This window comes from Streptomyces sp. NPDC042100 (genome assembly GCF_055582325.1).
Window position 1 is genome coordinate 187,682 of record NZ_JBVJDK010000002.1, and the last position, 100,668, is coordinate 288,349.

Annotated in this window: 90 protein-coding genes and 2 tRNA genes (1 of these 92 running past the window's edge); 27 read left to right on the plus strand and 65 right to left on the minus strand. The window is 72.3% G+C overall.

Features of this window, described 5'->3' with window-relative positions; genetic code table 11:
• A protein-coding gene (locus tag ACZ6J5_RS05090; RefSeq protein WP_469387738.1) for a right-handed parallel beta-helix repeat-containing protein crosses the window boundary here: on the minus strand, positions 1-1,366 show its 5' portion. Its footprint begins 215 nt before the window's first position; only the first 1,366 of its 1,581 coding nucleotides appear in the window; it begins with the start codon at positions 1,364-1,366; its stop codon lies off the left edge, out of view.
• Between the two features lie 255 nt (positions 1,367-1,621).
• Here ACZ6J5_RS05090 and ACZ6J5_RS05095 point away from each other — a divergent pair, with 255 nt between their 5' ends.
• The gene (locus tag ACZ6J5_RS05095; protein WP_469387740.1) at positions 1,622-2,779 is read left to right on the plus strand and encodes a PhoX family protein; all 1,158 of its coding nucleotides are present in this window, start codon (positions 1,622-1,624) and stop codon (positions 2,777-2,779) included.
• Here ACZ6J5_RS05095 and ACZ6J5_RS05100 read toward each other — a convergent pair.
• From ACZ6J5_RS05100 to dusB, 3 genes are all read right to left on the minus strand, one after another.
• Entirely contained in the window at positions 2,749-3,771 is a 1,023-nt protein-coding gene (locus ACZ6J5_RS05100) for an ArsR/SmtB family transcription factor (RefSeq protein WP_469387742.1), read from the minus strand. The two genes, ACZ6J5_RS05095 and ACZ6J5_RS05100, sit on opposite strands and share 31 nt — an antisense overlap.
• 563 nt (positions 3,772-4,334) lie before the next feature.
• Positions 4,335-7,046, minus strand: coding sequence for a pyruvate, phosphate dikinase (gene ppdK, locus ACZ6J5_RS05105; protein WP_469388651.1), 2,712 nt, complete (start codon positions 7,044-7,046; stop codon positions 4,335-4,337).
• A 367-nt stretch (positions 7,047-7,413) separates the two neighbouring features.
• Complete coding sequence (gene dusB, locus ACZ6J5_RS05110) at positions 7,414-8,631, minus strand: tRNA dihydrouridine synthase DusB (RefSeq protein ID WP_469387744.1); 1,218 nt, start codon at positions 8,629-8,631, stop codon at positions 7,414-7,416.
• A 52-nt stretch (positions 8,632-8,683) separates the two neighbouring features.
• Between dusB and ACZ6J5_RS05115 the strand changes: the two genes are divergently transcribed.
• The 3 genes from ACZ6J5_RS05115 to ACZ6J5_RS05125 all read left to right on the plus strand — a co-directional run bounded on the left by ACZ6J5_RS05115 (position 8,684) and on the right by ACZ6J5_RS05125 (position 12,023).
• A complete protein-coding gene (locus ACZ6J5_RS05115) occupies positions 8,684-10,156 on the plus strand; it encodes an MFS transporter (protein WP_469387746.1) in 1,473 nt (490 codons plus the stop codon).
• A gap of 227 nt (positions 10,157-10,383) precedes the next feature.
• Positions 10,384-11,418, plus strand: a complete 1,035-nt coding sequence (locus ACZ6J5_RS05120) for an aldo/keto reductase (RefSeq protein ID WP_469387748.1) — start codon at positions 10,384-10,386, stop codon at positions 11,416-11,418.
• Between the two features lie 17 nt (positions 11,419-11,435).
• Entirely contained in the window at positions 11,436-12,023 is a 588-nt protein-coding gene (locus ACZ6J5_RS05125; RefSeq protein WP_469387750.1) for a TetR/AcrR family transcriptional regulator, read from the plus strand.
• A 123-nt stretch (positions 12,024-12,146) separates the two neighbouring features.
• On the opposite strand, the gene ACZ6J5_RS05130 is transcribed toward ACZ6J5_RS05125, so the two are convergent.
• Positions 12,147-13,526 (minus strand): glycine--tRNA ligase, encoded by a 1,380-nt coding sequence (locus tag ACZ6J5_RS05130; RefSeq protein ID WP_469387752.1) that lies wholly within the window; start codon positions 13,524-13,526, stop codon positions 12,147-12,149.
• Positions 13,527-13,691: 165 nt separating this feature from the next.
• Here ACZ6J5_RS05130 and ACZ6J5_RS05135 point away from each other — a divergent pair, with 165 nt between their 5' ends.
• From ACZ6J5_RS05135 to ACZ6J5_RS05150, 4 genes are all read left to right on the plus strand, one after another.
• On the plus strand, positions 13,692-14,705 hold the full coding sequence (locus ACZ6J5_RS05135) for a metal ABC transporter substrate-binding protein (RefSeq protein WP_469387754.1): 1,014 nt from the start codon (positions 13,692-13,694) through the stop codon (positions 14,703-14,705).
• Between the two features lie 68 nt (positions 14,706-14,773).
• Positions 14,774-15,550: a metal ABC transporter ATP-binding protein gene (locus ACZ6J5_RS05140; RefSeq protein WP_469388652.1), complete on the plus strand. Its 777-nt coding sequence runs from the start codon at positions 14,774-14,776 to the stop codon at positions 15,548-15,550.
• A 9-nt stretch (positions 15,551-15,559) separates the two neighbouring features.
• Positions 15,560-16,453: a metal ABC transporter permease gene (locus ACZ6J5_RS05145; protein ID WP_469387756.1), complete on the plus strand. Its 894-nt coding sequence runs from the start codon at positions 15,560-15,562 to the stop codon at positions 16,451-16,453.
• A gap of 71 nt (positions 16,454-16,524) precedes the next feature.
• Positions 16,525-16,935, plus strand: a complete 411-nt coding sequence (locus ACZ6J5_RS05150) for a Fur family transcriptional regulator (RefSeq protein ID WP_362482997.1) — start codon at positions 16,525-16,527, stop codon at positions 16,933-16,935.
• A 120-nt stretch (positions 16,936-17,055) separates the two neighbouring features.
• On the opposite strand, the gene ACZ6J5_RS05155 is transcribed toward ACZ6J5_RS05150, so the two are convergent.
• Genes ACZ6J5_RS05155 through ACZ6J5_RS05170 form a run of 4 tightly spaced genes read right to left on the minus strand, consistent with a single transcriptional unit; the run spans position 17,056 to position 19,800 of the window.
• Positions 17,056-17,568 (minus strand): YcxB family protein, encoded by a 513-nt coding sequence (locus ACZ6J5_RS05155; RefSeq protein WP_469387759.1) that lies wholly within the window; start codon positions 17,566-17,568, stop codon positions 17,056-17,058.
• A 14-nt stretch (positions 17,569-17,582) separates the two neighbouring features.
• Positions 17,583-18,407, minus strand: a complete 825-nt coding sequence (locus ACZ6J5_RS05160) for an isoprenyl transferase (RefSeq protein WP_469387760.1) — start codon at positions 18,405-18,407, stop codon at positions 17,583-17,585.
• Positions 18,408-18,420: 13 nt separating this feature from the next.
• A complete protein-coding gene (recO, locus tag ACZ6J5_RS05165; RefSeq protein WP_469387762.1) occupies positions 18,421-19,170 on the minus strand; it encodes a DNA repair protein RecO in 750 nt (249 codons plus the stop codon).
• Positions 19,171-19,227: 57 nt separating this feature from the next.
• Entirely contained in the window at positions 19,228-19,800 is a 573-nt protein-coding gene (locus tag ACZ6J5_RS05170) for a DUF1707 SHOCT-like domain-containing protein (RefSeq protein WP_469387764.1), read from the minus strand.
• 335 nt (positions 19,801-20,135) lie between these two features.
• On the opposite strand from ACZ6J5_RS05170, the gene ACZ6J5_RS05175 reads away from it, so the two are divergent.
• The gene (locus ACZ6J5_RS05175) at positions 20,136-21,509 is read left to right on the plus strand and encodes an FAD-dependent oxidoreductase (RefSeq protein ID WP_469387766.1); all 1,374 of its coding nucleotides are present in this window, start codon (positions 20,136-20,138) and stop codon (positions 21,507-21,509) included.
• A 72-nt stretch (positions 21,510-21,581) separates the two neighbouring features.
• Here the strand turns inward: ACZ6J5_RS05175 and ACZ6J5_RS05180 are convergent, their stop codons facing one another.
• The 3 genes from ACZ6J5_RS05180 to leuA all read right to left on the minus strand — a co-directional run bounded on the left by ACZ6J5_RS05180 (position 21,582) and on the right by leuA (position 25,746).
• Positions 21,582-22,277: a tellurite resistance TerB family protein gene (locus ACZ6J5_RS05180; protein ID WP_469387768.1), complete on the minus strand. Its 696-nt coding sequence runs from the start codon at positions 22,275-22,277 to the stop codon at positions 21,582-21,584.
• Between the two features lie 154 nt (positions 22,278-22,431).
• Positions 22,432-23,748, minus strand: coding sequence for a choice-of-anchor A family protein (locus ACZ6J5_RS05185; RefSeq protein WP_469387771.1), 1,317 nt, complete (start codon positions 23,746-23,748; stop codon positions 22,432-22,434).
• 225 nt (positions 23,749-23,973) lie between these two features.
• Positions 23,974-25,746 carry a 2-isopropylmalate synthase gene (gene leuA, locus ACZ6J5_RS05190; protein WP_469387773.1) on the minus strand — a complete coding sequence of 591 codons (1,773 nt, stop codon included), beginning with the start codon at positions 25,744-25,746 and terminating at the stop codon, positions 23,974-23,976.
• A gap of 292 nt (positions 25,747-26,038) precedes the next feature.
• Between leuA and ACZ6J5_RS05195 the strand changes: the two genes are divergently transcribed.
• Positions 26,039-27,073: a M4 family metallopeptidase gene (locus ACZ6J5_RS05195; protein WP_469387775.1), complete on the plus strand. Its 1,035-nt coding sequence runs from the start codon at positions 26,039-26,041 to the stop codon at positions 27,071-27,073.
• A gap of 20 nt (positions 27,074-27,093) precedes the next feature.
• Positions 27,094-27,360 carry a protealysin inhibitor emfourin gene (locus ACZ6J5_RS05200; protein WP_469387778.1) on the plus strand — a complete coding sequence of 89 codons (267 nt, stop codon included), beginning with the start codon at positions 27,094-27,096 and terminating at the stop codon, positions 27,358-27,360.
• Between the two features lie 41 nt (positions 27,361-27,401).
• Here the strand turns inward: ACZ6J5_RS05200 and era are convergent, their stop codons facing one another.
• The 7 genes from era to ACZ6J5_RS05235 form a co-directional block, all read right to left on the minus strand.
• Positions 27,402-28,352 (minus strand): GTPase Era, encoded by a 951-nt coding sequence (gene era / locus ACZ6J5_RS05205; protein WP_469387779.1) that lies wholly within the window; start codon positions 28,350-28,352, stop codon positions 27,402-27,404.
• A 21-nt stretch (positions 28,353-28,373) separates the two neighbouring features.
• The gene (locus ACZ6J5_RS05210) at positions 28,374-29,372 is read right to left on the minus strand and encodes a DUF916 domain-containing protein (protein ID WP_469387780.1); all 999 of its coding nucleotides are present in this window, start codon (positions 29,370-29,372) and stop codon (positions 28,374-28,376) included.
• A 63-nt stretch (positions 29,373-29,435) separates the two neighbouring features.
• Positions 29,436-30,773, minus strand: a complete 1,338-nt coding sequence (locus ACZ6J5_RS05215; RefSeq protein ID WP_469387781.1) for a beta-xylosidase — start codon at positions 30,771-30,773, stop codon at positions 29,436-29,438.
• A gap of 206 nt (positions 30,774-30,979) precedes the next feature.
• A complete protein-coding gene (locus ACZ6J5_RS05220; protein WP_469387783.1) occupies positions 30,980-31,459 on the minus strand; it encodes a hypothetical protein in 480 nt (159 codons plus the stop codon).
• Positions 31,460-31,666: 207 nt separating this feature from the next.
• Positions 31,667-32,029 carry a cytidine deaminase gene (locus tag ACZ6J5_RS05225; RefSeq protein ID WP_469387784.1) on the minus strand — a complete coding sequence of 121 codons (363 nt, stop codon included), beginning with the start codon at positions 32,027-32,029 and terminating at the stop codon, positions 31,667-31,669.
• Positions 32,030-32,056: 27 nt separating this feature from the next.
• Entirely contained in the window at positions 32,057-32,791 is a 735-nt protein-coding gene (locus ACZ6J5_RS05230; RefSeq protein ID WP_469387786.1) for a hypothetical protein, read from the minus strand.
• A gap of 134 nt (positions 32,792-32,925) precedes the next feature.
• A complete protein-coding gene (locus ACZ6J5_RS05235; RefSeq protein ID WP_469388653.1) occupies positions 32,926-33,747 on the minus strand; it encodes a helix-turn-helix transcriptional regulator in 822 nt (273 codons plus the stop codon).
• 158 nt (positions 33,748-33,905) lie between these two features.
• Between ACZ6J5_RS05235 and ACZ6J5_RS05240 the strand changes: the two genes are divergently transcribed.
• Positions 33,906-35,336 (plus strand): MFS transporter, encoded by a 1,431-nt coding sequence (locus tag ACZ6J5_RS05240; protein WP_469387788.1) that lies wholly within the window; start codon positions 33,906-33,908, stop codon positions 35,334-35,336.
• Position 35,337: 1 nt separating this feature from the next.
• Here ACZ6J5_RS05240 and ACZ6J5_RS05245 read toward each other — a convergent pair whose 3' ends face one another.
• The 5 genes from ACZ6J5_RS05245 to ACZ6J5_RS05265 form a co-directional block, all read right to left on the minus strand.
• Complete coding sequence (locus ACZ6J5_RS05245) at positions 35,338-35,691, minus strand: MmcQ/YjbR family DNA-binding protein (protein WP_469387792.1); 354 nt, start codon at positions 35,689-35,691, stop codon at positions 35,338-35,340.
• A complete protein-coding gene (locus tag ACZ6J5_RS05250) occupies positions 35,688-36,995 on the minus strand; it encodes a hemolysin family protein (protein ID WP_469387795.1) in 1,308 nt (435 codons plus the stop codon). Before ACZ6J5_RS05250 ends, ACZ6J5_RS05245 begins: the two co-directional genes overlap by 4 nt.
• 10 nt (positions 36,996-37,005) lie before the next feature.
• Positions 37,006-37,503, minus strand: coding sequence for an rRNA maturation RNase YbeY (ybeY, locus tag ACZ6J5_RS05255; protein ID WP_132913975.1), 498 nt, complete (start codon positions 37,501-37,503; stop codon positions 37,006-37,008).
• A 12-nt stretch (positions 37,504-37,515) separates the two neighbouring features.
• Positions 37,516-38,601, minus strand: coding sequence for a PhoH family protein (locus ACZ6J5_RS05260; RefSeq protein ID WP_469387798.1), 1,086 nt, complete (start codon positions 38,599-38,601; stop codon positions 37,516-37,518).
• 146 nt (positions 38,602-38,747) lie between these two features.
• On the minus strand, positions 38,748-39,845 hold the full coding sequence (locus tag ACZ6J5_RS05265; RefSeq protein ID WP_469387800.1) for a carbohydrate kinase family protein: 1,098 nt from the start codon (positions 39,843-39,845) through the stop codon (positions 38,748-38,750).
• Positions 39,846-40,115: 270 nt separating this feature from the next.
• Here ACZ6J5_RS05265 and ACZ6J5_RS05270 point away from each other — a divergent pair, with 270 nt between their 5' ends.
• On the plus strand, positions 40,116-41,291 hold the full coding sequence (locus ACZ6J5_RS05270) for an MFS transporter (RefSeq protein WP_469387802.1): 1,176 nt from the start codon (positions 40,116-40,118) through the stop codon (positions 41,289-41,291).
• Positions 41,292-41,307: 16 nt separating this feature from the next.
• Here ACZ6J5_RS05270 and ACZ6J5_RS05275 read toward each other — a convergent pair whose 3' ends face one another.
• The 7 genes from ACZ6J5_RS05275 to hrcA all read right to left on the minus strand — a co-directional run bounded on the left by ACZ6J5_RS05275 (position 41,308) and on the right by hrcA (position 48,043).
• Positions 41,308-42,315, minus strand: coding sequence for an adenosine deaminase (locus ACZ6J5_RS05275; protein ID WP_469387804.1), 1,008 nt, complete (start codon positions 42,313-42,315; stop codon positions 41,308-41,310).
• A gap of 110 nt (positions 42,316-42,425) precedes the next feature.
• Positions 42,426-43,328: a ribonuclease Z gene (locus ACZ6J5_RS05280; RefSeq protein WP_469387806.1), complete on the minus strand. Its 903-nt coding sequence runs from the start codon at positions 43,326-43,328 to the stop codon at positions 42,426-42,428.
• Positions 43,329-43,343: 15 nt separating this feature from the next.
• Positions 43,344-43,703 carry a histidine triad nucleotide-binding protein gene (locus ACZ6J5_RS05285; protein WP_469387808.1) on the minus strand — a complete coding sequence of 120 codons (360 nt, stop codon included), beginning with the start codon at positions 43,701-43,703 and terminating at the stop codon, positions 43,344-43,346.
• A 158-nt stretch (positions 43,704-43,861) separates the two neighbouring features.
• On the minus strand, positions 43,862-44,605 hold the full coding sequence (locus ACZ6J5_RS05290) for a 16S rRNA (uracil(1498)-N(3))-methyltransferase (protein ID WP_469387810.1): 744 nt from the start codon (positions 44,603-44,605) through the stop codon (positions 43,862-43,864).
• Complete coding sequence (locus tag ACZ6J5_RS05295) at positions 44,602-45,681, minus strand: nitronate monooxygenase (protein WP_469387812.1); 1,080 nt, start codon at positions 45,679-45,681, stop codon at positions 44,602-44,604. Before ACZ6J5_RS05295 ends, ACZ6J5_RS05290 begins: the two co-directional genes overlap by 4 nt.
• A gap of 202 nt (positions 45,682-45,883) precedes the next feature.
• Positions 45,884-47,023 (minus strand): molecular chaperone DnaJ, encoded by a 1,140-nt coding sequence (dnaJ, locus tag ACZ6J5_RS05300; RefSeq protein WP_469387814.1) that lies wholly within the window; start codon positions 47,021-47,023, stop codon positions 45,884-45,886.
• On the minus strand, positions 47,024-48,043 hold the full coding sequence (hrcA, locus tag ACZ6J5_RS05305; RefSeq protein WP_469387816.1) for a heat-inducible transcriptional repressor HrcA: 1,020 nt from the start codon (positions 48,041-48,043) through the stop codon (positions 47,024-47,026).
• 155 nt (positions 48,044-48,198) lie between these two features.
• Here hrcA and ACZ6J5_RS05310 point away from each other — a divergent pair, with 155 nt between their 5' ends.
• Together ACZ6J5_RS05310 and ACZ6J5_RS05315 are read left to right on the plus strand one after the other, a co-directional pair.
• Complete coding sequence (locus ACZ6J5_RS05310) at positions 48,199-48,933, plus strand: MBL fold metallo-hydrolase (protein WP_469387818.1); 735 nt, start codon at positions 48,199-48,201, stop codon at positions 48,931-48,933.
• Positions 48,934-48,991: 58 nt separating this feature from the next.
• Positions 48,992-49,804 carry a DUF3097 domain-containing protein gene (locus ACZ6J5_RS05315; protein ID WP_469387820.1) on the plus strand — a complete coding sequence of 271 codons (813 nt, stop codon included), beginning with the start codon at positions 48,992-48,994 and terminating at the stop codon, positions 49,802-49,804.
• Between the two features lie 251 nt (positions 49,805-50,055).
• Here ACZ6J5_RS05315 and hemW read toward each other — a convergent pair whose 3' ends face one another.
• The 3 genes from hemW to lepA form a co-directional block, all read right to left on the minus strand.
• On the minus strand, positions 50,056-51,288 hold the full coding sequence (hemW, locus tag ACZ6J5_RS05320) for a radical SAM family heme chaperone HemW (RefSeq protein WP_469387822.1): 1,233 nt from the start codon (positions 51,286-51,288) through the stop codon (positions 50,056-50,058).
• Positions 51,289-51,396: 108 nt separating this feature from the next.
• A complete protein-coding gene (locus ACZ6J5_RS05325; RefSeq protein WP_469387824.1) occupies positions 51,397-53,274 on the minus strand; it encodes an AMP-dependent synthetase/ligase in 1,878 nt (625 codons plus the stop codon).
• A 202-nt stretch (positions 53,275-53,476) separates the two neighbouring features.
• Entirely contained in the window at positions 53,477-55,348 is a 1,872-nt protein-coding gene (gene lepA / locus ACZ6J5_RS05330; RefSeq protein ID WP_469387826.1) for a translation elongation factor 4, read from the minus strand.
• Positions 55,349-55,534: 186 nt separating this feature from the next.
• Here lepA and rpsT point away from each other — a divergent pair, with 186 nt between their 5' ends.
• The gene (gene rpsT / locus ACZ6J5_RS05335) at positions 55,535-55,801 is read left to right on the plus strand and encodes a 30S ribosomal protein S20 (protein ID WP_030211082.1); all 267 of its coding nucleotides are present in this window, start codon (positions 55,535-55,537) and stop codon (positions 55,799-55,801) included.
• 306 nt (positions 55,802-56,107) lie between these two features.
• Here the strand turns inward: rpsT and holA are convergent, their stop codons facing one another.
• Positions 56,108-57,097: a DNA polymerase III subunit delta gene (holA, locus tag ACZ6J5_RS05340; protein WP_469387828.1), complete on the minus strand. Its 990-nt coding sequence runs from the start codon at positions 57,095-57,097 to the stop codon at positions 56,108-56,110.
• A 56-nt stretch (positions 57,098-57,153) separates the two neighbouring features.
• Here holA and ACZ6J5_RS05345 point away from each other — a divergent pair, with 56 nt between their 5' ends.
• Complete coding sequence (locus tag ACZ6J5_RS05345; protein ID WP_469387830.1) at positions 57,154-57,399, plus strand: hypothetical protein; 246 nt, start codon at positions 57,154-57,156, stop codon at positions 57,397-57,399.
• Positions 57,400-57,410: 11 nt separating this feature from the next.
• Here ACZ6J5_RS05345 and ACZ6J5_RS05350 read toward each other — a convergent pair whose 3' ends face one another.
• The 9 genes from ACZ6J5_RS05350 to ACZ6J5_RS05390 form a co-directional block, all read right to left on the minus strand.
• Positions 57,411-58,295 (minus strand): YceI family protein, encoded by an 885-nt coding sequence (locus ACZ6J5_RS05350; RefSeq protein ID WP_469387832.1) that lies wholly within the window; start codon positions 58,293-58,295, stop codon positions 57,411-57,413.
• Between the two features lie 149 nt (positions 58,296-58,444).
• Positions 58,445-59,680, minus strand: a complete 1,236-nt coding sequence (locus ACZ6J5_RS05355) for an MFS transporter (protein WP_469388654.1) — start codon at positions 59,678-59,680, stop codon at positions 58,445-58,447.
• A 35-nt stretch (positions 59,681-59,715) separates the two neighbouring features.
• Positions 59,716-60,321: a winged helix-turn-helix domain-containing protein gene (locus ACZ6J5_RS05360; protein WP_469387834.1), complete on the minus strand. Its 606-nt coding sequence runs from the start codon at positions 60,319-60,321 to the stop codon at positions 59,716-59,718.
• A 125-nt stretch (positions 60,322-60,446) separates the two neighbouring features.
• Positions 60,447-62,954 carry a ComEC/Rec2 family competence protein gene (locus ACZ6J5_RS05365; protein ID WP_469387836.1) on the minus strand — a complete coding sequence of 836 codons (2,508 nt, stop codon included), beginning with the start codon at positions 62,952-62,954 and terminating at the stop codon, positions 60,447-60,449.
• On the minus strand, positions 62,951-63,622 hold the full coding sequence (locus ACZ6J5_RS05370; protein ID WP_469387838.1) for a ComEA family DNA-binding protein: 672 nt from the start codon (positions 63,620-63,622) through the stop codon (positions 62,951-62,953). The genes ACZ6J5_RS05365 and ACZ6J5_RS05370 overlap by 4 nt, the downstream gene beginning before the upstream one ends.
• 452 nt (positions 63,623-64,074) lie before the next feature.
• Complete coding sequence (locus ACZ6J5_RS05375; protein WP_469387840.1) at positions 64,075-64,920, minus strand: DegV family protein; 846 nt, start codon at positions 64,918-64,920, stop codon at positions 64,075-64,077.
• 54 nt (positions 64,921-64,974) lie between these two features.
• Entirely contained in the window at positions 64,975-65,688 is a 714-nt protein-coding gene (locus tag ACZ6J5_RS05380) for a hypothetical protein (RefSeq protein WP_469387842.1), read from the minus strand.
• 174 nt (positions 65,689-65,862) lie between these two features.
• Positions 65,863-68,733, minus strand: a complete 2,871-nt coding sequence (gene leuS / locus ACZ6J5_RS05385) for a leucine--tRNA ligase (protein ID WP_469387844.1) — start codon at positions 68,731-68,733, stop codon at positions 65,863-65,865.
• 268 nt (positions 68,734-69,001) lie between these two features.
• Positions 69,002-69,074, minus strand: a tRNA-Ala gene (locus ACZ6J5_RS05390).
• A 132-nt stretch (positions 69,075-69,206) separates the two neighbouring features.
• Here ACZ6J5_RS05390 and ACZ6J5_RS05395 point away from each other — a divergent pair.
• On the plus strand, positions 69,207-70,514 hold the full coding sequence (locus ACZ6J5_RS05395) for a glycosyltransferase 87 family protein (RefSeq protein ID WP_469387846.1): 1,308 nt from the start codon (positions 69,207-69,209) through the stop codon (positions 70,512-70,514).
• Here ACZ6J5_RS05395 and ACZ6J5_RS05400 read toward each other — a convergent pair.
• The 8 genes from ACZ6J5_RS05400 to ACZ6J5_RS05435 form a co-directional block, all read right to left on the minus strand.
• A complete protein-coding gene (locus ACZ6J5_RS05400) occupies positions 70,493-70,726 on the minus strand; it encodes a hypothetical protein (RefSeq protein ID WP_361163216.1) in 234 nt (77 codons plus the stop codon). The two genes, ACZ6J5_RS05395 and ACZ6J5_RS05400, sit on opposite strands and share 22 nt — an antisense overlap.
• A 257-nt stretch (positions 70,727-70,983) precedes the next feature.
• Positions 70,984-71,056 (minus strand) — tRNA-Ala (locus ACZ6J5_RS05405).
• Positions 71,057-71,151: 95 nt separating this feature from the next.
• The gene (locus tag ACZ6J5_RS05410) at positions 71,152-71,805 is read right to left on the minus strand and encodes a histidine phosphatase family protein (protein ID WP_469388655.1); all 654 of its coding nucleotides are present in this window, start codon (positions 71,803-71,805) and stop codon (positions 71,152-71,154) included.
• Positions 71,802-72,239 (minus strand): ribosome silencing factor, encoded by a 438-nt coding sequence (gene rsfS / locus ACZ6J5_RS05415; RefSeq protein ID WP_469388656.1) that lies wholly within the window; start codon positions 72,237-72,239, stop codon positions 71,802-71,804. The genes ACZ6J5_RS05410 and rsfS overlap by 4 nt, the downstream gene beginning before the upstream one ends.
• 81 nt (positions 72,240-72,320) lie before the next feature.
• Positions 72,321-74,045, minus strand: coding sequence for an LCP family protein (locus ACZ6J5_RS05420; protein ID WP_469387848.1), 1,725 nt, complete (start codon positions 74,043-74,045; stop codon positions 72,321-72,323).
• Positions 74,046-74,064: 19 nt separating this feature from the next.
• Positions 74,065-74,685: a nicotinate-nucleotide adenylyltransferase gene (gene nadD, locus ACZ6J5_RS05425; RefSeq protein WP_469387850.1), complete on the minus strand. Its 621-nt coding sequence runs from the start codon at positions 74,683-74,685 to the stop codon at positions 74,065-74,067.
• A gap of 53 nt (positions 74,686-74,738) precedes the next feature.
• Entirely contained in the window at positions 74,739-74,903 is a 165-nt protein-coding gene (locus ACZ6J5_RS05430; RefSeq protein ID WP_469387852.1) for a hypothetical protein, read from the minus strand.
• Positions 74,904-74,986: 83 nt separating this feature from the next.
• Positions 74,987-75,202 (minus strand): hypothetical protein, encoded by a 216-nt coding sequence (locus ACZ6J5_RS05435; protein WP_469388680.1) that lies wholly within the window; start codon positions 75,200-75,202, stop codon positions 74,987-74,989.
• Between the two features lie 119 nt (positions 75,203-75,321).
• Between ACZ6J5_RS05435 and ACZ6J5_RS05440 the strand changes: the two genes are divergently transcribed.
• Complete coding sequence (locus ACZ6J5_RS05440; RefSeq protein WP_469387854.1) at positions 75,322-76,443, plus strand: M48 family metallopeptidase; 1,122 nt, start codon at positions 75,322-75,324, stop codon at positions 76,441-76,443.
• On the opposite strand, the gene ACZ6J5_RS05445 is transcribed toward ACZ6J5_RS05440, so the two are convergent.
• The 8 genes from ACZ6J5_RS05445 to rfbA all read right to left on the minus strand — a co-directional run bounded on the left by ACZ6J5_RS05445 (position 76,428) and on the right by rfbA (position 84,269).
• On the minus strand, positions 76,428-77,507 hold the full coding sequence (locus ACZ6J5_RS05445) for an SCO2583 family membrane protein (protein WP_469387856.1): 1,080 nt from the start codon (positions 77,505-77,507) through the stop codon (positions 76,428-76,430). The genes ACZ6J5_RS05440 and ACZ6J5_RS05445 overlap by 16 nt on opposite strands.
• A 111-nt stretch (positions 77,508-77,618) precedes the next feature.
• Positions 77,619-78,242, minus strand: coding sequence for an SCO2584 family spore wall biosynthesis protein (locus tag ACZ6J5_RS05450; protein ID WP_469387858.1), 624 nt, complete (start codon positions 78,240-78,242; stop codon positions 77,619-77,621).
• Positions 78,243-78,319: 77 nt separating this feature from the next.
• The gene (locus tag ACZ6J5_RS05455; protein WP_469387860.1) at positions 78,320-79,603 is read right to left on the minus strand and encodes a glutamate-5-semialdehyde dehydrogenase; all 1,284 of its coding nucleotides are present in this window, start codon (positions 79,601-79,603) and stop codon (positions 78,320-78,322) included.
• 124 nt (positions 79,604-79,727) lie between these two features.
• Positions 79,728-80,213, minus strand: a complete 486-nt coding sequence (locus ACZ6J5_RS05460; protein ID WP_469387862.1) for a hypothetical protein — start codon at positions 80,211-80,213, stop codon at positions 79,728-79,730.
• A 167-nt stretch (positions 80,214-80,380) separates the two neighbouring features.
• Positions 80,381-81,481 carry a glutamate 5-kinase gene (gene proB / locus ACZ6J5_RS05465; RefSeq protein WP_469387864.1) on the minus strand — a complete coding sequence of 367 codons (1,101 nt, stop codon included), beginning with the start codon at positions 81,479-81,481 and terminating at the stop codon, positions 80,381-80,383.
• A 179-nt stretch (positions 81,482-81,660) separates the two neighbouring features.
• Positions 81,661-82,650 (minus strand): UDP-glucose 4-epimerase GalE, encoded by a 990-nt coding sequence (gene galE, locus ACZ6J5_RS05470; RefSeq protein WP_469387866.1) that lies wholly within the window; start codon positions 82,648-82,650, stop codon positions 81,661-81,663.
• A gap of 107 nt (positions 82,651-82,757) precedes the next feature.
• On the minus strand, positions 82,758-83,363 hold the full coding sequence (rfbC, locus tag ACZ6J5_RS05475; protein ID WP_469387868.1) for a dTDP-4-dehydrorhamnose 3,5-epimerase: 606 nt from the start codon (positions 83,361-83,363) through the stop codon (positions 82,758-82,760).
• Between the two features lie 27 nt (positions 83,364-83,390).
• Positions 83,391-84,269 (minus strand): glucose-1-phosphate thymidylyltransferase RfbA, encoded by an 879-nt coding sequence (gene rfbA / locus ACZ6J5_RS05480; protein ID WP_469387870.1) that lies wholly within the window; start codon positions 84,267-84,269, stop codon positions 83,391-83,393.
• A 127-nt stretch (positions 84,270-84,396) separates the two neighbouring features.
• Here rfbA and rfbB point away from each other — a divergent pair, with 127 nt between their 5' ends.
• From rfbB to ACZ6J5_RS05520, 8 genes are all read left to right on the plus strand, one after another.
• Positions 84,397-85,386 carry a dTDP-glucose 4,6-dehydratase gene (gene rfbB, locus ACZ6J5_RS05485; protein ID WP_469387872.1) on the plus strand — a complete coding sequence of 330 codons (990 nt, stop codon included), beginning with the start codon at positions 84,397-84,399 and terminating at the stop codon, positions 85,384-85,386.
• The gene (rfbD, locus tag ACZ6J5_RS05490) at positions 85,383-86,261 is read left to right on the plus strand and encodes a dTDP-4-dehydrorhamnose reductase (protein ID WP_469387875.1); all 879 of its coding nucleotides are present in this window, start codon (positions 85,383-85,385) and stop codon (positions 86,259-86,261) included. The genes rfbB and rfbD overlap by 4 nt, the downstream gene beginning before the upstream one ends.
• Entirely contained in the window at positions 86,258-87,526 is a 1,269-nt protein-coding gene (locus ACZ6J5_RS05495) for a lipopolysaccharide biosynthesis protein (protein ID WP_469387877.1), read from the plus strand. The genes rfbD and ACZ6J5_RS05495 overlap by 4 nt, the downstream gene beginning before the upstream one ends.
• 140 nt (positions 87,527-87,666) lie before the next feature.
• Positions 87,667-88,062, plus strand: a complete 396-nt coding sequence (locus tag ACZ6J5_RS05500) for a DUF2304 domain-containing protein (protein ID WP_362479953.1) — start codon at positions 87,667-87,669, stop codon at positions 88,060-88,062.
• A complete protein-coding gene (locus ACZ6J5_RS05505) occupies positions 88,059-88,793 on the plus strand; it encodes a glycosyltransferase family 2 protein (protein ID WP_469387879.1) in 735 nt (244 codons plus the stop codon). Before ACZ6J5_RS05500 ends, ACZ6J5_RS05505 begins: the two co-directional genes overlap by 4 nt.
• 5 nt (positions 88,794-88,798) lie before the next feature.
• Positions 88,799-89,698, plus strand: a complete 900-nt coding sequence (locus tag ACZ6J5_RS05510; protein ID WP_469387881.1) for a glycosyltransferase family 2 protein — start codon at positions 88,799-88,801, stop codon at positions 89,696-89,698.
• Between the two features lie 47 nt (positions 89,699-89,745).
• Positions 89,746-92,013: a bifunctional glycosyltransferase/CDP-glycerol:glycerophosphate glycerophosphotransferase gene (locus ACZ6J5_RS05515; RefSeq protein WP_469387883.1), complete on the plus strand. Its 2,268-nt coding sequence runs from the start codon at positions 89,746-89,748 to the stop codon at positions 92,011-92,013.
• 59 nt (positions 92,014-92,072) lie between these two features.
• A complete protein-coding gene (locus tag ACZ6J5_RS05520) occupies positions 92,073-93,692 on the plus strand; it encodes a hypothetical protein (protein WP_469387884.1) in 1,620 nt (539 codons plus the stop codon).
• 137 nt (positions 93,693-93,829) lie between these two features.
• On the opposite strand, the gene obgE is transcribed toward ACZ6J5_RS05520, so the two are convergent.
• The 5 genes from obgE to ACZ6J5_RS05545 form a co-directional block, all read right to left on the minus strand.
• A complete protein-coding gene (gene obgE / locus ACZ6J5_RS05525) occupies positions 93,830-95,269 on the minus strand; it encodes a GTPase ObgE (RefSeq protein WP_469387886.1) in 1,440 nt (479 codons plus the stop codon).
• A 113-nt stretch (positions 95,270-95,382) separates the two neighbouring features.
• Positions 95,383-95,637 (minus strand): 50S ribosomal protein L27, encoded by a 255-nt coding sequence (rpmA, locus tag ACZ6J5_RS05530; RefSeq protein WP_030494090.1) that lies wholly within the window; start codon positions 95,635-95,637, stop codon positions 95,383-95,385.
• 14 nt (positions 95,638-95,651) lie between these two features.
• Positions 95,652-95,972, minus strand: a complete 321-nt coding sequence (gene rplU / locus ACZ6J5_RS05535; protein WP_362479972.1) for a 50S ribosomal protein L21 — start codon at positions 95,970-95,972, stop codon at positions 95,652-95,654.
• Positions 95,973-96,157: 185 nt separating this feature from the next.
• The gene (gene galU, locus ACZ6J5_RS05540) at positions 96,158-97,096 is read right to left on the minus strand and encodes a UTP--glucose-1-phosphate uridylyltransferase GalU (protein ID WP_469387889.1); all 939 of its coding nucleotides are present in this window, start codon (positions 97,094-97,096) and stop codon (positions 96,158-96,160) included.
• Positions 97,097-97,186: 90 nt separating this feature from the next.
• A partial coding sequence (locus ACZ6J5_RS05545; RefSeq protein WP_469387892.1) for an Rne/Rng family ribonuclease occupies positions 97,187-100,668 on the minus strand: 3,482 nt, incomplete at its 5' end.

Sequence of the window (100,668 nt, forward strand, 5' to 3'; positions counted from 1 at the left end):
CGGCGCCGGTGATCCGGTTGCCGCGCAGGGTGGCGCCGTCGACGCCGGCGCTGATGCCGTGGCCGGTGGTGGTCAGGACGGTGTTGTCGGCGACGAGCGCGCCGGTGGCGGCGGAGTCCACGCCGATGCCGTCGCCCTGCACGTCGGAGACCTGGTTGCCGACGACGAGGGCGCCGGGCGAGGACTGGACGTGGATCGCCTGGCAGTTGCCGGTGGGGCTGGTGCGCAGGGTGGTGGTGACGGTGTTGCGGCTGACGGTGAGGCCGTCGGTCTGGCTCGCGTAGATCCCGGCCTCGCCCCTGACCGAGCGGATCGTGTTGCCGCCGATGGTGACGGCCCGGTGCCGGGCGCCGCCGGCCGGCACGGTGACCGTGATGCCGCCGCCGCCCTCGATGTCGTGCAGGGTGTTGCCGGTGACGGTGACGCCGTCGAGGGCGTTGCCCTGGGGCGAGTTGAGGTAGACCGCGTGGGAGGCGGTGCCGCCGATCACGTTGTCGGCGATGACCGAGTCCCGCCAGTCGGCGGCCCGCACCCCGTACGCCCCGCTCTTCTCGACCGTGTTGCCGATGACCCGGATCCGCCGGTGGGTCACGCCCTTGGCGCCCCAGTGGTCGCCGCACAGCGCGCCGAACGGGCCGGTGGCCGTCCCCGGGCGCAGGGTGCAGCCGGTGACCAGGATGTCCTCGCAGGGGGTGCCGTCGTACGCGGGGGCGGGCAGGTTGCCCTCGGTGGCGCAGGTGATCTGGACGGCCTCCTTGGTGGTGAGGCTCGCCCCGTCGCCGGGGTGGTGCCCGTCGAAGACGCAGTTCACGACGGCGGCGTCGCGGACCGCGTTGAGCTCGACGGCGTGCGCCGAGGGGGTGTCGACGAAGGTGCAGTCCATGACGAGGACGCCCTCGCAGTGGGCGAAGCCCATGGCGTCGCTCTGGGCGGTGAACTCGGCGCCGCGCATGTCCCAGGTGCCGCCGAGGACGGCGATGGAGCCCGCGCCCCGGTAGCCGGTGACGGAGGTGACGGAGTCGAAGTTCTTCAGCAGCCCGCCGGTGTTCCCGGTCCTGACGATCCGCGCCCCGTACGCGAGGACCGTGGCCCCGGCACCGACGACGAGGCCGGTGCCGGTCCGGTAGGTGCCCGGCGGGATCAGCAGGGTCGCCGGCCCGCCCACGGCCCTCAGGTCCGCGGCGGCCTTCCGGAAGGCGGCCGTGTCGTCGGCGACCCCGTCGCCGACGGCGCCTCGGGCGGTCACGTCGATCACGGTCCCGGCGGTGGCCTCGGCCGCCGAGGCCGGTGCCGCGCCGAGGACGGCGCCGCCGCCCCACGCCCCGACGAATCCGCCCATGGCCAGCATCAGTGAACGGCGCTCCACGCTGCGCTCCCCCTCGTGTTCCGTACGGGCGTTCCGTACGGGCGTCCCGCATACGCGTTCCGTGCGCGTACCGGACGAGGAGGCTACGTCAGCCCGGCCCCGGCCCGCCGCAGGGGCCCCTCGCCTCCCATCCGTCACCACGCGTTGACGTCCCGTCATCTCTCCGTTGACCCGCCCCTCCTAGGTTCCGGAGGCGCGCGACCCCGTCGCCGACCGGCGCGGCGGGGCGGTTCACACCTCGAACGGGAGTGGAACGTGGAGCGACGCGGTTTCCTGCGTGGAGCGGTCATCGGCACCTCGGCCGCCGTCTTCGGCGGCACCCTGTGGCGCGGGGCGGCCTTCGCCGCGCCCGCCCAGCCCGGCGTCGGCCCGTACGGGGCGCTCGGCGCCGCCGACGCGAACGGTATCCAGCTGCCGGCCGGCTTCACCAGCCGGGTGATCGCCCGGTCCGGCCAGGCGGTCCCCGGCACCTCGTACACCTGGCACAGCGCCCCGGACGGCGGCGCCTGCTTCGCCGACGGCACGGGCTGGATCTACGTGTCGAACTCGGAGATCAACCCGGGCGGCGGCGCGAGCGCGGTCCGCTTCGACGCCTCGGGCGCCGTCACCGGCGCCTACCGGGTGCTGTCCGGGACCCGGCAGAACTGCGCGGGCGGCAAGACCCCGTGGAACACCTGGCTGTCCTGCGAGGAGGTGTCGCTGGGCTACGTCTACGAGTCGAACCCCTGGGGCGGCACGGCCTACCGCCGGGACGCCATGGGCCGGTTCAAGCACGAGGCGGCGGCGGCCGACCCGGTCCGCAAGGTGGTCTACCTGACCGAGGACGAGACCGACGGCTGCCTCTACCGCTTCGTCCCGGCCACCTGGGGCGACCTGTCCGCGGGCACCCTCCAGGTCCTCAAGGCGGGCACGGCGACCTCCGGTTCCTTCACCTGGCAGACCGTGCCGGACCCGGACGGCTCGCCGACCACCACCCGCGCCCAGGTCTCCGGCGCCAAGCGCTTCAACGGCGGCGAGGGCTGCCACTACGCGGACGACACCGTCTGGTTCACCACCAAGGGCGACAACCGGGTCTGGCAGCTGAACGTGGCCGCCGGGACGTACGAACTGGCCTACGACGACTCGCTGGTGACGGGCGGCGGCGCCCCTCTGACGGGGGTCGACAACATCACCGGCACCGCCTCGGGCGACCTGTACGTCGCCGAGGACGGCGGCACCATGGAGATCTGCGTCATCACCCCGGACGACGTCGTCGCGCCCTTCCTGCGGATCGGCGGCCAGTCCGGCTCGGAGATCACCGGACCGGCCTTCTCGCCCGACGGGCGGCGGCTCTACTTCTCCAGCCAGCGCGGCACCAGCGGCAGCTCCTCGGGCGGCATCACCTACGAGGTGACCGGCCCGTTCCGCGCGTAGCAGCGCGTCTCGCGGGGGGCCCGGGCGCCGCCGAGCAGGGCGGCGCCCAGGGGGGTCAGGGTGTGCAGCACCGCGTTGCCGTGCCGCAGCGTGGTGACCAGACCGGCCTCGCGCAGCACGCCCGCGTGCTGGCTCGCGGAGGCGAGGGAGACCCCCGCCCGGCGGGCCAGCTCGCTGGTGGTGCCGCCCTCGCCGATGGCGCTGAGGACGGCGGAGCGGGTGTGGCCGACGAGCTTGGCGAGCGAGGGCAGCCCCGGCTCGCGCACCGCCGGCGCCTCGGAGTGGGTCACCGGGTAGACCAGGACCGGCGGCAGCCCGGGGTCGCGGAGCACGACCGGGGTGCCCCGGCAGAAGTAGGAGGGCTGGAGCAGCAGCCCGCGCCCGTCGAGGTACACGTCCCGCTCGACCGGGTAGTCGGCCTCCAGGACGGGGCTGCGCCAGCGGAGCATCGGCGGCAGCGAGTCCAGCAGCTCCTCCGCGCCGCCGTCGAGCAGGGCCCGCCCGCGCAGCGCCCGGTCGGCCTCGACCCTGGCCCGGATGTGCGACCAGTATGGCTCGACGGCGGCGCGGTGGTAGCCGCGGAGGGCCGCGACGAGCCGCCCGAGGGGCTCCGAGGCGCCCTCGGCGAGGGCCCGCAGCGCGGCGGGCACGGCGGGGCGGCCGGCCCGGGTGGCGCCGAGCAGAGCGAGCTCGGCGTGTATCCGGCCGGGCGGGGTCGCGCGTATCGCGTCGAGCCCCTCATCGACTCCGAGGACGCCCTGCGGCGGGGTCAGGAAGTCGGGGAAATAGCCGCGGCCCGGAACGAGCGCGGCGAGCAGCCGGGTCTCGGCGCCCAGCCGTACGCGGGCTTCCGACCGCCATTCGCCGTAGACCATCGGGCCACGCCGGTCCCTTAAACGGTGAAAACTGAGAATCGTTTCCCAGAGAACGTCCGGCTGGGCGGCCATCCGGACCCCCGCCAGATCGTTTCCGCTGAAATGAATCCGCAGCATCGAACCCCCACCTGTGCACTCGCAACCACCCCCGACGTCGAGTATGCACAGCATCACTGCACGTTACCAGGGTGTTTCAGCCACACTTGAAAAGCCTCGCGGCGAACGCCGGTCAACCGAAAAGCTGTGCGTGTCGGGCAGGAAACCTTCAGGACCGAGGTGACGTGGCGAAGACCGTGGGGGGCTTCGTCTCGTCCGGCGGCGGTCGGCGAGGTTACGGCTCAGCTGCCCGATGAAAAATGGGCGCGGCCTCCGGGTGGGGATCCGGAGGTCGCGCCTGTCTCATTCTTTGCGAAAGTTCAACGGCGTTTGAACAGCGCTCGACAAGGCCCATTGTCGTTCAATGTCCAATAATCCGATGCCCCGCATTCGCGCATGGACTTGAACAGGAACTCACATATATCCAACGATCATGTAACGCCGTGTCCGGAAGCGCCCCGGACGAAATACGACGGGGCGGACACCTCCGCACAAGGTGTCCGCCCCGCCCCTCTTGCGAACCGGAACCGCCGCCCATCGGTACTGAGGGTCGGGGACGGACGGCGGCTCCGGTGGTCATCGGGTCAGCGGCTGTCGCTGCCCTTCGACTCGGCCGCCGCGCGGCCGGCCTCCAGGCGCGCCACCGGGATCCGGAAGGGCGAGCAGGAGACGTAGTCCAGGCCCACCTCGTGGAAGAAGTGCACCGACTCCGGGTCGCCGCCGTGCTCGCCGCAGACGCCCAGCTTGATGTCGGGGCGGGTGGCGCGGCCGGCCTCGACGGCGCTGCGGACCAGGGCGCCGACGCCGTCCTTGTCGATGGTCTCGAAGGGGCTGACGCCGAAGATGCCCTTCTCCAGGTACGCGGTGAAGAAGCTGGCCTCCACGTCGTCGCGGGAGAAGCCCCAGACCGTCTGGGTGAGGTCGTTGGTGCCGAAGGAGAAGAACTCGGCGGCCTCGGCGATCTGACCGGCGGTCACGGCGGCGCGCGGCAGCTCGATCATGGTGCCCAGGGCCAGCTTGAGCTCGATGCCGGTCTGCGCCCGGACCTCGGCGATGACCTCCTCGGCCTCCTCGCGGACCAGCTCCAGCTCCTGGACGGTGCCGACGAGCGGGATCATGATCTCGACGCGCGGGTCGCCCTTGGCGTCGATCCGCTGGGCGGCGGCCTCGGCGATGGCGCGGACCTGCATGGTGAACAGGCCGGGGATGACCAGGCCGAGGCGGACGCCGCGCAGGCCCAGCATCGGGTTCTGCTCGTGCAGCCGGTGCACGGCCTGGAGCAGGCGCAGGTCGTTCTCGTGCGGCTCCTTGCGGGCCTCGGCGAGGGCGACGCGCACCGAGAGCTCGGTGATGTCGGGCAGGAACTCGTGCAGCGGCGGGTCGAGCAGGCGCACGGTGACGGGCAGCCCGTCCATGGCCTCGAAGAGCTCGACGAAGTCCTGCTTCTGCAGCGGGAGCAGCGCCTTCAGCGACTCCTCGCGCTCCTCGTCGGTGTCGGCGAGGATGAGCCGCTCGACGTACTGGCGGCGCTCGCCGAGGAACATGTGCTCGGTGCGGCACAGGCCGATGCCCTGGGCGCCGAAGCGGCGGGCGCGCGAGGCGTCCTCGGCGTTGTCGGCGTTGGCGCGGACGCGGAGCCGGCGGACGCGGTCGGCGTAGGCCATGATCCGGTGGACGGCCTGGACCAGCTCGTCGGCGTCGTCGGCGCCGGCGTGCATCCGGCCCTCGAAGTACTCGACGACCGGGGACGGTACGACGGGCACCTCGCCGACGTAGACCTTGCCGGTGGAGCCGTCGATGGAGACGACGTCGCCCTCCTCGATGACCACGCCGGAGGCGGTGGTCATGCGGCGGCGCTTGGTGTCGACCTCCAGCTCCTCGGCGCCGCAGACACAGGTCTTGCCCATGCCCCGGGCGACGACGGCGGCGTGCGAGGTCTTACCGCCGCGGGAGGTCAGGATGCCCTCGGCGGCGATCATGCCGTCCAGGTCGTCCGGGTTGGTCTCGCGGCGGATCAGGATGACCTTCTCGCCGGAGCGGGACCACTTGACGGCCGTGTACGAGTCGAAGACGGCCTTGCCGACGGCGGCGCCCGGGGAGGCGGCGATGCCCCGGCCGATCTGCTCGACCTTGGCCTTCTCGTCGAACTTGGGGAACATCAGCTGGGCGAGCTGGGCGCCGTTGACCCGCTGGAGCGCCTCGGCCTCGTCGATCAGGCCCTGGTCCACGAGCTGGGTGGCGATGCGGAAGGCGGCACCGGCGGTGCGCTTGCCGACGCGGGTCTGGAGCATCCAGAGCTGGCCGCGCTCGATGGTGAACTCGATGTCGCAGAGATCCTTGTAGTGGGTCTCCAGCGTGTTCATGATCTGCATGAGCTGGTCGTACGACTTCTTGTCGATCGACTCCAGCTCGGCGAGCGGCACGGTGTTGCGGATGCCGGCGACGACGTCCTCGCCCTGCGCGTTCTGGAGGTAGTCGCCGTAGACGCCCTCGTGGCCGGAGGCGGGGTCGCGGGTGAAGGCGACGCCGGTGCCGGAGTCGGGGCCGAGGTTGCCGAAGACCATCGAGCAGACGTTGACGGCGGTGCCGAGGTCGCCGGGGATGCGCTCCTGGCGGCGGTACAGCTTCGCGCGGTCGGTGTTCCAGGAGTTGAAGACGGCCTCGATGGCGAGGTCCATCTGCTCGCGCGGATCCTGGGGGAAGTCGCGGCCGGTCGCGGTGCCGACGATCCGCTTGAAGTGCTCGACGACCCGCTTCAGGTCCTCGGCGTCGAGGTCGGTGTCGCTGGTGACGCCCTTGGCGGCCTTGGCCTCGTCCAGGGCGTCCTCGAAGAGCTCGCCGTCCACGTCGAGGACGGTCTTGCCGAACATCTGGATGAGCCGGCGGTACGAGTCCCAGGCGAAGCGCGCGTTGCCGGCCTGGGCGGCGAGGCCCTCGACGGAGACGTCGGAGAGGCCGATGTTGAGGACCGTGTCCATCATGCCGGGCATGGAGAACTTGGCGCCGGAGCGGACCGAGACCAGCAGCGGGTCGTCCGCCTGGCCGAGCTTCTTGCCCATCCGGCGCTCCAGGGCGTCGAGGTGCGCGGTGACCTCGTCGCGGAGCTCGACCGGCTCGGAGCCGCTCTCCAGGTAGACCTTGCAGGCCTCGGTCGTGATCGTGAAGCCGGGGGGAACCGGCAGGCCGAGGTTGGTCATCTCGGCGAGGTTCGCGCCCTTGCCACCGAGCAGGTCCTTCAGGTCCTTGTTGCCCTCGGTGAAGTCGTAGACGAACTTCTGATCATTAATTTCCGACACGGGTCCCGACTCCTCGACGACTCGGTTGGCTGCCCTGACGGCGAGGAACATACCCAGATCGAAGGCTTCTGGGGAGGTACGCCTACCGGTCATCCGGTCTTAACCACCCGTCCGCCAGCACATCGAAAGTAACCGACCGGTAGCTTCCGCTTTCAGGCCCCGAAGTCGAGTTGACTCATTCCAGAGCTTCGCCGCTCACATGAGCGTTCAAATGACCATCTGTGTTCAACTCTTGAACGCAAAAAGGGTGGCACTCCGTGCCACCCTTCAAGCGGGAGACGGGCCCGTAACATGCTCATCTGAGCACTACCCCTATCAAGGGTGGCGAGAATCACTCGCCGGAAAGGGCCCGGAAGACGGCCCCGTCTCAGCCGCCGGACGTGTCCAGCTCCGCGTCCTCGCTCACCCCGGCGCAGTCGTACGGGTCCTTCAGCCAGCCATCCGGCAGGACGACCCGCCCATTTCCGGACGTACGACCCCGGGGGCCGTCCGCACCCACCGGCCAGGGCTGGTCCAGGTCGAGCTCGCTCAACTGAGCGCTCAGCTCGTCCAGCGACGAGGTGATGGCCAGCTTCTTGCGCATCTCCGAACCGACGGAGAAGCCCTTGAGGTACCAGGCCACGTGCTTGCGGAAGTCGACGACACCGCGCGACTCGTCGCCCAGCCACTCCCCGAGCAGCCGCGCGTGCCTCACCATCGTGTCCGCGACCACCCGCAGCCCCGGCTGCGCGTACGTGCCGGTGCCCTCGAAGCCCGCCACCAGGTCCCCGAAGAGCCAGGGCCGCCCGAGGCAGCCTCGGCCCACGACGACGCCGTCGACACCGGTCTCGCGCATCATCCGCAGGGCGTCGTCGGCGCACCAGATGTCGCCGTTGCCCAGCACCGGGATCTCCGGCACGTGCTCCTTGAGGCGCGCGATCGCGTCCCAGTCCGCCGTACCGCCGTAGTGCTGCGCGGCCGTCCTGCCGTGCAGGGCGATCGCCGTGACGCCCTCCTCGACGGCGATCCGCCCGGCGTCCAGGAAGGTGATGTGGTCGTCGTCGATGCCCTTGCGCATCTTCATCGTGACCGGCAGGTCGCCCGCGTTGGTCACGGCCTCGTGCAGGATCGCGCGCAGCAGCGGGCGCTTGTACGGCAGCGCGGAGCCGCCGCCCTTGCGGGTCACCTTCGGCACCGGGCAGCCGAAGTTCAGGTCGATGTGGTCGGCCAGGTCCTCGTCCACGATCATGCGGACGGCCTTGCCGACGGTCACCGGGTCGACGCCGTAGAGCTGGATCGACCGCGGCTTCTCGGTCTCGTCGAACCGGATGAGCTGCATGGTCTTCTCGTTGCGCTCGACCAGCGCCCTCGTCGTGATCATCTCGCTCACGAACAGCCCCTTCCCTCCGGAGAACTCACGGCAGAGGGTGCGGAAGGGGGCGTTGGTGATGCCGGCCATCGGCGCGAGCACCACCGGCGGCTGCACGATGTGCGGCCCGATGGCGAGGGGCGGGAACTCAGAAGACGCCGGAGACACCGGAGACGCAGCGGGCGCGGAAGGCGCCGACGACGCCGGAGAGCCGGAGAGCGGGGAGAGCGCGGTCATCCGCCCATTGTCGCGCACTGCGGAGGTCGTTAGACAGCCGTACTATCCGCACATGTCCGAGCGCACACCGCCACGGCCCGCCGCCGCGCCGCTCCCCCGGCGGCGCAGGCTGCTGGTCCTGGGCATCTGCTGCATGAGCCTGCTGATCGTCAGCCTGGACAACACCGCGCTCAACGTGGCGCTGCCCTCCCTCCAGCGCGACCTGGACGCCTCGGTCTCCGGGCTCCAGTGGACCATCGACGCCTACACCCTGGTGCTGGCCTCGCTGCTGATGCTCGCCGGCTCCACCGCCGACCGGATCGGCCGCCGCCGGGTCTTCACCACCGGGCTGGTGGTCTTCGTGCTCGGCTCGCTGCTCTGCTCCCTCGCGCCCAGCCTGGAGGCGCTGGTCGCGTTCCGGATGGTGCAGGCGGTGGGCGGCTCGATGCTCAACCCGGTCGCCATGTCGATCATCACCAACACCTTCACCGACCCGGCGGAGCGGGCGCGGGCCATCGGCGTCTGGGGCGGCGTCGTGGGCGTCTCCATGGCCGCGGGGCCGCTGGTCGGCGGGCTGCTGGTGGAGTCGGTCGGCTGGCGGGCGATCTTCTGGGTCAACCTGCCCATCGGCCTGACCGCGCTGCTGCTCACCCTGCGGTACGTCCCCGAGTCCCGCGCGCCCCGGCCCCGTCGCCCGGACCCGGTGGGCCAGGTCCTGGTGACACTGCTGCTGGCCTCGCTCACGTACGCGATCATCGAGACCAGCCCGGTCTTCGCCGGGGTGGCGGCCGTGGCGCTGGCCGGGATCCTCGTCTACGAGCCGCGCCGCCGCGAGCCGCTGATCGACCTGCGGTTCTTCCGCAGCGCCCCGTTCAGCGGCGCCACCGTGATCGCGGTCTGCGCCTTCGCCGCGCTCGGCGGCTTCCTCTTCCTGAACACGCTCTACCTCCAGGACGTCCGGGGCCTGTCGGCCCTGCACGCCGGGCTCTTCATGCTGCCCATGGCGGCGATGACCTTCGTCTTCGCGCCGCTGTCCGGGCGCCTGGTGGGGGCGCGCGGGCCGCGCCCCTCACTGCTGGCCTCGGGGACGGCGATGGCCGCCGGGGCGCTGCTGTTCGCCGCCTTCGACGCGGAGCGGAGCACGCCGCTGCTGTTCACCGGGTACGTGGTCTTCGGCATCGGCTTCGGCATGGTGAACGCGCCGATCACCGACACGGCGGTGTCCGGGATGCCCCGCGCGCAGGCCGGGGTGGCGGCGGCGGTGGCCTCCACCAGCCGTCAGATCGGCCAGACGCTGGGGGTCGCGGTGGCGGGCGCGGTGCTGAGCGCGGGGCTGGCCTCGGCGGCACACGCGAGGTCCCTGGACGGCTTCGCGGCGGCGAGCGGCCTGGCGTACTGGATCATCACGGGCTGCGGGCTGTGCGTCCTGGCGGCCGGGGCACTGACCAGTGGGGCGTGGGCGCGCGGGACGGCGGAGCGGGCGGCCCGGCGGATGGCGGCCGAGGACGCGGACCGTCAGGCGCCGGCGAGGACGCCGTCCGCCTGAGCCCCGGCGCTCCTGGAGCTGGTCGGGGCGCGGGTGGCACAGGGTGCCGCGACGGCCCTGATGCTGCCGCGGGTGCTCGCGCCCCTTCACTCCTCGACGTCGGTGCCCGGCACGAGCCGCGCACCGACCGGCGGGACGGGACGCCGCTCGCACTCGTCGGGGTGAACGAGAGGACTAGTGAATGACAGATATTGAAATCTGTCATCGGTCATGCCATGGTTGATGGCATGACGACCACGACCCCCCTCCCCACCCGTTCCCTCGGCACCACCGGCCCCCGGGTCTCCGCCCTCGGCCTCGGCTGCATGGGCATGTCCGCGCTGTACGGCGAGAGCGACCGCGCCGAGTCGATCGCGACCATCCACGCCGCCCTCGACGCCGGGGTGACCCTGCTGGACACCGGCGACTTCTACGGCATGGGGCACAACGAGCTGCTGATCCAGGAGGCGCTGCGCACCGCCCCCGCGCCCGCCCGGGAGCAGGCCCTCACCAGCGTGAAGTTCGGCGCCCTGCGCACGGTGGAGGGCGGCTTCAGCGGCTACGACGGCCGCCCCGCCGCCGTGAAGAACTTCGCGGCCTACTCGCTCCAGCGCCTGGGCACCGACCACATCGACATCTACCGGATCGCCCGCGTCGACCCCGACGTGCCGATCGAGGAGACGATCGGGGCCATCGCCGAGCTGGTCGAGGCGGGTCACGTCCGGCACATCGGCCTCTCCGAGGTCGGCGCCGACACCCTGCGCCGGGCGGCGGCCGTCGCCCCGATCTCCGACCTCCAGATCGAGTACTCGCTGATCTCCCGCGGCATCGAGGAGAAGATCCTGCCGGCCGCCCGGGAGCTCGGCATCGGCGTCACGGCCTACGGGGTCCTCTCCCGAGGCCTGATCAGCGGCCACTTCACCCGGGACCGGGAGCTCGGCGCGGGCGACTTCCGCGGCATGTCCCCCCGCTTCCAGGGGGAGAACCTGTCGCGCAACCTGGACCTGGTCGACCGGCTCCGCGAGGTCGCCGAGGCCAAGGGCGTGACGGTCGCCCAGACCGCCATCGCCTGGGTCCTCGCCCAGGGCCCCCGGCAGGGCGCGGACATCGTCCCGCTGATCGGCGCCCGCCGCCGGGACCGGCTGGCCGAGGCGCTCGGCGCGATGGAGGTGACCCTGGACGCGGCCGACCTGGCGGCGATCGAGGAGGCCGTCCCGGCGGGCGCGGCGGCCGGCGAGCGCTACCCGGAGGCCCAGATGGCCCACCTGGACAGCGAGCACTGACCGGTAGTGTCGGTGCCATGGCCGCCACCGAAACGCTGACCGCAGAGCGCATCCTCGAAGCCACCGAGGAGGTGCTGCGCCGCTACGGCCCCGCGAAGGCGACCGTCGTGGACGTGGCCCGGGTGCTCGGCGTCAGCCACGGCAGCGTCTACCGCCACTTCCGCACCAAGGCGGCCCTGCGCGAGGCGGTCACCGAGCGCTGGCTCTCGCGCACCGAGACCGTCCTGGCCGAGCTGACCGGCACCCCGGGCACGCCCGCGCCGGAGAAGCTGCACTCCTGGTTCTCGACCCTCTTCGAGGCCAAGCGGCACAAGGCGGGCGACGACCCGGAGCTGTTCGCGACCTACGGGGTGCTGATCGACGAGAACAGCGGCGTGGTGGACCAGCACGTCGACGTGCTGATCGGCCAGGTGCGCTCGATCGTCGAGGAGGGCGCCCGCGAGGCCGAGTTCACCGCCGCCGACCCGGACGCGACGGCCCGCGCGCTCTTCCACGCCACCGCCCGCTTCCACGACCCGGCCTACGCGCCGGAGTGGCGACGGCCCGCGATCGAGGCGGAGTTCGAGTCGGTGGTCGGCCTGCTGCTGCGCGGCCTGCGCCCGTAGCGGACTCTCCGGGTCCACGGACGGAGACACGGACGGAGACACGGACGGAGACACGGACGGAGACACGGGAAGGCCCCCGGTTCCTCAGCGGAACCGGGGGCCTTCCCGTACGTCGTGCCGGACTCAGCAGCCGAGCAGGCGGCTGCCCAGGTAGCCCTGGATCTGGTCCAGGGAGACGCGCTCCTGCTTCATGGTGTCGCGCTCGCGCACGGTCACCGCGTTGTCGTCGAGGGTGTCGAAGTCGACGGTGACGCAGTAGGGGGTGCCGATCTCGTCCTGGCGACGGTAGCGGCGGCCGATGGCGCCGGCGTCGTCGAACTCGATGTTCCAGTTCTGCCGCAGGTCGGCCGCGAGGCCCTTGGCCTTCGGCGAGAGCTGCGCGTTGCGGGACAGCGGCAGGACCGCGACCTTGACCGGGGCCAGGCGGTGGTCGAGGCGCAGCACGGTGCGCTTCTCCAGGACGCCCTTGGCGTTCGGCGCCTCGTCCTCGATGTAGGCGTCGAGGAGGAAGGCGAGCATGGCCCGGCCGACACCGGCCGCCGGCTCGATGACGTACGGCGTGTAGCGCTCGCCCGACTCCTGCTCGTGGAACTGGAGGCTGGCGCCGGAGGCCTTGGAGTGGGCCGTCAGGTCGTAGTCGGTGCGGTTGGCGACGCCCTCCAGCTCGCCCCACTCGCTGCCGCCGAAGGAGAAGCGGTACTCGATGTCGGCGGTGCGCTTGGAGTAGTGGGAGAGCTTCTCCTTCGGGTGCTCGAACCAGCGCATGTTCTCCTCACGGAGACCCAGGCCGGTGTACCAGTTCCAGCGCTGCTCCATCCAGTACTCCTGCCACTGCTCGTCCTCGCCCGGCTTGACGAAGAACTCCATCTCCATCTGCTCGAACTCGCGCGTGCGGAAGATGAAGTTGCCCGGAGTGATCTCGTTCCGGAAGGACTTGCCCATCTGCGCGATGCCGAACGGGGGCTTCTTGCGCGCGGTGGTCTGCACCTGGGCGAAGTTGGTGAAGATGCCCTGGGCGGTCTCCGGGCGCAGGTACGCGACGGAGCCGGTGTCCTGGGTCGGGCCGAGGTGGGTGGAGAGCAGGCCCGAGAAGTTCTTGGGCTCGGTGAAGGTGCCCTTGTTGCCGCAGTTGGGGCAGTTGAGCTCGGTCAGGCTCCCGGGGAGACGGCCGTGCTTCTCCTCGAACGCCTCCTCCAGGTGGTCGGCGCGGAAGCGCTTGTGGCAGGAGGTGCACTCGGTCAGCGGGTCGGTGAAGGTGGCGACGTGCCCGGACGCCTCCCAGACCTCGGTGGCCAGGATGACGGACGAGTCGATGCCGACGACGTCCTCGCGGGCGGTGACCATGTAGCGCCACCACTGACGCTTGAGGTTCTCCTTGAGCTCGACACCCAGCGGTCCGTAGTCCCAGGCGGCACGCTGACCGCCGTAGATCTCGCTGCACGGGTAGACGAAGCCACGGCGCTTGCTCAGGCTGACGATGGTGTCGATCTTGTCGGCGGCCACGGTGCTCTCTTCATTACGACGACGAAGTGCGAATGCCACAGGTTACCGGCGCCCGCACCCCCTCTTTCAAATCGGTTCCCCGTCGGCCGGGAGTGGCCGGGAACACAGCGGGACGAAGCGTTCGGCAATTGACAACCGTTTCCATCTTTGTTGAAAATGAGTGTCATGAACGTACGACGCCTGATACCCACCACCGCCGTCGCCGGAGCCGCCGCCCTCGGGCTTCTCACCCTCTCCGCCTGTTCCGGTACCTCGAACGCGGCCGACGGGAGAAACGGTGACAAGCTGGACGTGGTGGCGTCGTTCTACCCCATGCAGTACCTGGCCGAGCAGATAGGCGGCGGCCATGTGGCCGTCGACACGCTCACCAAGCCCGGCGTCGAGCCGCACGACCTGGAGCTCAAGCCCAAGCAGATCGGCCGGCTCGGCGAGGCCGACGTCGTCCTCTACCTCAAGGGCATCCAGCCCGCCGTCGACGACGCCGTCGCCCAGGCGGGCGTGAAGCACACCGTCGACGCGGCCACCCTGACCAAGCTGGAGAAGCACGGCACCGAGGTCGGCCACGACCACGGCCACGAGGGCCACGACCACGGCGCCGAAGAGGCCGGTCACGAGGGCCATGACCACGGTCACGGCCACTCCCACACCTCCCAGGACGGCACCGACCCGCACATCTGGCTCGACCCGGTGAAGTACGCCGAGGTCGCCAAGGGCGTGGGCGCCGCCTTCGAGAAGGCCGACCCGGACCACGCGGCCGACTACAAGAAGAACACCGACGCCCTGGTGAAGAAGCTCGGCGAGCTGAACACGCAGTTCGAGACCGGCCTCAAGAACACCACCACCCGCACCTTCATCACCACCCACTCCGCCTTCGGCTACCTCGCCGAGCGCTACCACCTGAAGCAGGAGGGCATCAGCGGCATCGACCCCGAGTCCGAGCCGAGCCCCGCCCGCATCAAGCAGCTTCAGGACATCGCGAAGAAGGACAAGGTCACCACCGTCTTCTTCGAGACGCTCGCCAGCGACAAGACCGCCAAGACCCTCGCGGCCGACACCGGTCTCAAGACCGACGTGCTCGACCCCCTGGAGGGAATCACGGAGAAGTCCAAGGGCGCTGACTACCTCGAGGTCATGCGGTCCAACCTCGTCGCGCTGCAGAAGGCCCTCGGCGCGAAGTGACACCCAAGCAGCAGCAGGAGGCACCCGTGAGCGCCGATGTGAGCTCTTCCGACGTGAGCCCGTCCGACGTGGGCACAGCAGCGCACGACGGACCCGTCATCGTCGTCCGCGGAGCCACCGCGGCCCTCGGCTCGCGCCCCGTGCTGCGCGGCGTCGACCTCACCGTCCAGCGCGGTGAGGTCGTCGCCCTGCTCGGCGCGAACGGCTCCGGCAAGTCCACCGCCGTCCGCTCCGTCATCGGCCAGGTGCCGCTGACCGGCGGCACGATCGAGCTGTTCGGCACCGAGCAGAAGCGGTTCCGCGACTGGGCCCGCGTCGGCTACGTGCCGCAGCGCACCACCGCCGCCAGCGGCGTGCCCGCCACCATCCGCGAGGTCGTCACCTCCGGCCGGCTCTCCCGCCGCCGCTTCGGCCTCATCACCAGGGCCGACCGGGCCGCCGTCGACCGGGCCATCGGCCTCGTCGGGCTCACCGACCGCGCCAGGGACTCGGTCTCCGCGCTCTCCGGCGGCCAGCACCAGCGCGTGCTCATCGCCCGCGCGCTGGCCTCCGAGCCCGAGCTGCTGATCATGGACGAGCCGATGGCCGGCGTGGACCTCGCCAGCCAGGAGATCCTCGCCGCCACCCTGCGCGAGCAGGTCGCCGGCGGCACCTCCGTCCTCCTCGTCCTGCACGAGCTGGGCCCGCTGGAGCCGCTGATCGACCGCGCCGTCGTGCTGCGCGACGGCTGCGTCGTCCACGACGGCCCGCCGCCGAAGGCCGTCGGCCAGCACGCGCTGCCCGGCCACGACCACGTCCACCCGCACGCGGCCGACGAGCCGCTCCGTACCGGTCTGCTGACCTGAGGACGCCCCATGGAATTCCTCCAGCTCGCCTTCATGCAGCGGGCGCTCATCGCGGCCGTCCTCGTCGGCGTCACCGCGCCCGCCGTCGGCATCTACCTCGTCCAGCGGCGCCAGGCGCTGATGGGCGACGGCATCGGCCATGTCGCCATGACCGGTGTCGGCCTCGGCTTCCTGCTCAACAGCAGCCCCGTGTGGATGGCCACCGCCGTCGCCGTGGTCGGCGCCGTCGCCATGGAGCTGATCCGCGCCTTCGGCAAGACCCGAGGCGACCTCGCCCTCGCGCTGCTCTTCTACGGCGGCATGGCCGGCGGCGTGCTGCTGATCAACCTCTCGCCGACCGGCTCCAACGCCAACCTCAACTCCTTCCTCTTCGGCTCCCTCTCGACGGTCTCCGCCGAGGACGTCACGGCCATCGGCGTCCTGGCCGCCTTCGTCGTCCTCGTCACCGTCGGCCTGCGCCGCCAGCTCTTCGCGGTCAGCCAGGACGAGGAGTTCGCCCGCGTCACCGGTCTGCCGGTGCGCCTCCTCAACCTGCTCATCGCCGTCACCGCCGCCGTCACCGTCACCGTGGCCATGCGGGTCGTCGGCCTGCTCCTGGTCAGCGCCCTGATGGTGGTCCCGGTCGCCGCCGCCCAGCAGCTGTCCCGGTCCTTCCGCAGCACCTTCGTGCTCTCCGTCGTCATCGGCACCGGCGTCACCCTGACCGGCACGATCACCTCCTACTACCAGGACGTGCCGCCCGGCGCGACGATCGTGCTCCTCGCGATCGCGGTCTTCATCGGCCTCACCGTCCTCGCGACCCCGCTCGCCCGGCGGCGCGCCCGGGCCGCCGAGACCGCCGCGCGGGCCTGCGACGCCGGGCTCCCGGCCGCCCGGCGCCCCACCGACGACGTGAAGGTCTGATCACGGTCCGGATCCGGCGGGGCGGGGGGCTGGCAGAATGGCGGGGGCAGACAAGATTCAAGGAGGCCCCCGTGGTGACGGCAGGACCCCCCGTACGAGGCCGCTCGACGAAGCAGCGGGCCGCCGTGTCGGCGGCGCTGAACGAGGTGGACGAGTTCCGCTCCGCTCAGGAGCTGCACGACATGCTCAAGCACCGCGGTGACTCCGTCGGCCTCACCACCGTCTACCGCACGCTCCAGTCCCTCGCCGAGGCGGGCGAGGTGGACGCGCTGCGCACCAGTGACGGCGAGACGGTCTACCGGCGCTGTTCGACCGGCGACCACCACCACCATCTGGTCTGCCGCGTCTGCGGCAAGGCCGTCGAGGTGGAGGGCCCGGCCGTGGAGCAGTGGGCGGAGACGATCGCGTCCGAGCACGGCTTCGTGAACGTGGCGCACACCGTCGAGATCTTCGGCACCTGCGCGGAGTGCGCGGCGAAGTGACCCGATCCGGCCACCCGGCCTGACATACGACCCGACCTGACATACGAGGAGGCCCGCACCGATCCGATTCGGTGCGGGCCTCCTCGCGTCCCGGCGGAGCCGGGGCCGACGGTTCCGGGGTCAGCGGATCCGCTTGGTGTTCCGCTCCAGGATCTCCCGCACCCGGTCGGCGTCCGCCGGGTCGGCCAGCCCCCGCTTGGGCAGGAAGGCGACGCCCACCCGGCCCTTGTCGGACGAGAGCAGCACGAACTGGTCCGCCGTCTCGGCGTGCCGGGAGAACAGCTCCCAGCGCCCCATGACCTCGGAGTCCCGGCTCTTCCAGCGGACCCCGTCCTCCTCGACCCGGGCCCGGTGCTCCCCCTGCCGCTCGATCAGCGGGAAGAGCTGCCGGGCGGTGAGCCGGGGCATGAGCGGCACCAGGACGAGCCCCATCACCCCGAGCGCCGCCACGAAGACCATCCCGCCCACCGCGGGCTCGCCGGGCGCGAAGAGCAGCACGACGAGCGCCACGGCCGCGAGCACCGAGGTGATCCGCATGAGCACCCGCGCGCGCCGGAAGGTCCCGAAGCGCATCTGGACGCGTATCGCGTCGAAGACGTCGTCCCGCGTGGGCGTGTAGACCAGCTCCACCATGTCCCGGTCCCCGCTCAGCCCTTTTCCAGGACCGCGAGGTCCGCCGGGTCCACGCCGCCGAAGCGCCGGTCGCGCTGGGCGTACTCGACGCAGGCCCGCCACAGGTCTCGGCGGTCGAAGTCGGGCCACAGCACGTCCTGGAAGACCATCTCGGCGTACGCGCTCTGCCAGATCAGGTAGTTGGAGGTGCGCTGCTCGCCGCTGGGGCGGAGGAAGAGGTCGACGTCCGGCATGTCCGGGTAGTACAGGTACTTCTGGATCGTCTTCTCAGTGATCTTCGCGGGGTCCAGCCGGCCCGCCTTCACGTCCTCGGCGAGCGCCTGCGCCGCGTCCGTCAGCTCGGCCCGGCCGCCGTAGTTCATGCAGAAGTACAGCGTCAGCCTGGTGTTGTCCTTGGTCTGCTCCTGGGCGACCTGGAGCTCCTTGGCGACCGACTTCCACAGCTTGGGCATCCGGCCCACCCAGCGCACCCGCACGCCGAGGGAGTCGAGCTGGTCGCGGGACTTGCGGATGAAGTCGCGGTTGAAGTTCATCAGGAAGCGCACCTCCTCGGGGGAGCGCTTCCAGTTCTCGGTGGAGAAGGCGTACAGCGAGATCGAGCCCACGCCCATCTCGATCGCGCCCTGGAGCACGTCCAGCACCTGCTCGGCGCCGACCTTGTGGCCCTCGGTGCGGGGCAGTCCGCGCTCCTTGGCCCAGCGCCCGTTCCCGTCCATGACGATCGCGACGTGCTCGGGCACGAGCTCGGACTGGAGCTTCGGCGGGCGGGCTCCGGACGGGTGCGGCTCGGGGGTGGCGTACTCCCGGCGCTGCCGTCCGAGAAGTCGTGCGATGGCCATGGCGATGGGTCTCCTAGCTCTTCTCTACGTACCGCAGCGAGCGGAGCCCGCGCTCCAGGTGCCAGTGCAGATAGGCGGACACGAGGCCGCTGCCCTCCCTGACGTGACGCGGCTCGCACGCGTCCGCCGTCGCCCAGTCGCCGGTGAGCAGCGCGCTGAGCAGACCTACGGCCTCCGCAGAGGGTACGACGCTTCCGGGCACCCGGCAGTCGCCGCATATGACACCACCGGCGCCGACCGAAAAGAACCGGTTGGGCCCGGGAAGGCCGCATTTCGCACAGTCGTCGAAGCTGGGCGCGTAGCCGTTCACCGCGAGCGAGCGGAGCAGGAAGGCGTCGAGGATCAGATGCGGCGCGTGCTCCCCGCGCGCCAGCGTCCGCAGCCCGCCCACGAGCAGCAGATACTGCTGCACGGCGGGCTCCCCCTCGTGGTCGGTGAACCGCTCCGCCGTCTCCAGCATCGCGGTGCCCGCGGTGTACCGGGCGTAGTCCGTGACGATCCCGCCGCCGTACGGGGCGATGGTCTCGCTCTGTGTGCACAGCGGCAGCCCGCGGCCGATCAGCTCACTCCCCCGAGCGAAGAACTGCACGTCCACGTGCGAGAACGGTTCGAGCCGCGCGCCGAACTTCGACTTGGTCCGGCGCACCCCGCGCGCGACGGCGCGCACCCGCCCGTGGCCGCGCGTGAGCAGCGTGATGATGCGGTCCGCTTCACCCAGCTTCTGGGTGCGCAGCACGATGCCGTCGTCGCGGAACAGGCTCATGGCCCCATTCTCCCGCACGGGACCGACAGCCCGGGCCCGGCGCCCCCGGGTCGGGCCTCAGCGCCCGTCGTCGGCGGTGCGGGTGACGACGGCTCCGAAGAGGGCGAGGCCCTTGATGACGACGCGGGGCCGGCCGGGCGTCCCGGTGTGCCGGGCGGCCCGCTTGTCGAAGATCCCGAACAGGCCGAGGCCGCGCACCTCGACGTCGATGTCCGCCGGGACCCGGATCTTCGTGCCGCCCCAGAGGGCGACGGCGCGGATCTCGGTGTCGTGGCTGCTGAAGCGCGCGTCGCTGAGGTCGAGTTCGCCGCCGCCCCACATGGACCAGGTCGTCATGCGCGGCGGCACCACCCAGCGGCCCCGGCGGTGGAAGCCGCCGAAGATCCCCGCGACGAAGCCGCCGGAGGTCGGCGGCCGGTCCACGACGAGCGCGTCCCGGGGCCCTGGGACGGGGAGGCCGCGGCAGGCCGTTTCGAGCTGGCCGCGGGTGCGGGCGGCGTGAAGTTCGTCGAGTCGGGCCGGGAGCTCGTCGAGCGCGAGCCGGCCGTGCTCGACGGCGGCGCGCAGCCGCTCCTCGGCGGCGTGGCGCTCCCGGTCGGAGGCGAGGATGTCGGGCTCGTGCGGAGTCATGGCAGGCGACCTCGGTGGTAGGCGGTGAGCCTGGAGGATCCTAGGGCGCCGGCGGGCGCCTCTCCAGCCCGCCGGGACCGCCGACGGCCGCAGCCCGCCGGGACCGCCACCGGCCGCGCCGCGTCCTCCCCGGCCCCGGACGGGCCCCGTGCGCGTCCGGACGGGGACCTGGTCTACGGTGGACCGATCCCCCCCGTCTCCACTTATGGAACCCATAAGTCCGGCTTATGAGGCCATAGACCGGGCCCGGGTACCGCTCCGTTCGGCGCATTATTTAGGGTGACCTAAGTGCGGCGGGCCCTCGCCGACACGTCGCTTGCGAAGGGAAACCCGTCATGCCCCGCCCCCTCCGGGTCGCGATCGTCGGCGCCGGCCCCGCCGGAATCTACGCCGCTGACGCGCTGCTGAAGTCCGAGGCCGCCGTCGAGCCGGGTGTGTCCATCGACCTCTTCGAGCGGATGCCCGCCCCCTTCGGCCTGATCCGCTACGGCGTCGCGCCCGACCACCCGCGCATCAAGGGCATCATCACCGCCCTCCACCAGGTGCTCGACAAGCCGCAGATCCGCCTCTTCGGCAACGTCGACTACGGCACCGACGTGCACCTGGACGACCTGCACGCCTTCTACGACGCGGTGGTCTTCTCCACCGGCGCCACCGCCGACCGCGCCCTGGACATCCCCGGCATCGAGCTGGACGGCTCCTACGGCGCCGCCGACTTCGTCTCCTGGTACGACGGGCACCCGGACGTGCCGCGCACCTGGCCGCTGGAGGCCGAGAAGGTCGCCGTCCTCGGCGTCGGCAACGTGGCCCTCGACGTGGCCCGCGTGCTCGCCAAGACCGCCGACGAGCTGCTGCCCACCGAGATCCCCGCCAACGTCTACGAGGGCCTCAAGGCCAACAAGGCGCTGGAGATCCACGTCTTCGGCCGCCGCGGCCCCGCCCAGGCCAAGTTCAGCCCCATGGAGCTGCGCGAGCTGGACCACTCGCCGAACATCGAGGTCATCGTCAACCCCGAGGACATCGACTACGACGAGGGCTCCATCGCCGAGCGGCGCAAGAACAAGCAGACCGACATGGTCGCCAAGACCCTGGAGAACTGGGCGATCCGCGACATCGGCGAGCGCCCGCACAAGCTCTTCCTGCACTTCTTCGAGTCGCCCACCGAGATCCTCGGCGAGGACGGCTCGGTCGTCGGCCTGCGCACCGAGCGCACCGAGCTCGACGGCACCGGCAACGTGAAGGGCACCGGAAAGACGACCGACTGGGACGTCCAGGCCGTCTACCGCGCGGTCGGCTACCTCTCCGACGAGCTGCCCAAGCTGCCCTGGGACGCCGCCAGCGGCACCGTCCCGGACGCCGGCGGCCGGGTCGTCGAGGAGAGCGGCGCCCACCTGCCCTCCACGTACGTCACCGGCTGGATCCGGCGCGGCCCCGTCGGCCTCATCGGCCACACCAAGGGCGACGCCAACGAGACCGTCGCCAACCTCCTCGACGACCACGCCCACGGGCGGCTGCTCACGCCCGAGTCCCCGCAGGAGGAGGCCGTGGTCGCCTTCCTGGAGGGCAAGGGCATCGCGTACACCACCTGGGAGGGCTGGTACGCGCTGGACGCCGCCGAGAAGGCGCTCGGCGAGCCGCAGGGCCGCGAGCGCGTGAAGATCGTCGAGCGGGACGAGATGCTGCGCGCCAGCGGCGTCGAGCTCGGCTGACGCGCCCCGCCCCACCGCACCACCCGACGGCGTGGACCCCCGCTCTACAGCGGCGTGGTCCGCGCCGTCGCTCTACAGCGGCGTGGTCCGCGCCGTCGCCAGGAGCCGGGCCGTGTCGTCGGCGCACAGCGCCAGCGCGTTGCCCACGGTGCCCAGCACCTCCCGCTCCGCCGGCGTGTACGGGCCGTCGGCCAGCGCGATCCGGGCGCCCTGGAGCAGGATCGCCTCGCGGCCCGCGGCGGCCAGGTGCGGGGCGAGCGGTTCGAGGGCCTCGTGCAGCTCGATGGCGAGGGCCGCTCCCCCGCTGCTGACGTCGGGCAGGAAGCGTCCGGTGTCGGCGGCGAGCGCCTCGACCAGGTCGACGAGCTGGAGGGCCGTACAGTCCGTGAACCCGGCCGCCCGGACCCCGGCGGCGGCGGTGTCCACGGCGCCTCGGGAACCGGTGCCGCCGGCCGCCAGGACGGCCAGCGCGACCGTGTGCACGGCGTCGCGCAGCATCGCCGAGAACCGGCCCGTGGTCGGATGGGTCAGCACGTCCGTGCCGAAGTGGGTGTGGCAGGCGGCGCACTCGACGACCGGGCCCGCGTCGCCCCGGGGCAGCAGCGGCACGCCCAGCAGGGCGAAGCGCCGGCGGCCCGTCCGGCGCCGGTAGTTCCGGTCGCCGCCGCACTCCTCGCAGAAGAACTCGCCGTCGCCGACGGTGTTCCAGGAGGTGCGGATTCCGCAGAGAACCCTGCTCCGCTCCGATGACTTCCGCGCTGGCCGCACGCCGCACCTCCTTCACCTCCCGGCAACATTGCCGGCGTTGGCGTGATGTTAGCCACATCGATGATGCGGCGTCAGCACCTCGTCAGCAGAACGCCGGGGAGATGGCCGAGACCCGCCGGGCCCCGAGGGGGCGCGGCGGGTCCGGTGCGGGGGCTCAGGAGGCGCGCTTGCGCAGCTTCGCGAAGGCCAGGAAGCCGCCGCCGAGCAGGACCACCGCCGCGGCGACGCCCATCGCGGCGGGCCCGAAGGCCGAGCCGGTGGTGGCGAGATCACCCTCCGGGGTGGACGAGGGCGAGGGGGCCGGGGCGCCCTCCGACGAGGTCGGGGACGGCGAGGAGGTCTCCGGGGCCGACTCCGAGGGGGTGGGGGTGGCCGAGCCGGGCGGGGTGGTGGCGGGGGTGCTCGGGGTGGCCGGCGCGCTCGGCACGTCCGTCGGGGTGGGCTTGGGCCGCTCGGGGGTGACCGGGGGCTTGCCGGGGGTGGTCTCGCCGGGCAGGCAGCCGGTGAAGTTCATCTGGTGGGTCTCGGCGCCCGGGACGGTGAGGAGCTTCTCGGCGACGACGGAGCCGTTGACGTGGCCGGGGCCGACGCCGGGGCCGCCCATCTCGACGGTGGCGTTCGGCGCGAAGATCGTGCCGGGCCAGGAGGTGTAGTTCTTCTTGACGCTCTCGGCCTGCGGGAAGTTCCACAGCAGCTTGGAGCGGACGCTCTTGAAGTCGGCGCTGCCCGCGTTGTAGTCGTCCATGACCAGGGCGCCCTTGGCCGCGTCCCAGAGGTAGACGCCGTAGGTGGGCGCGGTGCTCATGTCGTACGCGCCGCCGAGCACGTTCACCAGGGTGGAGGAGCCCGCCGGGACCTTGATCGATATCGCGCCGGCCTTCTGGAGGTCGGCGGCGGCGACGGCGAAGACGTTCAGCTTGGCGTCGGTGCCGGTGAGCATCAGGCCCTGGTAGTCGGTGGAGCGGCCGACGGTGCCGTTGGGCTCGACCGCGGCCCAGCCGGTGGAGAGGGCGCGCAGGGCGGCGAACTCCTTGCCGAAGTCGATCGGCGAGGGGCCCTCCTTCACCTTGTCGCCGTCGACGCCGAAGCCCGAGCCCTTGGTGGAGCGGTCGACGACCTTGCCGGCGACGCCGGTGCCCTTGTCGAGGACGACCTGGTTGGCGTAGAGCGTGCCGCCGACGACGAGGCTGTGGCCGCCGGGGAGGGCCGCGAGGTCGCCGGAGGTGAGGCGGCTGCCGATGGAGAAGCCGGAGGGCCGCTTCGGGTCGCCGAAGGTGGCGTCGCCGCCGACGGCGACGGCGCCCTCGGAGTCGGAGTGGCGCACGGAGTCCTTCTCGACGAACTCGGCGTAGCGCCCGGCGACGCCGAGCGGATTCGTCTCACACGCGGTGGTGGCGGAGGCGGCGGGGGCCCAGACGAGGGCGGCACCGGTCACCGCGAGGGCGGCGGCCACGGCAGCGGGCGTGCGCATGGGAGCTCCAGGTCAGGAGTGCGGGGAGGGTGTCCGAGTGGACGGTCCGAGTGGACGAGCCGACCTTCCGTCATGCGTTGATGTGGCGTCAACTCACCTGATATGCCACTGAATCCGGCATGTCGCCAGCTTCTTCCTTAAGCGAACCTGAAGCCGTGACCGAGCTCACACACGCCGCTGCCCCGCACCCCTGGCGGGGTGCGGGGCAGCGGGCCGTGCGCGAGGTCAGCGCGCCGAGCGGTTCACCGCCGACACGACCGCCTTCAGCGAGGCGCGGGTGGTGTTGGCGTCGATGCCGATGCCCCACAGGACCTTGCCGTCGATGGCGCACTCGATGTACGAGGCGGCCTGCGCGGAGGCGCCCTCGCTCATCGTGTGCTCCTGGTAGTCCAGCAGGCGGGCGTCCACGCCGATCGCCTGCAGGGCGGCGAAGAAGGCGGAGATCGGGCCGTTGCCGGAGCCGGTCAGGACCGTCTCGACGCCGTCGACGACCGCCTCGACCTTCAGGGTGTCGGTGCCGTCCGTGTCGGAGGTGGACTGACCGGAGCGCAGCTGGATGCGGCCCCAGCGGGCCGCGGCGCCGTCCGGGCTGGGCAGGTACTCGTCCTGGAAGACGGACCAGATCTGCGCCGGGGTGACCTCGCCGCCCTCGGCGTCGGTCTTGGCCTGGATGATCCGGGAGAACTCGATCTGCATCCGGCGGGGCAGGTCCAGCTTGTGGTCGTTCTTCAGGACGTACGCGATGCCGCCCTTGCCGGACTGCGAGTTGACCCGGATGACGGCCTCGTAGGAGCGGCCGACGTCCTTCGGGTCGATCGGCAGGTACGGGACGGCCCACTCGATGTCGTCGACGGTGACGCCCTTCGCGGCCGCGTCGGCCTCCATGGCGTCGAAGCCCTTCTTGATGGCGTCCTGGTGGGAGCCGGAGAAGGCGGTGTAGACCAGGTCGCCCGCGTAGGGGTGGCGCGGGTGGACCTCCATCTGGTTGCAGTACTCGGAGGTCCGGCGGACCTCGTCGATCTGCGAGAAGTCGATCTGCGGGTCGACGCCCTGGCTGAACAGGTTCATGCCCAGGGTGACCAGGTCGACGTTGCCGGTGCGCTCGCCCTGGCCGAACAGGCAGCCCTCGATGCGGTCGGCGCCGGCCATGATCGCCAGCTCGGCCGCCGCGACGGCCGTGCCCCGGTCGTTGTGCGGGTGCACGGACAGGCAGACGTACGGGCGGCGGGTCAGGTTGCGGGACATCCACTCGAAGCGGTCCGCGTGCGTGGACGGCGTCGAACGCTCCACGGTGGCGGGCAGGTTGAGGATGATCTCGCGGCCGGGGCCGGGCTGCCAGACGTCACAGACGGCCTCGCAGACCTCCAGGGCGAAGTCCAGCTCGGTGTCGGTGAAGATCTCCGGGCTGTACTGGTAGCCGAAGGTGGTCTCCGGGCCCAGCAGCTTCTCCGCGTACTCCATCACCAGGCGGGTGCCGTCGACGGCGATCTGCTTGATGTCCTCCTTGGAGCCGCGGAAGACGACCCGGCGGAAGGTGGGCGCGGTGGCGTTGTACAGGTGGACGGTGGCGCGGTGGGCGCCCTTCAGCGACTCCACGGTCCGCTCGATCAGGTCCTCGCGGGCCTGGGTCAGTACGGAGATGGTGACGTCGTCCGGGACCGCGCCCTCTTCGATGATCGAGCGGACGAAGGCGAAGTCCGTCTCGCCGGAGGACGGGAAGCCGACCTCGATCTCCTTGTAGCCCATGCGGACCAGCAGGTCGAACATCTCGCGCTTGCGGGCCGGGCTCATCGGGTCGATCAGGGCCTGGTTGCCGTCGCGCAGGTCGGTGGAGAGCCAGCGGGGCGCCTTGGTGATGCGGCGGTCGGGCCAGGTGCGGTCGGGGATCTCGACGGCCTCGTACTGCCCGTACTTGTGCACGGGCATCCCGGACGGCTTCTGGGTGTGCGTCGCGGTGGTGACGGGCGTCGGACGGCTGACGAACGGCGACTGGGACATTGCGTAGGGCTCCTCGGGTCCATCAAGAAGGACGGCCGACTGTCGAACGCAACACCGAAACCCGCGGGGAGGGGGTCGGCCTACGACTACAGGCCCTCGCCGCGGCAGCTAAGGAGAAGCAGCCCGAAACGCATGATGCGCGTCACCATAGCCCAGCACGGCGGAGGCGGACGTCCCGTTTCAGTATGCGGGACGGGGTCCGCGTCAAGGGGGAAAGGTGACCCATCACTCCATTTCGCCAATCATGGTCGCGTGTCGTGACAGCCGCACCACTCAGTGCCACATTGCTGCCATGACTCCCCACTTCTGCACGATCGTCCCGCCGCACATCCTGGAGCACCTGGCCCGGTCCGAGGACCCGGCCGTCTCCGCCGCGGCCCGGCGGACCCTGGCGTCGGACGCCGCGCAGCGCACCGCCCGCCGGCTGGCCCCGCCCGCCGACCGCGCCGGGACCCCGGGCACGGTGCACCGCACGATCTACGACACGCACCACAGCACCACGCTGCCGGGCGACGAGATCCGCGACGAGGGCGGCCCGGCGACCGACGACGCCACCGCCAACCGCGCGTACGCGGGCCTCGGCGCCACCTTCGACCTCTTCGAGAAGGTCTTCGGACGGGACTCGATCGACGGCGCCGGGATGCCGCTGCTGGCGACCGTGCACTACGACGAGAAGTACGACAACGCCTTCTGGAACGGCGAGCAGATGGTGTTCGGCGACGGCGACGGCGAGCTGTTCCTCGACTTCACCATCCCGGTCGACGTCATCGGCCACGAGCTGACCCACGGCGTCACCCAGCACACCGCGAACCTCGCCTACTACGGCCAGTCGGGTGCGCTCAACGAGTCCGTCTCCGACGTCTTCGGCACCCTCGTCAAGCAGTACGCGCTCGGCCAGAGCGCCGACCAGGCCGACTGGCTGATCGGCGCCGGGCTGCTCGGGCCCGCCATCGACAAGGGCTCGGCGCTGCGCTCCATGAAGGAGCCGGGCACCGCCTACGACGACGACGTCCTCGGCAAGGACCCGCAGCCCGCCACCATGGACGGCTACGTCCGCACCCACGCCGACAACGGCGGCGTGCACATCAACTCGGGCATCCCCAACCACGCCTTCTACCTGGCCGCCACCGCCCTCGGCGGCAACGCCTGGGAGCGGGCCGGGCGGATCTGGTACGACACGCTGACCGGCGGCACGCTGGACTCGGAGGCCACGTTCAAGGAGTTCGCGGCGGCCACGGTGGCGGCGGCGCGGGCCCGGTTCGGCGACGGCGACGAGCTCAAGGCGGTCACGGACGCCTGGTCGGCCGTCGGCGTGCCGAGTCGCTGAGGCTGCGGTAGACAGGCCCCATGAGGATTCGCGTCGTACGCACAGGGGGCTTCGCGGGGATCGGGAAGTCGGCGGAGGTGGACACCGAGGGCAGGCCCGACGCCGAGCGGCTGCGCTCGCTGGCCCAGGAGGCCCTCGACGCCCCGCCGCCGCCCGAGAGCCGAGGGGTCCCGGACGGCTTCGGCTACGAGATCACGGTCGACGGGCGGACGGTGAGGTGGGCCGATCCGCACCTCACCGACGAGCAGCGCGAGCTGATCCAGCTCGTCCTGAAGGAAGGCGCGTAGGCGCACAGCCGGCGAGCCGCCCGGCCTGCCGGCCCCGGGACCTAGAAGCCCAGCTTCCGCAGCTGCTTCGGGTCCCGCTGCCAGTCCTTGGCGACCTTCACGTGCAGGTCGAGGAAGACCGGGGTGCCGAGCAGCGCCTCGATGTGCTTGCGCGACTTCATGCCGACCTCCTTGAGGCGGCTGCCCTTGGGGCCGATGATGATGCCCTTCTGGCTGGGGCGCTCGATGTACACGTTGGCGTGGATGTCGAGCAGCGGCCGGTCCGCCGGGCGGTTCTCGCGCGGGATCATCTCCTCGACGACGACCGCGATGGAGTGCGGCAGCTCGTCCCGTACGCCTTCGAGCGCCGCCTCGCGGATCAGCTCGGCGACCATGACCATCTCGGGCTCGTCGGTGAGGTCGCCCTCCGGGTAGAGCGGCGGGGACTCCGGCAGCAGCGGGATCAGCAGGTCGGCGACGAGCTGCACCTGCTTGTCGCCCACGGCCGAGACGGGCACGATCTGCGCCCACTCGAAGCCCAGCTCCTTGCCGAGCTGGTCGATCGCGATCAGCTGCTCGGCGAGGGTGCGGGAGTCGACCAGGTCGGTCTTGGTGATGATCGCGACCTTGGGCGTCTTCTTGATCTCGGCGAGCTCCTTGGCGATGAAGCGGTCGCCGGGGCCGAGCTTCTGGTCGGCGGGCAGGCAGAAGCCGATCACGTCGACCTCGGCCCAGGTGGTGCGCACCACGTCGTTGAGCCGCTCGCCGAGCAGGGTGCGCGGCTTGTGCAGGCCCGGGGTGTCGACCAGGATCAGCTGGGCGTCGGGGCGGTGCACGATGCCTCGGACCGTGTGCCGGGTGGTCTGGGGGCGGTTGGAGGTGATGGCCACCTTCTGGCCGACCAGAGCGTTCGTGAGGGTGGACTTGCCCGCGTTGGGGCGGCCGACGAAGCAGGCGAAGCCGGCCCGGTGGGGGACGGTGTTCTCATCAGTACGAGCGCTCATGGGGGCCATTCTCCCCGATGGACGGCCGCCTCACGTACTCGGCGTCCGGCGCCGTCGGATCCGCAGTCCGAGCACGCCCGCCGCGCCCCCGGCGACGAGCACCGCGAGGGGCAGCCAGGGCAGGGCCAGGAAGGAGATCCCGGCGGACTCGCGGACGCCCTTGGCGGTCGCGGTCAGGGTCAGCTCGCCCCAGTCGAGCTGCGGGGAGCCGGTCCACCGCTCGGTGAGCCGGATCTTCTGCCGGGGCAGCAGCTCGGCGGGGAGCCGGTCCAGGTCGCGGCGGAGCAGGGTGCGCCCGAAGAGCCCCTGGGCCCTGAGGGCGACCTTGGGGCTGAGGGTGACGTTGCCCCGGTTGTGCAGGGTGTACGAGACGACGGCGGTGCTGGTGCCGGCGCCGGGCACGAGCGGCCGGTCCTGGCGCAGGGTGACGTCCTCGACGCCGAGGGCGGGCACGGTGGGGCCGCCGACCCGGAGGTAGACCCTGGCCGCGACCGCGCGCCGCACGCCGAGCGCGACGGAGCCGCCGGAGCCCTTCGCGATCCGCTCGTCGAGGGCGACGACGGCGCCGGGGTGGTCGCCGGGCGCGGCGTCGGCGGGCACGGTCAGGGTGTACGGGACGGTGACGGCGGAGTGCGGCGGGACGGTGACCCGGTCGCGGGCGGGCTTGATCCAGGCGCCGGCGCCGGTCTGCTTCTCCTGCCGGGTGCGCACGGCGAAGCCGCCGTCGCGTTCGGTGTTGTAGGCGTCGGCCCCGTACAGCAGGAAGCTGAGCGGGGCGGCGGTCTTGTTGGCGACGGTGACCTGGTCGCCGACGGTGCCGCCGGGGTCGGCGGAGAGGTAGAAGTACGGGCGGCTGCCGAGCTGCGAGGCGGCCGGGTAGACGGCCCACTCGCCGTTCTCGGCGGCGGCGGCGGGCGCGGCGACGGGCCCGCCGAGCAGCAGGGCCGCGACGGGCAGGGCGGCGAGCGGGAGGCTCAGGAGGCCCAGGGCTCGGCGGACGCTCAGGAGGAAGACGTACGGCTTGCGCACGGGTGCGGACCCCTCGGGAGGTGGCGACGGGCCGGCCGGGTGCGCGGCCGGCCCGTCGGGCGGTCAGGACAGCGTCAGCGTGAGCACGCCCGCGTAACTTCCGGGCGCCGTGAACGCCGGGACGTCGAGGGAGAGCCCCGCGTCGATGGTGAACTCGCCGCCGGTGAGGGTGCCGTTGGGCGTGGAGGCGAGGGTGGCGCCGGCCGCGCCGACGGGTCCGGCGGTGCCGGGCGCGCAGGTGCTGGGGCTGCCCGCCTTGGTGGTGCAGGACGGCGTCCAGCTCAGCTTGTCGGCGCCGATGGCCCCGCCCGGTCCGGTGAAGTCGGTGACCTTGCCGGTCAGGGACCAGCCCGCGGGGCCGCCGCGGAAGTCCTTGACCGTCACCGTCTGGAGGGGTCCGGTGGCGGCGCCGCCCTGGCCGAAGTCGACGGCCGAGAGCTGTACGGCGTCGCCGGCCTGGGTCATCGACAGTTCGCCGGCCTTGACCGAGGCCGTGAGCTTCTGGCTGTTCGGCGGGGTCGGGGTGTCGTCGACGACCTGGTAGGCGACGGGGCCCGCGCCCTTGGCCGGGTCCCAGGCCGCGCCCTCGTAGGCCACGATCCCGGTGGTCGCCTTGTCGTTGACCTTGAGGCGGGCCGCGAAGGCGCCCTCGCTGTCGGTCGTGACGGTCATCCGGTCGCCGGTCTCGGCGGCGCCGGAGCGGCCGACGACGGTGACCTCGGCGAGCGGGGTGAACTTGGTGCCGGAGACGGTGACGCGGACGCCGGGCGCCCCGGAGGGGCTGCCGAGCTCCAGCGCGCGCTCGTTGGCCCCGGGCTGGGCGCTGGCGGTGACCGTCTCGGAGACGGGCGCGCTCGCGACCGTACAGGGGGTGTCCAGCTCCATGATGTAGCTGGTGTGGATGTTGTAGTCGCCGGGCGCGAGGGTGATGTCGCCGGGCGCGGTGACCTTGAAGGTGCCGGTCATGGAGAACGCCGGGAACGAGCCCTTGCCCGGGACGGGCGGGTTCTTCTTGGGGCCGGTGACGGTGACCGCGCCGGTCTGGGCGCCGCCGAGGGTGACCTTGCCGCTCGGGGTCATGATGTCGGCCGGGAGGGCCAGGTCCACCGGGTTGGAGGCGGCGGGCTTGGTGACCGTGTAGGTGACGGTGACCGTGTCGCCGACCTTGGGCACCGCGTTGTCGACGGTGATCTGCGCCGTGGTGGTGCCGTCGATCGGCGGGATGCCCGCGATCGGCGGCGGCACGCAGTGGGTGCCGAACTGCACGGGCACGGAGGTCGAGGTGGCCCCGGCGGGGGCGGCGAGCGCGCCCCCGGCGGTGAGCGCGAGCGCGGTGGCGCCGAGGACGGCCGCCCAGCGGCGTCGTCTTCGGGCCGCCGCGCGGCTTTGTTCGAATGCCATGTGGGTCCCCTCCTGAGGGATGAGAGGGCGCCATTGACGGCTGCGGGCCGAGAGAAGTCAATGGAATCGAAAAACACCGACTGATGACCCATCAGATACTGTCAAGATCGTCGGACTCCTTGATTCCCGCAGGTCAGAGCCGTCCGGACACAGGAACGACCGGCACCGCCCAAGGCGGCACCGGTCGGCCGTGCGGGAGTCGGGGCTCAGCTGAAGACGAAGGGCCCCGGGGACTGCGAGGTGAGCGCGTCGCAGTTGACGGTGACACCGAAGATCACCATCTTGAGCGCGGTGCCCGCGAAGTACGAGTTGAGGCTGTCGCCGGAGGCGACGGTCGCGCTCAGCGGACCCATGGTGACCGAGCCGTTCATCGGGATCGCCGGGTTCTTGGTCCCGGTGAACACCCGGGTCCCGCCGCCCGCCTTGGCCAGGGTCAGGGTGGAGTTGATGGTGTCCTTGCCGACCGCGATCGGCGTCTTCACCGCCGAGGTGATCGTGATCGTCGCGGCGGTGCCCGCCTGCGTGGCCGTGAGGGTGGCGCCGCCGCCGCCCCAGGACCCGCAGTCGTAGGTCGCGGTGGCCGAGCCGGGTGACACCGCGTAGGCGCCCGGCGCGAACGCGAGGGCTCCGGCGGCGAGCACGCCGCCGATCGCCGCCGTGATCCCTACGGTGCTTCTGCTTCTCATGACGAGGTCCAGCCCCTTCCGATGACGAACGCAGGGGTGCGGACACTGCGTCTGCGAGGAGATCTGACGGTCCGTTGGACCGATGGCTGATATTGATGCGCACCGGAGCGGGGAAGGCAAGAGACGTTCCGTTGATCCTTCACAAACGCGCAAGGGGCCCGGTGCGCGCCGCGCACCGGGCCCCTCTCGCTTCACACGCGTACGGGCTCAGCCCGCGGAGACCGCCGCCTTGAGCCGCCCGTCGGCGCCGGCCAGCAGCACCGGGGTGTCCGGCCCGCCCAGGTCCCGCACCGCCGCGCGGTCCGCGTCGGACGCGGCCTCGGCGGCGGAGACGAGGGCCGCCGCCTCCAGCGACCGCGCGCCACTGGCCACGGCCATGGCGACCGCGGTCTGCAGGGCGCTGAGCTTGAGCGACTCCAGCTCGACCGTGCCCGCGACATACGTGCGGCCGGTCTCGTCGCGTACCGCCGCACCCTCCGGCACCCCGTTGCGGGCGCGGGCGCTGCGCGCCAGCGTGATGATCTTGAGGTCCTCTGCGCCGAGGTCGTCGTGCTCGCGGTTGAGTGTCATGATCCGAGGATAGGTCCGGACCCCAGGTCAGCTCTGTGCGCCCTTGGTGAACTTCTCGCCCGCCAGCTTGGCGAGGGCGTCGAAGTCCTTGTGACCCGAGGCGCCGGACGGGACGTGGGCGAGCCGGGTCGCGCCGGTGCCCTGGGCGGCGACCAGCATGTTCGACTCCATCACCATGCCCACCTCGGCCATGTCGAGCTTCATCCGGAAGGCGTGCGCGGCCTCGACGCCCTGCGGGGCGGTCAGCTTCTGGACCGAGATCTTCATCGTCACGCCCTCGGCCTCGGTCGAGAACGAGGCGCAGGCGTCGAGCGCGGCACCGACGGCCTTGGCGTAGTCGGCGGCGCCCGTGCCGGGGAAGGTCATGACCTGCTGGCTGATCACGTTCTCGGCGCTGCCGCGCTCGAAGTCGTTGTTGACGCCGACCGTGGCGCCGGCGACGTTCTCGGCGAGCATGTCGGCGATCGGCTGGCAGGCGGCCTTGTCGGCCTTGGGGGTGAGCTTCTCGGGCGCGGTGGTGCTGGCCTTCCAGCCGGCCGGCAGGTCCTTCAGCTCCAGGGCCGCGGCCTTCATCTGCGCGGCCGTCAGCGGCTTGGCGGGGGCGGGCGCGGTGGTGGGCGCCGCCGCGGAGCTCTGCCCGGCCGCGGGCTTGTCGGCGGCGTCCTTCTTCCCCTCGTCGGAGCCTCCTCCGCAGGCGGCGGTCAGCGAGAGCGCGGAGACGGCGAGGACGGCGGAGAGGGAACGGGAGAGACGCGTACGCATGGGAGCCCTTGGATCGGCAGGAGTGCGGGGACGGGAACGGCCACCGTGACGCGCGAGGCGCGGGGCGGCCGTGGTTTCAGGAGGATAGCCGCCGCCCCGGACCCGGCCAGGACCGCCCCCGGGCCCCGTCGGCGTCAGCCCGCGACCGGGTACATCGCGCCCCGGCGGCCCTCCGGGGACACCAGCCACTCCAGCTTCGCCGCCGTGTCCGCCTCGGCCAGCGGGGTGTGCAGCACGATCACCAGGTCCGGGCGGGCCGGCACGCGCAGCTGGGTGGCCTCCACCACCAGCGGCCCGACCAGCGGGTGCTCCATCTCCTTGCGGTTCTGCCCGCCGGGCAGGATGTCCCGCCGCTCCCACAGCGCGGCGAACTCCTCGCTCACCGCCTTCGCCTCCTCGACCACCTCGCGGAAGCCCTCGTCGTCGGGGCACTCCGAGCAGGCCGAGCGGAACTGCGCGACGACCTTCGGCGCCAGCTCGCGCCAGCGCGGCGAACGCACCCGGTAGATCGGGTCGGTGAAGAAGGCGATCAGGCAGTTCTGCACGATCTCCGGCCGCATCCCCAGCACGATCGACGCCGCGTCGTTGTACATCACGGTGTTCCAGTACTGGTCCATGATGTGCGCCGGGAACGGCATCCACGTGTCGATCAGCCGCCGCAGCCCGTGGCACATGTCCCGGTCCTCGGGGGCGAGCTCCGGCGCCGGCGGGTTGAGCGCGGCCAGCACGTACAGGTGCCGCCGCTCGACCGGGCTGAGCCGCAGCACCCGCGCCACCGAGTCCAGGACCTGCGGCGACACCGTGATGTCCCGCCCCTGCTCCAGCCACTGGTACCAGGAGACCCCGACCCCGGCGAGGACGGCGACCTCCTCACGGCGCAGCCCCGGGGTGCGGCGGCGCGCGCCGCCGTCCGGGAGGCCCACCTCGGCGGGGGTGACCCGGGCCCGACGGCTCATCAGGAACTCGCGGAGCTCGCCCAGTCGGTGCGACTTGGCCTCGATGCTCTCCAATGGCGTGGCCACGTGTGCTTCCTCCCCGGGACTGCCTGGTGGTGCGACCAACAGGATAAGTACCCGCTCCCCACGGTTGTTCCCGAGCCACGAGAGTCGAGCGCATGGCAACGACGACCTCTCCGGACGCTCCCCCGTCCCACCGGAACACCCGGACTCACGCCCCCTCGCCCGCCCCCGCTCCCCCGGGGCTCGCGGGCCGTGCCCGGCTCATCCTGATCGTGCTGTGCGCCGCCCAGTTCATGGTGGCGCTCGACTTCTCCGTCCTGAACGTGGCGCTGCCGGTGCTCGGCGCCGACCTCGGCCTCAGCCCCGCCGCCCTCCAGTGGGCGGTCACCGCCTTCGCGCTGCCGTCCGGCGGCTTCCTGCTGCTGTCCGGCCGCCTCGGCGACCTCTACGGGCGCAAGCGCCTCTTCCTCACCGGGCTCGCGCTGTTCGGCGCCGCGTCCCTGCTGGCGACGCTCGCCTGGGACCCGGCGTCCTTCCTCACCGGGCGCGCCCTCCAGGGCCTGGGCGCGGCGATGATCGTGCCGACCGGCATGTCGCTGCTGACCACCACCTTCCCCGAGGGCCCGCAGCGCGACCGGGCGCTCGGCATCTCCGGCACGCTGCTGTCGCTGGGCTTCACCGTCGGCATGGTGCTCGGCGGGGTCATGACCGACACGCTGGGCTGGCGCTCCACCATGGGCCTGCTCACCCTGTTCAGCCTGATCGTGCTGCCGCTGGCGCCGGGCCTGCTGCCCGAGTCGCGCACCCCGGAGCGCCCGAAGCTGGACGTGCCGGGCGCGGTGACCGTCACCGGCGGTCTGCTGTCGCTGATCTACGCCCTGTCGACGGCGGCCGAGCGCGGCTTCGGCGGCGCGGACGTGCTGGTCACCCTGGTCGCGGGGGTCGGCCTGCTGACGGCGTTCGTGGTCGTCGAGTCCCGCAGCTCCGCCCCGCTGGTGTCGCTGCCGATGCTGCGGCGCCGCACGGTCGCCTTCGGCAACATCGGCGGGCTGGTCACCTTCTCGATGATGTCGACGGTCGTCTTCGTGCTGACCCTGTACCTCCAGGAGACGCTGGGCCTCTCCGGCTTCCTGACGGGTCTGGTCTTCGGCGTCCAGGGCCTGTTGTCGGTGTTCGCGGGCTCGGTCGCCCCGAAGGTGATCGGCCGCTTCGGCGCCCGCCGCACCCTGGTGGTCTCGCTCGCCGCGCAGGGCCTGTTCACGGCGGCGGTGCTGGGCATCGGCACCTCCTCGGGCGCGGTCCTGGCCACCGTCTTCGTCTCGCTGGCCTCGATGTGCCACCTGGGCGCGATCATCTCGTACGGCGTGACCGTCACCTCGGGCGTGCCCGACGAGGAGCAGGGGCTGGCGACCGGTCTGGTGACCACGACGCAGCAGGTCGGCATCACGGTCGGCATCCCGCTGCTCGGCGTGCTCGCCACCACGGGCGGGGACCTGTACGGGGGCGTCCGCACGGTGATCGCGCTGGACGCGGCGATCGTGCTCGGCGCGGCCGTGCTGGTCGGCCTCGGGCTGCGCCGCCGGTGACTCAGGGGCGGTCGAGCCGGAGCCGTACCGCCTTGGGGAGACCGGCGACCACGAGGTCGTACGAGTCCTCGACGAGCTCCCGGACCAGCCGGTCCGGGAGTTCGCCGACGGTCACGGTGTTCCAGTGCCGCTTGTTCATGTGGTAGCCGGGGGCGATCGCCGGGTGCTCCTCGCGGAGCCGTACGGCGTCGTCCGGGTCGCACTTGAGGTTGACCCGCAGCGGCTCGGCGTCGAGCCACGACAGCGCGAACATCTTCCCGGCGACCTTGAAGACGGAGATCTCCGGGGCGAACGGGAACTCCTCCGTCGCGTCGTTGAAGTCCAGGCAGAAGGCGCGCAGCTCGTCGGGGGTCACGGCGCCGGGTCCTCCTCGGGGGCGGGCGGCTCGACGGGCTCGGCGAGCACGGTCACGATCTTGTTCCGGCGGCCGGCCGGGGACTCGGCGGTGAGCCGCAGCCGGCGCCCGTCGGGCAGCTCGACGACGGCGTGGGCGCCGGCGATCGGGACCCGGCCGAGGGCCTTGGCGAGCAGTCCGCCGACGGTCTCCACGTCCTCGTCGTCGTACTCGTCGGGGCCGAAGCCGTAGAGCTCGCCGAGGTCGCCGATGTCGAGGCGGGCGGTGACCCGGTAGCGGTCGTCGCCGAGCTCCTCGACGGGCGGCAGCTCCCGGTCGTACTCGTCGGTGATCTCGCCGACGATCTCCTCCAGGATGTCCTCGATGGTGACGATCCCGGCCGTGCCGCCGTACTCGTCGATGACGACGGCGACGTGGTTGCGCTCCTGCTGCATCTCCCGCAGCAGGTCGCCGGCGTTCTTGGTGTCGGGCACGAAGGCCGCCGGGCGCATCGCCGTGGACACCAGGTCGGCCTCGGCGTCCCGGTTGATGTGCGTCTTGCGGACCAGGTCCTTCAGATAGACGATGCCGACGACGTCGTCCTCGTTCTCCCCGGTGACCGGGATGCGCGAGAAGCCGGAGCGCAGCGCGAGGGTGAGGGCCTGCCGGACGGTCTTGTACCGCTCGATGCAGATCAGGTCGGTGCGCGGCACCATCAGCTCGCGGACCAGGGTGTCGCCGAGCTCGAAGACGGAGTGCACCATGCGGCGCTCCTCGTCCTCGATGAGCGACTCCTGCTCGGCGAGGTCGACCATCGCCCGCAGCTCGGCCTCGGAGGCGAAGGGGCCCTTGCGGAAGCCCTTGCCGGGGGTGACCGCGTTGCCGATGAGGATGAGCAGCTGCGGGATCGGGCCCATGATCCGGGCCAGCGGCAGCAGGACGTACGCGGCGGCGGTCGCCGTGTTCAGCGGGTGCTGGCGTCCGATGGTGCGCGGGGAGACGCCGACGGCGACGTACGACACCAGCACCATGACGGCGATGGCGACGAGCAGCGCCTCCCAGGTCTCCGGGAACTCCTCCAGGCAGGCGTACGTGACGAGGACGCCGGCCGCCATCTCGCAGGAGACGCGGACGAGCAGCGCCACGTTGAGGTAGCGGGTCGGGTCGGCGGCGACCTGCGCGAGCCTCTCGGCGCCGCGCCGCCCGGACCGGACGGCCTCGGCGGCGCGGAAGCTGGAGACGCGGGCGATGCCCGCCTCGGCGCAGGCGGCGAGCCAGGCGACGACGACCAGGGCGACCGCGCCCAGGATCAGCTGAGCACTCATGGCCGCCCGCTCAGGAGACGGTGGGGGCGGGGGACGGGCCGGTGAGGCCCTTCTCCGCGCGCCAGCCGTCCACGATGGCGGCCTGGAGGCCGAACATCTCGGCCTTCTCGTCCGGCTCCTCGTGGTCGTAGCCCAGCAGGTGCAGCACCCCGTGGACGGTGAGGAGCTGGAGCTCCTCGTCCATGGAGTGCTGTGTCGGGGCGTCCTTGCCCTGCTGGGTCGCGACCTCGGGGCAGAGCACGATGTCGCCGAGGAGCCCCTGCGGGGGCTCCTCGTCGTCCTTCGCCGGCGGCCGGAGCTCGTCCATCGGGAAGGACATGACGTCCGTCGGGCCGGGCAGGTCCATCCACTGGATGTGGAGCTGCTCCATGGCCTCGGCGTCCACCACGATCACCGAGAGCTCGGAGAGCGGGTGGATCCGCATCCGGGCCAGCGCGTAGCGGGCGATGTCGAGGATCGCCTGCTCGTCGACCTCGGTTCCGGACTCGTTGTTGACGTCGATCGACATGTGCTGCTGTGTCTACTTCCCGTTACGGCCGCCGCCGCGGCTCTCGCCTCGGCCCGCGTCGCGGCCCTGGTTGCGGATGTCGTACTGCTCGTACGCGTCGACGATACGGCCGACGAGCTTGTGCCGGACGACATCCTGCGACGTGAGCTCGGAGAAGTGCACGTCGGGGACGCCCTCCAGGATCTCCCTGACCTGCCGCAGACCGCTCTTCGTGCCGCCCGGGAGGTCGACCTGGGTGATGTCGCCGGTGATGACGATCTTCGAGTCGAAGCCGAGGCGGGTGAGGAACATCTTCATCTGCTCGGGGCTCGTGTTCTGCGCCTCGTCGAGGATGATGAACGCGTCGTTGAGCGTCCGGCCGCGCATGTACGCCAGGGGCGCGACCTCGATCGTCCCGTTCGCCATGAGCTTGGGGATGGAGTCGGGGTCGAGCATGTCGTGCAGCGCGTCGTAGAGCGGGCGCAGATACGGGTCGATCTTCTCGTAGAGCGTGCCGGGCAGGAAGCCGAGCCGCTCGCCCGCCTCGACCGCCGGCCGGGTCAGGATGATCCGGGTGACCTGCTTGGACTGCAGGGCCTGGACCGCCTTGGCCATGGCCAGATAGGTCTTGCCGGTGCCGGCGGGGCCGATGCCGAAGACGATGGTGTGCTTGTCGATGGCGTCGACATAGCGCTTCTGGTTGAGGGTCTTGGGGCGGATGGTGCGACCGCGACTGGAGAGGATGTTCTGGGTGAGCACCTCGGCCGGGGTCTCCTGGCCGCCCTCCCCCTGCCCGTTCCCGCTCGCCCTGAGCATGGCGATCGAGCGTTCCACTGCGTCCTCCGTCATCGGCTGACCGGTGCGGAGCACCAGCATCATCTCGTCGAACAGGCGCTGGATCAGCGCCACTTCCGCGGCGTCCCCGGCCGCGGTGACCTGGTTGCCCCGGACGTGGATGTCGGCACCGGGGAAGGCGTCCTCGATCACGCGCAGCAGGCTGTCACCGGATCCGAGGACGGTCACCATCGGATGCTTGGCGGGGACCGTGAACAGCGCGCGGGCCTTGCCGGGCGTCCCGTCGAGGGGGGCGCCGTCGTGGGCTGTGGGTGTCTGGGTCATGGGCCGGCACTGAGGCCTGCGCATACCTCCTGTTGCGGGGTTCTCGCCACTCGACAACCTCTGCCACCAAGCCTACGACTCGGTACGGACAACCCCGAAGCGGTTTACCGCGCGTACCCGCGCCGTTTCCCGGCCCGCGACGGGCCCTACGAGGCGGCGGCCCGGAAGCCGATGGTGGGGACGGCCCGGCGCAGCGGCCAGGACCGGTCCGGGACCGGCAGCAGGCGCTCCAGGAAGGCGTACCGGCCGCGCAGCGCCGCCGGGTCCTGCCCCTCGTGGCCCTGGACGGTCTGCCACCAGGCGGCGATCTCGCCCCAGGTCGGCGCGGACAGCGAGCCGCCGAACTCCTGGACGGAGAGGGCGGCGGTGAGACCCGCGAAGGCGAGCCGGTCGGCGAGCGGCCAGCCGGCCAGGGTGCCGGTGACGAAGCCGGCCACGAAGACGTCCCCGGCGCCGGTCGGGTCGAGCGCGGCCACCTGGATCGCGGGCACCTCGGCGGTCTCGCCGGTGCCCCCGTCCACGGCGTAGGCCCCCTCGGAGCCGAGCGTGACCACGGCGTAGCGCACCTTGTCGGCGAGGGCCCGGGCGGCGGCGCGCGGGCAGTCGGTGCGGGTGTAGCGCATCGCCTCGGCGGCGTTGGGCAGGAAGGCCTCGCAGTGCTCCAGGTCGGTCAGGCCGGCCAGGTCCCAGCGCCCGGTGTCGTCCCAGCCGACGTCGGCGAAGACCTTGGCGCCGGAGCGGGCCGCCCGGGCCACCCACTCCTCGCTGCGGCCGGGCACCAGCGAGGCGACGGCGGCGCGGGCGTGCGGCGGGTAGGCGGGGAGGGCCCCGTCGAGCGGCGGCGCGGCGTGCCCGTGGGAGACCATGGTCCGCTCGCCCTCGTAGGCCATGGAGACGGTGACCGGCGAGTGCCAGCCGGGGACGGTCCGCGACAGCGAGAGGTCGATGCCCTCGCCCTGCGCCAGCGCGTCCCAGCAGTACTCGCCGTAGTGGTCGTCGCCGAAGGCGGCGGCGAGCGAGGTGCGCAGCCCCAGCCGGGCCAGCGCGGTGGCCATGTTGGCGACGCCGCCGGGGCTCGACCCCATGCCCCGGGCCCAGGACTCGGTGCCGCGCACGGGGGCGCTGTCGAGGCCGGTGAAGATGATGTCGAGGAAGACCGTACCGGTGAGGAAGACGTCGCAGTGCGGGTCGGTGGGCTCGCGCAGGCGGACCAGCGGGTCGACGTCGGTGTCGCGTTCGGTCACAACAGGCTCCCCGGTCGTGGTGCGGCGGATCGGCACCCTGGTGCTGATCCGGACAGTGTGCCCGAAGGGGGTGGCGGGACAGGGGTGACGCAGCGAGGTCGTCGCTTGATACCCAAGAAATCCCACCCCAAACCGATCGTGACTCACATCACAGATGCAATCGGGGGATACCGCCTTCTCCGCCCAGTCGGATGCTTGATACACATGGTGCCGCGACCGTGTGGATCACCGGGCGTCATCTCATTTCCCCGTTCAGTCCCTGGAACGCCCATGCCCGCGCGCCCGCGTGCCCTGGGGGCCCTCGTCGCCCTTTTCACGGCCGGATACCTCGCCCCCTACCTGCTGCCGACGCTCGTCGGGCGGCTCGCCGCCGGGCTCGGACTCAGTACCTCCCAAGCCGGTCTCGTCGGCTCGATCCTGCTGCTCGGCTCCGCCTCCGCCGGCTTCACCCTGGCCTCCCGGGTGGAGCGGATCGGCCCCCGCCGGGCCGCCCGCGCCGGGCTGCTCGCGATGGCCCTCGGCTACGGGACGGCCGCCGCGAGCGCCACGGCCACTCCGGTCGTCGCGGGCGCCGTCCTCGGCGGCCTCGGCTCCGGCACCGCGACCGCCGTCGCCGTGGCGGGCATCGCGGGCCGGGCGGACCCGCACCGCGCGGCGACCCTGGGCCTGCTGTCCGTCTCCGCGACGGCGGGCGCCCTCTACCTGGCGCTGCCGCACCTCGGCGGCGGGCACGCGCTGCCATTCGCGGCCATAGCGGCGACGGCGGCGCTGGTCTGGCCGGCCGCCTCCCGGCTCCCCGGACCGGCGGCGGCCCGCACCCGGGGCCCCGCGCCCGCCGGGCCGCTCCCGCACCGCCGCGCGGGGGCCGTCCTCGCCTGCGCGATCCTGTGCTGGTCGATGGCCCAGAACGCGCTGTGGGGCGTCAGCGGGCGGATCGGCCTCACCCAGGCGGGGCTCTCCGAGGTCACCCTCGGCCTGGTCTTCGCCGTCGCCCTCGGCGCCGGGCTCGCGGGCGTCACCGTCGCGAGCGCGCTCGGGCCCCGGCTCGGCCGCGCGGTCCCCATCGGCGCCGGCACCGCGTTCATCGCCGTCTGCGTGCTGCTCAGCTCGGCCGCCGAGGGCCCGTACGCCTTCGCGGCGGGCGAGATCCTCTGGAACGCCGTGTACCCGGTCGTCCTGTCCTGCCTGCTCGCCCTCGCGGCCTCCCTGGACCCCCGGGGCCGCTGGGCGGTCCTGGTCGGCTCCGCGAGCTCGCTGGGCGTGGCCTGCGGCCCGGTGACCGGCAGCGCCCTCGCGCAGACGGCGGGCTTCCCGGGCATGGGCCTGGCCCTGTGCCTGCTGCTCCTGGCGGTGGCCCTGCCGATGACGGCGGTGGCCCGGCGCGCGGAGGGGGCTGCCCCGGCGCCCGTCCTGCCGGCCGTCGCACCGGACCCGGCGGGCGCCTGAGCCGTACGGCGCGTCCCTACGGGGTCTCGGTCCCGGCGAACTCGTACGCCTCGACCTCCGCGAGGTACCGCGCCCGGCGCTCCTCGTCGTCCTCCAGGAAGGAGGCCAGGAAGGAGTTGCGCGCCAGGGTCCGCAGCTCGTCCTCGGTGAGGCCCAGCGCCTCGCGCACCGCGTCGAGGTTGTCCTCCACGTACCCGCCGAAGTAGGCGGGGTCGTCGGAGTTGACCGTCGCCATCAGCCCCGCCGCCAGCATCGTCCGCAGCGGGTGGTCGCCGATCACGTCGATCGCCCGCAGCCGCACGTTGGACAGCGGGCACAGCGTCAGCGGCACCCGCTCCCGCACCAGCCGCTCCACCAGCTCCGGGTCCTCCAGGCAGCGCAGCCCGTGGTCGATCCGCTCGACGCCGAGGACGTCCAGGGCCTCGCGGACGTACGCCGCAGGCCCCTCCTCGCCCGCGTGCGCGACCCGCCGCAGCCCGAGCCGCGCGGCCTCCTCGTACACCGCGCGGAACTTCGCCGGCGGGTGCCCGACCTCCGCCGAGTCGAGGCCCACGCCGGTGATCCGGTCCAGGTACGGGCGGGCCCGCTCCAGCGTCGCCAGGGCCGACTCGGCCGGCTCGTCGCGCAGGAAGCACATGATGAGCCGGGTGGAGATCCCGTACCGCTCCTCGGCTCGGTCGAGCGCCGCGCCGAGCCCCTCGACCACCGTGCCGAAGGGGACGCCCCGCGCGGTGTGCGCCTGCGGGTCGAAGAAGATCTCGGCGTGCCGCACGCCCTGCGCGGCGGCCCGCGCGAGGTACGCGTCGGCGAGCTCGGTGAAGTCCTCGGCGGTGCGCAGCACGCTCATCAGGCCGTAGTACAGGTCCAGGAAGGACTGCAGATCGGTGAAGCGGTAGGCCTCGCGCAGGGCCTCGGTGTCCGCGTACGGCAGGGTGACGCCGTTGCGCGCGGCCAGCGCGAACGCCAGCTCGGGTTCGAGGGTGCCCTCGATGTGGAGGTGCAGTTCGGCCTTGGGTATCGCCATGGTGCTGGTGCTTCCTGGTGCTCGGCTTGCTCGTGTGCTCGGTGTGCTCGGTGTGCTTATGCGCTCGGTGCGCTCGGCTCGCTCGCCGTGCCCGGCGTGCCCGGCGCGGGTCAGCGCTTCGGTACGGGGATCCTCATCAGGTCCTGGGCGACGCTCAGCTCGCCCTCGAACCCGGCCGCCCGAGCCTGCCGTTCGAACTCCGCGGGCTCGGAATAGCGCTGCGAGAAGTGCGTCAGGACCAGGTGCCGCACCCCCGCGTCCCGGGCCACCGCGGCGGCCTGGCCGGCCGTCAGGTGCCCGTGGTCGGTGGCGAGCCGGACGTCCTCGTCGAGGAAGGTCGACTCGATGACGAGCATGTCCGCGCCCTCGGCCAGCGCGTACACCCCGTCGCACAGGCGGGTGTCCATGACGAAGGCGAAGCGCTGCCCGCGCCGCACCTCGCTCACCTCGTCGAGGCTCACCCCGCCGAGCACGCCCTCGCGCTGGATCCGGCCCACGTCCGGCCCCTTGATCCCGTGCGCGGCGAGCCGCTCCGGCAGGATGCGGCGCCCGTCGGGCTCGGTCAGCCGGTAGCCGTAGGACTCCACGGGGTGGGAGAGCAGCCGGGCGTCGAGGGTGTACGCCCCGGTGACCGCGAACGGCCCGTCGGCGTCGACCGGCGCCTCGGTCAGCGCCACGGTCTCGCGGTAGGCCGTGGCGTACCGCAGCCGCTCGAAGAAGCGCTGCCCGCTCGCCGGATAGTGCGCGGCGACCGGGTGCGGGACCTGGTCGAGGTTGATCCGCTGGATCACCCCGGCCAGGCCCAGCGAGTGGTCACCGTGGAAGTGCGTGACGCAGATCCGGTTGAGGTCGTGCGCCGCGACCCCGGCCCGCAGCATCTGCCGCTGGGTGCCCTCGCCCGGGTCGAAGAGGATGCCCTCCCCGTCCCAGCGCAGCAGGTAGCCGTTGTGGTTGCGGTGCCGGGTCGGCACCTGGCTCGCGGTGCCGAGGACGACCAGTTCGCGTACGGACACGGTGACGTCGGGGTCCTATCCGGGCGGCCAGTTGAGACCACGGCCGCCGAGGACGTGCGCGTGGGCGTGGAAGACGGTCTGCCCGGCGCCGGCGCCGGTGTTGAACACGATCCGGTAGCCGTGGCCGTCGAGCTTCTCGTCGGCGGCGACCTCGCCGGCCTCGCGCAGCACGTCGGCGGCGACCGAGGGCGCGGCGGCGGCGAGCGAGGCGGCGTCCGGGTAGTGCAGGCGCGGGATCACCAGGACGTGGGTGGGCGCCTGCGGGTTGATGTCGCGGAACGCGAGCGTCGTCTCGGTCTCGCGCACGAGCGTCGCCGGCACCTCCCCTTCCACGATCTTGCAGAACAGGCAGTCGCCCTGCGGCTCTCCGGCCATGACCCGGTCCTCCTCGGCTCCGTCGATCAGCTGATCCGTACCCGCGCATCGTATCGGGGCCCGGGCGGGGCGGACCGGGGCCGGGAGAGAGTCCGGCAGGTCCGGGGTCCGGGTCCGGGTCCGGCAGATCCAGGGGGGCGGGCCCCCGGCCCCCGCGCCTACGACCAGCGGCCCGTGCGCCCCAGGACCAGCGCGGTCGCCGCCGTGCCGGCCGTGGAGGTGCGCAGCACGCTGTGCCCGAGCCGGTACGGCCTGGCCCCGGCCTCCTCGAAGAGCGCCAGCTCCTCCGGGGACACGCCCCCCTCGGGCCCGACGACGAGCACGATCTCGCCGGTCGCGGGGAGTTCGGCGGTGGCCAGCGCCCCGCTCGGGTGCTCGCGGTCCTCGTGCAGCACGGCGGCGAAGTCGGCGGTCGCGAGGAGCGCGGCGACCTGCTTGCCGGTCATCGCGTCGGCGACCTCGGGGAAGCGGCTGCGGCGCGACTGCTTGCCGGCCTCGCGGGCCGTCGCCCGCCACTTCGCGAGCGCCTTCAGCCCGCGCTCGCCCTTCCACTGGGTGATGCAGCGGGACGCGGCCCACGGCACGATCGCGTCCACGCCGGTCTCCGTCATCGTCTCGACGGCCAGCTCGCCCCGGTCGCCCTTGGGAAGCGCCTGGACGACGGTGACGCGGGGCGCGGGCGCCGGGTCCTCGTGGACGGCGGTGACCTGGACGGTCAACTGGTCCTTGCCTTCGGCGGCGGTGACCACACAGGCGGCCCAGGCGCCGTTCCCGTCGGTGAGCACCAGCTCCTCGCCCGCGCGCAGCCGCTTCACGGACACGGCGTGGCGGCCCTCGGGCCCGTCGAGGAGGAAGCCGCCGACCGGGGGGACGGTGTCGACGACGAAGACGGGTGCGGTCACGGGGCGCTCCTGGAGCATGCGAGGGCGGTGTGGAGTTCTTCGGCGAGGACCTCGACGAGCCGCGCGGCCGGCAGCTCCCGGGCCAGCCGGTGGCCCTGCCCGGCCCACAGGGCCATGCCCTGCGGGTCGCCCGCCTTCGCGGCGGCCTTGCGCAGCGGGGCGGTGAGGTGGTGGACCTCGGGATAGGCGGCGGGGGCGTACGGCCCGTGCTCGCGCATGAACCGGTTCACCAGGCCGCGGGCCGGGCGCCCGGAGAAGGCCCGGGTGAGCTCGGTGCGGGTGAACAGCGGGTCGGTCAGGGCCCGCTTGTGCAGCGGGTCGGCGGCCGACTCGGGGCAGGCGAGGAACGCGGTGCCGAGCTGCGCCGCGTCGGCTCCGGCGGCGAGGACGGCGGCGATCTGGCGCCCGCGCATGATGCCGCCGGCGGCGATGATGGGCAGCTGGACGTTCTCGCGGACCTCGGTGAGCAGGGCGAGCAGCCCGCCTCCGCTGCCGGCGGAGGGCCCGTCGGCGGGGTCGTCGCGGTGGGTGCCCTGGTGGCCGCCCGCCTCGGTGCCCTGGACGCACAGGGCGGCGGCGCCGGCGCGCTGGGCGGTGCGGGCCTCCTCGACGGAGGTGACGGTCACGACGGTGAAGGTGCCGACCCGGGCGAAGGCGTCGAGCGCGTCGCGGTCGGGGCAGCCGAAGGTGAAGGAGACCACGGGGACGGGGTCGTCGAGCAGGATCGCCAGCTTGGACTCGTACCCGTCGTCGCGGCCCTCGTCGACGTCCCCGAGCTCGGTCTCGTACCAGCCGGCCTCACCGGCGAGCTGGTGCCGGTAGACCTCGACGGCGGCGGGGTCGGCGGGCTGGCCGCTCTGCGGCATGAAGAGATTGACCCCGAACGCCTGTCCGGTGAGTCCGCGGACCCGCTTGATCTCCTGGTAGAGACCGCCCGCGGTCTTGTACCCGCCGGCCAGGAACCCGAGGGCTCCCGCCTCGCACACGGCGCCGACGAGCTCGGGGGAAGAGGCGCCACCCGCCATGGGAGCCTGCACGATCGGGTGACGAAAGAGATCGTTCAGTGCGGTGGACATGCAGGCATCGTGCCATGCCGCGACGGCCGGGCCGAATCGGTACGGAGGGGTACGGGGCGGAGGGCCGCCGGGCATACGAGGACGGCCCCGGGAGGTACGCGGGGACGGCCCCGGCGGTACGCGAAGGGGCGGCCCCGGGGGTACGCGAAGGGGGCGGCCCCGCGCGATGCGGTGCCGCCCCCGGGGCGGGTCCGGTCCGGACTCAGCGCCCGTTGAACGCGTCCTTCAACCGCGAGAACAGCCCCTGCTGCCCCGGCTGGAACTGCCCTGTCGGGCGCTCCTCGCCGCGCAGCTTGGACAGCTCGCGGAGCAGCCGCTCCTGCTCCGGGTCCAGCTTGGTCGGGGTCTGCACCTCGACGTGGACGATCAGGTCGCCCCGCCCGTTGCCGCGCAGGTGCGTGACGCCCCGGCCGTGCAGCGGGATCGACTGGCCGGACTGGGTGCCCGGACGGATGTCCACGTCCTCAAGCCCGTCCAGCGTCTGGAGCTGCACCTTCGTGCCGAGGGCGGCGGCGGTCATCGGGATGGTGACCGTGCAGTGCAGGTCGTCGCCGCGCCGCTGGAAGACCTCGTGCGGGGTCTCGTGGATCTCCACGTACAGGTCGCCGGCGGGGCCGCCGCCGGGGCCGACCTCGCCCTCGCCCGCGAGCTGGATCCGGGTGCCGTTGTCGACGCCGGCCGGGATCTTGACCGTCAGCGTGCGCCGCGAGCGGATCCGGCCGTCGCCCGCGCACTCGGGGCACGGGGTCGGGACGACGGTGCCGAAGCCCTGGCACTGCGGGCAGGGGCGGGAGGTCATGACCTGGCCGAGGAACGACCGGGTGACCTGCGAGACCTCGCCACGGCCGCGGCACATGTCGCAGGTCTGCGCGGAGGTGCCGGGCGCGGCGCCCTCGCCGGAGCAGGTGGTGCAGACGACGGCCGTGTCGACCTGGATGTCCTTCGTGGTGCCGAAGGCCGCCTCGTCGAGGGTGATCTCCAGGCGGATCATCGCGTCCTGGCCGCGCCGGGTGCGCGAGCGCGGGCCGCGCTGGGACGCCGTCCCGAAGAACGCGTCCATGATGTCCGAGAAGTTCCCGAAGCCGCCCGCGCCGAAGCCGCCCGCGCCTCCGGCGCCGCCGGAGGCGGAGAGCGGGTCGCCGCCGAGGTCGTAGACCTGCTTCTTCTGCGGGTCCGACAACACCTCGTAAGCGGCGTTGATCTCCTTGAACCGCTCCTGGGTCTTCGGGTCCGGGTTCACGTCCGGGTGAAGCTCGCGGGCGAGTCGGCGGAAGGCCTTCTTGATCTCGTCCTGCGACGCGTCGCGGCGTACGCCGAGTACGGCGTAGTAGTCCGTGGCCACTTACGACTCCGCCAGGATCTGTCCGACGTAACGTGCCACTGCGCGTACCGCTCCCATCGTTCCGGGGTAATCCATGCGGGTCGGTCCGACCACGCCGAGTTTGGCGACTGCCTCGCCGCCGGAACCGTAGCCGACCGAGACGACCGACGTGGACGTCAGCCCCTCGTGGGCGATCTCGTGCCCGATGCGTACGGTCATGCCCGATTCCTTGGCCTCGCCCAGCAGCTTGAGGAGCACGACCTGCTCCTCCAGGGCCTCCAGGACGGGCCTGATCGTCAGGGGGAAATCGTGTCCGAAGCGGGTCAGATTGGCGGTGCCGCCGATCATGAGCCGCTCCTCCTGCTCCTCCACGAGCGTTTCGAGGAGGGTCGCGAGCACGGTGGTGACCGTGCCCCGGTCCTCGATCTCCTCGAAGGACTCCGGCAGGTCCTGCACGAGCTGCGGCACGTCGGCGAACCGGCGGCCGACGACCCGGCTGTTGAGCCGGGCCCGCAGGTCGGCGAGGGAGGCCTCGCCGAAGGGGGCCGGGCAGTCCACGACGCGCTGCTCGACCCGGCCGGTGTCGGTGATGAGCACCAGCATCAGCCGGGCGGGGGCCAGCGACAGCAGTTCCACGTGCCGGACCGTCGAACGGGTCAGCGAGGGGTACTGCACGACGGCGACCTGCCGGGTGAGCTGCGCGAGCAGCCGCACCGTGCGGCCGACGACGTCGTCGAGGTCGACGGCTCCGTCGAGGAAGTTGTGGATCGCCCGCCGCTCCGGGGTCGACAGCGGCTTGACGCCGGCCAGCCGGTCCACGAAGAGGCGGTAGCCCTTGTCGGTGGGGATGCGCCCGGCGCTGGTGTGGGGCTGCGCGATGTAGCCCTCCTCCTCCAGCACCGCCATGTCGTTGCGCACGGTGGCGGGCGACACGCCGAGCTTGTGGCGCTCGGTCAGCGCCTTGGAGCCCACCGGCTCCTCCGTCCCGACGTAGTCCTGGACGATGGCGCGCAGCACCTCGAGTCTGCGTTCGCTGAGCACCGCGCACACCTCCAGCTGTCGATCCGGTTCCGGTTCCGCCCTGTTTGGCACTCGCCCTGCCCGAGTGCCAGCAATCCCCCGGCCAGTGTACGGCGGGTGACGTCGCTCCTGGCAAGGAGGCGGGTCGGCCGGGCCGCAGGGGTTAGCGTCGCCGCATGGACGTCACTTGGGAAGAGTACGGGTGGGAGCGGCTCGCGGACGGCGTCGGCAGGCGCCGGCTGCCGGGCTGGGACGCCACGGCGGGCCTGGTGATCGGCCGGGACGCGGTGCTGCTGTACGACACGGGGGCGAGCCTCGCGCAGGGCGCGGAGCTGCGGGCCCAGGCCCAGGCGCTGACGGGCGGCCGCCGCGTGACGCATGTCGCACTGAGCCACCCGCACTTCGACCACGTCCTCGGCACGGCGGTGTTCTCCGGGGCCGAGGTCTTCGGGGCGGTGGGCATGGACACGCTGCTGCCCCGGGAGCGGGCGGAGCTGTGCGCGGACGCGGTGCGGTTCGGGGTGGACGCGCGGGAGGCGGAGGAGGCGGCGGAGCTGCTGGTCGCGCCGCGCCACACGGTGTCGGGCGAGTGGACCCTGGACCTGGGCGGCCGGCAGGTGCTGCTGGCCAACGTCGGGCCCGGCCACTCGGGCCACGACCTGGCCGTCTGCGTGCCGGGCGCGGTCCCGGGCGCGCCGGAGGTGGTCTTCTGCGGCGACCTGGTCGAGGAGTCCGGGGAGCCGCAGGCGGGCCCGGACGCGATCCCGGCCCGCTGGCCGGCGGCCCTGGACCGGCTGCTGTCGCTGGGCGGCGAGGACGCGGTCTACGTGCCGGGGCACGGGGCGGTGGTGGACGCGGCGTTCGTGCGGCGCCAGCGCGATGAGCTGGCACGGCGCTTCGGGGTGTCGTAGCGTCGCCCGGACGCGCGTGAGCGCGCCTCGCGCCTCCTCCCGGACGGAAACGGAGCCCATGCGTAGCTACAACCCGGACCTGACCCCGCCCTGGAAGCGCCCGGCGCCCGTCCCCGAGGTCCCGGCGGACGCCGATCTGGTGGTGGAGGAGGTCGCGACCGGCTTCTGCGGGGCGGTGATCCGCTGCGAGGCGGACACGGTGACGCTGGAGGACCGCTTCGGCAAGCACCGGGTGTTCCCGCTGGCGCCGCGCGGCTTCCTCCTTGAGGGCCGGGTCGTCACGCTGGTCCGCCCCGCCCGCCCGGCGCCGTCCCGCCCGGCCCGGACGGCCTCCGGCTCGATCGCGGTCCCGGGCGCGCGGGCGCGGGTCGCCCGGGCCGGCCGGATCTACGTCGAGGGCCGCCACGACGCCGAGCTGGTGGAGCGCGTCTGGGGCGACGACCTGCGCATCGAGGGCGTCGTCGTGGAGTACCTGGAGGGCGTCGACGACCTCCCGGCGATCGTCGCCGACTTCGCCCCGGCCCCGGACGCCCGGCTCGGCGTGCTGGTCGACCACCTGGTCCCGGGCTCCAAGGAGTCCCGGATCGCGGCCCGGGTGACCTCCCCCGACGTGCTGATCGTCGGCCACCCGTACATCGACGTGTGGGAGGCAGTAAAGCCCGCCGCGCTGAACATCCCGGCCTGGCCCTCGGTCCCCCGGGGCCAGGACTGGAAGACCGGCGTCTGCCGCGCCCTCGGCTGGCCGGAGAACACGGGCGCGGTCTGGCAGCACATCCTGTCGAAGGTGACCTCGTACAAGGACCTCCAGCCCGAACTCCTGGGCGCGGTGGAACACCTCATCGACCACGTGACGGCACCCGCCGACGCCTGACGGGCCCCCGGGCCGACAGGCCCCCGGACCGGCAGGCCCCCGGACCGGCAGGCCCCCGGACCGGCAGGCCCCCGGACCGGCAGGCCCCCGGACCGGCAGGCCCCCGGACCGGCAGGCCCTCGGACCGGACAGGCCCCAGGTCCGGACAGGCCCCGGACCGACAGGCCTCCGGACCCGGCAGGCCCCGGACCGGACAGGCCCCGGACCGGCAGGCCTCCGGACCCGGCAGCCCTCGGGCCGGACAACAGCCCCTAGTCCACCAGGTCGCGCACCACCGCGTCGGCGAGCAGGCGGCCCCGCAGGGTCAGAACCGCCCGGCCCTCCGCGTACGGCTCGGGGGCGAGCAGGCCGTCGGCCAGGGCCTTGCGGGAGGCCGCCAGACCCGCCGGCTTCAGCAGGGCGAGCTCGGCGCCCTCCCGGAGCCGCAGCTCCAGCAGGATCCGCTCCACCCGCCGGTCCTCCTCCGACAGCACCTCGCGCCCGGCGCCGGGCGACCGGCCCGCACCCAGCGCCGCCGCGTAGGCGCCGGGGTGCTTCACGTTCCACCAGCGGACGCCGCCGACGTGGCTGTGGGCGCCGGGCCCGGCGCCCCACCAGTCGGCACCGCGCCAGTAGAGCTCGTTGTGCAGGCAGCGGCCGGCCTCCGAGGTGGCCCAGTTGGACACCTCGTACCACTCGAAGCCCGCCCCGGACAGCGCCTCCTCCGCCATCAGGTAGCGGTCGGCGTGCACGTCGTCGTCGGTCGTCGGTATCTCGCCCCGGCGGATCCGCCGGGCCATCTGCGTGCCCTCCTCCACGATGAGCGCGTAGGCGCTGACGTGGTCGGGCCCCGCGCCGATCACCGCGTCGAGGGAGGCCCGCCAGTCGTCGTCGGACTCGCCGGGGGTGCCGTAGATGAGGTCGAGGTTGACGTGCTCGAAGCCCGCCGCCCGCGCCTCGGCGACGCACGCCTCGGGCCGCCCGGGGGTGTGGGTGCGGTCGAGGATCTTCAGCACGTGCTGCCGGGCGCTCTGCATCCCGAAGGAGATCCGGTTGAAGCCGCCCTCGCGCAGCGCGGCCAGATACGCGGGGTCGACGGACTCCGGATTCGCCTCGGTCGTCACCTCGGCGTCCTCGGCCAGCCCGAACTCCTCCCGGATCGCCCCGAGCATCGCGACCAGGTCGCCCGCGTCGAGCAGCGTGGGCGTGCCGCCGCCGACGAAGACGGTCCGGACCGGGCGCGGGTCGTCGCCGAGGGCCTTGCGGGCCAGCCGGATCTCCTCGGCCACCTGCCCCGCGTAGTTCTCCCGGGAGGCGAGCACGCCGCCGGCGCCGCGCAGCTCGCTCGCGGTGTACGTGTTGAAGTCGCAGTAGCCGCAGCGGGTCGCGCAGTACGGCACGTGCAGATAGAACCCGAGCGGACGCTCGCCGGCCCCTTCCAGGGCGTGGGCGGGCAGCGCCCCGTCCTCGGGCATCGGCTCACCATCGGGCAGTACGGAAGGCATGCAGCCATTGTCCCGTACCGCCCGACGCAACCGCCTCCCCTGTGGATAACCTGGAAACCAGCAGGTCAGGGGAGGATTACCACGGTTTCAGGTCCGCCTCGGGCCCGCTCAGGCCTCGCGCGCGCCCTCGTACATCTCCTCGATCAGGTGCTGGTAGGTCCGCTCCACCACCGGCCGCTTCATCTTGAGGCTGGGGGTGAGCTCGCCGTGCTCGACGTCGAGGTCGCGCGGCAGCAGCCGGAACTTCTTGATCGTCTGCCAGCGCTGGAGCCCCTCGTTGAGGCGGGCGACGTACCCCTCGATGAGCTTCTCGGTCCGCGGGTCGGCCACGACCTCCGCGTACGGCTTCCCGCCCAGCTCGTGCTCGGCCGCCCAGCCGAGGATGGCGGGCTCGTCGAGCGCGATCAGGGCGGAGCAGTAGTTCCGGTCGGCGCCGAGCACCACGATGTTGGAGACGAAGGGGCAGACGGCCTTGAACCGGCCCTCGACCTCGGTCGGCGCGATGTACTTGCCGCCGGAGGTCTTGAACAGGTCCTTCTTGCGGTCGGTGATCCGCAGGTAGCCGTCGGCGGACAGCTCGCCGATGTCGCCGGTGTGGAACCAGCCGTCGGACTCCAGGACCTCGGCCGTCTTCTCCGGCAGGCCGTGGTAGCCCTCCATGATGCCGGGGCCGCGCAGCAGGATCTCGCCGTCGTCGGCGATCCGGACCTCGGTGCCGGGCAGCGGCTTGCCGACGGTGCCGGTGCGGTAGGCCTCGCCCGGGTTGACGAAGGAGGCGGCCGAGGACTCCGTCAGGCCGTAGCCCTCCAGGATGTGGATGCCCGCGCCGGAGAAGAAGTAGCCGATCTCGGGGGCCAGCGCGACGGAGCCGGAGACGGCGGCGCGCAGCCGCCCGCCGAAGGCGTCGCGGAGCTTCTTGTAGACGAGCGCGTCGGCGACCTTGTGCTTGGCGGCGAGGCCGAAGGGCGCGGAGGCGGTGCCGGTGCGGCGGAAGTTGTCCTGGGTGACCTTGGCGTACTCGCGGGCGACCTCGGCGGCCCACTGGAAGATCTTGTACTTGGCGCCGCCGCCCTCGCGCGCCTTGGCGGCGACCCCGTTGTAGACCTTCTCGAAGATGCGCGGGACGGCCGCCATGTAGGTGGGCTGGACGACCGGCAGATTCACGATGATCTTGTCGATACGGCCGTCGACGGCGGTGACGTGGCCGACCTCGATCTGGCCCGAGGTGAGCACCTTGCCGAAGACGTGGGCGAGCGGCAGCCACAGGTACTGCACGTCGTCCTGGGTGACCAGGCCGGTGGCGGCGATGGCCTTGGCCATGTACGACCAGTTGTCGTGCGGGAGGCGGACGCCCTTGGGGCGGCCGGTGGTGCCGGAGGTGTAGATGAGGGTGGCGAGCTGCTCGGCGGTGATCGCCCCGACCCGCTCCTTCACGGCCTCCGGGTGCTTCTCCAGGTACGCCTTGCCGCGCTCCTCCAGCTCGGCGAGGGTCAGCACCCACTCGTCGGAGGTGTCGGCGCCCTCGGCGTCGATGACGACCACGTGGTGCAGGTGGGTCAGCTCGGCGCGCCGCTCGACGGCCTTGGCGAGCTGCTCGGCGTTCTCCGCGATGAGCACGCGCGAGTCGGAGTCGGAGAGGATGAACGCCGACTCCTCGGCGTTGGTCTGCGGGTAGACCGTGGTGACGGCGGCGCCCGCGCACATCACGCCGAGGTCGGAGAGGATCCACTCGACCCGGGTCGAGGAGGCGAGCGCGACCCGCTCCTCGGGCTCGACGCCGAGGTCGATGAGGCCGGCGGCGATCCCGTAGACCCGCTCGGCGGCCTGCGCCCAGCTGAGCGACCGCCACTCGTCGGGGCCCTGGCCGGAGGCGGCGGGGACCGGGTAGCGGTAGGCCTCCGCGTCCGGGGTCCGCTCGACGCGCTCAAGGAAAAGGGTCGCCACGGACGGCGGCCGGTTCTCGATCAGGGTCTGTGTGTCGCTCACGACGTCCTCCGGGCGGCGGCGGTGCGGTCAGGCGTTCGGTCAGGCGTGGGGATTTAACTGGCGAGTAACCTTCGAGCGGCTTCAGCGTAGAGCGCATGGGACTGGCGCGTAAGGGTCTGCATATAACGAACGGGTCCGAGCGCACCCCGCGCCCGGACCCGTTCGTTGCATAGGACAGCTATTTCCTGGCCGTCCGCGCGGCCTACTTCTTGCCCTTGCCGCCGGCGGAGTCGTCGCTCGACAGGACGGCGATGAAGGCCTCCTGCGGGACCTCCACGGAGCCGACCATCTTCATCCGCTTCTTGCCTTCCTTCTGCTTCTCCAGCAGCTTCCGCTTACGGGAGATGTCACCGCCGTAGCACTTGGCGAGGACGTCCTTGCGGATGGCGCGGATGGTCTCGCGGGCGATGACCCGGGAGCCGATCGCGGCCTGGATCGGCACCTCGAAGGCCTGCCGGGGGATGAGCTCGCGCAGCTTGGCGACCAGGCGGACGCCGTAGGCGTAGGCGGCGTCCTTGTGCGTGACGGCGGAGAAGGCGTCGACCTTGTCGCCGTGCAGCAGGATGTCGACCTTGACCAGGCTGGACGCCTGCTCGCCCGTGGGCTCGTAGTCGAGCGAGGCGTAGCCGCGGGTCTTGGACTTCAGCTGGTCGAAGAAGTCGAAGACGATCTCGGCCAGGGGCAGGGTGTAGCGGATCTCCACCCGGTCCTCGGAGAGGTAGTCCATGCCGATCAGCGTGCCGCGCCGGGTCTGGCACAGCTCCATGATCGCGCCGATGAACTCGCTCGGGGCCAGGATCGTGGCGCGTACGACGGGCTCGTACACGTCGCTGATCTTGCCCTCGGGGAACTCGCTCGGGTTGGTGACCGTGTGCTCGCTGCCGTCCTCCATGACCACGCGGTAGACCACGTTGGGGGCGGTGGCGATCAGGTCGAGACCGAACTCGCGCTCCAGGCGCTCGCGGATCACGTCGAGGTGCAGCAGGCCGAGGAAGCCGACGCGGAAGCCGAAGCCGAGGGCCGCGGAGGTCTCCGGCTCGTAGACCAGCGCGGCGTCGTTGAGCTGCAGCTTGTCCAGCGCCTCGCGCAGGTCCGGGTATTCCGAGCCGTCCAGCGGGTAGAGGCCCGAGAACACCATCGGCTTCGGGTCCTTGTAGCCGCCGAGGGCCTCGGTGGCGCCCTTGTTCAGGGAGGTGATCGTGTCACCGACCTTGGACTGGCGGACGTCCTTCACACCGGTGATCAGGTAGCCGACCTCGCCGACGCCCAGACCGTCCGACGCCGTCATCTCGGGCGAGGAGACGCCGATCTCCAGCAGCTCGTGAGTGGCGCCGGTCGACATCATCTTGATGCGCTCGCGCTTGTTGAGCTGCCCGTCGACGACACGGACGTACGTCACGACGCCACGGTACGAGTCGTACACGGAGTCGAAGATCATCGCGCGGGCGGGCGCGTCGGCGACGCCGACCGGGGCCGGGACGTCGCGGACGACGCGGTCGAGCAGCGCCTCGACGCCCATGCCGGTCTTCGCGGAGACCTTGAGGACGTCCTCCGGCTGGCAGCCGATGAGGTTGGCCAGCTCCTCGGAGAACTTCTCCGGCTGGGCGGCCGGCAGGTCGATCTTGTTCAGGACCGGGACGATGGTGAGGTCGTTCTCCATCGCCAGGTACAGGTTGGCGAGGGTCTGCGCCTCGATGCCCTGCGCCGCGTCCACCAGCAGGATCGTGCCCTCGCAGGCGGCGAGCGACCGCGACACCTCATAGGTGAAGTCGACGTGCCCGGGGGTGTCGATCATGTTCAGGATGTGCGTCCTGCCCTCACCCTGCCCGTCGGTGGGCGCCCAGGGAAGGCGGACCGCCTGGGACTTGATCGTGATGCCGCGCTCGCGCTCGATGTCCATCCGGTCGAGGTACTGGGCGCGCATCTGCCGCTGGTCGACCACACCGGTCAGCTGGAGCATCCGGTCGGCGAGCGTGGACTTGCCGTGGTCGATGTGCGCGATGATGCAGAAATTGCGGATCAGAGCCGGGTCGGTTCGGCTCGGCTCGGGCACGTTGGTAGGAGTCGCGGGCACGCAGGGTTCTCGTCTCGGGGCGATGTTCAGAACGGATACGTAGGCTCCATGGTCCCATGACTGCGGTCCGGCGCTCGGTTTGGGCGGGGTGGAGGACGGCTGATACCGTGGACAGCTGTGTCTCGTATGCCCTCTCAGCTGCGTGGCACATCCTGAAGAAACATCGAACCTGTAAAGGCTCTTTTCGTGGCGAACATCAAGTCCCAGATCAAGCGGAACAAGACCAACGAGAAGGCGCGCCTGCGCAACAAGGCCGTCAAGTCGTCGCTCAAGACCGCGATCCGCAAGGCCCGCGAGGCTGTCGCCGCCGGCGACCTCGAGAAGGCCACCGTTGCCGCTCGTGCCGCCTCGCGTCAGCTCGACAAGGCTGTCTCGAAGGGTGTCATCCACAAGAACGCCGCCGCCAACAAGAAGTCGGCGCTGGCCACCAAGGTTGCCTCCCTCCAGGGCTGAGCTCTGATGTGACCGGCCGCACGGGACTCCAGCGGGCCCTCTAACCGCTCCCGCCGGCCACCCCGGCCTCGTACGCGAGACGCGTTCGCCACGCGTGTACGGGCCACCGAGCGTGAACCTCCGGGCCCCGCGACCTCCTTCCCCAGGAGGGCGCGGGGCCCGAGGCGTATCCGGGGCGAGGGCGTGCCGACGCGCCGTATCCGGGGCACGGGCGTGCGCACGCGCGCTCCGGGCCTCCGAGCGGCTCCGGGCAGGGGGCGGCTCCTGGGCAGGGGAGCCTCCGGCGGGCAGGGGAGCCTCCGGGGCTCAGCCCCGCCGCATCCGCGCCGCCCTCGCGATCGTGACGACCGCCTTCTCCAGCGCGTACTCCGGGTCGTCGCCGCCGCCCTTGACGCCCGCGTCGGCCTCCGCGACCGCGCGCAGGGCGAGGGAGACGCCGTCGGGGGTCCAGCCCCGCATCTGCTGGCGCACCCGGTCGATCTTCCAGGGCGGCATCCCCAGCTCGCGCGCGAGGTCGGCGGGCCGCCCGCCGCGCGCGGAGGACAGCTTGCCGATGGCCCGGACGCCCTGCGCGAGGGCGCTGGTGATCAGCACGGGCGCGACGCCGGTCGAGAGCGACCAGCGCAGTGCCTCCAGGGCCTCCGCCGCCCGCCCCTCGACGGCCCGGTCCGCGACCGTGAAGGAGGAGGCCTCGGCGCGGCCCGTGTAGTAGCGCCCGACGACGGCCTCGTCGATGGTGCCGTCCACGTCCGCCGTGAGCTGTGCGACCGCGGCGGCCAGCTCGCGCAGATCGCTGCCGATCGCGTCGACGAGCACCTGGCACGCCTCGGGCGTGGCCGAACGCCCGAGCGCCCGGAACTCCTGCCGCACGAAGGTCAGCCGCTCGGCGGGCTTGGTGGTCTTCGGGCAGGCCACCTCGCGCGCCCCGGCCTTGCGGGCGGCGTCGAGCAGCCCCTTGCCCTTCGCGCCGCCGGCGTGCAGCACGACGAGGGTGACGTCCTCGGCAGGCGCGTCGAGATACGCCTTGATCTCCTTGATCGTGTCCGCCGGGAGGTCCTGCGCGTTCCGCATGACCAGGACCTTGCGCTCGGCGAAGAGCGAGGGGCTGGTCAGCTCCGCGAGGGCGCCGGGCTGGAGCTGCTCGGGGGCGAGGTCCCGCACGTCCGTGTCGGCGTCGACGGCGCGGGCCGCCGCCACCACCTCGCGGACCGCGCGGTCGAGGAGCAGGTCCTCCTGGCCCACGGCGAGCGTGACGGGGGCGAGGAGGTCGTCGGTGGAAGTCTTTCTGGTGGCCATCGCGCTCCAGCATCCCACGCGCCACCGACAGCCGGGCCATCGTCGAGAATGTGCACGTGAGCGATGTGAGACACGTACTGGTACTCCCCGACCGCGACGCCGCCGAGGAGGTCGCCGAGGAGCTGCCCGACCGTTTCGGCCTCTCCGAGGAGCCGCAGCTGGTCCGGGACGCCCTGGCCGGCGAGGACGACGCCGAGGACGCCCAGTGGCTGGTGGTCGTGGAGGACCCGCGGGGGCTGCTCGACCCAGCGGCCCTCGACGCGCTGGCCGCCGAGCACGACGGCTGGCTGGAGGCGCCGTAGCGGACGGCGGACTACGGCTTCCTGGGGACGATCTGCACGTCCAGGTCGATGGTGATGCTGGAGCCGACCGCCGCGATGCCCCGCGCGAGCAGCGTCTGCCAGGTCAGCGTGAAGTCCTCGCGGTGCAGCTCGGTGCTCGCCCGGCAGGCGGACCGGGTCTCGCCTTCGAGCCCGCTGCCGATGCCCAGGTACTGGGTGTCCAGGGTCACCGTGCGGCTGACGCCGTGCAGGGTGAGCGCGCCGGTGACACCCCAGCGGCTGCCGCCCCGGTGGGTGAAGCGCTCGCTGTAGAACTCGATCGTCGGGTACGCGCCGATGTCGAGGAAGTCGCCGGAGCGCAGGTGGTCGTCGCGCATCCGCACCCCCGTGTCGATGGAGGCGGCGTCGATCACCACGTGCATGGCGGACTGCTCCATGCGTTCGGCGATCCGCACGACACCGGCGAAGCTGTTGAACCGGCCGTGGATCCGGGCCAGTCCGATGTGCCGCGCGGTGAAGCCGATCTGGGAGTGCGTGGGGTCGATGTCCCAGTCCCCGGGCTCGGGGAGCTGGGCCTGGGGCGCGATCTGGAGCGCCAGGTCGCCGAGGGCCGCGACGCCGTGCTCGGGGACGACCGCCGTGCCGTGGTACGGGGTGTAGCCCTCGGCGGTCACCGCGAGCCGGTACTCTCCCGCCGGCACCGTCGCCAGCACGCTGCCGTACGGGTCGGTCTCCCCGGCGAGCACCTTGCGGCCCGCCGTGTCGCTGACCGTGAACTCGGCCTGGCGGACCGGCTCGTCGACGGGGTCGAGGACCCGGCAGGTGAGGACGCCCGCCGAGGGCGGGAAGGCGAGTCCCGCGAGCGGGCCTCCCCGGGCCGCCGCCGAACCGCGCTTGCCGAACAGACCACCGAACATGTCACGTACCCCCGGACCTGCCACCGGCGTACACCGGTGTATCGCTCACTCGTTCACTTCATCAACGAAAATACATTCGATCACTGATGTGAGGTTCGAGGCAAACGACGCAAGTGTTACCCAGAGTCCGAATATTCCGCCTGTTCCGCTCAGCTCCGGACCCGGACCGGCTCCTCGTCCCGCTCCGGCAGCTCCCGCAGCCGCGCCAGCGGCGAGGGCAGCACCCACAGCACGGCGAGCACCGCCCCGACGGTGGCGATCCAGAGGGTCGGCCGCAGCCCGACGACCGTGCCGAGCACGCCACCGGCGAGCGCGCCCAGCGGGCGGAAGCCGTGGTTGAGGGTGCGGAAGGCGCCCATCACCCGGGCCCGGATCGGGTCGGGTATCAGCGCCATCTGGAAGGAGCCGGCCGCGATGTCCACCAGCATCACGCCGGTGCAGGACAGGAACTCGGCGACGAACAGCAGCCCGAGGACCATCGGCAGCGGCCCGTCGGCGAGCGGGATCAGCACCAGCGGCAGGGTGAAGCCCACGAAACCGGCCACCAGCGAGGGGCCGATCCCGATCGCCCGGACGACGGCACCGCTGCACGCCGCCCCGAGCAGACCGCCCACGGCCCCCGCCGCGAGCACGGCGCCCAGCACGCCCGCGCTCAGCCCGAGTTCGGCCGTCGCGTAGAGCACGAAGAGGGTGTGGAACATGTAGTTGAAGAACTGGACCGTCCCGGAGGCGGCGAACAGCGCGCGCATCGACGCGTTCCGCACCACCCAGCGCAGCCCCTGGACGAAGTGCCCCTTCTCGACGGGCGCGGGCGGCGGCTCGACGGGCCGGATCCGGGCCAGGTAGCCGGCCGAGACGACGTAGGTGAGCGCGTCCGCCGCCAGCGCGAACGGCGCGGTGAGGACCTGCACCAGCACGCCGCCAATGCCCGGTCCCGCGAGCCACGCCATCGAACGGCTGCCGTTGACGAGCGAGTTGGCCTGCACATAGCGGTCGGCGGGGACCATCGCCACGAACAGCGTGGTGTTGCACGCCTCGAACAGCACCGTGAGCGCCCCCACCCCGAAGGCCACCGCGTAGAGCTGCCCGAGAGTCAGGAGATCGAGCAGATAGGCGACAGGGAGCGTGATCAGCAGCGCCGCCCGGCCGAGGTCCGCCGCGATCATGGCGCGCCGCCGCCGCGCCTGCCGGTCGGCCCACGCGCCGAGCGGCAGGTTGAGCAGCAGCGCGGGCAGCAGCTCGGCCGTCTTGAGCCAGCCCATCTGCGCGGCGTCGGCGCCGAGCACCAGGACGGCGGCGAGCGGGAGGGCCATGAGTGAGATCTGGTCCCCCACGAAGGAGATGGTCTGCCCCGTCCAGTACCTCCGGAAGGACCGTTCCCGCATCAGCGCGGGTACGCGTTCGGCGATCGCCACCTCTGTCACTCCTCTCTGTCCACGAAGGCGATACGCAGGATCCCCACAGGGCGGGCCCCCTCGGGCCGCCGCGCGGGGTCGTTCTCGCGCTCCTCGTAGGGGCGCATGAGCTCGTCGATCCGCTGCCCGAGGCCGGTCAGCTCCTCGGGGGTCAGATGGAGCAGCGTGTCGCCGAACTCCTCGGCCGCCCGCCACTCGGCGGGCAGGGTGTGCCGGTTCTCGATGGCCCTGACGACCCGCTGGAAGTAGTGCTCCGCGACGGCGGCGCTGAGGGCGTCCGCCGCCTGGGCGACGGCGGCGTCCTCGCTGCGCTCCGGCCACTCGGTGAACCGGGCCGTCGCCCGCCAGGGCTTCTCCCGCCCCTTGCCGCCGGGCGCCTGCTCGACCAGCCCGTACTTGGCGAGTATCCGCAGGTGGTACGAGCAGCTGGCCACGGACTCACCGACCAGCCCGGCCGCCTGGGTGGCGGTGTACGGGCCGCTCTTGCGCAGCAGACCCACGAGGGTCATCCGGGTGGGATGGGCGTAGGCCCGAAGGGCGCGCGGGTCGGTCAGCTCGACACTGTGCCGCTGCTCGTGCGGCTGCTCCTGCTCCCGTTCCTGTTCCGTCATGATGAAAAGGTATCTTTAGAAAGACTCCTTTACAAGGATTTCTTTAGAAGCGCTTCTCAAGAAGGACCTCTCCGGAAGGGCCCTTAAGAAGGGCCTCTCCGGAAGGGCTCCTCCGGAGGGCTCCTCTAGAAGGCGCCCAGCGCGTGGGCCGTCAGCGTCTCCCCCGCCCCCGTCACCGCGACGGCCCCGTCCCGGTCCGTGCTCAGCACCCGCGCCCCACCGGCCCGCAGCGCCCCGACGGTGAGCGGCGAGGGATGCCCGTACGGGTTGTCCCGGCCCGCCGACACCAACGCCAGCCGGGGCCGCACCGCCCGTATCAGCCCCGGGTCCTGGTGGGCGGAGCCGTGGTGCGCGACCTTCAGCACGTCGACGGGCGGCAACCCCGGGTACGCCCGCAACAGGCCCCGCTGGGCCGGGGGTTCGAGATCCCCGAGCAGCAACAGCCGCACCCCGCCCGCCGCACGCACGAACAACGTCACACTCGCGTCATTGGCCCCGTCCTCCCCGTCCTCCCTGTCCTCCCTGCCTTCCCCGTCCTCCCCGAACCCGCCACGGGCGCCCCCGCCACGCCCCGCCGACGCTCCCGCCGCCTCCCCCTCCCCAGCCCACAACACCCGCCACTCCAAAGGCCCCAGCACCCGTCGCTCCCCCGCCCGGGCCCGCACCAGCGGGACGCCCGCCGCCGCTGCCGTCCGGCGCACGAACTCCGTCTGCTCGGCCGGCCGCGCGAGCCCGGTCGTCTGGATCGCCCCCACCTCCCGCCCCCGCAGCACCCCCGGCAGCCCGGCCACATGGTCGGCGTGGAAGTGAGTGAGGACCAGCAGCGGGATCCTGCGTACCCCGAGCTCCCGCAGGCACCGGTCCACCGGCGCCGGTTCGGGCCCGGCGTCCACCACCACGGCGGTGTCCCCACCGGCCGCCAGCACCGTCGCGTCGCCCTGGCCGACCTGGCACATCGCGAACACCCACCCCGGCGGTGGCCAACCGGTCGCCCACCGCGCCAACGGCGGCGGGCGCACCACCGCCACGCACAGCAGCAGCACACAGCACGCCCCGACCCAGCGCCGGTACGGCAGGCGCCGGGCGCCCGTCACCACGAGCGCGGAGAGCAGCGCCAGCAGCAGCCCGCCCCACCAGCCGTCCGGCCAGTCGGTCTCCGCCCCGGGCAGCGCCGCCCCCGCCCTGGCCACCCCCGCGATCCATCCGGCGGGCCACCCGGCGACCGCCGCCACCACTCCGGCCGCCCACGGCCACACCTGCTCCAGCCCGAGGACCGCGAAGCCGAGGACCGTGGCCGGGGCCACCGCAAGCTCGACGAGGAGGTTGGCGGGGACCGCGACCAGGCTCACCCGGGCCGCGAACACCGCCACCACGGGCGCGCACACCGCCTGCGCCGCCAGCGTGGCCGCCAGCGCCTCCGCGATCCGCCCCGGCACCCGGCGCCGCCGCAGGGCCTCGCTCCACCGCGGGGCCACCGTGAGCAGCGCCCCGGTGGCCAGCACCGACAGCAGGAAGCCGTAACTCCGCGCCAGCCACGGGTCGTGCAGCACCAGGACCAGCACCGCCGCCGCGAGCGCCGGGATCAGCGACCGGCGGCGGCCCGTCGCGACGGCCAGCAGCGTGACGAGCCCGCACGCCGCCGCCCGCAGCACGCTCGGGTCCGGCCGGCACACCACGACGAACGCCAGCGTCAGCACGCCCCCGGCCACGGCGGTGGTCCGCAGCGAGATCCCGAGCCTCGGCGCGAGCCCCCCGCGCTCGGCCCGCTGCGCGGCACCGGGCCTGCCGATCAGCAGGAGCAGCACCAAGGTGAGGTTCGATCCGGAGACGGCCAGCAGGTGCGTGAGGTCGGTCGCCTCGAAGGCGGCCTCCAGATCGGGGCCGATCCGCGAGGTGTCGCCGACCACCAGCCCCGGCAGCAGGGCCCGCGCGTCCGGGGGCAGCCCTTCCGTCGCCCGCCGCAGCCCGGCCCGCAGCTCTCCGGCCGTGCTCTGGAGCGCGCTCGGCGGCCCGGTGATCCGGGGCGGCCCGCCGCCGTCCGCCCGGAGCACGGCGGCGAACGGATCGTCCTCCCGCGAGGGGAGCGCGAGCCGGCCCGCCACCCGCAGCCGGGTCGACGGCAGCAGCCGCAGCCACTCCCGGCGGCCCTCGCCGGCGGGCACCAGGACCAGCACCGGCGCCCGGGTCCGGTGCACCGCGCCGTCCCGGTCCTCGACCCGGACCGCCTCGCCCTCCAGGACCACGGAGACCGGCATCGCCCGGCTCCCGGCCGGCCGCGGCCGGGTCAGCCTCGGGTCCGCGCCGAGGACCACCTCCGCCGTCACCCGCCCGCCGTCCCGGGCGAGCCCGGGGACCGGCCCGCGCCGCAGGTCGGCCGCGTGCAGCCCGCCGGACGCGGCACCGGCGGCGGCGCAGAGCAGCGCCCCGGCGCAGGCGGTGGCCCGAAGTCCCGGCCGCGCGGCGGGCCGGAGCAGCGGCACGGCCCCGGCCAGGCAGAGCAGCACGCCCGCGACGCTCCACCAGCCGGTGACTCCCACGGCCACGGCGGCCCCGCCCCACGCGGCCAGGGCCGGCGGCACGAGCCGCAGATCGGCCGGCCCCTCGTCCCACCGCGCGCGCTCGCCCGGGCTCACGGCCGCACCAGCGGTTCCAGGTCGGCGAACCGGCGCTCGCCGATCCCGTCGACCTCGCGCAGCTCGGCGACCGACCGGAAGCCGCCGTGCTCGACGCGGTGCTCCACGATGTGCCGGGCCAGCACCGGGCCCACTCCCGGCAGGCCGTCGAGCTGCTCCACGGTCGCCGCGTTGAGGCTCAGCGGCTGAGCGGGCCCCGGCGCTCCCGCCACCCCCGCGATGCCGCCGGGCACCGCCGGAAGCCCCACGAGGACCTGTTCGCCGTCCAGCAGGACCCGGGCCCGGTTGAGACCCGTGACGTCCGCTCCGGGTCGCACCCCGCCCGCCGCCCGTAGCGCGTCGGCGACCCGGGAGCCCGCGGGCAGCGTGAGCACCCCCGGACTGCGCACCTTCCCGCCGACGTCCACGACGACCACGGGCGCCGCCGAGACAGAGGGCGCCGCCGAGGGCAGGCCCGACCCCCCGGCCGCGTCTCCGCCCTGCTCCCCCGCCGACGCCGCCCCGGCCCCCGGCAGCGGCCGGACCGCGCCGACGACTTCGGGGGCCCTGACCCGCTCGGGCCGCCCGGTCCAGAAGAACGCGCCCGCGATCCCCGCGGCCACCACGAGGACCACGGCGAGTGCGGCCAGCGAGCGCTGTTCGAGCCCGCACCGGGTCTGCGCCCACAACGGCAGCCGGTCCCGCAGCGCGAACCACAGCCGTGCCCGTCGCGTCGACCGCCGGGGCGGCGGAGTCTCCGGGGGCGGCGACGGAGGGGGCGCGGGCGATCGGGGCGGCCGGGGCGGCACCGTCGCCGGGAACAGCGCCTCGCCCCGGCCCCGTACGCCCAAGGGCACCCCAGCCCCGGCCCCGGCCCCAGGCCCCGGCCCAACCGCGCCCGCGTGCCGGGCGCGGGCCCCGCCGCGGTGCCGGGCCCGCCCGTCCGAGCCCGGCGCCCGGCCGGGACCGCTCGTGACCACGGCACCCCGGGTCCGTCGACGGGTCGTTGCGATGTGTGTGCGAAGAGTCATGGACGAGACGGTAGGAGGGTCTCGCCCCGCGTGCCGACGCCCCTCAATTCCGGTGGACTACCGACCAGTTGTGGAAAACTCCGTCACCCGGACGGGTGTGGCCGGGACCGTCAGCGCGGCGAGACGACCACCGCGAGCAGGCCCGGCCCGGTGTGCGCGCCGATCACCGCGCCCACCTCGGTCACCTGGAGCTCCTCGACGGCCGGCAGCCGGCTCCTGAGCCGCTCGGCCAGCGCGGCGGCCCGGTCGGGGGCGGCGAGGTGGTGGACGGCGATGTCGACGGGGCCGGCCCCGGCCCGCTCGACCGCGATCTCCTCCAGACGAGCGATCGCCTTCGAGGCCGTGCGCACCTTCTCCCGCAGCTCGATCCGCCCGCCGTCCAGCTCCAGCAGCGGCTTCACGGCCAGCGCGGACCCGAGGAGCGCCTGCGCGGCGCCGATGCGCCCGCCCCGGCGCAGATAGTCGAGGGTGTCGACGTAGAAGAACGCGGAGGTGCCCTCGGCCCGCTTCTCGGCCGCAGCGACGGCCTCGTCCAGCGTGCCGTCCGCGTCGGCCGTCTCGGCGGCGGCCAAGGCGCAGAAGCCGAGCGCCATCCCCACCATCCGGGTGTCCACGACCCGCACCGGCACGGGGGCGTCCTTCGCGGCCACCACGGCGGCGTCGTACGTCCCGGAGAACTCGGCGGACAGGTGCAGCGAGACGATGCCCCGGGCACCCGCGTCGGCGGCGGCCCGGTACGCCGCGGCGAAGACCTCGGGGCCGGGCCGCGAGGTGGTCACCGAGCGGCGCTTCTGCAGCGCCTCGGCGAGGGAGCGGGCCGAGATCTCGGTGCCCTCCTCCAGCGCGCGGTCGCCGATGACGACGGTGAGCGGGACGGAGGTGATGGCGTGCCGCTCCATCGTCTGGGGTGGCAGGTAGGCCGTGGAATCGGTGACGATCGCGACATGCCGGGACATGAGCGGGAGGTTACCCGCAGGGGCCCCGGCACGGCAGCCCGGCCCCCGCCGGTCTCAGGTCGTGGTCTCCGGACGCGCCGTCTTCTCCCACGGATAGGGCGTCCGCAGCGGATCGGGGCCGGTGATGGCCTGCGGCTGCTCGGGCGCCGGGGCACCCGTGTCGGACCACGAGAACGCGTCGGCGCGGCCCGGCTGGGCGGACGCGGGCGCGCCCTCGGCGCCGGGTCCGGTCCAGTGCCGCAGGGCCCCCGCCTCCATGTCGATCTGCGCGCTGAGCGAGGACAGGTCGTCCTGGGCGAACCGCTGCGCCCGGTCTCTGGCCGCCCAGCGCAGGGCGTCGGCGGAGTGGGTGACCTGCTCGGTGCGCCGCCGGAGATCGCCGAGCTGCTCGCGCACCCGCGCCTTGTCCGGCTCCCGTTCGAGCCGCTTGAGGTCCTCGTCCAGCTCCCGCCCGTGGGAGCTCAGCCGCGCGAACAGGTCGAGGGACTCCTTCAGGGAGGCGTCCTCGGCGACGCCCGCCTGGAGCGCGTCCTGGGTGGCGCGCATGGAGGTCCGCAGGGCGAGGCGGAGCTGCGCCAGCTCGCCCGCGACACCGGTCTGGCCGAAGCTCTTGGCGCGCAGGGTGGTGTCCTCGACCGTGCGTCTGGCCTGGTCGATCGTGCGGTCCACACCCCGTTTGGCCGCCTTGGCCACCTTCACCGTGGCGTAGACCCCGAGCGCCACGAAGGCGACGAAGAGCAGCGCCATGATCACGATCGCGGCTTCCATGTGCCTCGCCCCTCCGGCTGCGGTTGCGTTTCCTCCACCGGCGAGCTTCCACCTGTGGTTCTTCCACGGTAAACGCAGAGGGCAGGCCGGGGGTTCCAGCGGAACCCCCAACCTGCCCCCACCGACCCCCTAGGGGGTGTCTGACAGCATGCGCCGGTGTCGGCGCCCTCGTCGTCAGGCGACGATGTTGACCAGCTTCGGCGCCCGCACGATGACCTTGCGGATCTCCGCGCCGCCCAGCGCCGCGACGACGCCGGCGTCGGCCAGCGCCAGCGCCTCCAGCTCCGCGTCGGTGATCGACGGCGAGACCTCCAGGCGGGCCTTGACCTTGCCCTTGATCTGCACGACGCAGGTCACGGTCTCGTCCACGACGTACGCCGGGTCGGCGACCGGGAAGTCCTGGTGGACGACCGACTCGCCGTGGCCCAGGCGGTGCCACAGCTCCTCGGCGATGTGCGGGGCCAGCGGGGCCACCAGCAGCACCAGCCGCTCGGCGACCGGGCGGGACAGCGCGCCGCCGGACTTGGTCAGGTGGTTGTTCAGCTCGGTGATCTTCGCGATGGCGGTGTTGAAGCGCATCGCGGCCATGTCCTGGGAGACCCCGTCGATGGCCTTGTGCAGGGCGCGCAGGGTGTCCTCGTCGGCCGGCTCGTCGACGACGGTGGCCTCGCCGGTCGCCTCGTCGACGACGTTGCGCCACAGGCGCTGCAGCAGGCGGTACTGGCCGACCACGGCGCGGGTGTCCCACGGCCGGGAGACGTCCAGGGGGCCCATGGCCATCTCGTACAGGCGCAGGGTGTCGGCACCGTACTCGACACAGATCTCGTCGGGGGTGACGGCGTTCTTCAGCGACTTGCCCATCTTGCCCAGGACGCGGCTGACCTTCTCGCCCTCGTACCAGAACGCGCCGTCGCGCTCCTCGACCTCGGCGGCCGGGACCGCGATGCCTCGGGCGTCCCGGTACACGAAGGCCTGGATCATGCCCTGGTTGTACAGCTTGTGGAACGGCTCGGCCGAGGAGATGTGCCCCAGGTCGAACAGCATCTTGGACCAGAAGCGGGCGTACAGCAGGTGCAGCACGGCGTGCTCGGCGCCGCCGACGTACAGGTCGACGCCGCCGGTGGGCATCCCCTCGCGGGGCCCCATCCAGTACTGCTCGATCTCCGGGTCGACCAGCTGCCGGTCGTTGTGCGGGTCCAGGTAGCGCAGCTCGTACCAGCAGGAACCGGCCCAGTTGGGCATGGTGTTGGTCTCGCGGCGGTACTTCTTCGGGCCCGCGCCGTCGCCCAGGTCCAGGGTGACGTTGACCCAGTCCTCGTTGCGGGACAGCGGGGTCTCCGGCTGGGTGTCCGCGTCCTCCGGGTCGAAGGTGCGCGGCGAGTAGTCCTCGACCTCCGGCAGCTCCAGCGGCAGCATCGACTCGGGCAGCGAGTGGGCGACGCCGTCCTCGTCGTAGACGATCGGGAAGGGCTCGCCCCAGTAGCGCTGGCGGCTGAACAGCCAGTCGCGCAGCCGGAAGTTGACGGTGCCCTCGCCGATGCCGCGGTCGGCCAGCCAGGCGGTGATCCGCTCCTGGGCGTCGACGACGCCCAGGCCGTCCAGGGAGACGTCCTCGTTGGAGGAGTTGACCAGCTTCGCCTCGTAGGAGGAGAACGCCTCGTCCCAGGTGGACGGGTCGGTGCCGCGGTCGTCCGAGGGCTCCACGACGCAGCGCATCGGCAGCTCGAAGGCGCGCGCGAAGGCGAAGTCACGGCTGTCGTGCGCCGGGACGGCCATGATCGCGCCGGTGCCGTAGCCCATCAGGACGTAGTCGGCGATGAAGACGGGGACCCGCTCGCCGCTGACCGGGTTGGTCGCGTACGCGCCGGTGAAGACGCCGGTCTTCTCCTTGGCGTCGGCCTGCCGCTCGACGTCGGACTTGGCGGCGGCCTGCTTGCGGTACGCGTCGACGGCGGCGGCCGGGGTGGCGTGGCCGCCGGTCCAGACCTCGTGGGTGCCCTCGGGCCAGGCGGCCGGGACGATCTTCTCGACCAGCTCGTGCTCGGGCGCCAGCACCATGTAGGTGGCGCCGAACAGGGTGTCCTGGCGGGTGGTGAAGACGGTGATGGCACCGGCGTCGCCGACCTGGAAGTCGACCCGCGCGCCCTCGGAGCGGCCGATCCAGTTCCGCTGCTGCAGCTTGATGGCCTCGGGCCAGTCCAGCGCGTCCAGGTCGTCCAGCAGGCGGTCCGCGTAGGCGGTGATGCGCATGTTCCACTGGCGCAGCTTGGCCTTGAAGACGGGGAAGTTGCCGCGCTCGGAGCGCCCGTCGGCGGTGACCTCCTCGTTGGCCAGGACGGTGCCCAGGCCGGGGCACCAGTTGACCGGGGCGTCGGAGGCGTACGCCAGGCGGTACTCGCCCAGGACGTCGGCGCGCTCGACGGCGCCCAGGGCGTTCCAGTCACGGCCGCCGGGGACCTCGCGGGTGCCGTTCTCGAACTGCTCGACCAGCTCGGCGATCGGGCGCGCCTTCCCGGCGTCCGCGTCGTACCAGGAGTTGAAGATCTGCAGGAAGATCCACTGGGTCCAGCGGTAGTACTCGGGGTCGATCGTGGCGAACGAGCGGCGCTTGTCGTGGCCCAGGCCCAGCCGGCGCAGCTGGACCTTCATGTTCTCCATGTTGGCCTCGGTCGACACGCGCGGGTGCGTGCCGGTCTGCACGGCGTACTGCTCGGCCGGCAGGCCGAAGGCGTCGAAGCCCAGGGTGTGCAGGACGTTGTGCCCGGTCATGCGCGCGTGGCGGGCGAAGACGTCGGTGGCGATGTAGCCCAGGGGGTGGCCGACGTGCAGGCCCGCGCCCGAGGGGTAGGGGAACATGTCCATGATGAACTTCTTGGGGCGCGCCACGACGGCGGCGTCCCCGGCCAGGTCACCGGTGGGGTTCGGGGCCTCGTAGGTCCCCTCGGCGTCCCAGGCGTCCTGCCAGCGTGCCTCGATGTCGGCGGCCATGGCCGCCGTATAGCGATGCGGGGCCGCCGTCTCGGCAGCCGTATTGATCTCGGTCATGATCCTTGAAGCTCCATCGATCGTCTCTGCCCACTGCCGGCAACTGCCACGAAACGAAAAAACCCCTCGCACAGGAGGGGGCGCCGCGCCGATGCCGACCGGATCTTCATCCGTCGGGACTGATCAGCGCGGCTCGCTAAGCAGAAGGCGTACGGCACGCATGGCGCCAGGGTACCGCAGGGCCTCTCCGGGCCGCATCGACGTTCCGGGCCGTGGACGCACATGAAGAAAGCGGGCCATCCGATTCGGATGACCCGCTTCCCATCTGTGGAGCTAAGGAGATTTGAACTCCTGACCCCTTGCATGCCATGCAAGTGCTCTACCAACTGAGCTATAGCCCCTTGTCTTTCATCTCCGCTTCGGTTTTCGTTTCCGTTTCCCTCGCGGCGACAGACAGAACATTAACCGGATCCTCGCCGGATCGCCAAATCGTTTCCCGGAGCCTCCGAACCCTGCGGGTAGGGTCGCCCCCTGTGACCGAGTCCGTGCTTGCCCGCTCCCCCGCCCGAAGGTGGCCCCTGGCCACCGCCGCCGTCGTCTGCCTGCTGTCGTTCGCGGCCTTCTGGGTGGCGCAACGCCTCGCCCACGTGAACATGCTCGACGTGATGGTCTACCGGGCCGAGGCCGAGACGCTGCGGGCCGGCGAGGACCTCTACGCGATGCGGGCCACGTCGGCGAACCTCGCCATGACCTACCCGCCGTTCGCGGCCGTGCTGTTCCTGCCGCTGACCCTGGTGTCCGTCCCCCTGATGCGGACGCTCACCACCGCCGGGAACCTGCTCCTGGTCGTCGCCCTGGTGCAGTTGTCGCTCCAGCTGATCCGCCCGGCCCTGTCCCGCGCGGGAGCGCGCGCCGACCTATGGCGTACGACCCTGTGGATCGCCGCGATCGCGGTCTGGTGCGAGCCGGTGTGGACGACGCTGCGGTACGGGCAGATCAACCTGCTCGTCGCGGTGGCGGTGCTGTGGGATCTGACACGCCGCGAGGGCAGCCGCTGGGCCGGACTCGGCATCGGGCTCGCGACCGCCGTGAAGCTCACCCCGGGCCTCTTCGTGGTCCTGCTGCTCGCCGCCGGACTGCTGCTGTGGCGCCGCGACCGCGCCCTCAACCAGTGGCTGCGGACGGCGCTGACGGCCACCGGCGTCTTCCTGGTGACGACGCTCACCATGGCGCTGGCCCTGCCGGCGGACTCGAAGAGGTTCTGGACCGGGACGCTGTTCGAGACGGGCCGGGTCGGCCACGCCGAGGAGACCGCCAACCAGTCCCTCAGCGGGGTCCTGGCCCGGCTGCTGCACACCGACGCCCCGGGCCTGTGGTGGGTGGCCGCAGCGGCCCTGCTGGGCGGCGCGGCGATGGTGCTGGCGGTGCGCGCGGCGGTGCGCGGCGACAAGGCGGTGGCCGTGATCACGACCGCCTTCACGGCCCTGATGATCAGTCCGATCTCCTGGTCCCACCACTGGGTGTGGTGCGTGCCGCTGCTGATCCTGCTGTACGACCGGACCGGGCGGCTGTGGCCGGTGACGGGCGCGGTGGCGCTGGCCTTCGCCTCGTTCGCCCTCTGGTGGGTACCGCACGACCCGGGCCGTCCCGAACTGGACCAGAACGCGGGCCAGATGCTGCTGTCGGCGGTCTATCCGCTCACGGCGACGCTGGTGTTCGCCGGGTACGCGCTGACGCTGCGTCGGCGGGCGGCCGAGGGCCGGGGCGCGCCCGCGCGGGACGCCGTGACGGCCGGGGCGCGGGAGGCCGAACCGGCGGCTCAGGCCGTCGCGAAGGAGTAGAACCGCTTGAGGGTGCAGTGCTCGTCGAGGAGCCGGCCGTAGATCGGCTCCCCTTCGAGTTCACGGTAGGTCTCGATGGGGTCGCCTTTTATGATCAGCGCCCGCGCGCATTCCTCGCACCAGTACTGGAACGCGGGGTTGACCGGGTCCATGTCCCGGACGATCGGCGTACCGCTGCCGCACCAGTCGCACTTCCGCCTGTGTGCACCCATCGCTCAGCTCCGGCTGTGAGGGCAGGGCGGACACGACGGACACGGACGGGACGCGGCTGGTTCCGCGACGGCATCGGCTTCGGTCACCTCGGCACCGTCCACGGCCATGCGCGCTCCCTCCCGCCCCGGACCCACGTCCCCCTCCGGCGGTCCGATTCTGCCATGGCCCCGCAAGGGCGTCAGCGCCGTCGACGTCGGTACGAGGGAGCGGAAACGACGAATCCCGCCCCCTGCTGGGGACGGGATTCGAGGATTTGTGGAGCTAAGGAGATTTGAACTCCTGACCCCTTGCATGCCATGCAAGTGCTCTACCAACTGAGCTATAGCCCCTCGTGTTCTTCGCGCTCTGCGCTGCGAACAAGAAGAACTCTAGCCTGTGACCTACCGGAAAGTGAAATCCGAGGTCCCCGGGCCCTGGGCCGGGCTCAGTCGTCGTCGCCGAGGACGGGCTCGGGCAGCGTGCCGGCGTTGTGCTCCATGAGGCGCCAGCCGCGCGCGCCCTCGCCGAGGACGGACCAGCAGCAGTTGGAGAGCCCGCCAAGGCTCTCCCAGTGCTGGGCCTCCAGGCCCAGCAGCCGGCCGATGGTGGTGCGGATGGTGCCGCCGTGGCTGACGACGACGAGCGTGCCGTCCTGAGGGAGCTTCTCGGCGTGCTCCAGGACCACCGGGGCGGCCCGGTCGGCCACCTCGGTCTCCAGCTCGCCGCCACCTCGGCGGACCGGCTCGCCTCGCTTCCAGGCGGCGTACTGCTCGCCGAAGCGCGAGGTGATCTCGTCGTGGGTGAGGCCCTGCCACTCCCCCGCGTAGGTCTCCCGCAGCGCGGCGTCATGGGCGACCGCGAGGCCGGTGACCGCGGCGAGCTCGGCGGCCGTGGCCGCCGCCCGCTTCAGGTCGGAGGCGACGACCGCATCGGGCTCCAGGGCCGCGAGCAGCCGGGCGGCCCGGCGCGCCTGGGCGACGCCGGTCTCGGTCAGCTCGATGTCCGTGGAGCCCTGGAAGCGGCGCTCCAGGTTCCAGGAGGTCTGGCCGTGGCGCCACAGGACGATGCGGCGGCCGGTGCCGCCCTTGCCGCCGCTCAGCTCAGCTCACCGTCCGCCCCGTCGGCGCCCATGAGGCGGGCGTGCTCCTCGGCCTTGCCGAGCGTCTTCACGGCGTCCTCGGGCAGGGGGATCTCGGGGCAGTCCTTCCACAGGCGCTCGAGCGCGTAGAAGACGCGCTCCTCGCTGTGCTGGACGTGGACGACGATGTCGACGTAGTCGAGGAGGATCCAGCGGGCGTCGCGGTCGCCCTCACGGCGCACCGGCTTGGCGCCGAGCTCCTTGTTGAGCCGCTCCTCGATCTCGTCGACGATCGACTTGACCTGGCGGTCGTTGGGGGCGGAGGCGAGCAGGAAGGCGTCGGTGATCGACAGCACATCGCTGACGTCGTACGCGATGATGTCGTGCGCGAGTCGGTCGGCCGCCGCCTGGGCGGCGAGGGTGACGAGCTCGATGGAGCGGTCCGTGGCGGTCACAAGCAGGCTTTCGTCGGCGGTCATGGGTCCCCTCAAGGGTCTCATGTACCGCCGACGTGCCCGAATAGGATTACCGGAGGGTCATCGCTCGGCTCCGGGAGCCTTGAAGTCACGCCCGATCACCACGGTGACCTCGGCGTTTCCGGCCGCCTTGCCCTTGCTCACGGAGCCCTCGGGCAGGCCGAGGGTCTTGGCGACCTCGACCGCGGCGCCCTTCTGGGCCTCGTCCCCGTAGACGACCTGGGACTTCTCCTGGATGTCGGCCTTGGTGCCGCCGACCACGACGTAGCCGCCGTTGGTGAGGACCACCCGGGCCGTGTCCGTGGCGCCGGAGCCGCTGGCGTCGCGGATCGCCACGCGGGTCACTCCGCTCTGGTCCGGAGCGGAGACCTTGCCGCCGAGGATGTCCTTGACCACGCTGTCGCCGGTGGCCTCGCTGAGCGAGCCGTCCGTCTCGACCGGCAGGACCGTCGTCTTGTAGTCGCCGACCTTGGCGTGCTCGGCCAGCTTGGCGAGGGAGGCGCCGAGGTCCTTCTCCGGCAGCGAAGGGTCGAGGATCTGGGCGAGGGTCTCGATGGTGACCGTGGCGGCCTTGGGGTCGTCGGAGATCTTCCGCAGCACCCCGTACATGACCTGGCCGAAGCGCTGGAGCTGCTTGGCCTCGGGCTCGCCGGGCGCGCGGTACGTGGCGTAGGCGACGGCGGCCCGCCCGTTGAGGGTCTGGTTCTCGCCCTTCTCGACCAGCGGCGCGGCACCGGCCTTGGCACCGGGCACATCGGTGTCGGTGGTGATGTCGATGCTGCTGACGAGCTCGACCAGGCTCTCCAGGTACGGGGTGTCGAGGCGCCAGGTGCCGGTGATCTTCGTACCGAGGAGGTTGCCGACCGCCTCGCGGGTGCCGCTGGAGCCGTCGTCCTGGACGGACTTGGCGAGCGTGGTGGAGGAGCCCTCGTCGTTGGCGACGGCGAGCGAGTTGGGCAGCAGGACGGTGGTGCCCTGCTTGGTCGTGGCGTTGTCCACCAGGAGGGCGGTGGACGTGCCGCCGCCGGTGGTGTTGTGCAGGTGGACGATGATCGTGTCGCGCTTCTGCGGGCCGGTGGCGGCGGTACGCTCGGCCTCGTCGCCGGACATGCCGGGGAGCTTCCCCGCGTACCAGAGGTAGCCGACGCCGCCGGCCACGAGGAGGACCACGGCGACCACGAGGGCGACGACGCGGTTGCGCCCGCGGCGGCGGGCCTCCTCGCGCCGCTCGGAGCGGCTCTCGGTGAACGCGAGCCAGTCGATGACGTCCTCGGAGTCCTCGTCGGGCTCCTCGATGAACGAGAACTGCTCGGTGCGGTACGCGCGCCCGTCGTCCTCCGGCGCCGGACGCTGCCCGGGCACGCCGCTCTGCGCGGCGGGCTGCGCGGCGGTCTGCGGGACCGCCTCCGGGACCTGCGGCTCGGCGGCGGGCGCCGGGACCACGGGGGCGGCCTCGGTCCGGACGGCCCACTGCTGCGCGGTGTGGTCGGCCTGGACCTGCGCGCCCGTGTCGTACGGCGGCTGGTAGTCGTACGAGGCCGGCTGGGCGTACGGGTCGTACTGCGGCTGCTGGACCGGCTGGGCGTACGGGTCGTAGCCGTACTGCTGCTGGTGCTGGTGCTGGTCCTGCTGCGGCGCCTGCTGTTGCTGGTGCGGCTGCTGCGCGTACGGGTCGTAGTGCTGCTGCGGCACCTGCTGCTGGTACACCGGCTGCCCGTACGCGTCGTAACCGATGATCTGCGGCTGCGGGTAGTACGGGTCGTACGGGTTCTGCTGATCGTTCACCGGTGCCCCTCCCCGAGGCTCACTCGCCGCGGTACAGCTGGCGCTTGTCGATGTAGCGCACCACGCCGTCCGGAACCAGGTACCAGACCGGGTCGCCCTGCGCGACCCTCACCCGGCAGTCGGTGGAGGAGATGGCGAGCGCGGGGACCTCGACCAGCGAGACCCCGCCCTTGGGCAGGCCGTCGTCGGTGAGGTCGTGGCCCGGGCGGGTGACGCCGATGAAGTGGGCGAGCGCGAACAGCTCCTCGGCGTCCCGCCAGGTGAGGATCTGTGAGAGCGCGTCGGCGCCGGTGATGAAGAAGAGGTCCGCGTCGCTGTTGAGGGAGCTCAGGTCCCGCAGCGTGTCGATGGTGTACGTCGGACCGCCGCGGTCGATGTCGATGCGGCTGACCGAGAACTGCGGGTTGGAGGCGGTCGCGATGACCGTCATCAGATAGCGGTCCTCCGGCGCCGAGACCGCCTTGTGGCTCTTCTGCCAGGGCTGCCCGGTCGGCACGAACACCACCTCGTCGAGGTGGAACAGGGCGGCCACCTCACTGGCGGCCACCAGGTGTCCGTGATGGATCGGGTCAAACGTTCCGCCCATCACGCCGAGTCGGCGCTTGCCGCGACCGCCGGTAGGCACTTCCTGCTCTCCCATGCGTGCAGAGCCTACTGGCACGGCGGCAGACGCCGGATCAGCGGCCTCTCGGCTCAGCGGTCGCGGTTGAAGCGGGTGGTGACCCAGAGCAGAAGCAGCAGCACGAGCAGGGCGCCGCCACCCGTCACGTACGGGCTGAGGCTTTCGTGGTTTCCGCCGTGCTCGGCACCCTCGTTCGCGAGCGTGACCAGGTTGGCGGCGGTGGCGTGGAGGCTCATCTTCGGCAGGACCTTCGATCGGGGATGGGAGCGGAGACTTCGCGCACATCGTATGCGGGAGGTCGCGGCGCGCTCACGCCGACTCAGGCGTTGGCGTCACCCGCGTCCTTTTCGGCCGCCTCGCCGGGCCCGCCGTCGCCCTTGTCGCCGTAGCCCCGCAGCAGGAACCAGGCCAGCAGGGCGCCGCCCACGATCGAGACCAGCAGCACGATGCGGAGGGTGTCTCCGGGGCCCTGCTGCTCCGTCGCGGCGAGCAGGGTGGTGACGGCGGTGGTCGCGTGGTCCGTCATGGCGGTCATGCTCCTCGATTGTCCGCGGTGCCCGAGTTATCCACAGGCTCCGGCACACGGTAGTCCCCTCGCCTAGGCTGGGTCGTGTCAGGGGGACGAGCACCGACTCGTACGAATTGGGGGCATCCATGACCGAGAACCAGCAAGGAAACCTTCCGGGGCGCAACCGCAGGCGCTTCGCCGGCATCTCCTCGCGGGCCTACGAGCACCCGGCGGACCGCTCGGCGCTGGTCGCGCTGCGCAAGCTGAGCGGCTTCGACACCGTCTTCAAGGCACTGAGCGCGCTGCTGCCCGAGCGCAGCCTGCGCCTGCTCTTCCTGTCCGACTCCGTGCGGGTGAGCGACGCGCAGTTCGCCCATCTCAACGACATGCTGCGGGACGCGTGTTACATCCTGGACCTGGAGAAGGTCCCGCCGATGTACGTCACGCAGGACCCCAAGCCGAACGCGATGTGCATCGGCCTGGACGAGCCGATCATCGTGGTCACCACCGGCCTGGTCGAGCTGCTCGACGAGGAGGAGATGCGGGCCGTCATCGGACACGAGGTGGGCCACGCGCTGTCGGGCCACGCGGTGTACCGGACGATCCTGCTCTTCCTCACCAGCCTGGCCGTGAAGGTGGCCTGGATCCCGCTGGGCAACGTGGCGGTCATGGCGATCGTGACGGCGCTGCGCGAGTGGTTCCGCAAGTCGGAGCTCTCGGCGGACCGGGCGGGGCTGCTCGTGGGGCAGGACGTCCAGGCCTCCATGCGCGGGCTGATGAAGATCGCCGGCGGCAACCACCTCCACGAGATGAACGTGGACGCCTTCCTCGCCCAGGCCGACGAGTACGAGAAGGGCGGCGACCTGCGCGACTCCGTGCTGAAGATCCTCAACGTGCTGCCGCGCTCGCACCCCTTCACCACCGTGCGGGCGGCCGAGCTGAAGAAGTGGACCGAGACCCGGGACTACCAGCGGCTGATGGACGGGCACTACCCGAAGCGGAGCGAGGACAAGGACACCTCGGTGACCGACTCCTTCCGCGAGTCGGGCCGGCACTACGCCGACACCGTGCGCACCAGCAAGGATCCGCTGATGAAGCTGGTCAGCGACATAGCCGGCGGCGCCGGGGACCTCGCCGGGGACCTGAGCGGCAAGCTGTTCGGCCGGGGCGCCAAGGGTGGCCAGGGTGGCAACGGCGGCCAAGGCGGCGGGGACGAGCAGCGCGGCAAGGACGAGCGGGGCGGGCAGGGCGGTCAGGCCGAGGGCTGAGCGCCCGGGGCCAGGGTCCCGCAGAGGCCGCCGATGGCGGGCCGGCCCGTCGCGTACGGGTCGGTGACCGCCTGGTGGGCGCGGTCGGCGCGGGCGCCCGCGAGGAGCGGGCGCAGCGCGCCGGTGGTGTCGCCGTCGCAGCTCTGCGGGCCCGCCTGGACGGTGCTGCTGAACAGCTCCGCGTGGTGCGCCCGCAGGTCCTCGCGGTCGAAGCGGAAGCGCAGCTCGCGGTGGACCGTGAAGAGCGAGGCCCGGGGCGCCGGGCCGGGGCCCGCGGAGGCGGGGCGGACCGCGTAGGTGAAGGTGTGGTCGGCGGTGACCTCCAGGAGGTCGGTGTCGAGCTCCACGATGTGCAGGGTGCCGTGGACGCGGACGGTGGGGGCGGCCAGGGTGACCTGGCGGGGGTCGAAGCGGACCAGCCAGCCGGCGACGGCGTGCCGGCCGTCGTCCTGGGGCTGCGCGACGCTCCGGTCGAACTGCTCCAGCTGGTCCGGGTCGATCAGGAGCCGGGCCGGGCGGACGGTGGCGCCGGTGAGGACGCCGGGTTCGAGGGAGGAGGCGACCAGGTATTCCTTGGCGATACCGAGGGCGGAGAGGACCTGGCTCTCGGAGAAGTGGGGGGTGCGGTCGGTGAGCGGGAAGTTGATCCCGGCGGCGCCGACGGCGTATTCGGCGGCGGGGCTGTGGGCGAAGAGCCGGTCGGCCGTGCCGCCGGGGACGGGGCCCTCCGGGGCGAGGGGGACGACCGTGGTGCGCAGCGGTTCGGCCCGCTGGTCGACGGGGGCCTGGTAGGGGGTGCGGACGCCGAGGTAGACGGCGGTGCCGAAGGCCAGCAGGATCATGAGGACGAGCATCAGGGCCGGCCGGGAGCCGCCGCCGCGGCCCTCCCAGGAGGGGCGGGAGCGGACGGCCTGGCCGTACTCCCCCATCCGCTCCTGGGCGGAGAACTCCTGGAGCCGGGCAGCACGGACGAACGCCTCGTCGAAGACGACGGCTCGGTACTCGTCGTCACCGCCGGGGAGCCCCTCGGGGGTCCCCTCAGGCGGGTCGCCACGCCCTGCCATACCTTCAGGGTAGGTCTGCGGAAGCCCCGGTAAACGCCGAGCGGCCCGCGACTTCGCGGCGGCGCGGCGCCGGGCCGGTCAGGAGCCGGTCGGGAGTCGGCCGGGGACCGCTCAGGGGGTGCCGGGCACGGCCGCCGGGACGGCGGGCAGGGCGGGCAGGGCGGGCAGCGCGGGCGCGACGGGCGGTGTGGGCACGGCGGCACCGGACGGGACGGCCCGGGGCTCGTCCACTCCGGTGGTGGCGGGCGGCGGGACGCGGTCCTGGCGGTTGGCCGAGGCGCCTCGGTAGACGGCGCTGAAGGCGAGGGCGACCATGCCGACGCCCATCACGAGGGCGAGCACCCAGGCGACCGGCCGGTGCCAGCGGGCGCTGCCCTTGTAGGGGCGCAGGGCGCCGCCGTGGGGGCCGTAGGGGCCGAAGTCGTCCTCGGCGGTGTCCGGGTCGTAGCCGTCCGCGTAGCGGCGCCGGTCGGGGTCGTGGGGGTCGTCGTAGAGCTCGTCGTCGGCGAGTCCGGCGACGGCCCGGGCGCGGGCCGCCTCGGCCTCGGCGCGGGCCTGGGCGGCGGCCAGCAGGCGCTCGACGGCGGTCGGCTCGTGGACGGTGGCGGCCCGGACGAAGTCCTCGTCGAACACCACGGAGGCGAAGTCGTCCGCGCCTCCGCGGTCGACAGAGCCCTCGGGGGCCTCGGGGTCTTCGCCGTTCGGGAACGGCGTGCCCCCCACGTCGTCCGGCACGGGTTCAGAGTAGACCTGGGAGGGGGTTTTGGGCAGGGAGAGCGCGAACTGTCCCTGCCCCGGACACCGGATTCCGGTTACCGGACGTGACCGTCGCCGGTCACGATGTACTTGGTGGAGGTGAGCTCCGGAAGGCCCATGGGGCCCCGGGCGTGCAGCTTCTGGGTGGAGATGCCGATCTCGGCGCCGAAGCCGAACTGTCCGCCGTCCGTGAAGCGGGTGGAGGCGTTCACGGCGACCGTGGTCGAGTCGACCAGCTGGGTGAAGCGGCGGGCCGCGGCCTGGGAGGTGGTGACGATGGCCTCGGTGTGGCCGGAGGACCAGAGCCGGATGTGCTCGACGGCCTTGTCGAGGGAGTCGACCACGGCGGCGGCGATGTCGTAGGAGAGGTATTCGGTCTCCCAGTCCTCCGGGGTGGCCGGCACGACGGTGGCCTTGGTGCTCTCGGCGCGGGCCAGCACCCGCTCGTCGGCGTGGACGGTGACGCCGGCCTCGGCGAGGGCGTCCAGGGCGCGCGGCAGGAAGGCGTCGGCGATGTCGCGGTGGACCAGGAGGGTCTCGGCCGAGTTGCAGACGCTGACCCGGTCGGCCTTGGAGTTGACCAGGATCTCGACGGCCATGTCGAGGTCGGCCTGGGCGTCGACGTAGACGTGGCAGTTGCCGGTGCCGGTCTCGATGACCGGGACGGTGGACTCCTCGACGACGGTCTTGATGAGGGAGGCGCCGCCGCGCGGGATCAGGACGTCGACGAGGCCCCGGGCGCGCATCAGCTCGCGGACGGAGTCGCGGGACTCGCCGGGGACGAGCTGGATCGCGTCGGCGGGCAGTCCGGCGCCGCCGACGGCGTCGCGCAGGACCCGGACCAGGGCGGTGTTGGAGGCGTACGCGGAGGAGGAGCCGCGCAGCAGGACGGCGTTGCCGGACTTGAGGCAGAGGGCGGCGGCGTCGACGGTGACGTTGGGCCGGGCCTCGTAGATGATGCCGACGACGCCGAGCGGGACGCGGACCTGGCGCAGGTCGATGCCGTTGGGGAGGGTGGAGCCCCGGACGACCTCGCCGACCGGGTCGGGCAGGGCGGCGACGTGCCGGACGTCGGCGGCGATGGCCCGGATCCGCTCGGGGGTGAGGGTCAGGCGGTCGATGACGGACTCGCTGGTGCCGGCCTCGCGGGCGCGGGCGATGTCCTCGGCGTTGGCCTCGACGATCTCGGCCGTGCGGACCTCCAGGGCGTCCGCGACGGCGAGCAGGGCGTCGTCCTTCGCCGCGCGCGGGAGTGGCGCGATTTCGGCGGCTGCCGCACGGGCCCGGTAGGCGGCCTGGGCGACCGGGGACATGTTGTCGAAGGGCGTGAGCGAGGTCATGCCCGCAGGGTACTGGCACCTCTGCGGACATCCCTCACGTATGCCCCGCCCGTCCCGTACCGCGAGACGCGTGCCCGGCGGCGGCCCGTCCGCCGGGCGGACGGCCGTCCGGCCGCGGACCCGGTCAGTACGGGTGGACGCCGACCGGGGCGGCGGGCGGCGGGCCGTAGCCCTCGGCGATCCGCTGGTGGTAGGTCTCCCGGTCGATGACCTCCAGGCCGACGATCTCCCAGGGCGGCAGCTTGGCGCTCTGCCGGTGCTCGCCCCACAGCCGCAGGGCGACGGCCGCGGCGTCGTGGAGGTCGCGGGCCTCCTCCCAGTAGCGGATCTCGGCGTGGTCGTTCGCGTAGCGGCTGGTCAGCAGGAAGGGGTGGTCGTGGGCCAGCTGTTCCAGGGCGCGGCGCACCTCCTTCAGCGGGGCTTCCGCGCCGGAGACGCTGAGGGTGATGTGCCAGAGCTTGGACAGCTCCGGCTCCGGGCCCTCGGTCCCCGTGGTCTCGTCTGTCGTCTCGGACTCGGCGAACTCGTCGAAGTCGGCTCCGGCCCCGACGCTCGTCAGGGCGCGTTCGGCCGACCCGCGGGGCAGTGCCCCTGGGCGCGCTCGTCTCACCGGCGGCCTCCTGTGTGATGCCTGTGCTGCGTGCTGCTGCGTGTACGCGTGCTGGTGTTCCCCGCCCTCTCCATGCCCCCGAGACAAAGTTGACCAGCCCTGGGCGGCGCGTGGGGTGGTTTTGGTAAAGGTCCCTACCGGATGACCAGACTTTCAGCCGTTTCGGTTCACATCACCACGAGGTCGTCGCGGTGGACGATCTCCCGCTCGTACTCCGGGCCGAGCTCCTTGGCCAGGTCGCGGGTGGAGCGGCCGAGGAGCCGGGGCAACTCCTTGGCGTCGAAGTTGACCAGGCCCCGGGCGACCGCGCGGCCCGCGGGGTCGCGCAGCTCGACCGGGTCGCCGGCGCTGAACTCGCCCTCGACGGCGGCGATTCCGGCCGCGAGCAGCGACTTCTTGCCCTCGACCACGGCACGGACGGCGCCGTCGTCGAGGACGAGGGCGCCGCGCGGGGTGGAGGCGTGCGCGAGCCACAGCAGCCGGTCGGCGGAGCGGCGGCCGGTGCGGTGGAAGTGGGTGCCGGTGTCGCGGCCGGCGAGGGCGTCGGCGGCGCGGCTGGCGGAGGTGAGGACGACGGGGATGCCGGCGGCGGCGGCGATCCGGGCGGCCTCGACCTTGGTGACCATGCCGCCGGTGCCGACCCCCGCCTTGCCGGCCGAGCCGATCTCGACGTGGGCGATGTCGGCGGGTCCGGTGACCTCGGCGATGCGGGAGGTGCCGGGCTTGGCCGGGTCGCCGTCGTAGAGGCCGTCCACGTCGGAGAGGAGGACGAGCAGGTCGGCGCGGACGAGGTGGGCGACGAGGGCGGCGAGCCGGTCGTTGTCGCCGAAGCGGATCTCGTCCGTCGCGACGGTGTCGTTCTCGTTGACGACCGGCAGCGCGCCCATGGCGAGCAGCTGGTCGAGGGTGCGGTAGGCGTTGCGGTGGCGCGCGCGGCGGCTGGTGTCGTCGGTGGTGAGCAGGACCTGTCCGACGCGGACGCCGTAGCGGGCGAAGGAGGCGGTGTAGCGGGCGACGAGCAGTCCCTGGCCGACGCTGGCGGCGGCCTGCTGCCGGGCCAGGTCCTTGGGGCGGCGGGTGAGGCCGAGTGGGGCGAGGCCGGCGGCGATGGCGCCGGAGGAGACCAGGACGATCTCCTTCTCGCCGCCGCTGCGGACCTTGGCGAGGACGTCGACGAGGGCGTCGACCCGGTCGGCGTCGAGGCCGCCGGCGGCGGTGGTCAGCGAGGAGGAGCCGACCTTCACGACGATCCTGCGGGCTTCCGTCACGTACTGCCTTGCCACTGTCACCTGCGTCGACCCCATCGTGCCTGTCCTGCTCGCCTCGGCTGCCGTCGCGCAATCTACGCGAACGCGTTTCCGTGGCGCCCCTGCATTCCGGCTGCTGGACCCGATCCGGCCACCGGCGGGCCGGTCCCGGCGGCGGGACCGGCCCGCCGCCGTGGCGCCTACTCCGGTCGCGGGACGGCGCCGCCGGTGTGGGCGGCCCAGGCCGAGGAGACCATCGAGCGGAGGTCGTGGCGGGCCTTCCAGCCCAGTTCGGCGGCGGTCCGCTCGGCGGAGGCCACCACCCGCGCGGGGTCCCCGGGGCGGCGGGCGACCACCTCGGGCTCGACGGCGATGCCGGTGACCTCGCCGATCAGGCCGATCATCTCCCGTACCGAGACGCCTTCGCCTCGGCCGATGTTGAGGGTGAGGTCGCGGTGGTCCCCGGCGGCGTCGAGCTCGGTGAGCCGGCGGGCGGCGGCCAGATGGGCCTCGGCGAGGTCGGCGACGTGGATGTAGTCGCGGACGCAGGTGCCGTCCTGTGTCGGGTAGTCGTCGCCGAAGATGAGCGGCGGCCGCCCCGTGTCGAGGCGCTCGAAGACCATGGGGACGAGGTTGAAGACGCCGGTGTCGGCGAGCTCGGGGGCGGCGGTGCCGGCGACGTTGAAGTAGCGCAGGCAGCCGGTGGCCATGGCGTGGGCGCGGCCGGCCGAGCGGACCAGCCATTCGCCGGCGGTCTTGGTCTCGCCGTACGGGCTGAGCGGCGCGCAGGGGGTGTCCTCGGTGACCAGCTCGGTGTCGGGCATCCCGTACACGGAGGCGGAGGAGGAGAAGAGGAAGGAGCCGACACCGGCCGCGGCGGCGGCTTCGAGCAGGACGGTGAGGCCCGTCAGGTTCTCACGGTAGTAGTGGAGCGGGCGTTCGACGGATTCGCCGACGGCCTTCTTGCCGGCGAGGTGGACGATGCCCCGGACGCCGTGCTCGGCCAGCACCCGGTCGAGGAAGGCCCGGTCGAGGACGGTGCCGCGCTCCAGCGGCACGCCCGCCGGGACTCTGTCCGGGTCTCCGGAGGAGAGGTCGTCCACGACGGCCACCCGCTCACCGGCCTCGGTCATGGACTTGACGACATGGGAGCCGATGTAACCGGCGCCGCCGGTGATGAGCCACGTCATTCGGGCAGCCTAACGCGAAGCGGTACGGAACGGCGGCGGCCCGGCGGATTCCCCCGAGGGGGCCGCCGGGCCGTCGTCACGAGCGTGGTGGAGCGGGCCGGGCGGCCTCAGCCGCGCTCGGCGAGCGAGGCGCGGAAGGCCACGCACTCCTCGTAGACCGGCAGGATGCCGGCCTCGCGCGCCTGGGCGAGGGTCGGGCCCTCGGCGTCCTTGGCGGACAGCTCGGGCACGCCGTCGACCGGCCACTCGATGCCGATCTCGGCGTCGAGCGGGTAGACCGTGCGCTCACGCTCGGGGGCGTAGCCCTCGGAGCAGAGGTAGGTGACGGTCGCGTCGTCGGTGAGCGCGCAGAAGCCGTGGCCGAGGCCCTCGGAGAGGTAGACGGCCTTGCGGTCCTGGTCGTCGAGGCGGACGGCCTCCCACTTCCCGAAGGTGGGCGAGCCGACCCGGACGTCGACGATGATGTCGAGCACGGCGCCGCGCACGCAGGTCACGTACTTGGCCTGGCCGGGCGGGACGTCGGCGAAGTGGATGCCGCGCACGACGCCGGCGGAGGAGACCGAGAGGTTGCCCTGCTTCAGGTTCAGCGGGTGGCCGACGGCCTCCGCCATGCGCTCGGCCTTGTACCACTCCAGGAACAGGCCCCGGGCGTCACCGAACTGCTGCGGGACGAACTCCCAGGCGCCCTCAATGCCGAGGGGGTTGACCTTCATGGATGGAACGCTCCTTCTTCGGCCTTCTCAGGCCTGGTCCGCCTCGTAGGCCAGCAGGTCGAGCAGGTAGTCGCCGTAGCCGCTCTTGGTGAGCGGCTCGGCCAGCGCGCGCAGCCGCTCGTCGTCGATGAAGCCCTGGCGCCAGGCGGCCTCCTCCAGGCAGCCGATCTTCATGCCCTGGCGCTCCTCGACCACGCGGACGAACTCGGAGGCCTGCACGAGCGACTGGAAGGTGCCGGTGTCGAGCCAGACGGTGCCCCGGTCGAGGACCGAGACCTGGAGCTCGCCCCGGTCCAGGTAGTGCTTGTTGACGTCGGTGATCTCCAGCTCGCCCCGGGCGCTGGGCTCCAGGTTCTTGGCGATCTCGACGACCCGGCTGTCGTAGAAGTAGAGGCCCGGCACCGCGTAGCGGGACTTCGGGTTCTTCGGCTTCTCCTCGATGGAACGGGCGACGCCGTTCTCGTCGAAGTCGACGACACCGTAGGCGGTGGGGTCGGAGACGGCGTGGGCGAAGACGACGCCGCCGTCGGGCTCGCGGTAGTCGGCGAGCTGCCGGCCGAGGCCGACGCCGTGGAAGATGTTGTCGCCGAGGATCAGGGCGACGGGCTCGTCACCGATGAACTCCTCGCCGATGACGAACGCCTCGGCGATCCCGTTGGGGTGCTCCTGGGTGGCGAACCGGATGTCGAGCCCGAAGTCGGATCCGTCGCCCAGCAGGCGCTCGAACTGCGGGCGCTCCTCCGGACCCGTGATGATCAGGATGTCCTTGATCCCCGCCATCACGAGGGTGGACAGGGGGTAATAGATCATCGGCTTGTCGAAGACCGGCATCAGCTGCTTCGACACGGCTCGGGTGATCGGCCACAGTCGGGAGCCGGTACCACCGGCAAGCAAAATTCCACGCATGGGCACGCAGCCTACGGCAGCCCCACCGGGCCCTTCACCTTCGCGCGGGTGACGACGGCCACGCCCGCCGCCGCGGCGGCGGCCACGGAACGGTGCGCGAAGGCCACCCCATAGAATGGTGGCCCTTATGAAGATTCTCGTCACCGGCGGCGCCGGGTTCATCGGTTCACAGTTCGTGCGGGCACTGCTCTCCGAAGAGCTGCCCTCGGGCAAGGGCGCCCAGGTCACCGTCCTGGACAACCTGACCTACTCCGGCAACGAGGCGAACCTCGCCCCGGTGGCGGACAAGCCCGGCTACACCTTCGTCCACGGTGACATCCGTGACTACGCGACCGTCGACGACGTCATGCGCGGCCAGGACGCGGTCGTGCACTTCGCCGCCGAGTCCCACGTGGACCGCTCGATCCTGGACTCCTCGCCGTTCGTGACCACGAACGTGCTGGGCACCCAGGTCCTGCTGGACGCCGCCAAGCGGCACGGCGTGGGCCGCTTCGTCCACGTCTCCACGGACGAGGTCTACGGCTCGATCGCCGAGGGCACCTGGACCGAGGACTGGCCGCTCGCGCCGAACTCCCCGTACTCCGCCTCCAAGGCGGGCTCGGACCTGCTGGCACTGTCGTACCACCGCACGCACGGCATGGACGTCGTGGTGACGCGCTGCTCCAACAACTACGGGCAGTACCACTTCCCCGAGAAGATGATCCCGCTGTTCACCACGAACCTGCTGGACGGGAAGAAGGTGCCGCTGTACGGCGAGGGCCTGAACATCCGCGACTGGCTGCACGTCTCGGACCACTGCCGCGGCATCGAGATGGTGCTGCGCGGCGGCCGGGCCGGTGAGGTGTACCACATCGGCGGCGGCACCGAGGTCACCAACAAGGAGCTCACCGGTCTGCTGCTGGACGCCTGCGGCGCCGGCTGGGACATGGTCGAGCACGTCGAGGACCGCAAGGGCCACGACCTGCGCTACTCCCTGTCGATCGCGAAGATCCAGGAGGAGCTCGGCTACGCGCCGCAGGTCACCTTCGAGCAGGGCCTGGCGAGCACCGTGCAGTGGTACCGCGACAACCGCGCGTGGTGGGAGCCGCTGAAGGCGAAGGCGGCGCTGTCCGCATGAGCCGCTGGCTGATCACGGGGGCGGCCGGGATGCTCGGCCGCGACCTCGCCGAGGTCCTCGGGGAGGCCGGCGCGGAGTACACCGCGCTGACCCGCGAGGAACTCGACATCACCGACGCCGCCGCGGTCCGCGCGGCGGTCGCCGGCCATGACGTGGTGGTCAACGCCGCCGCCTGGACCGACGTGGACGGCGCCGAGACCGAGGAGGCCGCGGCCACCCGGATCAACGGCGACGGCCCGCGCGCCCTCGCGGCGGCCTGCGCCGAGTCCGGCGCGGTGCTGATCCAGGTCTCCACGGACTACGTCTTCCCGGGCGACGCCACCGAGCCGTACCGGCACGACGCCCCCACCGCCCCGGTGAACGCCTACGGCCGGAGCAAGCTGGCCGGCGAGCTCGCCGTCGCCGAGCTGCTGCCCGAGCGCGGCTACGTGGTGCGCACCGCGTGGCTGTACGGGGCGCACGGCCGCAACTTCGTGTCGACGATGCTCGGCCTGGCCGAGCGGCTCGACACGGTGGACGTAGTCGACGACCAGCGCGGCCAGCCGACCTGGACCCGCGCGCTGGCCCGCCAGCTGCGCGAGCTGGGCGAGGCGGCGCTGGCGGGGAAGGCCCCGGCGGGCGTGTACCACGGCACGGCGTCCGAGACGGCGACCTGGTTCGACCTGGCGCGGGCGGCCTTCGAGCTGACCGGCCTGGACCCGGAGCGGGTGCGGCCGACCACCTCGGAGAAGTTCGTGCGCCCGGCGCGCCGGCCCTCCTTCAGCGTCCTCGCGCACGAGCGCTGGGCCGAGGCGGGTGTGGCGGCCCAGCCGCACTGGCGTGAACAGCTGACTGAGGCACTGCGGGTGATGGCTCCGGGACGGTCCGGCGCGTGAGCCTGCTCGACCGGATCTCCACGGCGCTGCCCCGCGGCACCGCCTTCGTCGGCATCGGCACCGCGGTGCTCGGCGGAGCCAACTACGTCCATCTCGCGGCGGCGGGCCACTCGCTCTCCGTCGACGACATGGCGAGCTTCTCGGTCCTGTGGACCGCGGTGGCCTCCATCGGCCTGGGCCTGTTCTTCCCGGTCGAGCAGGAGGTCACCCGGGTGGTCGCCGCCCGGGTGGTGAACGGCGACGGGGTGCTGCCCGTGCTGCGGCGCGGGGCGGCGCTCTCGTTCGGCCTGCTGGCGGCGGTGCTGCTGCCGCTGACGGTGTTCTCGGGGCCGCTCGCGGACGTCTTCTTCCACGGCGACCGGAGCCTGGTCCTCGCGGTGGGCGGCGCCTTCGCGGCGCTGGCCTGCGCGCATGTGACGCGCGGGATACTGGCCGGGCTCGGCCGCTTCGAGGCGTACGGGCTGCAGCTGGGCCTGGACGGCCTGCTGCGGATCCTGCTGTCGGTGGGGCTCGCGGTGTCGGGGGTGACCTCGGCGTTCGTCTTCGCCGCGGTGATGACCGTGGCGCCGCTGATCGCGGTGGCCGTGACGCTGCCGCCGGTGTTCCGGGGCTCCAAGGCGGGCTCGACGGCGCACTGGCGGGAGCTGATCGAGCACCTGGGGCTGCTGGTCGGCTCGACGCTGCTCGCGCAGGTGCTCGTCAACATCGCGGTGATCAGTACGAAGCTGATCTCCACGGACGACAGCGCCCTGGTGGCCGCACTGCTCTCGGCGCTGGTGCTGGCGCGGGTGCCGCTGTTCGCGTTCGGCGCCTTCCAGGCCTCGCTGCTCGCGGGGCTCTCCACGGCGCAGGCCGAGGGCGACTCCTCCGCGTACCGCCGGATGCTGCTGCGGGCCTCCGCGCTCACGGCGGGGCTGGGGACGGCGTTCGGGATCGGCGCGGTCGCGCTGGGGCCGGTGCTGCTGCCGGTGCTGTTCGGTTCGCCGGACGTGCTGGGGCCGGTGGACTTCGCGTGGCTGTCGCTCGGCACGATGTTCTACATGCTGGCGATGGTGCTCGGCCAGGCGCTGCTCACGAGCGGCGCGGCGAGACAGCAACTGCTCGCCTGGGTGGTGGGAACGGCCGTTCTCCTGGCGGTCACCCTCAGCCCCCTGGAGCTGCGGACAAGGGTCGAAATCGCCTACGCGGTGGGGTCACTCGCCGTGGTCGCCTACATGACCCTCGTCCTTCGCTCTCGTGTAGGCTACCGTTCGGTGCACTCATAGGAATGATCACCATTCCCTCACTCTCCGTGACCATCGCGACGGACAGTGGACTGCAATCCGGTGGCTCCTTCTCCAGCCGCCCACCCCTGGAAGAGTAGACAGGCCCTTTCCATGAGTCGTCCCATACACCGGAGCCACGCATGAAGCTGTGGATGCTGACTTCGGTCACCGGAGTCTTTCTCGTCGCGTGCATCGTGGAGCTGCTGCGGCGTCGCAAGCTCAAGGAGAAGTACGCGTTCCTGTGGGTGCTCACCGGCCTGGTGATCATCCCGCTCGGCTTCTTCCCGACCGGCCTGGACTCCATCGCCCGCGCGGTGGGCGTGGCCTCCGGCGTCAGCCTCATCCTCTTCCTCAGCGTCGCCTTCCTCTTCATCGTCTGCCTCCAGCTGAGCTGGGAGGTGGGTCACCTCGAAGAGGAGGGCCGCACCCTTTCGGAGGAGGTGGCGCTGCTCCGCATCGACGTGACGGAGCTGCGCAAGGAGTTGGCGGACAGGCCGAAGACGGCGGACACGGCCGGGCAGGGGAGCGCCAAGTGATCGACGGCAAGCGCGTATTGATCATCATGCCGGCGTGGAACGAGGCCGAGGGCGTCGCCGACGTCGTCAAGGAGGTCTACACGACCCTCCCCGGCGTCGACGTCCTCGTCGTCGACGACGGCTCCAAGGACGACACCAGCGCCGTGGCGCGCGGCGCCGGCGCGACCGTGATGACCCTCCCGTACAACCTGGGCGTCGGCGGCGCGATGCGGGCCGGCTACCGCTACGCGCACGACCGCGGCTACGACGTGGCCATCCAGGTCGACGCCGACGGGCAGCACGACCCGCGCAACGTGCCGGAGCTGCTGGCGCGCCTGGAGGCCGGCGCGGACCTGGTCATGGGGGCCCGCTTCGCCGGCACCGGCGACTACGAGACCCGCGGCCCGCGCAAGTGGGCGATGCTCGTCCTCGCGTTCTGGCTGTCCCGCATGGCCAAGACCAAGCTGACCGACGTCACCTCGGGCTTCCGCGCCTCCAACCGCGACCTGATCGACGTCTTCGCGCACTGGTACCCGGTGGAGTACCTCGGCGACACGGTGGAGTCCTCCATCGCCGTGGTCCGGGCCGGCTACCGGATCGAGCAGGTGCCCGTCGCGATGCGTCCGCGCGCGACCGGCACCCCGAGCCAGTCGCCCTGGAAGGCCACGCTCTACCTGGGCCGCATCGGCATGATCCTGCTGCTCGCGCTCAGCCGCCGCTCCGCCCTCGGCCCCAAGGGGAAGAAGAAGTGACGTCGGTGCGCACCCTGGACATCATGCTGCCGCACTACGGCGACACCGGCCTGATGCAGGCCGCCGTCCGCAGTGTGCTCGACCAGACCGACGAGGACTGGCGGCTGACCGTCGTCGACGACGGCCGGGAGGAGGGCGTCCCCGAGTGGTTCGCCTCCCTCGGCGATCCCCGGGTGCGCTACCAGCGCAACGAACAGAACCTCGGCATCACCAAGAACTTCCGCAAGTGCGTGGATCTCGTGGAGTCCACGCACTTCTCGATGCTCGGCAGCGACGACCTGCTGCTGCCGACCTACGTCGAGACCATGCGGGCCGCGATCGAGGCCGAGCCCGGCGCGGCGATCTACCAGCCGGGCGTCGAGGTCATCGACGAGAACGGCGCCCCCTCCACCTCGCTGGGCGACGAGGTCAAGAAGCGGCTGTACGCGCCGAAGGACGAGGGCCGCCGGCTGGTCCTGTCCGGCGAGCCGCTGGCCGCGAACCTGCTCGGCGGCAACTGGCTCTACTTCCCGTCCATCGTGTGGCGCGCCGACGCCGTCAAGGCGGTCAGCTTCCGGGAGGACCTCTCGGTCATCCAGGACCTGGCGCTGATCATCGAGCTGATCAGGCGCGGCGAGCGGCTGGTGGTCGAGCCGACCCCGGCCTTCCGCTACCGGCGCCACTCGGGAAGCCTCTCGTCGGCGGAGGCCGTCTCCGGCGCCCGCTTCGGCGAGGCGGTCCGCTTCTTCAACGAGGTGGCCGACGAACTCGACGCCCACGGCTGGCCGAAGGCCGCGCGCGCCGCGCGTCGGCACCTGTCCATGCGACTGCACGCGCTGACAATGGTTCCCGGGGCACTGCGCCACGGCCAGACGAAGACCATACGCACGCTCCTCGGCTACGCCCTGTCCACGGGTCAGCGCTGACCCGGCGGTCATGCCCTGTCTCCCCCATCAGATTTCACGGTACTGAGATGACACAGACGCAACCCTCCTCCGGCTCCGAAGCACCCCTGTTCAGCATCGTCGTTCCCACGTACAAGGTGCAGGCGTTCCTGCGGGACTGCCTGGACTCGGTGCTGGAGCAGTCGTTCCGCGACTACGAGCTGCTCGTCGTCAACGACTGCTCGCCGGACGGTTGCGGCGAGATCATCGACGAGTACGCCAAGGCCGACCCCCGGGTCGTGGCGATGCACCTGGAGCAGAACGTCGGCCTGGGCCGGGCGCGCAACGCCGGCATGGCCCGCGCCAAGGGCAAGTACCTGCTCTTCCTCGACAGCGACGACACGATGCTGCCCGGCTCGCTCCAGGCCATCGCCCGCCGCATCGCCGAGACGGACGACCCCGACCTCGTCGTCTTCGACTACTCCCGCACGCACTGGGACGGCCGCATCACGCCGAACTCCCGCGCCGACGTGCTGGCCGAGGCGGCCAAGAAGGGCGTCTTCTCGCTCAGCGACCAGCCGGAGCTGCTGAACCTGCTCCAGGTCGCGTGGAACAAGGCGTACCGCCGTGACTTCCTCGACCGGTGGGGCTTCCAGTACCCGTCCGGCTACTACGAGGACACCCCCTGGACGTACCCGGTCATGATCGCCGCGGAGACCATCTCCGTGCTCGACCGCGTCTGCGTCTACTACCGCCAGCGGCGCCAGGGCAGCATCCTGCACAGCACCAGCCGCAAGCACTTCGACGTCTTCGACCAGTACGACCTGGTCTTCGCGTTCCTCGCCGACAACCCTCGGTTCGCGGAGTGGCAGGGCGTGCTCTACGAGCGCATGGTCAACCACTTCCGGGTCGTCGACGCCTCCCCCGGCCGGCTGCCCGACGACGCCCGCGCCGAGTTCCGCGAGCGCTGGGCCGAGGCCGAGGCGCGGCACCGGCCGCAGGGCCACCGCCCCGCGCCGAAGAGCAAGGCGCAGATGATCCCGGCCAAGCACCGGGCCAAGGCCCGCAAGACGGTCCGCTCGCTGAAGCAGAAGAAGTCGGTGCCCGCGAAGCTCAAGAAGAAGCTGCGCAAGCGCATCCTGCAGACCTACTACCGCGCCCAACGGATGCTCCCGGTCCAGCAGGACGTGGCCGTCTTCGCCGCGTACTGGAACGGCGCCTACTCCTGCAACCCGGCGGCGATCCACGAGAAGATGAAGGAACTCGCGCCGGGCATGAAGGCGGTGTGGATCCTCAAGAACGACGCCACCAGCCGCCCGCCGAAGGGCGTGCCGACCGTGCACCCGGGCTCGCTGGGCTTCTGGAAGGCCATGGCGCGCGGCAAGTACTTCGTCAACAACGTGAACTTCCCGCCCTCCATCGTCAAGCGCGAGGGCCAGGTCCACCTGCAGACCCACCACGGCACCCCGCTCAAGCGCATGGGCGTCGACCTGGCGGAGTACCCGGTCGGCCGCGGCGGCATGAACCTGGTGCGCCTGATGGACCGCGTGGACCGCTGGGACTACAGCCTCACGTCCAACAGCTTCTCCACCGCCGCCTGGGACCGCGCCTACCCCTCGTACTACGAGGCGCTGGAGTACGGCTACCCGCGCAACGACCGCCTGGTGAACGCGACCGCCGCCGACGTGGCCGCGGCCCGCAAGAAGCTCAAGATCGCCGACGGCACCAAGGTCATCCTGTACACGCCGACGCACCGCGACTACCACGACGGTGCCAAGCAGATGCTGGACCTGGAGCGCTTCGCCGAGACGCTGGGCTCCGAGTTCACCCTGCTGGTGCGCGCGCACTACTTCTACGACCAGAACCTGCTGGCCGGCGGCTCCGGCGGCAGCGCGCGGCTCGTGGACGTCAGCGCCCACCCGTCGGTCGAGGAGCTGTACCTGGCCGCGGACTGCCTGCTCACGGACTACTCGTCGGTGATGTTCGACTACGCGAACCTCGACCGGCCGGTCGTCGTCTACGCGAACGACTGGGAGGTGTACCGCACCACGCGCGGCACCTACTTCGACGTCACCGTCGACTCCCCCGGTCTGACCGTGCAGACGGAGGCCGAGCTCCTGGAGGTCTTCACCTCGGGCCGCTGGAACGGTCCGGAGTCGGACGAGGCCCGCGCCGCGTTCCGCCGCACCTTCTGCGAGTTCGACGACGGCCGCGCGGCCGAGCGCGTGGTGCGCAAGGTGTTCCTGGGTCAGGACGAGGTTCCGCCGGTTCTCCCGCTCGGGGAGCGCCCGGTGGCACCGCGTCCGGGGCAGCCGGAGGCGTCCGAGGCCGCCCCGCGTGATCGACAGACGGTCTGAACCGACTAACCTGTTCGACTGTCCCGAACGTCCATCCACGATGCCCAGCGGAGCCGAGTGTGAAACTCCCGCGCAACGCCTTTCTCACCAAGCAGTGGGAGAGGATCCCGGAGAAGCGCAGACTGCCCGTCGCGGTCTTCGCCACCACCCAGATCCTGTTCCTGCTCTGGTGGGCGGCGTTCTTCCCCGGCGCCCTGAGCTACGACTCGATCACCTATGTGTGGCACGTCACCACCAACCACTGGGAGTCGAACCACTCGGTGGCGTACGACGGCCTGGTGTGGCTGTCGCTCAACACCACCGGTGATCTGTGGATCCTGACGCTGGCCCAGACGGTCGCGATGTCCGCGACGCTCGCCTACTGCTCCGTCACCCTCCGGGACTGGGGGGTGCGGCAGCGGTGGGCGGCCGTCGCCACGAGCGTGCCGGCGCTGCTGCCGCCGACCGCCGTCTTCGTGATCTTCGTCTGGAAGGACGTGCCGTTCGTCATCGGCGCGATCCTCGCCTTCGGCGCGGCGGGCCGGCTCGCCGCGCGGCGGGCCGCCGGCCGTCAGGCCGTCCGGGACAAGGCCTTCTACCGCACCGTCGGGCTGCTCTTCCTGGGCTTCCTGATGCTCGCGGTCTTCCGCAACAACGGCATGCTGGTCGCGGTCGTGGCCGCGCCCATCCTGCTGATCGCGCTGCCGTCGATGCGCCGCTGGGTGCTCGCGGCGACGGCCGTGCCGGTGCTCATCTTCGGCCTGCTGACCAGCGTGATCTACCCGTCGGCCGGGGTGAAGACCCCGCCGAAGGACGCCGTGTACGCCTTCTTCTACGCGGACATCGCGGTCGCCTACGGGCAGCGCCCCGGCTTCTTCACCAAGGAGGACAAGGCGCTGATGGCCAGCATCGCGCCGCTGTCCCACTGGAAGGGCCGCGCGGCCAACTGCTACAACGCCGACTGGGCGATGGAGTCCCCGCCGATGAACCGGCCGCTCGCGGCCGAGCGCAACGACGAGCTGATGGCCCTGTGGCAGCGGGTCCTGAAGCGGACCCCGGACCTGGTCATCGGCGCCCGCGTGTGCCGCGCGCACATCGCCTGGGCCGTCTTCCCCGGCCCGAAGGAACTGCGGGCGAACACGCTGCTGAGCGACCCGCAGACCTCGAAGACGCTGTTCAGCTACCTCAAGTGGAACGAGGACATCAAGCACAGCGAGTACCGCTCGAAGCTGAAGATCCGCCCGCTGTCCGAGCCGCTGCACGCGGTCGCCGACTTCTCGTGGCGCGCCTTCAAGGTGCCGCAGCTCCAGTGGCTGCTGTTCCGCGGCGCGATCTGGTGCTACGCCACGTACGCGATCGTCCTGCTGTTCCGCCGCCGCACGAAGGCCAAGGGCACGCTGGCGCTGCTGTCGGTCACGCTGGGCCTCCAGCTGACCGTCCTGGCGGCCAACCCGGCCCCGCTGTGGCGCTACATGATCGGCCCGATCTTCATCGGCATCATGATCCTGCCGCTGCTGCGCGCCAAGCCGGACTTCGGCTCGGGCGACCCGGCGGAGCCGACGAAGCCCGAGGACTCCGCACAGCCCGAGGGCGCCGCCGAGGCTCCCGGGGCCACGGACGCCCCGGAGCAGCCGGAGAAGCCGACCCGAGGCACGTCCGCGGAGCGCGGCACGACCCCGGAGCCCAACCCGGTCGCATGACCCGCACCTGACGCACCGAAGGCCCCCGCCGGACATCCCGGCGGGGGCCTTCGTCGTACGAGGAGCGCCTCCGCCGTACGGCGAAGGCCCCCACCGGTACACCCGGCAGGGGCCTTCGCCGTACGGCGGCCGTTCGCCTAGAACGGGTCGAACTCGTCGTACTCGCGCTGCGGGTCGGCGCGCTCCGCATCGCGGTCGCGGCGGCGCTGGGCGGCGGGGCGGGGGGCCTCCAGGCGGTGGTCCTCGCCTCGGCGGCCGAGCATCTCGGCGCCGGCCATCATCGAGGGCTCCCAGTCGAAGACGACCGCGTTCTCCTCGGAGCCGATCGCCACGCCGTCCCCGGCGCGGGCGCCGGCCTTCATCAGCGCGTCCTCGACGCCGAGGCGGTTGAGGCGGTCGGCCAGATAGCCGACGGCCTCGTCGTTGTTGAAGTCGGTCTGGCGGACCCAGCGCTCGGGCTTCTCGCCGCGCACCCGGTAGACCTCTTCGGTCTGGTCGTACGTGACGGTGAAGCCGGCGTCGTCGACCGCCTTCGGGCGGATGACGATACGGGTCGCCTCCTCCACGGGCTTGGCCGCGCGGGCCTGGCCGACGATGCCTGCGAGGGCGTAGGACAGCTCCTTGAGGCCCGTACGGGCCACGGCGGAGACCTCGTACACCTGGTAGCCGCGCTCTTCGAGCTCCGGGCGGATCATGTCCGCGAGGTCCTGGCCGTCCGGGATGTCGATCTTGTTGAGGACCACCAGGCGCGGGCGGTCCTCAAGGCCGCCGTACTGCCGCAGCTCCTCCTCGATGATGTCGAGGTCGGAGACCGGGTCGCGGTCGGACTCCAGCGTCGCCGTGTCGAGGACGTGGACGAGGACCGAGCAGCGCTCGACGTGGCGCAGGAACTCCAGGCCCAGGCCGCGGCCCTGGCTGGCGCCGGGGATCAGGCCGGGGACGTCGGCGATGGTGTAGACGGTCGAGCCGGCCGTGACCACGCCCAGGTTCGGGACGAGCGTCGTGAACGGGTAGTCCGCGATCTTCGGCTTGGCGGCCGACAGGACGGAGATCAGCGAGGACTTGCCCGCGCTCGGGTAGCCGACGAGCGCCACGTCGGCGACCGTCTTGAGCTCCAGGACGACGTCGCCGGCCTCGCCGGGCTCGCCGAGCAGCGCGAAGCCGGGGGCCTTGCGGCGGGCGGAGGACAGCGCCGCGTTGCCGAGGCCGCCTCGGCCGCCCTGGCCCGCGATGTACGTGGTGCCCTGGCCGACCAGGTCGGCGAGGACGTTGCCCGCCTTGTCGAGGACGACGGTGCCGTCGGGCACGGGCAGGACGAGGTCCTGGCCGTCCTTGCCGGAGCGGTTGTCACCGGCGCCGGGCTGCCCGTTGGTGGCCTTGCGGTGCGGCGAGTGGTGGTAGTCCAGGAGTGTGGTGACGGCCTGGTCGACGACCAGGATCACGTCGCCGCCCCGGCCGCCGTTGCCGCCGTCCGGGCCGCCGAGCGGCTTGAACTTCTCCCGGTGGACGGAGGCGCAGCCGTGGCCCCCGTTACCCGCGGCGACGTGCAGCTCGACGCGGTCCACGAAGGTGGTCATGGTTCTGTGCCTCCAGATACGCAAAAAACAGGTGGAATGTCTATCTAGTAACACGCGAAAGGCGGACCCGCTTCCCTAACGGGAAGTGAGGTCCGCCTCCGCAAAGCTTCCGATCAGGCGACCGGAACGATGTTCACGACCTTGCGGCCACGGAAGGTGCCGAACTGCACCGAACCGGCCTGCAGGGCGAACAGCGTGTCGTCGCCGCCACGGCCCACACCCGAACCGGGGTGGAAGTGGGTGCCACGCTGGCGGACCAGGATCTCACCCGCGTTGACGACCTGACCGCCGAAGCGCTTCACGCCGAGCCGCTGGGCGTTGGAATCGCGACCGTTCCGGGTGGACGATGCGCCCTTCTTGTGTGCCATTGCTCAGTCCCTCTTTACTTCGCGGCCGTCGGGATGGACGTGACCTTGATCGCCGTGTACTGCTGACGGTGACCCTGGCGACGGCGGTAGCCGGTCTTGTTCTTGTAGCGCAGGATGTCGATCTTGGCGCCCTTGTGGTGGTCCACGACCTCGGCCTCGACCTTGATGCCGGCCAGGACCCACGGGTCGCTGGTCACGGCGTCGCCGTCGACGACGAGCAGGGTCGAGAGCTCGACCGTGTCGCCAACATTGGCGGTGGAAATCTTGTCAACCTCAACGATGTCGCCGACAGCAACCTTGTGCTGGCGACCACCGCTGCGCACGATGGCGTACACGCGGATCTCTCTCTCACTCGGAAATCGGGACCTCTGATGCCAGCCGCCCGCACGCGCGAGCCTGGGGCCCGGCGGTCCGGAATCGGTCGAGCGGCCTCTCCCGGAGACCGGGAGGGAGGTGCTCAGAGGGTGTGGCGCAATCAGACACGCCGACGGTCTAGGTTACGGGCGGCTCCCGCAGGGGGTCAAATCCCAGCCGGGTCGCCCGCGGCGTCGGCCGCGGAGGTCTCCGCGACGAAGCCCTTGAGCCAGGCACGGAAGTCCGGCCCCAGGTCCTCGCGCTCGCAGGCCAGCCGCACGATGGCCCGCAGGTAGTCGCCCCGGTCGCCGGTGTCGTAGCGGCGGCCCTTGAAGACCACGCCGTGCACCGGGCCGCCCAGCGTCTCGTCCGCCGCCATCTTCTGGAGGGCGTCGGTGAGCTGGATCTCGCCGCCCCGGCCCGGCTCGGTCTCGCCGAGGACGCCGAAGACGGCCGGGTCCAGGACGTAGCGGCCGATGATCGCGTAGTTGCTCGGCGCGTCCGCCGGGTCCGGCTTCTCGACCAGCCCGGTGATGCGTACGACGTCGGCGTCGGCGGTCGGCTCGACGGCAGCGCAGCCGTACAGGTGGATCTGCGCCGGGTCGACCTCCATGAGCGCGACGACGCTGCCGCCGCCGGCCGCCAGGACCTCCAGCATCCGGGCGAGCAGCGGGTCGCGCGGGTCGATCAGGTCGTCGCCGAGGAGCACCGCGAAGGGCTCGTCGCCGACGTGCGGCTGCGCGCACAGCACGGCGTGGCCGAGCCCGCGCGGGTCGCCCTGGCGCACGTAGTGCATGGTCGCCAGCTCGCTGGACTCCTGGACCCGGGCGAGGCGCTCGTCGTCGCCCTTGCGGGTGAGCGCCTCCTCCAGCTCGTAGTTCCGGTCGAAGTGGTCCTCAAGCGGGCGCTTGTTGCGGCCCGTGATCATCAGGACGTCCGACAGACCCGCCGAGACCGCCTCCTCCACCACGTACTGGATGGCCGGCTTGTCGACGACCGGCAGCATCTCCTTGGGCGTGGCCTTCGTGGCGGGAAGGAAGCGCGTGCCGAGACCGGCGGCGGGGATGACGGCCTTGCGCACCTGGGGGGCGGGGGTGTTGTTCATCGGGCTGTTCCTGGTTTCCGATCGGGGTCAAAACCGTGTGGACCGTCCCCGGGAGGAGGACGGTCCACACGGACTGCGTCGGGGACTGGGTCAGTCCTGCGCGGGGGCCGCGGTCTTCTTCACGGCCTTCTTGGCGGTCGTCGTCTTCTTCGCCGCCGTCTTCTTGGCCGCCGTCTTCTTCGTGGCGGCCTTCTTGGCGGTGGCCTTCTTGGCGGCCGTCTTGCGGACCGCCTTCTTGGCCGCCGGAGCGGCCTCGGCCTCGGCGGGAGCCGCGTCGGCCGGAGCCTCGGCGGGCGCCTCGGCGGCGGGGGCCGAAGCCACCACGAGCACGGCGGCCTCCTCGGCGCCGGCGGGCGCGCCGGCCGGCGCGGTGGCCTTGCGGACCACCCGGCGGCGGGCCCTCGGCGGGGCGGCCACGGGGGCCTCCTCGACGGCGGGCTCGGCGACCGGGGCTGCCTCGGCGGCGGGCGCCGGGGCCTCCTCGGCGGCGACGGGCTCGGCCACCGTCTCGGCGACCGGCTCCGGGGTGGAGACCACCGGGGCGGACACCTTACGGGTGGCACGGCGGCGGGTCCGGGGCGCGGGCGCCTCGGGCGCCTGCTCCTCGGCCACCGGGGCGGCCTCGACGGCCGGGGCCTCGGCGACGGGGGCCGGGGCCTCGGCGACGGGCTCCGGCGTCGGCTCGGCCTTCGCCTCCGGGACGACGACCTCGAAGGTCTCCGTCTCGGTGACGGCCGGCGCGGCGGCCCGCTCCGGCGCCGTCGCCCGGCGGGTCGCCCGGCGGCGGCCACGGCCACGGGTCGCGGCGGCCTCGGCCTCCGCGGCGCTGCCGTACAGCTCCTCGTCCGCGGCGATCGGCTCGGGCAACGCCACCGGGGCGGCGAGCTCGGCGGCCAGCTCGGCCTCGGTCTCGGCCGGGGTCTCGTGGACCTCGGTCTCGTGGGCGTGCTCGTGCTCGTGGGCGTGTCCGTCGCCGCCTCGGCCGCGCTTCTTCGAGCGCTTGCCGCCACCGCCGCCACCGTGGGTGGCGGGCTGCTCCATGTGGACGATGACGCCGCGCCCGTTGCAGTGGACACAGGTCTCGGAGAAGGACTCCAGGAGGCCCTGGCCGACCCGCTTGCGGGTCATCTGGACCAGGCCGAGCGAGGTGACCTCGGCCACCTGGTGCTTGGTCCGGTCCCGGCCCAGGCACTCCAGGAGGCGGCGCAGCACCAGGTCGCGGTTGGACTCCAGGACCATGTCGATGAAGTCGATGACGACGATGCCGCCCAGGTCGCGCAGCCGGAGCTGGCGCACGATCTCCTCGGCCGCTTCGAGGTTGTTCCTCGTCACGGTCTCTTCGAGGTTGCCGCCCTGGCCGGTGAACTTGCCGGTGTTGACGTCGACGACGATCATCGCCTCGGTCTTGTCGATCACCAGGGAGCCGCCGGAGGGCAGCCAGACCTTGCGGTCCAGCGCCTTCATCAGCTGCTCGTCGATCCGGTACGTCGCGAAGACGTCGACCTCGCTGGTCCACTTGGACAGGCGGTCGGCCAGGTCCGGGGCGACGTGGTTGACGTAGCCGTGGATGGTGTCCCAGGCGTCGTCGCCACTGACGATGACCTTGGAGAAGTCCTCGTTGAAGATGTCGCGGACGACCCGGACGGTCATGTCGGGCTCGCCGTAGAGCAGGCTCGGCGAGGACGTCGAGATCTGCGCGGCCTTCTTCTGGATGTCGGCCCACTGCGCCTGCAGGCGCTCGACGTCGCGGCGCAGCTCGTCCTCGCTCGCGCCCTCGGCGGCGGTGCGCACGATGACGCCCGCGTCCTCGGGGACGATCTTCTTGAGGATGGTCTTCAGGCGCGCGCGCTCGGTGTCCGGCAGCTTGCGGCTGATGCCGGTCATCGAGCCCTCGGGCACGTACACGAGGTAGCGGCCGGGCAGCGAGACCTGGCTGGTCAGGCGGGCGCCCTTGTGGCCGATCGGGTCCTTGGTGACCTGCACCAGGACCGACTGGCCGGACTTGAGGGCGGCCTCGATGCGGCGCGGGCCGTGGCCCATGCCGAGCGCCTCGAAGTTGACCTCGCCGGCGTACAGGACGGCGTTGCGGCCCTTGCCGATGTCGACGAAGGCGGCCTCCATCGACGGCAGCACGTTCTGGACCTTGCCCAGGTAGACGTTGCCGACGTACGAGGTGGCCTGCTCCTTGTTGACGTAGTGCTCGACGAGCACGTTGTCTTCCAGGACGCCGATCTGGGTGCGCTCGCCGTTCTGGCGGACGACCATCACGCGCTCGACGGCCTCGCGGCGGGCCAGGAACTCGGCCTCGGTGATGATCGGGACGCGGCGGCGGCCCTGCTCGCGGCCTTCGCGGCGGCGCTGCTTCTTGGCCTCCAGGCGGGTGGAGCCCTTGATGGACTGGACCTCGTCGGAGGGCTCGCCCTTCTCGCGCGCCGGGCGGGGCTCGCGGACCTTGACGACCGTGCGGACGCCGTCCTCGTCGGTGCCCTCGGCGTCGGTGGAGGCGTCACCGCTGCGGCGACGGCGACGGCGGCGACGGCGGGAGCTGCTGCTGCCCGCGGCGGTGCCGTCGTCCTCGGCGTCCTCGGCCTCGTCCTCGGCGTGGAGCTCGTCGGCCTCGTCGGCCTCCCCTGACTCCTCCGCCTCCTCGGCCTCCTCGATCTCGGCGAGCTCGCCGCGGCGACGGCGACGGCCGCCCCGGCGGCGACGGCGGGACGGGCGGTCCTCGTAGTCGTCGGTGTCGTCGGCCTCGGCGGCGTCGACGGCCTCCTCCGCCTCGGGGGTGGACTCGACCTCGGGCTCGTCGGCGACGGTGGCCGGGACGGGCTCGACGGCGACGGGCTCGCCACGGCGGCGACGGCGGCGGCGCGAGCCGGTCTCGGCGGCCTCGGGGGCCTCCACGACGGCCTCGGCGACGGCCTCCGCGACCTCGGCGTCCTCGGTGAGCTCCTCCTCGGCCTCGTCCTCGGCGGCCTCGGCGGCGGCGATGTACGCGGCCGTCTCCGGCGTCTGGAACATCGGCTCGGTGAAGACCGGCGGCTGGAACACGGCGACGGCGGGACGCGCGGCACGGCGGGTGCGGGGCGCCTCGGCCTCGGCGGACGGCTCGGCGGTGAACTGCGGCGAGGTGGCGCGGCGGCGGGTGCGGCCACGGCTGGCGGCCTGCTCGGCGGCGGCGACCTCGGCGGCGTGCGAGGCGATCTCCTCGACGGTGTCCGCGGGCAGCGCCTCGCCGGAGGTCTCGGCGGCGATCTCGGCGGCGGCGTCGGGGGTGACGACGGGCGCGGCGGCCTTGCGGGTGGCGCGGCGACGGGTGCGCGGGGCCGGAGCGGCCTCCTCGGCGACCGGCGCGGCAGCCTCGGCGGCCTCCACGACCGGCGCGGCCTCGACCACCGGCTCCGGCGACGTGGCCTTACGCGTGGCCCGGCGACGGGTGCGCGGGGCGGGGGCGGCCTCCTCGGCGGCCGGGGCGGGAGCCTCGGCGACCGGCGCGGCAGCCTCGGCGGCCTCCACGACCGGCGCGGCCTCGACCACCGGCTCCGGCGACGTGGCCTTACGCGTGGCCCGGCGAC

Excerpts from the sequence above, each read along its gene's own strand:
- ACZ6J5_RS05115 (WP_469387746.1), top strand. The coding sequence starts at position 8,684 with ATGTCCGAGCGCACACCGCCACGGCCCGCCGCCGCGCCGCTCCCCCGG.
- rfbC (WP_469387868.1), bottom strand. The coding sequence starts at position 83,363 with ATGAAGGTCAACCCCCTCGGCATTGAGGGCGCCTGGGAGTTCGTCCCG.
- ACZ6J5_RS05500 (WP_362479953.1), top strand. The coding sequence starts at position 87,667 with ATGAAGCTGTGGATGCTGACTTCGGTCACCGGAGTCTTTCTCGTCGCG.
- ACZ6J5_RS05100 (WP_469387742.1), bottom strand. The coding sequence starts at position 3,771 with ATGCTGCGGATTCATTTCAGCGGAAACGATCTGGCGGGGGTCCGGATG.
- obgE (WP_469387886.1), bottom strand. The coding sequence starts at position 95,269 with ATGACCACCTTCGTGGACCGCGTCGAGCTGCACGTCGCCGCGGGTAAC.
- ACZ6J5_RS05295 (WP_469387812.1), bottom strand. The coding sequence starts at position 45,681 with ATGTCCACCGCACTGAACGATCTCTTTCGTCACCCGATCGTGCAGGCT.
- dusB (WP_469387744.1), bottom strand. The coding sequence starts at position 8,631 with ATGACCGCGCTCTCCCCGCTCTCCGGCTCTCCGGCGTCGTCGGCGCCT.
- ACZ6J5_RS05185 (WP_469387771.1), bottom strand. The coding sequence starts at position 23,748 with ATGCGCACGCCCGCTGCCGTGGCCGCCGCCCTCGCGGTGACCGGTGCC.
- ACZ6J5_RS05270 (WP_469387802.1), top strand. The coding sequence starts at position 40,116 with ATGCCCGCGCGCCCGCGTGCCCTGGGGGCCCTCGTCGCCCTTTTCACG.
- ACZ6J5_RS05220 (WP_469387783.1), bottom strand. The coding sequence starts at position 31,459 with ATGAGAAGCAGAAGCACCGTAGGGATCACGGCGGCGATCGGCGGCGTG.
- nadD (WP_469387850.1), bottom strand. The coding sequence starts at position 74,685 with ATGGGAGAGCAGGAAGTGCCTACCGGCGGTCGCGGCAAGCGCCGACTC.
- ACZ6J5_RS05315 (WP_469387820.1), top strand. The coding sequence starts at position 48,992 with ATGCGTAGCTACAACCCGGACCTGACCCCGCCCTGGAAGCGCCCGGCG.
- ACZ6J5_RS05380 (WP_469387842.1), bottom strand. The coding sequence starts at position 65,688 with ATGGAAGCCGCGATCGTGATCATGGCGCTGCTCTTCGTCGCCTTCGTG.
- ACZ6J5_RS05455 (WP_469387860.1), bottom strand. The coding sequence starts at position 79,603 with ATGACCTCGCTCACGCCCTTCGACAACATGTCCCCGGTCGCCCAGGCC.
- ACZ6J5_RS05235 (WP_469388653.1), bottom strand. The coding sequence starts at position 33,747 with ATGAGCCGTCGGGCCCGGGTCACCCCCGCCGAGGTGGGCCTCCCGGAC.
- ACZ6J5_RS05360 (WP_469387834.1), bottom strand. The coding sequence starts at position 60,321 with ATGACGGAACAGGAACGGGAGCAGGAGCAGCCGCACGAGCAGCGGCAC.
- rfbA (WP_469387870.1), bottom strand. The coding sequence starts at position 84,269 with ATGCGTGGAATTTTGCTTGCCGGTGGTACCGGCTCCCGACTGTGGCCG.
- ACZ6J5_RS05170 (WP_469387764.1), bottom strand. The coding sequence starts at position 19,800 with ATGACTCCGCACGAGCCCGACATCCTCGCCTCCGACCGGGAGCGCCAC.
- ACZ6J5_RS05350 (WP_469387832.1), bottom strand. The coding sequence starts at position 58,295 with ATGTTCGGTGGTCTGTTCGGCAAGCGCGGTTCGGCGGCGGCCCGGGGA.
- ACZ6J5_RS05515 (WP_469387883.1), top strand. The coding sequence starts at position 89,746 with ATGACACAGACGCAACCCTCCTCCGGCTCCGAAGCACCCCTGTTCAGC.
- ACZ6J5_RS05160 (WP_469387760.1), bottom strand. The coding sequence starts at position 18,407 with ATGGCCATCGCACGACTTCTCGGACGGCAGCGCCGGGAGTACGCCACC.
- ACZ6J5_RS05225 (WP_469387784.1), bottom strand. The coding sequence starts at position 32,029 with ATGACACTCAACCGCGAGCACGACGACCTCGGCGCAGAGGACCTCAAG.
- ACZ6J5_RS05125 (WP_469387750.1), top strand. The coding sequence starts at position 11,436 with ATGGCCGCCACCGAAACGCTGACCGCAGAGCGCATCCTCGAAGCCACC.
- ACZ6J5_RS05195 (WP_469387775.1), top strand. The coding sequence starts at position 26,039 with ATGACTCCCCACTTCTGCACGATCGTCCCGCCGCACATCCTGGAGCAC.
- ACZ6J5_RS05145 (WP_469387756.1), top strand. The coding sequence starts at position 15,560 with ATGGAATTCCTCCAGCTCGCCTTCATGCAGCGGGCGCTCATCGCGGCC.
- leuA (WP_469387773.1), bottom strand. The coding sequence starts at position 25,746 with ATGTCCCAGTCGCCGTTCGTCAGCCGTCCGACGCCCGTCACCACCGCG.
- rpmA (WP_030494090.1), bottom strand. The coding sequence starts at position 95,637 with ATGGCACACAAGAAGGGCGCATCGTCCACCCGGAACGGTCGCGATTCC.
- ACZ6J5_RS05400 (WP_361163216.1), bottom strand. The coding sequence starts at position 70,726 with ATGGGTGCACACAGGCGGAAGTGCGACTGGTGCGGCAGCGGTACGCCG.
- ACZ6J5_RS05435 (WP_469388680.1), bottom strand. The coding sequence starts at position 75,202 with ATGACCGCCATGACGGACCACGCGACCACCGCCGTCACCACCCTGCTC.
- galE (WP_469387866.1), bottom strand. The coding sequence starts at position 82,650 with ATGACGTGGCTCATCACCGGCGGCGCCGGTTACATCGGCTCCCATGTC.
- leuS (WP_469387844.1), bottom strand. The coding sequence starts at position 68,733 with ATGACCGAGATCAATACGGCTGCCGAGACGGCGGCCCCGCATCGCTAT.
- ACZ6J5_RS05175 (WP_469387766.1), top strand. The coding sequence starts at position 20,136 with ATGCCCCGCCCCCTCCGGGTCGCGATCGTCGGCGCCGGCCCCGCCGGA.
- ACZ6J5_RS05355 (WP_469388654.1), bottom strand. The coding sequence starts at position 59,680 with ATGCGGGAACGGTCCTTCCGGAGGTACTGGACGGGGCAGACCATCTCC.
- ACZ6J5_RS05375 (WP_469387840.1), bottom strand. The coding sequence starts at position 64,920 with ATGTCCCGGCATGTCGCGATCGTCACCGATTCCACGGCCTACCTGCCA.
- ACZ6J5_RS05230 (WP_469387786.1), bottom strand. The coding sequence starts at position 32,791 with ATGCGTACGCGTCTCTCCCGTTCCCTCTCCGCCGTCCTCGCCGTCTCC.
- rfbB (WP_469387872.1), top strand. The coding sequence starts at position 84,397 with ATGAAGATTCTCGTCACCGGCGGCGCCGGGTTCATCGGTTCACAGTTC.
- ybeY (WP_132913975.1), bottom strand. The coding sequence starts at position 37,503 with ATGTCGATCGACGTCAACAACGAGTCCGGAACCGAGGTCGACGAGCAG.
- holA (WP_469387828.1), bottom strand. The coding sequence starts at position 57,097 with ATGGCCACCAGAAAGACTTCCACCGACGACCTCCTCGCCCCCGTCACG.
- ACZ6J5_RS05430 (WP_469387852.1), bottom strand. The coding sequence starts at position 74,903 with ATGAGCCTCCACGCCACCGCCGCCAACCTGGTCACGCTCGCGAACGAG.
- ACZ6J5_RS05250 (WP_469387795.1), bottom strand. The coding sequence starts at position 36,995 with ATGAGTGCTCAGCTGATCCTGGGCGCGGTCGCCCTGGTCGTCGTCGCC.
- ACZ6J5_RS05120 (WP_469387748.1), top strand. The coding sequence starts at position 10,384 with ATGACGACCACGACCCCCCTCCCCACCCGTTCCCTCGGCACCACCGGC.
- ACZ6J5_RS05260 (WP_469387798.1), bottom strand. The coding sequence starts at position 38,601 with ATGACCCAGACACCCACAGCCCACGACGGCGCCCCCCTCGACGGGACG.
- ACZ6J5_RS05285 (WP_469387808.1), bottom strand. The coding sequence starts at position 43,703 with ATGGCCGGAGAGCCGCAGGGCGACTGCCTGTTCTGCAAGATCGTGGAA.
- era (WP_469387779.1), bottom strand. The coding sequence starts at position 28,352 with ATGGCCCCCATGAGCGCTCGTACTGATGAGAACACCGTCCCCCACCGG.
- rfbD (WP_469387875.1), top strand. The coding sequence starts at position 85,383 with ATGAGCCGCTGGCTGATCACGGGGGCGGCCGGGATGCTCGGCCGCGAC.
- recO (WP_469387762.1), bottom strand. The coding sequence starts at position 19,170 with ATGAGCCTGTTCCGCGACGACGGCATCGTGCTGCGCACCCAGAAGCTG.
- ACZ6J5_RS05215 (WP_469387781.1), bottom strand. The coding sequence starts at position 30,773 with ATGGCATTCGAACAAAGCCGCGCGGCGGCCCGAAGACGACGCCGCTGG.
- ACZ6J5_RS05445 (WP_469387856.1), bottom strand. The coding sequence starts at position 77,507 with ATGGCAGGGCGTGGCGACCCGCCTGAGGGGACCCCCGAGGGGCTCCCC.
- ACZ6J5_RS05440 (WP_469387854.1), top strand. The coding sequence starts at position 75,322 with ATGACCGAGAACCAGCAAGGAAACCTTCCGGGGCGCAACCGCAGGCGC.
- ACZ6J5_RS05200 (WP_469387778.1), top strand. The coding sequence starts at position 27,094 with ATGAGGATTCGCGTCGTACGCACAGGGGGCTTCGCGGGGATCGGGAAG.
- ACZ6J5_RS05240 (WP_469387788.1), top strand. The coding sequence starts at position 33,906 with ATGGCAACGACGACCTCTCCGGACGCTCCCCCGTCCCACCGGAACACC.
- hemW (WP_469387822.1), bottom strand. The coding sequence starts at position 51,288 with ATGCCTTCCGTACTGCCCGATGGTGAGCCGATGCCCGAGGACGGGGCG.
- ACZ6J5_RS05275 (WP_469387804.1), bottom strand. The coding sequence starts at position 42,315 with ATGGCGATACCCAAGGCCGAACTGCACCTCCACATCGAGGGCACCCTC.
- ACZ6J5_RS05310 (WP_469387818.1), top strand. The coding sequence starts at position 48,199 with ATGGACGTCACTTGGGAAGAGTACGGGTGGGAGCGGCTCGCGGACGGC.
- galU (WP_469387889.1), bottom strand. The coding sequence starts at position 97,096 with ATGAACAACACCCCCGCCCCCCAGGTGCGCAAGGCCGTCATCCCCGCC.
- ACZ6J5_RS05155 (WP_469387759.1), bottom strand. The coding sequence starts at position 17,568 with ATGGTGGAGCTGGTCTACACGCCCACGCGGGACGACGTCTTCGACGCG.
- ACZ6J5_RS05135 (WP_469387754.1), top strand. The coding sequence starts at position 13,692 with ATGAACGTACGACGCCTGATACCCACCACCGCCGTCGCCGGAGCCGCC.